The sequence below is a fragment of the Desulfobulbus rhabdoformis genome, assembly GCF_016919065.1.
Taxonomy (GTDB): domain Bacteria; phylum Desulfobacterota; class Desulfobulbia; order Desulfobulbales; family Desulfobulbaceae; genus Desulfobulbus; species Desulfobulbus rhabdoformis.
Map to the genome: position 1 here is coordinate 1 of NZ_JAFFQA010000009.1, position 115,343 is coordinate 115,343.

The 115,343-nt window shown below is 50.5% G+C and carries 87 protein-coding genes, 6 tRNA genes, 1 pseudogene and 1 riboswitch (1 of these 95 running past the window's edge); of the genes and pseudogenes, 49 read left to right on the plus strand and 45 right to left on the minus strand.

Annotated features, from left to right (window positions below; all coding sequences use genetic code 11):
• The 3 genes and pseudogenes from JWJ90_RS06460 to recR form a co-directional block, all read left to right on the plus strand.
• Positions 1 to 716: pseudogene (locus tag JWJ90_RS06460) on the plus strand (hypothetical protein); the annotation flags it as partial.
• Positions 717 to 771: 55 nt separating this feature from the next.
• The gene (locus JWJ90_RS06465) at positions 772 to 1,080 is read left to right on the plus strand and encodes a YbaB/EbfC family nucleoid-associated protein (protein ID WP_205226391.1); all 309 of its coding nucleotides are present in this window, start codon (positions 772 to 774) and stop codon (positions 1,078 to 1,080) included.
• On the plus strand, positions 1,081 to 1,692 hold the full coding sequence (gene recR / locus JWJ90_RS06470) for a recombination mediator RecR (protein WP_205226392.1): 612 nt from the start codon (positions 1,081 to 1,083) through the stop codon (positions 1,690 to 1,692). It abuts the gene before it with no gap.
• A gap of 98 nt (positions 1,693 to 1,790) precedes the next feature.
• Here recR and JWJ90_RS06475 read toward each other — a convergent pair whose 3' ends face one another.
• Positions 1,791 to 2,594 (minus strand): sulfite exporter TauE/SafE family protein, encoded by an 804-nt coding sequence (locus JWJ90_RS06475; RefSeq protein WP_205226393.1) that lies wholly within the window; start codon positions 2,592 to 2,594, stop codon positions 1,791 to 1,793.
• 15 nt (positions 2,595 to 2,609) lie between these two features.
• Positions 2,610 to 3,329: a FadR/GntR family transcriptional regulator gene (locus tag JWJ90_RS06480; protein ID WP_205226394.1), complete on the minus strand. Its 720-nt coding sequence runs from the start codon at positions 3,327 to 3,329 to the stop codon at positions 2,610 to 2,612.
• 459 nt (positions 3,330 to 3,788) lie between these two features.
• On the opposite strand from JWJ90_RS06480, the gene JWJ90_RS06485 reads away from it, so the two are divergent.
• The 7 genes from JWJ90_RS06485 to JWJ90_RS06515 all read left to right on the plus strand — a co-directional run bounded on the left by JWJ90_RS06485 (position 3,789) and on the right by JWJ90_RS06515 (position 17,799).
• Positions 3,789 to 6,353, plus strand: a complete 2,565-nt coding sequence (locus JWJ90_RS06485; protein WP_205226395.1) for a PAS domain S-box protein — start codon at positions 3,789 to 3,791, stop codon at positions 6,351 to 6,353.
• Between the two features lie 192 nt (positions 6,354 to 6,545).
• Entirely contained in the window at positions 6,546 to 7,961 is a 1,416-nt protein-coding gene (locus JWJ90_RS06490; RefSeq protein WP_205226396.1) for a sigma-54-dependent transcriptional regulator, read from the plus strand.
• A 288-nt stretch (positions 7,962 to 8,249) separates the two neighbouring features.
• Positions 8,250 to 8,696, plus strand: a complete 447-nt coding sequence (locus tag JWJ90_RS06495; RefSeq protein WP_205226397.1) for a hypothetical protein — start codon at positions 8,250 to 8,252, stop codon at positions 8,694 to 8,696.
• Between the two features lie 66 nt (positions 8,697 to 8,762).
• Positions 8,763 to 10,733 carry a methyl-accepting chemotaxis protein gene (locus JWJ90_RS23165; RefSeq protein ID WP_240194788.1) on the plus strand — a complete coding sequence of 657 codons (1,971 nt, stop codon included), beginning with the start codon at positions 8,763 to 8,765 and terminating at the stop codon, positions 10,731 to 10,733.
• A 443-nt stretch (positions 10,734 to 11,176) separates the two neighbouring features.
• Positions 11,177 to 13,174 carry a monovalent cation:proton antiporter family protein gene (locus tag JWJ90_RS06505; protein WP_205226398.1) on the plus strand — a complete coding sequence of 666 codons (1,998 nt, stop codon included), beginning with the start codon at positions 11,177 to 11,179 and terminating at the stop codon, positions 13,172 to 13,174.
• A gap of 242 nt (positions 13,175 to 13,416) precedes the next feature.
• Positions 13,417 to 17,061, plus strand: coding sequence for a DUF3683 domain-containing protein (locus tag JWJ90_RS06510; RefSeq protein ID WP_205226399.1), 3,645 nt, complete (start codon positions 13,417 to 13,419; stop codon positions 17,059 to 17,061).
• Between the two features lie 246 nt (positions 17,062 to 17,307).
• Positions 17,308 to 17,799, plus strand: a complete 492-nt coding sequence (locus tag JWJ90_RS06515) for a hypothetical protein (RefSeq protein ID WP_205226400.1) — start codon at positions 17,308 to 17,310, stop codon at positions 17,797 to 17,799.
• A 157-nt stretch (positions 17,800 to 17,956) separates the two neighbouring features.
• Here the strand turns inward: JWJ90_RS06515 and ppk1 are convergent, their stop codons facing one another.
• Complete coding sequence (gene ppk1 / locus JWJ90_RS06520) at positions 17,957 to 20,170, minus strand: polyphosphate kinase 1 (RefSeq protein WP_205226401.1); 2,214 nt, start codon at positions 20,168 to 20,170, stop codon at positions 17,957 to 17,959.
• Between the two features lie 182 nt (positions 20,171 to 20,352).
• Positions 20,353 to 20,994: a class I SAM-dependent DNA methyltransferase gene (locus JWJ90_RS06525; protein ID WP_205226402.1), complete on the minus strand. Its 642-nt coding sequence runs from the start codon at positions 20,992 to 20,994 to the stop codon at positions 20,353 to 20,355.
• Positions 20,995 to 21,718: 724 nt separating this feature from the next.
• On the opposite strand from JWJ90_RS06525, the gene JWJ90_RS06530 reads away from it, so the two are divergent.
• Positions 21,719 to 23,044, plus strand: a complete 1,326-nt coding sequence (locus JWJ90_RS06530) for an alginate export family protein (protein ID WP_205226403.1) — start codon at positions 21,719 to 21,721, stop codon at positions 23,042 to 23,044.
• A gap of 305 nt (positions 23,045 to 23,349) precedes the next feature.
• On the opposite strand, the gene JWJ90_RS06535 is transcribed toward JWJ90_RS06530, so the two are convergent.
• Positions 23,350 to 25,038: a methyl-accepting chemotaxis protein gene (locus JWJ90_RS06535; RefSeq protein WP_205226404.1), complete on the minus strand. Its 1,689-nt coding sequence runs from the start codon at positions 25,036 to 25,038 to the stop codon at positions 23,350 to 23,352.
• Positions 25,039 to 25,700: 662 nt separating this feature from the next.
• Between JWJ90_RS06535 and JWJ90_RS06540 the strand changes: the two genes are divergently transcribed.
• A complete protein-coding gene (locus JWJ90_RS06540) occupies positions 25,701 to 26,432 on the plus strand; it encodes a PilZ domain-containing protein (RefSeq protein ID WP_205226405.1) in 732 nt (243 codons plus the stop codon).
• A gap of 144 nt (positions 26,433 to 26,576) precedes the next feature.
• Here JWJ90_RS06540 and JWJ90_RS06545 read toward each other — a convergent pair whose 3' ends face one another.
• Positions 26,577 to 28,811 carry a nitric oxide reductase activation protein NorD gene (locus tag JWJ90_RS06545; RefSeq protein ID WP_205226406.1) on the minus strand — a complete coding sequence of 745 codons (2,235 nt, stop codon included), beginning with the start codon at positions 28,809 to 28,811 and terminating at the stop codon, positions 26,577 to 26,579.
• 19 nt (positions 28,812 to 28,830) lie between these two features.
• A complete protein-coding gene (locus JWJ90_RS06550; protein WP_205226407.1) occupies positions 28,831 to 29,643 on the minus strand; it encodes a CbbQ/NirQ/NorQ/GpvN family protein in 813 nt (270 codons plus the stop codon).
• 318 nt (positions 29,644 to 29,961) lie between these two features.
• Here JWJ90_RS06550 and JWJ90_RS06555 point away from each other — a divergent pair, with 318 nt between their 5' ends.
• The 3 genes from JWJ90_RS06555 (at position 29,962) to JWJ90_RS06565 (ending at position 34,138) form a co-directional block, all read left to right on the plus strand.
• Positions 29,962 to 30,813: a PHP domain-containing protein gene (locus tag JWJ90_RS06555; RefSeq protein ID WP_205226408.1), complete on the plus strand. Its 852-nt coding sequence runs from the start codon at positions 29,962 to 29,964 to the stop codon at positions 30,811 to 30,813.
• Between the two features lie 22 nt (positions 30,814 to 30,835).
• Positions 30,836 to 32,224, plus strand: coding sequence for a sigma-54-dependent transcriptional regulator (locus JWJ90_RS06560; protein WP_205226409.1), 1,389 nt, complete (start codon positions 30,836 to 30,838; stop codon positions 32,222 to 32,224).
• 144 nt (positions 32,225 to 32,368) lie between these two features.
• Entirely contained in the window at positions 32,369 to 34,138 is a 1,770-nt protein-coding gene (locus JWJ90_RS06565; RefSeq protein ID WP_205226410.1) for a chloride channel protein, read from the plus strand.
• A 77-nt stretch (positions 34,139 to 34,215) separates the two neighbouring features.
• On the opposite strand, the gene JWJ90_RS06570 is transcribed toward JWJ90_RS06565, so the two are convergent.
• The 4 genes from JWJ90_RS06570 to recD2 all read right to left on the minus strand — a co-directional run bounded on the left by JWJ90_RS06570 (position 34,216) and on the right by recD2 (position 38,099).
• A complete protein-coding gene (locus tag JWJ90_RS06570) occupies positions 34,216 to 34,410 on the minus strand; it encodes a hypothetical protein (protein ID WP_205226411.1) in 195 nt (64 codons plus the stop codon).
• Positions 34,403 to 34,591 (minus strand): hypothetical protein, encoded by a 189-nt coding sequence (locus JWJ90_RS06575; RefSeq protein WP_205226412.1) that lies wholly within the window; start codon positions 34,589 to 34,591, stop codon positions 34,403 to 34,405. The genes JWJ90_RS06570 and JWJ90_RS06575 overlap by 8 nt, the downstream gene beginning before the upstream one ends.
• 22 nt (positions 34,592 to 34,613) lie before the next feature.
• Complete coding sequence (locus JWJ90_RS06580) at positions 34,614 to 35,501, minus strand: bifunctional 5,10-methylenetetrahydrofolate dehydrogenase/5,10-methenyltetrahydrofolate cyclohydrolase (protein WP_205226413.1); 888 nt, start codon at positions 35,499 to 35,501, stop codon at positions 34,614 to 34,616.
• A gap of 120 nt (positions 35,502 to 35,621) precedes the next feature.
• On the minus strand, positions 35,622 to 38,099 hold the full coding sequence (recD2, locus tag JWJ90_RS06585) for an SF1B family DNA helicase RecD2 (protein WP_240194789.1): 2,478 nt from the start codon (positions 38,097 to 38,099) through the stop codon (positions 35,622 to 35,624).
• A 114-nt stretch (positions 38,100 to 38,213) separates the two neighbouring features.
• Between recD2 and JWJ90_RS06590 the strand changes: the two genes are divergently transcribed.
• The 8 genes from JWJ90_RS06590 to thiC all read left to right on the plus strand — a co-directional run bounded on the left by JWJ90_RS06590 (position 38,214) and on the right by thiC (position 43,892).
• Positions 38,214 to 38,438 carry a NifU family protein gene (locus JWJ90_RS06590; RefSeq protein ID WP_338032297.1) on the plus strand — a complete coding sequence of 75 codons (225 nt, stop codon included), beginning with the start codon at positions 38,214 to 38,216 and terminating at the stop codon, positions 38,436 to 38,438.
• A gap of 4 nt (positions 38,439 to 38,442) precedes the next feature.
• The gene (locus JWJ90_RS06595) at positions 38,443 to 38,844 is read left to right on the plus strand and encodes a cell wall hydrolase (protein ID WP_205226415.1); all 402 of its coding nucleotides are present in this window, start codon (positions 38,443 to 38,445) and stop codon (positions 38,842 to 38,844) included.
• Between the two features lie 86 nt (positions 38,845 to 38,930).
• Positions 38,931 to 39,025, plus strand: a riboswitch (TPP riboswitch).
• 218 nt (positions 39,026 to 39,243) lie between these two features.
• Positions 39,244 to 39,441: a sulfur carrier protein ThiS gene (gene thiS / locus JWJ90_RS06600; protein WP_205226416.1), complete on the plus strand. Its 198-nt coding sequence runs from the start codon at positions 39,244 to 39,246 to the stop codon at positions 39,439 to 39,441.
• A 3-nt stretch (positions 39,442 to 39,444) separates the two neighbouring features.
• Positions 39,445 to 40,218 carry a thiazole synthase gene (locus JWJ90_RS06605; RefSeq protein WP_205226417.1) on the plus strand — a complete coding sequence of 258 codons (774 nt, stop codon included), beginning with the start codon at positions 39,445 to 39,447 and terminating at the stop codon, positions 40,216 to 40,218.
• Positions 40,219 to 40,296: 78 nt separating this feature from the next.
• Entirely contained in the window at positions 40,297 to 41,403 is a 1,107-nt protein-coding gene (thiH, locus tag JWJ90_RS06610; protein ID WP_205226418.1) for a 2-iminoacetate synthase ThiH, read from the plus strand.
• A complete protein-coding gene (gene thiF, locus JWJ90_RS06615; protein WP_205226419.1) occupies positions 41,403 to 41,939 on the plus strand; it encodes a sulfur carrier protein ThiS adenylyltransferase ThiF in 537 nt (178 codons plus the stop codon). Before thiH ends, thiF begins: the two co-directional genes overlap by 1 nt.
• Positions 41,932 to 42,573: a thiamine phosphate synthase gene (gene thiE / locus JWJ90_RS06620; protein WP_205226420.1), complete on the plus strand. Its 642-nt coding sequence runs from the start codon at positions 41,932 to 41,934 to the stop codon at positions 42,571 to 42,573. Before thiF ends, thiE (JWJ90_RS06620) begins: the two co-directional genes overlap by 8 nt.
• Before the next feature lie 32 nt (positions 42,574 to 42,605).
• Positions 42,606 to 43,892 (plus strand): phosphomethylpyrimidine synthase ThiC, encoded by a 1,287-nt coding sequence (gene thiC / locus JWJ90_RS06625; RefSeq protein ID WP_240194790.1) that lies wholly within the window; start codon positions 42,606 to 42,608, stop codon positions 43,890 to 43,892.
• 255 nt (positions 43,893 to 44,147) lie between these two features.
• Here thiC and JWJ90_RS06630 read toward each other — a convergent pair whose 3' ends face one another.
• From JWJ90_RS06630 to JWJ90_RS06655, 6 genes are all read right to left on the minus strand, one after another.
• Positions 44,148 to 44,921: a SapC family protein gene (locus JWJ90_RS06630; protein WP_205226421.1), complete on the minus strand. Its 774-nt coding sequence runs from the start codon at positions 44,919 to 44,921 to the stop codon at positions 44,148 to 44,150.
• A 141-nt stretch (positions 44,922 to 45,062) separates the two neighbouring features.
• Positions 45,063 to 45,698: a transcriptional repressor LexA gene (lexA, locus tag JWJ90_RS06635; protein WP_205226422.1), complete on the minus strand. Its 636-nt coding sequence runs from the start codon at positions 45,696 to 45,698 to the stop codon at positions 45,063 to 45,065.
• A gap of 102 nt (positions 45,699 to 45,800) precedes the next feature.
• Complete coding sequence (locus tag JWJ90_RS06640; RefSeq protein WP_205226423.1) at positions 45,801 to 46,403, minus strand: FlgO family outer membrane protein; 603 nt, start codon at positions 46,401 to 46,403, stop codon at positions 45,801 to 45,803.
• A gap of 73 nt (positions 46,404 to 46,476) precedes the next feature.
• Positions 46,477 to 47,082: a hypothetical protein gene (locus tag JWJ90_RS06645; protein ID WP_205226424.1), complete on the minus strand. Its 606-nt coding sequence runs from the start codon at positions 47,080 to 47,082 to the stop codon at positions 46,477 to 46,479.
• Between the two features lie 129 nt (positions 47,083 to 47,211).
• The gene (locus tag JWJ90_RS06650; protein WP_205226425.1) at positions 47,212 to 49,605 is read right to left on the minus strand and encodes a methyl-accepting chemotaxis protein; all 2,394 of its coding nucleotides are present in this window, start codon (positions 49,603 to 49,605) and stop codon (positions 47,212 to 47,214) included.
• Positions 49,606 to 49,683: 78 nt separating this feature from the next.
• Positions 49,684 to 52,050: an ATP-binding response regulator gene (locus JWJ90_RS06655; protein ID WP_205226426.1), complete on the minus strand. Its 2,367-nt coding sequence runs from the start codon at positions 52,048 to 52,050 to the stop codon at positions 49,684 to 49,686.
• Between the two features lie 518 nt (positions 52,051 to 52,568).
• On the opposite strand from JWJ90_RS06655, the gene JWJ90_RS06660 reads away from it, so the two are divergent.
• Positions 52,569 to 55,526 carry a CHASE domain-containing protein gene (locus JWJ90_RS06660; protein ID WP_205226427.1) on the plus strand — a complete coding sequence of 986 codons (2,958 nt, stop codon included), beginning with the start codon at positions 52,569 to 52,571 and terminating at the stop codon, positions 55,524 to 55,526.
• Between the two features lie 482 nt (positions 55,527 to 56,008).
• Positions 56,009 to 57,808 carry a methyl-accepting chemotaxis protein gene (locus tag JWJ90_RS06665; protein WP_205226428.1) on the plus strand — a complete coding sequence of 600 codons (1,800 nt, stop codon included), beginning with the start codon at positions 56,009 to 56,011 and terminating at the stop codon, positions 57,806 to 57,808.
• Between the two features lie 238 nt (positions 57,809 to 58,046).
• Here JWJ90_RS06665 and JWJ90_RS06670 read toward each other — a convergent pair whose 3' ends face one another.
• Both JWJ90_RS06670 and JWJ90_RS06675 read right to left on the minus strand, forming a co-directional pair.
• Positions 58,047 to 60,653 carry an ATP-binding protein gene (locus JWJ90_RS06670; protein WP_205226429.1) on the minus strand — a complete coding sequence of 869 codons (2,607 nt, stop codon included), beginning with the start codon at positions 60,651 to 60,653 and terminating at the stop codon, positions 58,047 to 58,049.
• A 7-nt stretch (positions 60,654 to 60,660) separates the two neighbouring features.
• Positions 60,661 to 61,512 (minus strand): phosphate/phosphite/phosphonate ABC transporter substrate-binding protein, encoded by an 852-nt coding sequence (locus JWJ90_RS06675; RefSeq protein ID WP_205226430.1) that lies wholly within the window; start codon positions 61,510 to 61,512, stop codon positions 60,661 to 60,663.
• A 408-nt stretch (positions 61,513 to 61,920) separates the two neighbouring features.
• Here JWJ90_RS06675 and JWJ90_RS06680 point away from each other — a divergent pair, with 408 nt between their 5' ends.
• Positions 61,921 to 62,154 carry a hypothetical protein gene (locus JWJ90_RS06680; protein ID WP_205226431.1) on the plus strand — a complete coding sequence of 78 codons (234 nt, stop codon included), beginning with the start codon at positions 61,921 to 61,923 and terminating at the stop codon, positions 62,152 to 62,154.
• Between the two features lie 30 nt (positions 62,155 to 62,184).
• On the opposite strand, the gene JWJ90_RS06685 is transcribed toward JWJ90_RS06680, so the two are convergent.
• Positions 62,185 to 62,270: transfer RNA gene (locus JWJ90_RS06685), tRNA-Ser, on the minus strand.
• 93 nt (positions 62,271 to 62,363) lie between these two features.
• A complete protein-coding gene (gene tadA / locus JWJ90_RS06690) occupies positions 62,364 to 62,840 on the minus strand; it encodes a tRNA adenosine(34) deaminase TadA (protein ID WP_240194791.1) in 477 nt (158 codons plus the stop codon).
• A 169-nt stretch (positions 62,841 to 63,009) separates the two neighbouring features.
• Here tadA and JWJ90_RS06695 point away from each other — a divergent pair, with 169 nt between their 5' ends.
• On the plus strand, positions 63,010 to 64,389 hold the full coding sequence (locus JWJ90_RS06695) for a sigma-54 dependent transcriptional regulator (RefSeq protein ID WP_205226432.1): 1,380 nt from the start codon (positions 63,010 to 63,012) through the stop codon (positions 64,387 to 64,389).
• 29 nt (positions 64,390 to 64,418) lie between these two features.
• On the opposite strand, the gene nikR is transcribed toward JWJ90_RS06695, so the two are convergent.
• The 5 genes from nikR to ybaK all read right to left on the minus strand — a co-directional run bounded on the left by nikR (position 64,419) and on the right by ybaK (position 68,731).
• Positions 64,419 to 64,829: a nickel-responsive transcriptional regulator NikR gene (gene nikR, locus JWJ90_RS06700; RefSeq protein WP_205226433.1), complete on the minus strand. Its 411-nt coding sequence runs from the start codon at positions 64,827 to 64,829 to the stop codon at positions 64,419 to 64,421.
• Between the two features lie 5 nt (positions 64,830 to 64,834).
• Positions 64,835 to 66,256 (minus strand): beta-barrel assembly-enhancing protease, encoded by a 1,422-nt coding sequence (locus JWJ90_RS06705; protein ID WP_205226434.1) that lies wholly within the window; start codon positions 66,254 to 66,256, stop codon positions 64,835 to 64,837.
• 141 nt (positions 66,257 to 66,397) lie between these two features.
• On the minus strand, positions 66,398 to 67,282 hold the full coding sequence (locus tag JWJ90_RS06710) for an ABC transporter permease subunit (RefSeq protein WP_205226435.1): 885 nt from the start codon (positions 67,280 to 67,282) through the stop codon (positions 66,398 to 66,400).
• Positions 67,283 to 67,300: 18 nt separating this feature from the next.
• Positions 67,301 to 68,122, minus strand: a complete 822-nt coding sequence (locus JWJ90_RS06715; protein ID WP_205226436.1) for a transporter substrate-binding domain-containing protein — start codon at positions 68,120 to 68,122, stop codon at positions 67,301 to 67,303.
• A gap of 135 nt (positions 68,123 to 68,257) precedes the next feature.
• Complete coding sequence (gene ybaK, locus JWJ90_RS06720) at positions 68,258 to 68,731, minus strand: Cys-tRNA(Pro) deacylase (RefSeq protein WP_205226437.1); 474 nt, start codon at positions 68,729 to 68,731, stop codon at positions 68,258 to 68,260.
• Between the two features lie 148 nt (positions 68,732 to 68,879).
• Between ybaK and JWJ90_RS06725 the strand changes: the two genes are divergently transcribed.
• Positions 68,880 to 70,829: an aminotransferase class V-fold PLP-dependent enzyme gene (locus JWJ90_RS06725; protein ID WP_205226438.1), complete on the plus strand. Its 1,950-nt coding sequence runs from the start codon at positions 68,880 to 68,882 to the stop codon at positions 70,827 to 70,829.
• A 253-nt stretch (positions 70,830 to 71,082) separates the two neighbouring features.
• On the opposite strand, the gene JWJ90_RS06730 is transcribed toward JWJ90_RS06725, so the two are convergent.
• From JWJ90_RS06730 to JWJ90_RS06795, 14 genes are all read right to left on the minus strand, one after another.
• Positions 71,083 to 72,102, minus strand: a complete 1,020-nt coding sequence (locus tag JWJ90_RS06730; protein ID WP_205226439.1) for an HlyD family secretion protein — start codon at positions 72,100 to 72,102, stop codon at positions 71,083 to 71,085.
• Between the two features lie 142 nt (positions 72,103 to 72,244).
• Positions 72,245 to 72,661, minus strand: a complete 417-nt coding sequence (locus tag JWJ90_RS06735) for a secondary thiamine-phosphate synthase enzyme YjbQ (RefSeq protein ID WP_205226440.1) — start codon at positions 72,659 to 72,661, stop codon at positions 72,245 to 72,247.
• A gap of 116 nt (positions 72,662 to 72,777) precedes the next feature.
• The gene (locus tag JWJ90_RS06740) at positions 72,778 to 73,842 is read right to left on the minus strand and encodes a response regulator (protein ID WP_205226441.1); all 1,065 of its coding nucleotides are present in this window, start codon (positions 73,840 to 73,842) and stop codon (positions 72,778 to 72,780) included.
• Positions 73,839 to 75,836: an ATP-binding protein gene (locus JWJ90_RS06745; protein WP_205226442.1), complete on the minus strand. Its 1,998-nt coding sequence runs from the start codon at positions 75,834 to 75,836 to the stop codon at positions 73,839 to 73,841. Before JWJ90_RS06745 ends, JWJ90_RS06740 begins: the two co-directional genes overlap by 4 nt.
• Positions 75,837 to 76,082: 246 nt before the next feature.
• Positions 76,083 to 77,453 carry a cobyrinic acid a,c-diamide synthase CobB gene (locus tag JWJ90_RS06750; RefSeq protein ID WP_338032298.1) on the minus strand — a complete coding sequence of 457 codons (1,371 nt, stop codon included), beginning with the start codon at positions 77,451 to 77,453 and terminating at the stop codon, positions 76,083 to 76,085.
• A gap of 79 nt (positions 77,454 to 77,532) precedes the next feature.
• Complete coding sequence (locus JWJ90_RS06755; protein ID WP_205226444.1) at positions 77,533 to 78,255, minus strand: lysophospholipid acyltransferase family protein; 723 nt, start codon at positions 78,253 to 78,255, stop codon at positions 77,533 to 77,535.
• Positions 78,248 to 80,284 carry an excinuclease ABC subunit UvrB gene (gene uvrB, locus JWJ90_RS06760; protein WP_205226494.1) on the minus strand — a complete coding sequence of 679 codons (2,037 nt, stop codon included), beginning with the start codon at positions 80,282 to 80,284 and terminating at the stop codon, positions 78,248 to 78,250. The genes JWJ90_RS06755 and uvrB overlap by 8 nt, the downstream gene beginning before the upstream one ends.
• A gap of 18 nt (positions 80,285 to 80,302) precedes the next feature.
• The gene (locus JWJ90_RS06765; protein ID WP_205226445.1) at positions 80,303 to 82,183 is read right to left on the minus strand and encodes a bifunctional acetyl-CoA hydrolase/transferase family protein/GNAT family N-acetyltransferase; all 1,881 of its coding nucleotides are present in this window, start codon (positions 82,181 to 82,183) and stop codon (positions 80,303 to 80,305) included.
• Between the two features lie 34 nt (positions 82,184 to 82,217).
• Entirely contained in the window at positions 82,218 to 84,332 is a 2,115-nt protein-coding gene (locus JWJ90_RS06770; RefSeq protein WP_205226446.1) for an acetate--CoA ligase family protein, read from the minus strand.
• A gap of 11 nt (positions 84,333 to 84,343) precedes the next feature.
• Positions 84,344 to 85,000 carry a CBS domain-containing protein gene (locus JWJ90_RS06775; protein ID WP_205226447.1) on the minus strand — a complete coding sequence of 219 codons (657 nt, stop codon included), beginning with the start codon at positions 84,998 to 85,000 and terminating at the stop codon, positions 84,344 to 84,346.
• Positions 85,001 to 85,116: 116 nt separating this feature from the next.
• Entirely contained in the window at positions 85,117 to 86,076 is a 960-nt protein-coding gene (locus JWJ90_RS06780) for a histone deacetylase family protein (protein WP_205226448.1), read from the minus strand.
• 262 nt (positions 86,077 to 86,338) lie between these two features.
• A complete protein-coding gene (ppnN, locus tag JWJ90_RS06785) occupies positions 86,339 to 87,739 on the minus strand; it encodes a nucleotide 5'-monophosphate nucleosidase PpnN (RefSeq protein ID WP_205226449.1) in 1,401 nt (466 codons plus the stop codon).
• A 131-nt stretch (positions 87,740 to 87,870) separates the two neighbouring features.
• Positions 87,871 to 90,375, minus strand: coding sequence for an AMP-binding protein (locus tag JWJ90_RS06790; protein WP_205226450.1), 2,505 nt, complete (start codon positions 90,373 to 90,375; stop codon positions 87,871 to 87,873).
• Between the two features lie 153 nt (positions 90,376 to 90,528).
• The gene (locus JWJ90_RS06795; protein ID WP_205226451.1) at positions 90,529 to 91,536 is read right to left on the minus strand and encodes a YhdH/YhfP family quinone oxidoreductase; all 1,008 of its coding nucleotides are present in this window, start codon (positions 91,534 to 91,536) and stop codon (positions 90,529 to 90,531) included.
• 293 nt (positions 91,537 to 91,829) lie between these two features.
• On the opposite strand from JWJ90_RS06795, the gene JWJ90_RS06800 reads away from it, so the two are divergent.
• The 11 genes from JWJ90_RS06800 to JWJ90_RS06850 all read left to right on the plus strand — a co-directional run bounded on the left by JWJ90_RS06800 (position 91,830) and on the right by JWJ90_RS06850 (position 100,425).
• Positions 91,830 to 93,074 carry an MFS transporter gene (locus JWJ90_RS06800; RefSeq protein ID WP_240194792.1) on the plus strand — a complete coding sequence of 415 codons (1,245 nt, stop codon included), beginning with the start codon at positions 91,830 to 91,832 and terminating at the stop codon, positions 93,072 to 93,074.
• 125 nt (positions 93,075 to 93,199) lie between these two features.
• A tRNA-Leu gene (locus tag JWJ90_RS06805) sits at positions 93,200 to 93,285 on the plus strand.
• A gap of 121 nt (positions 93,286 to 93,406) precedes the next feature.
• Positions 93,407 to 94,729 (plus strand): trigger factor, encoded by a 1,323-nt coding sequence (gene tig, locus JWJ90_RS06810; protein WP_205226452.1) that lies wholly within the window; start codon positions 93,407 to 93,409, stop codon positions 94,727 to 94,729.
• An 83-nt stretch (positions 94,730 to 94,812) separates the two neighbouring features.
• On the plus strand, positions 94,813 to 95,415 hold the full coding sequence (gene clpP / locus JWJ90_RS06815) for an ATP-dependent Clp endopeptidase proteolytic subunit ClpP (RefSeq protein ID WP_205226453.1): 603 nt from the start codon (positions 94,813 to 94,815) through the stop codon (positions 95,413 to 95,415).
• A gap of 2 nt (positions 95,416 to 95,417) precedes the next feature.
• Positions 95,418 to 96,695, plus strand: coding sequence for an ATP-dependent Clp protease ATP-binding subunit ClpX (gene clpX / locus JWJ90_RS06820; RefSeq protein WP_205226454.1), 1,278 nt, complete (start codon positions 95,418 to 95,420; stop codon positions 96,693 to 96,695).
• Positions 96,696 to 96,702: 7 nt separating this feature from the next.
• Positions 96,703 to 99,120 (plus strand): endopeptidase La, encoded by a 2,418-nt coding sequence (gene lon, locus JWJ90_RS06825; protein WP_205226455.1) that lies wholly within the window; start codon positions 96,703 to 96,705, stop codon positions 99,118 to 99,120.
• A 127-nt stretch (positions 99,121 to 99,247) separates the two neighbouring features.
• A tRNA-Val gene (locus tag JWJ90_RS06830) sits at positions 99,248 to 99,323 on the plus strand.
• A gap of 8 nt (positions 99,324 to 99,331) precedes the next feature.
• Positions 99,332 to 99,408 (plus strand) — tRNA-Asp (locus JWJ90_RS06835).
• 170 nt (positions 99,409 to 99,578) lie between these two features.
• A tRNA-Val gene (locus JWJ90_RS06840) sits at positions 99,579 to 99,654 on the plus strand.
• Positions 99,655 to 99,663: 9 nt separating this feature from the next.
• Positions 99,664 to 99,740, plus strand: a tRNA-Asp gene (locus JWJ90_RS06845).
• Between the two features lie 265 nt (positions 99,741 to 100,005).
• Positions 100,006 to 100,425 carry a bacteriohemerythrin gene (locus JWJ90_RS06850; RefSeq protein ID WP_205226456.1) on the plus strand — a complete coding sequence of 140 codons (420 nt, stop codon included), beginning with the start codon at positions 100,006 to 100,008 and terminating at the stop codon, positions 100,423 to 100,425.
• Positions 100,426 to 100,724: 299 nt separating this feature from the next.
• On the opposite strand, the gene JWJ90_RS06855 is transcribed toward JWJ90_RS06850, so the two are convergent.
• Positions 100,725 to 101,678 (minus strand): DMT family transporter, encoded by a 954-nt coding sequence (locus JWJ90_RS06855; protein WP_240194793.1) that lies wholly within the window; start codon positions 101,676 to 101,678, stop codon positions 100,725 to 100,727.
• Between the two features lie 108 nt (positions 101,679 to 101,786).
• On the opposite strand from JWJ90_RS06855, the gene JWJ90_RS06860 reads away from it, so the two are divergent.
• The 9 genes from JWJ90_RS06860 to JWJ90_RS23170 all read left to right on the plus strand — a co-directional run bounded on the left by JWJ90_RS06860 (position 101,787) and on the right by JWJ90_RS23170 (position 110,029).
• Entirely contained in the window at positions 101,787 to 103,397 is a 1,611-nt protein-coding gene (locus JWJ90_RS06860; protein ID WP_205226457.1) for a protein adenylyltransferase SelO, read from the plus strand.
• A gap of 81 nt (positions 103,398 to 103,478) precedes the next feature.
• Positions 103,479 to 104,129 carry an HAD family hydrolase gene (locus tag JWJ90_RS06865; protein ID WP_205226458.1) on the plus strand — a complete coding sequence of 217 codons (651 nt, stop codon included), beginning with the start codon at positions 103,479 to 103,481 and terminating at the stop codon, positions 104,127 to 104,129.
• 249 nt (positions 104,130 to 104,378) lie between these two features.
• Complete coding sequence (gene thiM, locus JWJ90_RS06870; RefSeq protein ID WP_205226459.1) at positions 104,379 to 105,185, plus strand: hydroxyethylthiazole kinase; 807 nt, start codon at positions 104,379 to 104,381, stop codon at positions 105,183 to 105,185.
• 6 nt (positions 105,186 to 105,191) lie between these two features.
• Positions 105,192 to 105,866 carry a thiamine phosphate synthase gene (gene thiE / locus JWJ90_RS06875; protein WP_205226460.1) on the plus strand — a complete coding sequence of 225 codons (675 nt, stop codon included), beginning with the start codon at positions 105,192 to 105,194 and terminating at the stop codon, positions 105,864 to 105,866.
• 37 nt (positions 105,867 to 105,903) lie between these two features.
• A complete protein-coding gene (gene thiD, locus JWJ90_RS06880; RefSeq protein WP_205226461.1) occupies positions 105,904 to 106,722 on the plus strand; it encodes a bifunctional hydroxymethylpyrimidine kinase/phosphomethylpyrimidine kinase in 819 nt (272 codons plus the stop codon).
• 17 nt (positions 106,723 to 106,739) lie between these two features.
• On the plus strand, positions 106,740 to 107,483 hold the full coding sequence (locus JWJ90_RS06885) for an ABC transporter ATP-binding protein (protein WP_205226462.1): 744 nt from the start codon (positions 106,740 to 106,742) through the stop codon (positions 107,481 to 107,483).
• Positions 107,480 to 108,232, plus strand: coding sequence for an ABC transporter permease (locus JWJ90_RS06890; RefSeq protein ID WP_205226463.1), 753 nt, complete (start codon positions 107,480 to 107,482; stop codon positions 108,230 to 108,232). The genes JWJ90_RS06885 and JWJ90_RS06890 overlap by 4 nt, the downstream gene beginning before the upstream one ends.
• The gene (locus JWJ90_RS06895; RefSeq protein WP_240194794.1) at positions 108,229 to 109,176 is read left to right on the plus strand and encodes an ABC transporter substrate-binding protein; all 948 of its coding nucleotides are present in this window, start codon (positions 108,229 to 108,231) and stop codon (positions 109,174 to 109,176) included. The genes JWJ90_RS06890 and JWJ90_RS06895 overlap by 4 nt, the downstream gene beginning before the upstream one ends.
• 391 nt (positions 109,177 to 109,567) lie before the next feature.
• The gene (locus tag JWJ90_RS23170; RefSeq protein ID WP_338032295.1) at positions 109,568 to 110,029 is read left to right on the plus strand and encodes an SH3 domain-containing protein; all 462 of its coding nucleotides are present in this window, start codon (positions 109,568 to 109,570) and stop codon (positions 110,027 to 110,029) included.
• Positions 110,030 to 110,251: 222 nt separating this feature from the next.
• On the opposite strand, the gene JWJ90_RS06905 is transcribed toward JWJ90_RS23170, so the two are convergent.
• Both JWJ90_RS06905 and JWJ90_RS06910 read right to left on the minus strand, forming a co-directional pair.
• Positions 110,252 to 111,106, minus strand: coding sequence for a hypothetical protein (locus JWJ90_RS06905; protein WP_205226465.1), 855 nt, complete (start codon positions 111,104 to 111,106; stop codon positions 110,252 to 110,254).
• Positions 111,107 to 111,184: 78 nt separating this feature from the next.
• Positions 111,185 to 111,688: a C-GCAxxG-C-C family protein gene (locus tag JWJ90_RS06910; protein WP_205226466.1), complete on the minus strand. Its 504-nt coding sequence runs from the start codon at positions 111,686 to 111,688 to the stop codon at positions 111,185 to 111,187.
• A gap of 163 nt (positions 111,689 to 111,851) precedes the next feature.
• On the opposite strand from JWJ90_RS06910, the gene JWJ90_RS06915 reads away from it, so the two are divergent.
• Positions 111,852 to 112,502: an exonuclease domain-containing protein gene (locus tag JWJ90_RS06915; RefSeq protein WP_205226467.1), complete on the plus strand. Its 651-nt coding sequence runs from the start codon at positions 111,852 to 111,854 to the stop codon at positions 112,500 to 112,502.
• Positions 112,503 to 112,532: 30 nt separating this feature from the next.
• Here JWJ90_RS06915 and waaF read toward each other — a convergent pair whose 3' ends face one another.
• Positions 112,533 to 113,594, minus strand: coding sequence for a lipopolysaccharide heptosyltransferase II (waaF, locus tag JWJ90_RS06920; RefSeq protein WP_205226468.1), 1,062 nt, complete (start codon positions 113,592 to 113,594; stop codon positions 112,533 to 112,535).
• A 7-nt stretch (positions 113,595 to 113,601) separates the two neighbouring features.
• Positions 113,602 to 115,343: the 3' portion of a YcaO-like family protein gene (locus JWJ90_RS06925; RefSeq protein ID WP_205226469.1), read on the minus strand. The gene runs 7 nt beyond the window's last position; the window shows 1,742 of its 1,749 coding nt (coding positions 8-1,749); its start codon lies off the right edge, out of view; its stop codon occupies positions 113,602 to 113,604.

Here is a 115,343-nt window from a genome sequence, read left to right on the forward strand (position 1 = left end):
CCCCCCACCCTGCCCCTCTGACGTCCAGGCAAGCAGTTGCTCCAGCTGAGCAACAGAGACCGACTACTCAAAAAAAAACTGAAAATAAAGCATTCAAAGCCGTAGCCCCCCTCTCTTCACCAGTTCAAAAAGAGCAAAAACAACAAGATACTCAACAGGCAACGCCCCCCTCACCTCCCCCACGGGAACCTGTATCAACAACAATTGAAGCTTCAAATGAGCTCAAACCGGTTGCCTCGCTAGAGGATCGAAAAAAACATATTCGCCAGAACTGGGATGAATTTCTCAAATATGTACGTGATCGCCAGCCCTGGAGCGCCGCAGCCCTGCAGATGGCATCTTCGGTTGACCTGAAGGAAGATCAGCTTATTGTTCACTTTACTGATAGCGCGGACTGCACCATGCTCCGCCAGAAAAACAATATTCAGGGACTGAGCGAATATTTACTCGATTTTTTCCAGGAAAACCTGACTATCCAGTTCGAGGTGCCAGGTTCAGATGCCTGCTCCGTTGATCCGGCAAGTGGTCTGGCAGCCCAAAACGAACGACGGGCCCTGGCAAATGATCCCATTGTCCTGACAGCCCTGGATATTTTTACTGGCCAGGTGGGCGATATTCGCATAGGTCCCCGTTACAGGACCCCCAGTGAACAGTCAACGCATACAACGACGACAAACGATCCACCTTCCCAGGTCCTGGAAGACAGTTCGCAGTGAGGAGTTCCTCATCTCCTGCTGTTTTTTCTAACTTTCGATACAAAAGAGGTTTCTTATGGATATGAGTAGTCTCATGAAACAGGCTCAACAGTTTCAGGAAAACCTGGCTCAAGTACAGGAGGAGCTGGGTACCAAGGAAGTGAGCGGCTCTGCCGGTGGCGGCATGGTCACCGCGACCTTAAATGGAAAAGGCGTTGTTCTCGGGATTACTATTGAACAGGCGCTCGTCCAGCCGGAAAATACGCAGATGCTGCAAGACCTTGTTGTCTCGGCCGTCAACGACGGGCTGAATAAGGCTAAAGAATTGGGTAAATCGGAGATGGGGAAACTCACAGGTGGTATGAATATCCCCGGTCTTTTCTAGATGCAGGTTATCCCACCGGCACTTGATCGGTTGATTACCGATTTAACCAAACTGCCAGGCATCGGCCGTAAAACCGCAACCCGTCTTGCCCTCTACATTCTGCGCCATCCTGCAAGCGAGGCTAAAAATCTGGCCATGGATCTGGGACAGCTCCATGAGACGATCCATCTCTGCAGCGGTTGCTACACCTTCTCCGAGACAGACCCCTGCGCCATCTGTGGTAACCCGAGCCGCAACAGCCGGATCGTTTGCGTGGTTGAAGAACCCGGCGATCAAATTGCCGTAGAAAAAACCGGCGCCTTTAGCGGAACCTACCATATCCTCCATGGAGTTATTGCCCCCATGGATGGGATTGGCCCTTCGGAGCTGAAGATGGAGGAGCTGCGCAAACGCGTTCAATCCGGTCAGGTGGATGAGGTCCTCATTGCCACAAGTTCAACCGTTGCCGGAGAGGCGACCGCCTCCTACATTGCCGAGATGCTCGCCAATACGGGGATCGGCTTGAGTCGCCTCGCCTGTGGCATTCCCATGGGTATGGACATCAAGTACGCCGATGAACATACCCTCGCCCGTGCCATTCAGTCCCGCCAATCGGTCTCCCTGAACCCGTGACGGCTACAGGTCACGGATTCAGGGTCTCTTTTCTCCCTGTTACCGCCAAGCAATCAGAGGGAATTTCCCTTCTCTTCCCTTGAATCCGTGAGATATTCTCACACGAAAATAGACCAGACCATCTTCGTCGCGATTGCATACAGAAAGATCGCAAAAATACGTTTGAGCTTGTCCACAGGTAGAGCGTGTGCCAGCTTGGCTCCCAGCGGTGCAGTACAAACCGACGCACAGACAATGCCGGCCAGGGCTGGCAGGTAAATATAGCCAAGACTATAGGCGGGAAGACCTTCTGCATGCGGATTGTTAAGGATATAGCCAAGGGCCCCTGCAATGGCAATGGGCAGGCCAATGGCCGCCGAGGTGCCGATTGCCCGGTGAGCCTGAACGTTACACCAGACAAAAAACGGCACAGAGAGCGAACCGCCACCAATACCGACAAGCGCAGAAACAACGCCTATGACTGATCCAACACCAAACATGCCCGGTGCAGGGGGAAGCTCACGTGAAGCCTTTGGCTTTTTGCCAAAAAACATCTGGGTAGCCGCAGTGTAGAGAAAGATACAAAAAAAGCCTTTGAGAAAATCAGTCGAAAGATAGGCTGCCACTAAGGCCCCTAAAAATGTTCCCAACAAGACCCCGGGAACGATTCGACGAAAAATTCCCCAATCCACTGCCCCGCGGCGATTATGAGCCATGAGACTGGAGATCGAGGTAAAGATAATCGAGGCCAGGGAGGTTCCCAGGGCCAGATGCATCACATGCGTGGGGTCAATCCCCTGCAGGGGAAAACAGATAGCCAGAATGGGCACGATAACAAGCCCACCCCCTACACCAAGTAAACCGGCAATGATCCCGGCAACTACACCAACAGCGACATACATCGCCACAATTTCAAGTCCCATCTCTCTTCCTCTCTGTTAATTTTTCCTCTTTTTTGTATCTGTTGGGAAAAGCACCTGTTCAACGGCTTCTAGATGCCTTTGCATGGCCTGCCCCGCCATCTGGCTATCACCCGCTTCCAAGGCATCAATGATCTTCAAGTGTCCTTCCACCGAGGTCGAACGGCGAGTTGCACTCTGCAACCATGCGCTACGACTTTCATCAAGTATGGATTGCAGTGTCTCCATGACCCGGCCAAGTGTGCGATTTCCAGTACTCTCGGCAAGAATCTGATGAAAGCGAGCATCAAGATCGGTTGCCTCCCGACCGCCCAAAAGCGCTCGCCCCTGATCGCAGGCAACGACTTTTAACTGATCGAGATCGTCTTTGTTTATACGACTAGCCGCAAGTGCAGCGATGGGCGGTTCGATTATTTGCCTGAATTCGATAATTTCATGAAGCACATCTCTCCGGGCTGCAATGGCATCAAAAATGGCATCGACCTGTGCCCCCTGCTCCATGGTACTCAACAAATAGGTGCCATCTCCCTGTCTACTCTCAATGACTCCGCGCTCTGCCAGGGCCTGCAAGGCCTGGCGAAGATGACTCCGAGAGACGGCAAAACGCTCTGCCAGCCGTCTCTCTGCCGGCAGCTTATCGCCAACAGCGAGTTCTCCCTTTGCAATCATTGCTTGGATGCGTTCAATAATGCCGGTGTAGACATTTATTTTCTCCCCGCGCATCTCCTCATGACTCATCGATTTTCTCCCCCCAAACTCCCTCCAGCTCGCCCCTGATTTATCAGGTACAATCAGGCCATGGCTTCAGACAAATGGTTAACCAATTATGCAACAACAACTATCCCGTTCCCTCTCCCTTACTGACTCATCAAGTAACATGCTGTAAAAAAGAGATATCATTCCATGAGTTCGTCTCATTAATTGGTTAACCAATATAACATGATATTCTTTTTTCACAAGTCTATGCTTGCACAAAACGAATCAAAAAAATCATCCCCTGCTCACCTCGTACTCCAGAGGCATGCACGCGAAGCACAAGACTCGCGTTGCCCGTTCCTGCTCTTCGTCCCTCGATAGCGCGCTAGGAAGACGCTCGGCGGGATGTGATTTCGCAAGTGCCAATTCCCCTCGCAGTTTTCGTGTACACCGGGTACCCTGAGAGAAATCTTCACGTGCAACCCGAACACTGTGTTTGTTATGCAATCACCTCAATCGCTTCTACGCTCTATCCTCGCTCCCCTGGCTGGTGGCGCCCTTCTCTCTCTCCTGGCATGGGGACAAAAAAGTTTCTTCAACTTCACTGCGCCTTGGCCCTACTATATAGGCCCGGCGTTTGTGGGAGGCATTGCTGGTCTTTTTTGGGCGTACTCCTCCAATCAAAATGCCAAAGATAAGGTTGAGGCTGCCCAGCAAAACCTGCAACTCAACAGGCAAAATCAGGAGGGAGAGGAGCGATATCAACGTCTTTTTCAGCAAAGCCAGGCGGCTCAGCTCCTCATATCCCCAACCACCGGTGAAATAATCGGCGCAAATGAAGCTGCGCAGCATTTGTATGGGTATAGCGCAGAGCAGTTACGCGCCATGACCATCTTTGAAATAAATATCGATGCACGCCGCACCACGCAAAAAAACATCGATCGTGCTCTAGCTGGTAAACAACTGAATTTTCATTTTCAGCATCGGCGTAACTCAGGAGATGAAATACCGGTTGCCGTCTACACCGTTCCCCTGCCTCTCCAAGAACAGACGCTGCTGCATTCCGTTATTATTGACTTGAGCAGTCAGGACCGAGCAGAATCACACTTGCGGAGAAAAACCCTGGAGCAACGACTTCTGCTCGACTCTATCCCTGTGAGTATCTGGTATTTGAAAGATGCAGAAACCTATGGTTCTGTGAATCGAGCATTTGCAGAAAATTTTGGATTAAGCCCTCTGGAAATTGCCCACCATCGGCTTGATGCGGTATTACGCCCCAACATGCTTGCCCTGGCACTTGCAAGTAACCGTCAGGTGTTTGAAGGAAAAAAACCTCTCCATTACGAACAGTGGTTTAACTTCAGTGGTGACAACCCTCTCTATATGGCTATCACCAAAACGCCAAAGCTCGACGAACAGGGACAGGTGGAATTTGTGGTCTGTACCGCAACAGACATCACCACCATGCAACAGGCAAGAGAACTGCTGCGCATTGAACGCAATCTCCATATTGCGCTTACCGCAGCGAACTCTTTTGAGGAAACCTTGGAACTCTGCCTGAAAAAGGCAATAGAAATATCCCGGACCGACTGCGGTGGCCTCTATCAGCTGCAACCCGAAGACGGGGGGCTCCATCTGATGGTTCACCAGGGGCTGCCAACAGCATTTGTTGAAGAAGCCTCGGTGTACCCGGCAGATTCTGCCTACACTCGGCTCGTTCAAAAAAATAAACCCGTGTACTCATCCTTTAATCAACTCAGCAGGCAGCTGGCTGATACGGTGCTTTTTGATGACGCGTTGAAGGCGATAGCCATTCTCCCCATCACCTTTGAAGGAAAAGCCATCGCTGCACTCCACGTTGCCTCGCATGAACTGGAAGAAATCAGCAGTTATTCACGTGCCGCTCTGGAACGCATCATGGCTCATCTGGGCACCTTTCTCGTTCAAAAACAACAGGCAGCCCATATTCTTCGCAGCCAACGTAACCTGGAGTCGCTGTTTAATACCATCCGCGATATGGTCTTTATTCTGGACATGCAGGGACGCATCCGCTACCTCAATGCCGCTGCGATACATCGCCTGGGTTTTCACCCCTCAGAGCTGATCGGGAAACCGATTATCGGGCTCCATCCTCAAGAATATCAGCAAGAGGCTGAAGAACTCTGCGCTGCAATCATTGCAGGAACAAAAAATTTCTGTCCGTTCCCACTGTTAACCAAAGCGGGTGAGGAAATACCTGTTGAAACACACCTCACCCAGGGACAATGGAGCGGCAAAAAGGTTGTTTTCGGCCTGAGCCGGGATATCGGCAACAGACTGCAACTTGAACAGCAGCAGCGACAGCTGATGAAAAACGAGGGAATGGAACGGATGGCCGGTGCCATTGCCCACCACTTCAACAATCTGATTGCCATAGTAGTCGGCAACGTTGAACTGGCACTTGAACAAAGTGACATCACCTCAGAGGTCTTTACCTTTCTCAGCAGAGCCTTGGATGGCAGTAGAAGAGCCACAGATCTTGGTAAATCACTGCTCATATATACCGGTCATTTTGCAGAACAAAACGAACAAATTAACTTGAGTGATATCTGCCGTAATCAACTTGCTGAGATACGCTCGAACCTCCCCGAGAACATTTTGCTCTCAGAAGATTATCCTTCCCAAGGCCCGATGGTCATGGCTGACCCACAGCAACTCAACCGAGTCCTGGTTGCCCTTGTAACCAATGCCGTTGAAGGGATTGGCCAGCAGGCAGGCCAGTTGAACCTTCGGATCAGCTCAATCCCTGGATCAGACATCACCAGAACCCACCTCAACCCGGTTGGCTGGGAACCTGAGCAGATTACCTACGCCTGCCTTGAAGTCGTCGATAATGGCGGGGGCATAGATGTCATTCAGCTGGAAAGTATTTTCGACCCTTTTTACTCGGATAAATTTATTGGTCGTGGCCTAGGACTGCCACTTGCCTTAAGCATAGTTAAAAAACTTGAGGGTGCCATTTCTGTTCAAACCAGCCCCAATCAGGGATCTGTTTTTCAAGTGCTGCTGCCTGAAACTCACGCCTAAAAATTTCTATTTTGTAATTAACGCTTTATCCAATCCATTTACTTGACAAAGATTCCCCTGGTGCGACAATAGGATATCGTTTTTTTTTGATGAGGTGTATTTAAACCTCTTAAATACAACGATAATCCGGCCTGTTCGTTATCTGTTCGTACCGGAGAGGCTTCCTCTCCATAGTTTTACAAATGTCTGAAAATGGCTCACATACTTATTGTTGATGACAACACTATGCTCTGCGAACTGCTCAGCTCTCAACTGAGGAGTGCAGACCATACTGTTCTATCAGCCCTTACCTTGCAGGAAGCTCTCCAATTGGCACAGCAAGAAAGCTTCGACCTTATCCTGCTTGATGTCCAATTACCCGATGGAAACGGTCTTGATGCATTTCAACAATTCGCTCAAACCTCCTCCAGGCCCGAAATCATTATCATGACGGGGTCCGGCGATGCGGAAGGAGCAAAAAAGGCCATTCAGTCCGGGGCCTGGAGCTATCTCGAAAAACCCAATATTTTACAAAATTTGGTTTCCCCACTCACCCGTGCCTTGGAATACCGGGAGGAAAAAAAACGAATTGAGCAGGCGCCAGTCGCTCTGAAGCGTGAAGGGATCATTGGGAGCAGTCCGGTCATTAACTCTTCTCTGGATCAGGTCGCATGCGCAGCAGCCGGTGGGGCCAATGTTCTCATCACAGGGGAGACAGGTACCGGAAAAGAGGTTTTCGCCCGTGCCATTCATGAAAATTCACACCGAGGCACCAAGGCTTTTGTGGTTGTGGATTGTGCCTCACTCCCTGAAAACCTGATCGAAAGTACTCTTTTTGGCCACGTTAAAGGGGCCTTTACAGGGGCAGATCGCTCCGCGACCGGGCTGATTAAGCTTGCGGACGGGGGAACCCTCTTTCTTGATGAAGTGGGTGAGTTACCAGAACGCATCCAAAAAACCTTTCTGCGCGTACTCCAGGAGCGCAGTTTTCGTCCCCTTGGCTCAACCCGTGAAGAGCAAAGCAACTTTCGTCTTTTGGCAGCGACAAATCGTGATCTCAGCCAGAAAGTCAAGGACGGCAGCTTTCGCCCTGATCTTCTCTATCGCCTGCGATCACTCAGTTTACACCTCCCCCCTCTTCGGGAGCGTAAAGAGGATATTCGCCCCTTATGTCGCCATTTTCTGGTACGTCTCTGCGAAAGAACGCAAGTCAGTTCCAAAGAAATTTCGGATGAATTTTTCGAGACACTCATGGATTACGAATGGCCGGGCAATGTTCGCGAACTGCAGCAAACCCTGGAACAGGTGTTTGCCAATGCCATACACCACCCCACCCTTTTTGCCTATCACCTGCCAGCCCATATCCGTGTTTGTACCGCCATGCAAGGGCTGACACACGAAGAGCCACCTCCGCCAGCCACCGCCCCCGTCTCCTCCCTCCACCAAGGGCGGCCGACAGACTGGAAAAGCTTCAAAGCCGAGCAAGAACGTCAATATCTGCAACAGGTCTTCACCTATACCCGGGGCAATATAAAAGAATCCTGCAGGATTTCAGGACTTTCCCGCGCCCGTATCTACCAGCTCATCAACCTCCACAATCTATCAACCCAGCAAAAGGTGGCGTTTTAGCCTAACTCGGCTCAGCTCTCCTGATCCAACCAGAAAGCAGCACAGTACTGACTCTTAGTCTGTCGAATTCCTATACAGGTCTAAAAGAATAGACAGTCTTCTGTCTAAAAAAATAGACGTCTTGTCCTGTGCCTCGCCCACACCTGTCCAAATATCTCCGGAAACGCTTCAAAACCATGCACGTTCAAGGGCTTCGCCAGATATTATTTTTTTTATTAACTGGCAAAATACCTGCTTCTATTTAAATAAAATACGTCCTACTTCTTTTGGCGATCTCTGGAGGAGGTTATGCAAAAGATTTTTCTTTATTCCAGCAACTATTCCCCGGCTTTGCAGCGAATGCACCGGTATCTTTCGGGACTTTCCTTGAAACTGCAGATCATCTTACTGCCCCCGGGCTCTCCATTCTCTTCACCCGCAAGCCTGGAATTACGCTCCAATGATCTGCTCATCCTTGTTGCCGAAAATGATCAGGAAGTTGAAGTACTCTTGCGCAATCGTATTGATTATGAAGAGTTTCGTATTATTCTGATTTTAGCGCAACAGGCAGCCGTCACCTCCAACAGATATATGCTCCTGTCTCCACGGCTGGTCGCCTACCTTGACCACGATCTTCCCCGAGTTGCCGAATACCTCTCTAACATCTGCCGCATACAGACGGTGACTCGACAAGTGCCTCATCTTTTACGAACAAGTTTCAACAGCAAAGGCAATTTGACTAAAAGGCCCCATTGACCGCATCAATCTGGAGGCTTTTTATGTTTTATAAACTTAACCAAGCATGGTGCAGAAATGAATAACATGAAATTGGTAATTAAAATTGGTGGTGGCTTTGGTTTTATTCTCCTTCTCCTCCTTATCGTGGCGGCTTTTTCCTGGCGGGGGTTCAACAAGGCGGCAACAGGTATCGGCGAGTATGACCGGCGGGCAACGAACGCTACAGTTGCAGCGAAGATTCAGGAACATATGCTGGGAGTGCGGCTGGAGGTCAAGGAGTACATGATTAATCATACCCCCTCCAGTCGGGAGAAATACGAAGTCTCCATGGCCACATTGCAGGATGATCTGGAAACAACAAAAAACAGAATCAAAAACAAAGAGCGGCTACAAAAAATAACACGAATAGCTGAGGAAGTATCCCAGTACAAATCAGCCTTTGCACAGCTTATTCTCGACATCCAGGAAAGTGATCGCATCATAAATTCTGTTTTGCGTTCTTTGGGGCCCTCCATGCAGGCTGATCTGAAAGCAATCATGACCTCCGCAACCCAGATTGAGGACTCGGAATTGGTTGCCAAGGCCGCTGCCGCAGAGGAACATATGCTGCTTGCCCGACTCTATGCTCAACGTTTCTTGGCAACAGCCACCTCGCAAGACGCGGATCTCGTGGTTCAAGAAAACAAGGAGATGCAGCAGCTTTTGCAGCAGATCATGGCCGAGAACCCAGGTCAAAGAAAAGCGGCAGAAAACATCCTCGCGGATACTCATACCTATATTGAAGCTTTTAATCGCATGGCCAAAGCAACCATGGGAAGAAACATTGTTTACAACCAGACACTCAACACCATTGGTGCTGATATTGCTCAAGGCGTTGCAGAAATACGCGCCACCTATGTCAACGATCAAGAAGAACTTGGAGCTTCCCTGACAGCTTCAAGCAAAACAGCCATTCGCTCCATGCTGATTATTGCCTCCATAGCTCTTGTGATTGGCATTGGTTTTGCCACCCTCCTGACCCGGGCAATCACCGGACCGATTCGGAAAACTGCCGCCTTTGCCCAAACAATGGCAGGCGGTAATTTTACCACCAAACTTGCCGTGGATCAAAGGGATGAAATTGGCGACATGGCAGGCGCCTTGAATATGATGGTCGGCCAACTTGGTTCGATGATTCAGGAACTCATCACTGGGATCAGCAAGTTATCAATGTCTTCCACCGACCTTGCAGCTGTTTCCCAGCAACTCTCCTCTTCGGCAAAGAATACAGCAGATAAATCCGTTGCCGTGGCGGCAGCTACCGAAGAAATGAGCACAAACATTCAGTCGGTTTCCTCAGCAATGGAACAGTCAACCGGTAACGTCAACATGATAGCATCCTCAACCGAAGAGATGACCGCAACTGTCCACGAAATCGCAGAAAGCGCGGAGAAAGCGCGTACCATTACCGACAAGGCGGTGCAACAATCCCAGCAGACCACTGAGAAGATGGCGGAACTTGGTGAATCCGCGACCAAAATCGGAAGGGTAACCGAGACTATCACTGAGATATCCGAACAAACCAACCTGCTGGCACTTAATGCGACTATTGAGGCGGCCCGTGCCGGTGAGGCAGGCAAGGGGTTTGCCGTGGTCGCTAACGAGATCAAGGAGCTTGCCCGCCAGACCGCGGAAGCCACCGTTGATATTAAAAATCAAATCGCGGAAATGCAGACGACCACCAACCTGACCATTGAAGATATCGGTCAAATATCCGAAGTGATCCTGGAGATAAACATGGTGATCAACGCTATCGCCTCTGCGGTTGAAGAACAATCAGCTGCAACCACCGAAATATCCGGTAACATTGCCCAAACCTCGACCGGAATTGGAGAGGTGAACGACAATGTGGCTCAAAGCTCAATGGTTGTCGCTGATATTACAAAGAATGTGCAGGAAATAAGTCATCAGTCGTCTCAAGTTGGTGATGGATCCGCCCAGGTTCAGGCAAGCGCGCAATCACTTTCTGATCTTGCCTCACAACTCGAGATCATGGTGAAAAAATTCAAGGTCTGAATTGTGAAAGTCCCTCTCTTACCGACACTCTCCCGCTCTCAATGGGCGGGAGCGTTCTCCTCCCCCAGGACAGTTTCCTCAATATAAAACCCCATAATTCAAGATAATGGGTGCGGGCTCTCGGCAAGGGAACCACCTTCATCATACGCCTGCCCATCACCTAAGGGAATCTTGAATAATTGCTTTTTCTGCCAATCCCGGCGTCATGCTTAAAATTTTATCCTCGGAATATCATATATATGCCTGCGGTAAAATTTTGCGCAATCCTTGGCCTTGATTGAAAAATCTAATTATTCAAGCCCCCCTTAAGCCGTTTATGGCTCCTTCCTCTCTTCTCTTCCGGAAAGCCTTCTGGTTTGCCTCGTTTTTTTTGCCCCTCCTGGTATATTTTCAAAGTTCATTCTTTTTCAAATAGTTCGCCCCCTTTTCTCATAGGACCAACCATGGGTATCGCCACTGATATTATCCTTCTTGTCGTCACCGCCTTTTTCTGCGGACTCTTGATGCAGCGGCTGCACCAACCGCTCATCCTCGGATATATTTTTGCAGGTGTCATCCTTGGGCCGTACACCGGTGGACTCACTGTCACCGAGGTGCACGACATCGAACTCCTGGCCGAAATTGGAGTCGGTCTCCTTCTCTTTGCCTTGGGCCTGGAATTTTCCCATAAGGACCTGAAGCCGGTCAAATGGGTCGCTCTAATCGGGACCCCTCTCCAGATCGTCCTTACACTGACCCTGGGATTAGGCGTCGGTTCAATCATGGGCTGGGAAATAAAGACATCGCTCTGGTTCGGCGCCATGATTTCTCTTTCTTCAACCATGGTCATCCTCAAGACCCTGATGAATCAAGGGTGGCTGGGAACACTTTCCAGTAAAGTGATGATCGGCATGCTCATTGTCCAGGATCTGGCTGTGGTGCCAATGATGATTCTCCTTCCGCTTTTGAACGATCCGGCGGCAGGCATGGCCCAGCTGGGACCGGCTGCGGCAAAAGCAGTTGCCTTTCTCGTTGCCATGTTTGTTGTCGGAACCAAACTCATGCCCTGGCTCATGCGGCATATTGCCAAACTTGGTTCGCGTGAGCTGTTTCTTCTCTCCATCGTCGCCATTGGCCTGGGGGTCGGTTATCTCACCTACCTGGTGGGACTTTCCTTCGCTTTTGGGGCCTTTATAGCCGGTATGGTCCTGACTGAATCCGACTACGGTCACCAGGCCTTAAGTGACATCATTCCTCTCAGAGATATCTTTGGCCTGCTTTTTTTTGCCTCTGTTGGCATGCTCCTGGATCCTCAGTTTTTGGTTGATCATATCGGCATTATTATCTCTCTGGTCCTTTTGGTCAGTCTGGGGAAAGGGTTTATCTTCAGCCTGGTCACCTGGCTCTTTCGCTATCGCAACGTCATCCCCATTGCTGTCGGTTTAGGGCTCTTTCAGATCGGAGAATTTTCTTTCGTCCTGGCGCGTATTGGCCTGAGCACCGAATCCATCACAACCGAACTCTACAATCTTGTGCTGACCACGGCAGTCATAACCATGATTTTGACGCCCATTATATCCTCCCAAACCACTCGTCTCTACAACCTCAAAAAACGCTGGGTTCAAAAAGAACCCCTTGAGTCGATGAATATTCCGGAGGACGGGTTGAATCATCACGTGGTTATTGCCGGAGGAGGTCGGGTAGGACAACAGATTGCAATGACGCTGCACCGTCTGGGACAGCCATTTGTCCTGATCGAACTTGACCAACGCCGTATTGAGCAGGCTAAAGATGCTGGTTTTGCCGTAATTTATGGAGACGCTGGCCAAGAGGTTGTTTTGGAGGCGGCGTCCATTGGTTCTGCAGGACTTTTGGTGGTCACCATTCCCGGGATCGTGGTCTCGCAAAACATTGTTGTTCATGCTCAACGGTTCAACCCAAAGATTGAAGTCGTCGCCCGCTTATCTGATCCTGAATTTTTTAATGTGTTCGAAGAGCTCGACGTGACAGATCTTGTCTATCCTGAACTGGAGGCCGGCCTTGAAATGGCCCGTCAGGTCCTGCTGGCACTGCATGTGCCCGTCACCGAAATTCATCGGCAGACAGAGACTCTTCGGCAGGAATATTTTACCTCCAGTATGAGCCAGAGCAAACCTTATCAAACCCTCTCCCAGTTCCGTTCTGCTGAACAACAGTTTGATCTTGAATGGGTCAACCTTCACCAGACCTCAAGCCTGCGCAACGTTTCTATTGGCGCCTCTGAAATACGCAAAAAAACAGGGGTCTCGGTTGTAGGCGTTCTGCGTGAGGATATCTTGGAGCCCAACCCTGGGCCGCAGTTCCTGCTTCAAGAAAATGATCTAATCGCTATAATTGGATCAGGCGAAGCCCGTGAGCGGTTTCACCAACTGTTTTTTGCTGAAAAAGGGAAAGAGGCGTCCCCGGTTGCCATAGCCCAATAAAGATTTTTTTCTCTTTTTTATAGCTCCAAAGTAAAAAACGAGATGAAAGGTTTGCATCACCCTAACGGTTGTGGTACGAAAATGGTTTACTTTTTACAAATCCTCTACCTAAAAGGCTGTTTTTCACCACAGAACTTCGCTCATTTCCAACAAGTAATCCGAGCAGTAACCTTCCCGCCGAGCCTCACTCACTCTTGTGGTTTCAGGTTATTTCCCACAGTCACTGAAGTACGGATAGATAGATGAAAGCTACCAATTATCGCGAAATACCATACAATTTTACTTCTGCCGATGACCGGCTTATTATCAATCACCTGTTTGGCCCGGAACTCTGGGACGATCTCGATGAGCTACGCTCCCAACGCGTGACCGGTCGTTCAGCACGCCTGGTGATGCGCTGTATCGGTGATCTCTTTATTCTCCATCGCAACCCTTTCCTCTATCAAGAACTGATTGACTCTCCCCATCGCCGTTTGACCTTTTTCAAGGTCATGAAAAAGGACCTCGATATCATCGAATCCACGGCCCAAAAGGTCAATATTGACAGCGAACGCACCAGCAAAGTTGTCAACCTGGTGCGGCTCTGCCGTGAGAAGTCCAAAGAGTTGCAGACAGAGATCAACCAGGCCTCTGCAAATCGGAAAAATATCCGCAAAAAATTAGGGGCGATAATCGGTGGGGAGAATGTCTGTTTTGATCCCTTTTCTGTGATCAGTCATGCCACCGACGCCACTGACTGGCGCCTGCATCTCCCAGTGGCCATTGTTCGCCCGGCAAAAGAAGAACAGGTTGCTCCTCTGCTTGAAGCAATTGGCGAACTCGGACTCAAGGTTATTCCTCGTGGAGGCGGCACGGGGCTGACCGGTGGTGCTGTGCCGGTGAGTTCTGGTTGCGTGATTATCAACACCGAAAAGCTCAACACCATTCACGGTATTGAACACCGCAATTTTGAAAATGATAACGGCCAAGCCATTGAAATGCCTGTTATCAGGCTTGAAGCCGGAGTCATTACTCAGGATGCGATGCAATACTGTGAACAACAGGGGTTGGTCTTTGCCACAGATCCCACCAGCGCCTGGGCCTCGACCATCGGCGGTAATATTTCGGAAAATGCCGGAGGAAAAACCGCTGTTCTCTGGGGCACGGCCATAGATAACCTGCTGGGCTATACCATTGCCATGCCAGGTCGCGGCCTGGTGCATGTACGAAGGGCAAACCATCGGATGCGCAAAATATTGCCTGATGATCTGGTCGTCTATGAGGTCTTCAATGACCAAAAGGAGTTGATCAATTGCATCGAGCTTCGCGGTGACCAGATCCGTAAAAAAGGCTTATGGAAAGATATTACCAACAAAGCCCTTGCGGGCCTGCCTGGTGTTCAGAAAGAAGGAACCGATGGCATCATTACCTCGGCTGAATTCATCCTCTATGAGGCCTACGAGAAGAAGATGACCTTCTGTCTCGAATTTTTTGGCCAGGATATGGATGAGGCAAGTAAGGTTATCGTTGAAATCTCCGAGCAAATTACCAACCAGGGGGAAGAGGCCCTGATGGCGCTGGAGCATTTTGATGAGGAATACATCCGCGCCATTAACTACAAATTCAAGGCTGCCCGTTCCAATCCGCCCAAAGCTGTCTTGCTCATTGACATGGTGGCACATACTACCGAGCAGATAATGCGCGGGAAAGAGCGCCTGCTCAAACTTTTAGCTCGCTACGTCAACACCGAGACCTTTGTCGCCAGTGATGCGGACGAAGCTGCCCGCTTTTGGCGGGATAGAAAACGGCTTGGTGCGATTGCGGCCCGAACCAATGCCTTCAAACTCAATGAAGATATAGTGTTGCCCCTGCCCGCGCTTGCTGAGTTTGCCCGCTTCGTTGACAGCACCAATATAGATGAGGATATCTACAACCAGGAGTGTGTGCTTCAGGAAATTCTTGCGTACCTCCAGACCGCAGAGCCCATCGAAGATCCGGATTGGCTGGAGGCCAAGATCCCCAAGGCCGATGAGATCTGCACTCTGGCACTGCGAAAAATCAGAGAACGTGATATCGAGGCTCTTCAGGCCGAAACTGGACTGAAGAAAATGGAGTCAGAACTCCTTGAGCTATTTCGCGGCTACAAACGCATCAGCGCCAACATCCACCGCATAATAGACGAGGTACGAAAACGTCGCATCATCATCGCCACCCATATGCATGCAGGCGATGGCAATGTCCATGTCAACATACCGGTATTCTCCAACGACCGGTCCATGATGGAACGGGCTGCCAAAACAGCAGACGATGTCATGGCCAAGGCTGTTGCCCTTGATGGTGTTGTATCGGGGGAACATGGCATCGGCATCACCAAGATGAAATTTCTTGACGAACAACTGGTGGATGAACTCACCAGATACCGTCAGGAGATTGATCCGCGTGGAGTAATGAACCCTGGTAAATTGGTGGACCCGAAAATTATAGACAAGGTATTTACGCCTTCCTTCAATCTGCTTGAGCTTGAAGCCCGCATTCTCCAGCATGGATCCCTGGAAACCTTGGCCAACATGATCTCCAAATGTATACGCTGTGGAAAGTGCAAGGCCGATTGCTGCGTTTTCTATCCGGGTTCCAGCCTCTTTTTTCACCCCCGTAATAAAAATCTGGCCATTGGCTCTTTAATTGAGGCACTGCTCTATGATATGCAGCGCTCTCACTTTCCCCGATTCAACCAACTCAAAAACCTGGAAGAAATTGCCGACCATTGCACTCTCTGCGGCAAATGCTTCAAACCCTGCCCGGTGGACATCGATACAGCCAAGGTTTCGATTCTTGAACGGCAGATTCTCAGCGAACGCGGCTTTAAGCACTCCCCCCTGCCGACCAAAATGTCGCTGCACTTTCTGAAGACCCGCAACCGGCTCTACAACAGCGTCTTTCGCAAAACAGTTGTCGAATGGGGCGCCAGCATACAACGTTTTGCCGCCGAGATGATGAGCCAGGCCCCGGACGCGATACGCAGCAAAAACTGGCGCCTGGTGAATATGCTCAAATCACCGATGATGCAGCCTTCTAAAAAAGCACTTCGGGCCGACCTGCCGACCTGTTCGTTAAATGAGGCCATGCTCATCAACCCGCCCGGTACCATTGAAAAAACCGTGTTCTACTTTCCCGGTTGTGGTTCTGAACGGCTATACGCTGATATTGCCGAGGCTTCGATTTACACCCTACTCAAAAGTGGAACCCGAGTCGTGCTCCCTCCGTCTAACCTCTGTTGTGGGTTCCCGGCGAAGGCCAATGCCAAGTCAAAAATGCACTCCGACGTGACATTGCGAGACACCATCATCCTCAGCCAGATTCGAGAGATGCTGGGCCACATTCACTTCGATGGTTTGGTCATCAGTTGCGGCACCTGTCGTGAATCCCTGCACGAACTTGGTGCCGAGGAGATCTTTAGCTGCGAGTTGGAGGATGTCGGTTATTTTGTCCTGGAACAGGCCGGTGATCAATTTCATCGTCAACAGGACCGACAGGTTCTCTACCACGCTCCCTGCCATGATTCTCTCAAGGGGGAAGGTCCGGTGATGCTCCGCCGCCTCGTCGGCAAAATTGACTCCATTGACGGCTGCTGTTCCGAGGCTGGTACTCTGGCCCTTTCCCGACCGGATATTGCGGGCGCCATGCTCCAGAGGAAACGTGATTATCTCAACGAGCATAAAGAGCACAATGGCCCAGAACAGACCATGATCACCAACTGCCCTTCCTGTATCTCCGGCCTTGGAAGAAACCGTGATTTGGGAGTTACCCCCAAACATCTGGCGGTCCTCCTTGCGGAAGAACTGGGCGGGGCAGACTGGAAAAATGAATTTAAAACACTGGTTGCAGGTGCGGAGATCGTCACCTTCTAAGTCTTACTGGTTTCTTCAAAGGTGGGGAGGCGTTCCCCTCCCCACCTTGCCTCATCATATACTGGCTTCAAATTTCCGAGCAGAAAGTGGGTCGTTTTCATGGTTTTTTGCTGGAAGAAAATATCTTTTTCACTCGAATTTTTCGTCCTAATACCTTACTCTTCTTTTCTTAACAGGATGCGCGGGCGAAGCGGCCATTGACGCATTCGTATCTCTTTTGCATTTCATTTCACCCCAGGAGGCGGCATGCAAAGGCTTCAATTTCTCTGCACAGCACTTTTTTTCTGGGCACTTCTTACGCCCCCCTCATTTGCCGGCATTTCCATCTCCATTGGTGAGCCTGGTTTTTACGGTCAGATTGATATTGGTGGGTACCCCGCGCCACTTCTGGTTTTTCCAGAACCCATTATTGCCCAGCGGGTACGCACCTGGCATCCACCGGTCTATCTCCGTGTTCCCCCAGCCCATATCAAGCACTGGTACCGCTACTGCGGTAGGTATCAGGCCTGTGGGCGTCCAGTATATTTTATCGACGATGGTTGGTACAAAAACACCTATGCCCCCAGATATCGAAAACGAAATAACTTCCATCCTCGGCATCAGGTCGTCAAACCCCCGGAATACTACGAGTACAAACGGTATAGGCATCGTCCGCCGGAGCGTGTTTATCCCAGAAGGCAGTATGACGAAGAATATCAGGGACACAGACATGGACATGGGCATGGACATCGACGATAAGCGCATGACCTGATTTTTCTCTCAGAGATTCAATGAACAAAACAAAAAAGACCGCAGCAAAAAGCATCTTGCTGCGGTCTTTTTGTTATCTTCTGCCGCTTGTCCTGAAAAAAACTCAGCACGGGATGCTCCACCGGCTTAGGGGAGAGACACCCGATTATTTATTTTTTCTCTTGGCTATTTTTTTGCTGTACTGCCGTTTAAACATTCGCCTGGCTTCGGCGAGACGTTTTTCGCTGTTTTCAATCTGCAGTTCCTGCGCAGAACATTGTTCCTCATCCTTTTCCGGCTGGCGCTGGATATAACTGCCATCCGATTGCATCTCCCAGGCTCCCCGCTTATCAGCAAGTTGGAGATCCAACACTTCCCGTAGCTGTTTTTGCAACCCTGTTGTTTCGACCGGAGCAATCACCTCAACCCGTCGATCAAGGTTTCGTTTCATGATATCAGCCGACCCGATGTAGTACTGTTCTCTACCGTTGTTGGCAAAATAGTATATGCGGGCATGTTCCAGAAAACGCCCAACAAGCGATATAACGTGAATATTTTCAGAGAGACCGGGAATACCAGGGCGAAGCAGGCAGCTATCACGCACTATGAGATCTACGTGCACCCCGGCCTGAGAAGCAGTATACAAGGCCATAATGATATCCTGATCCGTGAGAGCATTGGTCTTCATCTGAATCAGTCCCTTTTTCCCTTTTTTCTGATGCTCTATCTCCCGTTTGATATTCTCCAACAAGGTCCTTTTCAGAATTTTTGGCGAAGGCAACAGTTTCTGGTAATTTCGGGATGGTGCGTATCCCAGGGTAAGAAAGTTAAAAAACTCCGTCAAATCGTTGCCAATTTCATTATCGCAGGTCAATAATCCCAGATCACTGTAAGCTCGAGCAGTTCCAGCGTGATAGTTGCCTGTACCGATATGCGCATAACGCTTGAGCCCTTCATAATCACGCCGCACTACAAAGATGACTTTGGAATGGGTCTTCAATCCAACCACCCCATAGGTAACGTGAATGCCGGCCTGCTCCAGATGGGCCGCCCAATGGATATTGGCCGATTCATCAAAGCGAGCCATCAGTTCAACCACAACAGCCACCTGCTTACCGTTGCGGGCTGCATCCAGAAGGTATTGAATGATCTGAGAGTTTGCCGAGGTTCGATACAACGTCATTTTGATCACCAATACTTTGGGATCGACACTGGCTTCCTGCAGAAAACGCTCAACTGAGGAGCTGAACGATTCATAGGGATGCTGGAGCAGAAAAGGCCCTTCCTCACGGATGAGATGAAATATACTGGGGAAATCTCCGGCAAGTCTATAATGATCAAGGGGTTGATGCGGTGGAAAGTGCAGCTCCTGTTTATCGATGGACACAATTTCCATTAAATCGCGCTTGCCCATGATACCGTCAACGGTGAAAACATCCTTGCGAGAGTCGATACCCAGATGGGCGGCCAGCATGCCCCGATGTTCACGGGTCATGGAGCCATCTACCTCCAGCCGTACAATCTCTGCAAATTTTCTATCCTGCAAGGCTGTTTCGATCATTGAGAGCAGATCGAGCGCCTGTTCCGACCACTGCTCGGTGATGGCATTGCGAGTGACGCGGAAAAGCTCGCAGCTTTCTATAACCATGTCAGGAAAAATTGTTTCCAGGTTATGGGCAATGAGATCCTCAAAGAGCACATATCTGTGGGTTCCATGTTCAATGGGAATAAACCGGGTTATGCCTGTGCCAGTGGTTGGCACCTTGATGCGATTGAGAAAGATATGCTCCTCATCCTTGTGGCGCGTGGCGACCAGGAGATTAAGTGACAGGTTGGAAATAAATGGAAAAGGGTGGGCAGGGTCCATCCCCTGCGGTGTAAGCAGGGGATAAATAAGTTCATGAAAATAACTGGCCAACTGCTCGCGCTCTTGAGCGTTAAGCTCACTGTATTTCAGAATATGGATATCATGCAGTGCAAGCAGGTGGAGGAGTTCTCTTTCTAGCTTTTGCTGCTCTTCCAGCAGCTGACGAATCATCTCGTAACTCTCATCGATCTGCTGCTGAGGGGTCCGGCCATCACTGGAAAGGAGTTTGAGCCCGGCACCGACCTGCTGTTTGAGGCCGCCGATACGCTTCATGAAAAATTCGTCTAAATTGGAGCCAATAACCGAAAGGAAAAACACACGCTCCAGAAGAGGATTGCGTTCATCTTTACTTTCGTTGAAAACACGGCGGTTAAATTCGAGCCAACTCAGCTCTCTATTCAGATACCACTGGGGAGCAGTCAAATCTGTGATCTGTTCCAAAGCAGGAACAGGTGTCTGCTCTGAAGAATGCTGCTCCGAGAAATTGGAATCGGAGTGTGCCAGATTTTCCATAAGTATGAGCCTCCACGAAAGCTGACTAAGCCTGAACTCCTTGAACTTACTGTACTTCAGACTAAAAACTGAACATCTTTTGTAAAAATTCACCTTTTGGCAAAAACAAACGTCTCTTCATGCAGTCAGAGAGCTGTAAAGAACGCCAGAAAAGTGAAACCAGGGGAACGAAACGGGTGAGGTCAGGGTGTTGCAGGTTTCCCTGCCGTTAAAAGAAAGACACTGAAGCTGGACTCGTTTTGCTGGCTATCAGCTTTTACAATGTGCGTTGCGGTTTCAATGGTCACATTGATAAAACCGGCCTGGCAAAAGATTTCATGAAGCCGATCCCGTTCGAACCCGAAATGATACACTCCCGTATTATCGCCATGAAACCTTCCGTCCTCTGCATCAAGGTCTGCAATGCATATCCCCCCTCCCGGCATCAGGAGACGATACAGCTGCTGCAGTAAAATATCGATGGCCTTGACGTGGTGGAATGTCATACTTGAAACGATTAGATCATATTTTCCGGGAAGACTCTGCCCTTGGGTAAAATCATATTGAAAGGTTCGAGCGTTGGACAATTTGAGATTGGAAATTTTGCGTTTAAGCACTTCAAGCATTCCATTTGAACTGTCTACACCGGTAATGGAATGAACAAGGGGTTGAAGTTGCATGGTGATCAGACCAGTACCACAGCCAAAATCCAACACATCAAGGGAGCCCGTCTCAGGAATTTTTTTCAGGATCGCATCTGCAATCTCTTGGGCAAGCAACACCCGTTGCGAGCGCTTATCCCAATGTTCAGCAGCAAAGTCAAAATTCCGGTGTTCTATACTCATTGGCCCCCTCTTTCTTCAGTGGCGAGCTGGCATGAGAGCACATACCAGGCAGACTGTTGACTGTTTTTGTTCTCATGAAGCAAGGCTCGCGTGCAGAATACCTGAAGCCCCACAGATCAAGATGCAGACAAAAAAGCAGAACTGATACAGAAGTGCATAGAGCATTCACTCTTTTGCACCCCGTACAAAAGAGTTATAGAGATAGATCCTAAACGAATACTCTATAAAGTACAATACTGGTCTCTATTTTTACACTCCTTCCCTAAGAGTACATATTCCTCTTCTACCACGAAAAATTTTAATACCGGTTTCTTTTCATGAACAATTTCACCCCGAATTCATTGATAGCCAAAGAACGTATCCCGTCGAGAACTCCGACCATCATGGAAAAAAGCAGGATACGCTCAAAAAAAAATATAATTTTTTTTACCAATCAAAAATTCGATTCTCTGGCAAGAAAAAACAAATAATTTAAACTAGATACCACTGAAATCCCATCTATTTTCCTTCAATCATCTTCTATTTGTTTCTTGTTAGGCTTGTGTGAGTATGGTACTTTCAGGCCAAATTTTTATACTTTTTTGAGCATCACCTTCACCTTTTGAAGGATTTGCAACACGTTAGGAAAATTTGGTTCCCGAATCGAATTGAGCCATAAAGCACACTATTTTCTGTACGGTTCTGATGTTCATCATCACAAAAAACACAGAAGAAAGAGGACACAATGAACACTAAAACAAAATTACCCGTAGCAGCGGCATCTCTGCTGCTCTCCGCCGTTCTCATGGGTGGCACCGTTCAGGCAGAAGAGGCCACCAGCCCCCTCCAGTTCTGGAGCGGCGATAACGGCTCCTACGCTAAAGTTACCTTTGGCGCATCCTTTGGCTTCTTTGCTCAAAGCAACACTTCATTCGGCGCAAACGTCGACTCTGATTCTTGGATGGAATCTGTCATTCGTCCCGGTCTGGAGTTCAATTTTGGTTTGGATAACACCCAGTCTATCTACGGCGCCTTGGACATCACCCAGTCAAATACCTTTGGCGGCAACGATGCATCACTGTCCAATGTTGGTTATGATGATCATTCATTGCGCTTTGATCACGCTTACATAGGGTGGAAATCAGGTGACCTCTTCAGTGCTCTGGGAGAAGATGCCATTGACGTTAAAATCGGTCGGGATAAATATGTAGTCGGCAATGGTTTCCTTTTTGCGAACCAAGGAGGTGCGGGCTGGGGACGTGCTGCATACTGGATTGGCGGCCGGAACAGTGCCGACTACTTAGGTGTCATCAAGATGACAAGTGGCAATTGGTCTGGCGATGTTGCTTATTTTAAAGCAGACAATACTGGTAGTGCTGACACCAAAGTTGGTGGCGGTAACGTAGAGTACAATGAAGAGGGGATGTACTACGTTGGTGCTGGTATCTATGGCGTTGATTCAGATACCGAAAAACGTGACTCCATGATGATCTACAATGGCCGCGTTGGGATCAACCCCTTCGCCATCGCCGGTGTGGACGCGCTCAAACCTCTGCATCTGGAGTTTGAGTATGTCTATGAAGACAAGGATAACAATTTTAAAAACGGTAACGCTTGGTATGCTCAGATCGGCTACACCTTCGAGAACTGTCCGTACACACCAACCCTCACCTACCGTTACGCCAGCTTTGATACCGAATACGACTCTATGTATTACGGTTCTACAGGATGGGAACAATGGTATCAGGGTGAGATCATTGGAGAATACGGTGTCGCTGTAGATGCAGACGACAACTCCTATTGGAACTCAAACCTTGAGACCCACATGCTCAAGTTATCCGTACAACCTACCGATGCAGTTACCGTTACCATGGCATACTTGAACTATAACGAGTATAGCTCAGGTAAAGACATCGCTCAAGAATACGATGTCATCGTCGACTGGAACGTCACGGACTATCTGTATCTCTCTCTCGTTGGTGGTATCGCTACCCCCGATGAAGTGTATGAAAAAAACGTTGGCGACGACAACTGGTCGTACATGATGATCTTCGGTTCCATCTCTTTCTAAGCAGATTACCGAATTTTTCGTTGTTTCGCTTAAGCCACATCCCACCTAGCACGGGATGTGGCTTTTTTTTACCTTTTTTAGCTTAAACCCGAATCCGTGACGGCGGGTGGTCACTGAACAACGCATCTTTTTAATAAGACGATCTATTTTTACAAATTCATATATTGTTCAGTTGCTCCCGCCGCCCTTTGGGGCATCCATTAGCACACCACCTTCATTGCCTGTAACATACCGATAAAGTTTACTTTAATCGGCATGTCACAAACAACGAAACTGGCGCACTGATGAATGCTCACGGATTCAGGTTAAATCCTAAACTGCTCAACTATCTTTTTCAGATCTCTTGCCAAATTCTGTAGATCGCCCGCGCTGGCACTCACCTTCTTACTGCCATCCGCGATACCTGTGGACGAGACACCCACCCCGGTGATATCCTCTGTGATTGACGAGGCGACTGCCGAACTCTGATTCACGTTTTCATTGACCTCCTGCAAGCCCATGGATGCCTGGGATATGTTTCCAGCGATCTCTCGGGTTGCCTCAGCCTGCTCCCCGACAGCACCGGCTATGGTACTTACGATTTCACCGACCTGATTGATCACCTTGGTAATGGAATCTATGTTCACAACCGTTTCAGAGGCGGTCTGTTGCACTCCACTGATCTGCTCCTTGATATGCAAGGTAGCATCCGCAGTCTGCTTGGCCAGTTCCTTAATCTCATTAGCAACAACAGCAAACCCCTTGCCCGCTTCTCCGGCACGGGCCGCTTCGATGGTTGCGTTCAAGGCGAGCAAGTTGGTTTGTTCGGAAATTTCGGTGATGGTTTCCGTGACCTTGCCAATGGCCTGAGCGGCTTCGCCTAATGCATCCATCTTCGTCACGGTTTGGGCTGCCTGGTCGACCGCATTACCTGCGACCTGATTGGCCTGCTCAACGTTCTGGGCGATATCACTGATTGTGGAGTTCATCTCCTCTGCAGCGGCTGCCACCATGCTGATATTGGTGGTCGACTCTTCCATGGCCGCAGCCACATTACCCAGGTTTGTATTCATTTCTTCTGCGGCAGCAGCAACGCTTTCCGCCTGTTTCGAGGCATTTCCCGACCCACTGGCCAGACCATCGGAAAGTTCAAGTAGCTCTCTGGATGAGCCATCCAACGCCAAGGTATTCTGACTGATATGACCGATGATCCCCTGCATTTTTTCCATAAAGACATTCAGCCAGGTGCCGAGTTCCCCGATTTCATCCTGAGAGCGGATCGTCAGTCTTTTGGTCAGGTCACCCTCTCCCTCGGCAATATCCTGTAACCCGGACACAGCTTCCCGAATAGGTTTGGCAATAGCCAGACTGAGAATAAAAGCCATGGCGGCGGCAACCGCACACGCTGTTATCAGTATGCTCACAAAGGTAATAAGAGCCCTGCTGTAGGTAGCCTCGGCCTGCTCACGGGCTATTCCTGCGTTTTTTAATGTGATTTCAGTTAATTTATCTATATTACCTCGCGCCTTCTCAAAGAGCTCACTTGCCAGCCCAAGACTCAAAGCCATCGCCTGTTGACGCGCCTCAGCTGTACCTGATTGCGCAAGATCCTCTACCTGACGGGATACCGGCTGCCAGGTCTTTCGATCTTGTTCAAAGGATTGAATAAGGGTGCGCTCCTCCTCAGAGGAAACCAATTGAGCGAACTTGCCAAAGCGATCAATGGCCTGTTGGATATTCTTTTCGTAATCATCCTTTAATGAGGTATATACCGATGAATGCACATCTGCAAATATCATTGTTCTCTCGGCGACAAGCGCCTGATGCAGATCACGATCTGCCTCAATGAGCAAATCCAGTGAAGGTAAACTGACGGAAAACAATGCGTTGAGATTTTGATTAATCAACGACATCCCGTGATAGGCTACCCAGCCGATCCCTGCCATGAACACGAGGATTAAAGTAAAGGTTGCTATCAGCTTATTCCGAATATTCAATCGACTAAACCCTATCATAATGCGGACTCCTTAAACGTGTTCTCATTTACGGGGTATTTTTTCTTCTTAATCCGGGATGACAGTATTTTGTTCCTTTATCATGGTATACGTCAAAAAATAGTGCTCCACAAATGCATTGTATGGTGAACATCAAATATTCCGACAATTTATGTTTCAAATGCAGTTAAAATGGAAAGAATAAGGGTTTTCCCTTAATGCACCTGTGCTCGTCTATTTATATCCAAAAACGGTACCAGAATGAAGCTGTGTTTCCTTTTTGGCGGAGACCTTTACGAATTTGAGGATATCCCCAGGATGACGAGCTTTCACTCCACCCAAAACGATTTATCCTCTAAATGGAAAATCACGGCTAACCTTGGCACAGTCTCTCAAAATATCAGTATCCTGGAGGAGTTCTTGAAAATTGATTGAGAAGGAAGGAAAAAACAGAGAACTTACAGAGGCCAGTTCGAGATGGCCCAAAGGTGATGGAGACTCACGCATTCAGGGAGTATTGCAACATACCTACTCAGAATATACAGGCAGCTCCGCATTTCTTTGACAGAGAGAAAATGAAAACGATATACTAACGTGACTGGTGCAGCTGTTCCTGTACGACGGTCATGTATCTTTCCTCTACCGTTTACTTCCTCAAGTTGAGCTTGAAATTTCCGCCGAACATGTCGAAAACTCAGATTAAGGCCTATGTCGACTCTGCTAAAAACAGGCTGTACCTTACCCTTTCAGGAAAGATCGACGCTCCTTCCTTAGAAAAACTATATACGGAAGTTCGTTTTGCGGTTGCCGACCTCAAGCCAGGATTTGAGGTGGTGAACGATATTTCTCGGTGTCAACTGATCTATGTCGCAGGCCTTCCGGTCTTCAAAAAAATCATTGATTACCTTCTCGTCCACAAGGCTGGGGAAATAGTGAGGATTATAGATAAAGACAACATCAGTTGTCGGCAAATTCTCAGCTTTACCGATCAGATAAACAGCTATCAACCATTGTACGTGGACTCTTCGGAGCATGCCGAACAGCAACTTGAATCTATGACACCAAGGGGCGGCATTCGCCTCAAACTGCGTCATCTCCGCATATCCTATGATTCCCCTGCTGGAAGTGGAGAGGCAAAGATTAGCGATATTTCAATTAGTGGATGTGGTGTGTGCCAGGCCACCCTTGTTTTGCCGGTTGGTACCGATTTTGAGGGGCATATAGCCTTTCCCTCACACCCTCCGCTCATAGGTCAAGTCCAGCTGAAGGCCACAGTGGTCCGCACAAGCGACGATGGTTTCGGTGCTAAATTCCTTGGAATCAGCGAAGAATTCCGTGAGCAGCTTTACCTGCGGCTTCTCCATGAAGCTTGCCAGTCTGCATTCAATAGGCGACCTGATCTCTCTCCCGAATGAATAAAAAAGCCCCGCTGCAACCAGCGAGGCGTAAATATTCTCGGCGTTCATCGCCTTGCACTTAACTCGTCCCCATCCAGAAATGGTCGTTTCGGAGTCGATGCTTCCCTGAACTTGAACAAAAATCCTTATTTCATACAGACACTAACTCGTTAACGAACGGTAAATCTCTGACATCCGCGCAGGCAACTGCTTGATCTTATCTATAAATATATAATTCACCTCACCATACATATGGTCCATGTATTCGTGAGCCTGCCGATCGATGGTGATACAGAAGGGATGAATCCCTTGAGCCTTGGCCTCGAGCAACGCATGCCGCGTGTCCTCAATGGCGTAGTCCCCTTTGTAATCATCGTAATCTTCAGGTTTTCCATCAGAAAGGACGATCAGCAGTCGCACTTTGGCCTCAACCGTGGAAAAAAGCGAGGTCATGTGGCGAATTGCCGGCGCCATACGTGTGTACTCACGAGGGCCGATTGCACTGATACGCTCCCGTACGGTCTGTGAATACCGCTCGTCCATGCGCTTGACGGGGAAGACTTCACAGCGCAGCCGCCGCATCCCTGAAAATCCATAAATGCCATAACGATCATTGAGCACCTCCATGGCCTCACAGATCAACACCAACGCCTCTTTGATCGATTGTCCCACCCATCCTGCGGTGGAGTTGGACATATCCACCAGAAAGTAGACTGCTATATCCCTTTGCTCTCTCGCCAGGCGTATAAAGAGCCGATCTGAACCATGGCGGCCCGCCTGCATATCCGACATGGATTCAACCACCGCGTCAAAATCAATGTCGCTGCCTTCCCGTTGACGCCGGACAAAGCGTTCACTTGTCTGGAGACGTTCAAACTGATGCCGCAGGCGACGAATATGCCCGCGGTATTGCGTAAGCGTCTTTTCCATAAAGGTATTTTTGACCGGTGTGACCTCCTTTTCCCGAACCACACACCAGTTTTTGCGAAACCCTTTACGGCGAAAATCCCACTCATCATAGACAATGGGCTCGAAATGTTCCGGCTCTCCACCACGTCCCCCCTGCCCTTCTTTGGCAAAGACCTGACCACCGCTGCCTTCGTTGGCATTGACTGTATTTTCCGTGGTCGCACTCTGGCCTGGTTCTGTGGTTTGAGAATTTTTTTCCTCAGGCAGTGCCGATTCCAAATTCATCTGCGAATGCATAAACGGCGGCAACTGTTCAAGAGCTGTCTCGATATCAATGATCATAGCGGCATCTTGGCCCTGTTGCTGGCCGCCATTGGCTGGTTGTTGCTCCTTGGGAGTCTGTTGCAGTACAGGTGGCAGATGCGCCGACTGCATCATACGCAACTCTTTATCCATCTTGGCGCGTAGGCCAAGGTTACGCATCTCCTGCAACCGTAACTTCCCCTGAAAAACAAGTGGTTTGGTGTTCTCAAAATTTTCATGGACATCGACAAGCGGCATCAATTCACGGACCGCATCCAGGCTGCCGCTGTTATCCTTGGCTGATTCTACAACAGTTGCAACAAGCTGACGGGCGGTATCATCGACCACTGACGTCCCCTCATCAAGCCAATGATTATGCAGCAGGCCATCCTGCAAACGGGAAAGAAGAGAGGAAGAGTCCGCCTCATCTTGCATGAGCTGATCCAACAGCGGAGCAGCCTGGCGCATCAAGCCGGGGAGTTCCTCGCGGAGGTACTGCAGAATGCGCGCGGTTTCAAAAAAATGAAACAGACATCGGGCATTGGCAGGACTGTCAAATTCGGAAAAGAAGCAGTCCAGCGGATGCGCCTGCTTCTTTTTGAGGGGCAGGTGGGCAGGTGCCTCAAACGTGCCGCCATCAAGACAGGCCCATTGAAAACTCGCCATGAGCTTATACAAAAGAAAATTAGAATCCTGCTCAGAAAAGACTCCTATTTCGCCGGGAAGAAACAGGGACTCGCCATCGGTTGAGGGCATATCCGCTGTTATAAGCGTCAGTTCCCTGCCTGCAAGGCCGTTGACATAGGGCTGCAGACGTCCCCGCACATCAACCAGGCGAAGACCGCCTTCCCCTCGTCGATAACAGGCAAACTGCTGCTCCACGTTTTCCATGAAGTGCTGCGCTGCGCGCAATCCACCAGTCTCGTAACGATCGAGCAAGCTATGCACCCAGAGGGAAAGTTCATCTGTATCCAGACAACAGAGCGCAGGACCGGCTGCATGCAGGTAGGCAAAACAAAGAGAATGGGACACCGGCCATATAGCTGGAATCTGAGAAAAAATATCGTCTACGTATTCGGCTTCATCGCTGGCAAGGGGACCAAGCGCCTCTTCCACATCCCATTCGTTGGGAATGGAAGGCGCTACTATCTCAAAAAACCGTTCTTTGAGTACTTCCAATTCCATAGCCGTCTCTCGTGCTGGGTTAGAAGAGCGAACTGATCATTTCGTCCATGGCCGCAAGCAACTCTTTATCGTCGGTAAGGGCCTCGCTTATGGCAGCCCGGCAGGCTGTTTTGACTGAAATACCACGGCCGATAAGCTTTCCGGTCTGGATCAGAAGCCGGGTCGAGGCCCCTTCTGGCAGCCCCGAGTCTTTCAGCCCTCGGGTCATTCCCGCCAGCTTGACCAGTGATTTGGCCAGCGAGGCGTCAACACCGGCTTCTGTACAGACAATCTCCGCTTCCATGTCTGCTTCAGGATAATCAAAGCTCAGGGCAACAAAACGCTGCCGGGTGGATGCTTTCAAATCTTTGAGCACACTTTGGTATCCAGGGTTGTAGGAGACGGCCAGCATAAATTCATTGGGTGCGGTAAGTAACTCACCCCTCTTTTCAATGGGAAGCTGACGCCTGTCATCTGCAAGGGGATGAATGACCACAGTGGTGTCTTTCCGCGCCTCCACCACCTCATCAAGGTAACAGATGGCTCCGGCACGCACCGCCATGGTCAGGGGACCGTCTGTCCAGACAGCCTCTCCGGAACGAATCAGATACCGCCCAACAAGATCGGAGGTCGAAAGATCGTCATGGCAGGACACGGTCACCAGTGGCCGTTTCAGGTACCAGGCCAGATACTCCATAAATCGGGTTTTACCGCAACCGGTAGGGCCTTTGAGCAACAAAGGGGAACCATCTGCGTAGGCCGCCTCGGCAACGGCCAGTTCGTCACCCGTGGCCAGATAATAGGGCTCTGTTTCGATTCTATATTCATCAATGCGCAACTGTTGTCCTGACATCAGTTCCTCCGAGTAATATGAGTTGAGTATGACCTGAATCTGTGACGGCGGGTGGCTTACAGAACAACGTATTCACCTCAGTCAGTGAAAATTTTTGAGAAAATTATATTGTGTTCAGCCTCACCCAATGAATGCTCACGAATCTAAGGTATGAGGCAACCATAAGAACAGCTCTCAAAATTGACAAGCATAGTTTTCCCGGCAATTTCATTTGGTTATTGCGCAATGTCCAGGCCATGAGTACATTGAAGCTCAGGTGGCGGTGCCCGGATTGCCTGCTCCGCTTAACGTCCTTTCTAGGCAAACACCCCAAATTCCATGTGTATTGACCTGCATACCCACTCTGTCTATTCCGATGGCAGTTCAACACCAACGGAACTGATAGAACTTGCTGCCCAAAACGGTCTCAAAGGGTTGGCACTCACTGACCACGATACCGTTGAGGGGGTTCCGGAACTTGTCCGGCTTGGCAAAGAGGCAGGGATTCCCATTATAACAGGGGTAGAGATTTCCACCACCTTACGAGAACATACGCTCCACATGCTGGGATACGGCATTGATCCTACGGATCCGAGTCTGCTTGCCTGGCTCCGCCCTCTGCAGGAAGGTCGCGACAAGCGCAACAACGCAATTCTTGCAAAACTACAAAACCTGGGCATTGAGATCAGTGCCGCTGAGGTGGAGCGCATCTCCGGCTGCGGCCAGACTGGACGACCGCATATCGCCAGGTACCTGGTGGAGAATGGCGTGGTTGAATCCTTCGAGGCTGCCTTCCGTCAGTTTCTTGGCCGCAACAAACCCGCCTGGGCAAGTCGTTTTTCCTACCCTGCAGCGGAGGCCATCTCCATGATCCACCGCTGTGGCGGGGTGGCGGTGCTGGCCCATCCAGGGCACATTGACAAACAGATGCGCAAACAACCGGCCATCATTCGTGAACTCGTTTTACGCGGACTTGACGGCCTGGAGTTGTACTATCCCACGCATAGTCGTAAAATGAAAAAAAAGCTGCGGGCTCTGGTACAGGAACTGGGCTTACTTGCCACAGGTGGCAGTGATTTTCACGGACAGACCCGGCCAACCCATCGGTTGGCTGGAACAAGCCATGAATTCTGCCCCCCCTGCTCTATCCTGAAAGAGATCAAAGAACGCCAGCACGCCCTCAATCGGTAAACTCTCATTCGGACCATACGCCATGCATACCATTCTCATTGTTGACGACGAACCTAATTATCAAATCGTTCTCGCTGAGCTCTTAAAGGACGAGGGATACGAGGTTTTCACCGCCGACAGCGGCAAGGCCGGGTTACCCACCGTCTACTCCACTGACCTGGATCTGGTTATCTCCGACATGAAGATGCCCGGAATGGATGGTATCGAGTTTCTGGCAAAGATCAAGGAATTCAACCGAGAGCTTCCCGTTATCCTTATCACCGCCTACGCTGAGGTGGAAAAGGCGGTGGAGGCCATGCGGCTTGGCGCCTTTACCTATCTGGCGAAGCCTTTTTCCAATCAACAGCTCCTGGCAAGCGTGACCAAGGCGGTGGAGCATTATGGATTGGTGCGGGAAATACGGCGCCTGCGGGCAGAGGCCACGCCGAAATCCGGTTTTGGCGGCATGATCGGCAAAAGCCCATCCATGCGCGCGGTCTACCAGCTCATTGAAAAGGTATCGCCAACCCCCTCCTCGGTGCTGATCACCGGAGAATCCGGGACCGGCAAAGAACTGGTTGCCCGGGCTATTCACAATCTCAGCCCCCGCAAAGACGCGCCTTTTATATCGGTCAACTGCGCTGCCCTCTCCGAGCACCTTTTGGAGAGCGAACTCTTTGGTCATGAAAAAGGGGCATTTACCGATGCGGTGGTCATGCGCAAGGGTCGTTTTGAACTGGCTGATACCGGCACCCTTTTCCTTGATGAAATAGGTGAAATGCCCCAGCAGCTCCAGGCCAAATTACTGCGGGTGCTCCAGGATAAAAGTTTTGAACGGGTGGGCGGCACGGTCACCCAGAATGTGGATGTGCGCATTCTGGCCGCAACCAATAAGGATCTCAAGGATGAGGTAGACAAGGGGCATTTTCGAGAAGACCTCTACTACCGGCTCAATGTGATTCATATTCACCTGACGCCGCTCCGGGAACGGGTGGATGATATCCCTCCGCTTGTCACCCATTTTATTGAGAAAAACAGCAAAACCCTGGGAAAGGAATTCGACATCTCCCCCGAGGCCCTGCGTCTTCTGGTCAGCCTGCCCTGGGAGGGCAATGTGCGCGAACTGGAAAACACCATCGAACGGGCTGCGATTCTCTGCAACGGTGATCGCATCGAACCAGAGGACGTGCAACCCGACTCCAGTGAATTAATCACCGCCCAGGAGTGGTCAACCGGACTGGAGCTGAGTCAGTTCATTCCCGATAATCTCAGCCTTGCCGAGGTGTTAAACGGCATTGAAGAGAAGCTGGTGCGCAAAGCCCTGGACGATAATTTCTATGTCCAGGCACGGGCTGCGGAACAGCTGGGCATCACCAAGAGCCTGCTCCAATACAAGATGAAAAAGTATAATTTGCAACGACGTAAAAAATAAATTTTGACCTGATTCCGTCCCCCCGCGGTGGCGGACTCAGTTGTTTACTCCCGGATCAAAAAGCAAAGCCATTTACTGCCCTGATCCAGGCTTGCTCTTCGACGCATTCCCTCATCTCTTGGAAAGAGGAGGTTTCTTTTTTCCGTGCGACGAAAACAAAACATCAGCACCCTCCTGTATCCCCTACTCATTGCCATCCTCATCGGTGCGCTCGCGGGTCTGGGGGCTGTCTTTTTTCGTTGGCTGATCCACCAGTTACTCCTCTTCTTCGACTGGATCCTTTTGTTCTTTCAGCATGCCCAATCCTCTCCCTGGTGGTATCGGCTTTTGCTTCCCACCTCCATAGGCCTGCTGCTCGGTCCCATCATTGTTTTTTTTGCTCCTGAAACTCGCGGCCCAGGTGTTCCCGAAGTGATCGAAGCGCTCTCCCTGCGAGGTGGCCAGATTCGCCACCGGGTGACGCTTTTTAAAACCGGGGCCACCGCCCTGTTCATAGCGTCTGGTGCCTCGGTGGGACGCGAAGGGCCCATTGTCCAGATTGGTGCCTCCCTTGGCTCCAGCCTCGCCCAACTGTTGAAACTCGACCGGGACAAGCTGCGCATGGCCGTTGCCTGTGGGGCCGCGGCAGGAATTGCCGCCACCTTTCAGGCCCCCATGGCCGGGACCCTCTTTGTTGCTGAAATTATCCTTCGGGAAATTGAGGCGGTGGCCCTAAGCAGCCTGGTTATAGCTGCGGTCACCGGGACCCTGGTCAGCCGCGCCTGCTGGCAGGGTGCAGCGGTGTTTCACATTCCCGCCTTCAGCATGCAGCATCCGGCTGATCTGCTTTTATACCTGGCAATGGGCCTCTGTTGTGGGCTTTTGGGCCTGCTGCTCATGAGTCTTGTCTTTGGCCTGCCGCGGTTGCTTGAAAAATCCCCTTTGCCCCGATGGGCCATGCCCGGCTTTGGGGGCCTGGTTGTCGGTTTGCTCGGACTTTTCTGCCCGCAGGCGTTGGGCCTGGGCTACGACAGCATCAACCAGGCACTGACCAATCAGTTACCGCTGGCATTGGCGTTGTGGCTGGTGCTTCTCAAGACCTTGACCACGGGGGTTTCATTAGGCTCAGGAATGAGCGGTGGTATCTTTGCCCCCTCTCTCTTTCTTGGCGCCATGGTCGGAACAGTCTTTGGCAACATTGCCCAGGTCCTGTGGCCGGCCACGCATCCCCTGACCGCTCACTTCAGTTTAATTGGTATGGGAGCACTTGTCAGTGGCACCACGCTTGCCCCGATAACGGCCATACTCACCATCTTTGAGCTAACCTACAACTATGAGGTCATCGTGCCGCTGATGGTCGCCTGTATTCCCAGTGTGCTGGTTGTCCAGCTGCTGCATGGCTACTCGGTCTATGAGACAAATCTGCTTGGTCGGGGAATTAATATCGTGCGCGGCCACGATGTGAACCGATTACGCAATATGTTGGTCAAAGACTATATGTGTCGGGAATATGAGTCGGTCGACGAAAGTCTCCCGCTGGGAAGATTAGCGGAGCAGATGGCGGCGAGTTCTTTCCCTCATTTTGTGGTGCTCAATCACCAGGGGCAACTCTCCGGTGTTATTGCACTGCGAGACCTGCGTAGCCTGATGAGCCGCAATCCACCCGGTGAAATCAGCTGGACCTCTCCGACCTCACGTCTGATGCAGCAAAAGGTTATCACTGTGAGTGAGACTGACAGTTTAGAAAACGCGTTTGATCTGTTTGCCCGCCATACCATTTCTTTTGTCCCGGTCAGGTCCAGGCAGGAGTCGGGAATCATTGTCGGGATTCTGAAAAAATCCGATCTGGTAGCAGCCTATGACCAGCAGATCCTCAAGGACCGGATTCTGCCGTCTCGCTCCTGGTTTATCCCGATGCACAAACAAAAACCGTGACATCTGTTACGCATTCAGGAATACGATCTGGCTTAAGGTAAAAAGACACCGTTCCTGCCGCGTATGATATGAACTGGTTAGCGCCGATTGAGATTACAGGTTTGAACCTGCTCTAGGACAACGGAGAGGTCTCGGAAAAACAGGGCTGCCGCCGGGTCATCCGGATTTTTCCCCAACCGTTCTTCATAACGGGCAAAAAGCTGGGTCAGCACCTGGAGGAGTTGATCTTCTTCAAGGTCGCCAAGCAACTCCCAAATATCAGATTCATTCATCGGACGATTCTTGTGCTGGTGGTGAAGAAGAAGAGGGTTCCCCCTCCTCTTCAAGGATATAGCCAATACCGCAGCAGTTGGGGCACTCTTCCTGAGTGATAAAAAACCGACTCTCTCCGGCAAAGTAGCCTATTTCGCCACTGCCGCCACAGGTTGGACAGACTTTTTTTTCCTCAGCCATAGAGCCCTCCTGGAATGCAGGGTTAGATCAGGCCAGCCGCCTGTTTTGCAGCCTGCAGGGTATTTTTCATCAACATGGTGATTGTCATGGGGCCGACGCCACCAGGAACAGGAGTGATGGCCTTGACCTTGTCCACCACATCATTAAAGTCGACATCACCTGCCAAGATAGCTTTGCCACTCTCCGCCTGCCCTATACGGTTCACCCCGACATCAATGACTACCGCCCCTTCTTTCACCTGATTGCCTTTAATCATTTTCGGCACACCGGCGGCGACGATCAGAATATCGGCACGTTTTGTATGGTAATCCATATCTTTGGTCCGGGTATGGCAGATAGTCACGGTGGCGTTACCCGCCTCGCGTTTTTGCAGCATGAGGTTGGCAATGGGCTTACCGACGATGTTGGAGCGCCCAACCACCACCACTTCGGCACCGGAGGTTTCCGTACCGGAACGTTGCAGGAGTTCCAGGATGCCATGCGGGGTGCAGGGCAGGAAGCAGCGCTCACCAAGCATCATTTTACCTACATTAACCGGATGAAAACCATCAACGTCCTTTTCCGGATCGATGGCAAAAAGAACCTTTGCCTCGTTGATATGCTTGGGCAGGGGCAACTGCACCAGAATTCCGTGGATCGCGGTATTAGCATTATATTCGCCAACAATACGCAGCAACTCTTCCTCAGAGGTGTCCGCTGGCAGGGTTACCTGCTCGGAATGAATACCAAGGGCATGGGCGGTTTTATTTTTCGCCGCCACATAGGACTGGGAGGCAGGGTCCTCACCAACAAGGATCGTCACCAACCCGGGAACCACACCATGCTGGGTCTTCAAGTCGGCAATTTCAGTGGCAAGTTCTTCACGGATGGCCTTGGCGGTTTCAACACCGCTGATAATTTGTGCTGGCATAATATTCACTTCAAAAAAAGATGTTTGTAGAGATGAAGAAAAAAATTTCTAAAGTACTGCACGTGCCGAAATTTTCAAGCGCAGATAGTCGACATGAGCCGACCGGATTCCCTTTATTGATCACGCACGTCCCATTGTATGGCTCCTGCCCTCCTGAATCAACTGGGCAAGAGCGGTTTGTCGCTTTGATGTATCCTGATTCTGGATCGCCATGGCAAGTGATTGGCGGGCGCCAACCAGAACCACCAGTTTTTTCCCTCGGGTCAGCCCCGTATAGATAAGGTTTCTGAAAAGCATACGATAATGCTGGCTGAGAACGGGGATGAGGACTACATCGAATTCGGACCCCTGGGATTTATGAATGGTGATGGCATAGGCCAGATCCAGCTCTGTGATCTGCTCACGACTATATTCAACCCGCCGCAGTTCCGGAAAGAACTCGACGCAGAGGGTTAACTCGCTGTTGTTAATCGCGACAATCCGACCGATATCTCCATTAAAAACATTGAGGTCATAGTTATTCCGTCGATGGATTACCCTGTCGCCCACACGAAACACACGCTCTCCCACCTGAAGTTCCGCTTTATCCGGATGAGGCGGATTGACACTGACTTGCAGAGTCGTATTCAACCCAGCCGCCCCCAAAGAGCCGCGAATCATTGGCGTCAGCACCTGGATTTCTGCACCCGGAAAGTATTTCGGAACCCACTGGCTATAGAGCTTACGCATGACATCAAGAGCGGTGAGTCCGTAGTAGAGCGAAGACCAGGGATGGGTCTTCTTGGCAAGTGCAATCAACTCGGCAGCACCTGAATCTGCCGTGGCAAGCTCGCTCAAAGAGACATGGGCAAACTTCTCCGGCACGGAAAAATCGGGGTTGTTTTCACCGCATTCAATAGAGACGTACGGTGTTTGTTCGTAGAGTTCTTCTCGAGCCTGAAAATCCGCATACTCCTGCTTGACCCGGGCAATGAACTGCAACTGCTGCTTGGTGGCCTCGCTGGAGTCGATAAAAAAACAGTCGCTCTCCTGCCAGAGCTTGGGATGCTTGAAGGGGGAATCGAGCTGTGGCATCTCCCCCCGGTTAATCTGGTGTGCCGTCTGAATGATATTTGAGGCACTTGCCTGGCGAAATATGGTGGTCAAACGGTATATTGGCACGGCTCCACAGTCAATACAATCCCGCAACACGTTGCCTGCGCCAACCGATGGTAGCTGATCGGCATCGCCGATAAAAAGAATCGCTGTTTCAGGGGCAACAGCCTTCAATAGGGAGGCAGTGAGGGAGATATCAAGCATGGAACTCTCATCGATGATGAGAAAATCGGCTTCTAAGGGATGCTCTTCACAACGTTTAAATCCATTGCCCTGAAATTCAAGCAACCGGTGGATGGTTTTGGCCTCCAGTCCAATAACTTCGCCCATACGCTGGGCAGCCCTCCCCGTGGGGGCAGTCAACGCGACTCGCTGGTGCATGGCCCGGAGCAGGGCCACGATCACCCGTGTGGTTGTGGTTTTTCCACAACCGGGTCCACCGGTGAGAATGGAACAACGCTGATCGACCACTGAGCAAACCGCCTCAACCTGCTCGGGGCTTAATGCCATCTCCTGCGCGCTGGTGAAGCGATGCACCCAGTCTTCGACACGCGTACCATCAACCTGCCGTCGGCCAACAGCCCCACCAACGCGCCTGGCGACATACTCTTCGTCATAATAGAGTGATTTCGCATAATAGCAGGGAGTACGATCAGCGGAGTCCGTTACGGCAAGCATGCGTATTTTCAGCTGATTCTCCCTGGCCATAACATCGAGATGAGCAGGGATAGTGGCCTGCAACTCCAGTCCCAGCAACTCTTCAACCTGGCTGATGATCTGTGCCAGTTGCAGATAACAGTGACCGAACTCACGCGCTGCAGAGAGAACATGGGCAATGGCAGCACGGACACGAACTTCTGAGTCCGGGGCAAACCCTAGTGAAAGCGCAACGCGATCAGCTGAAAAAAAACCGATGCCATAAAAATCCTGGGCCAATCGATAGGGATTTTCCTGAACAAGTCCGATGGATTGCTCGCCATAAAGCTTAAAGATACGCACTGCAAACAGGGTTGAGATCCCGTGGGACTGCAAAAACATCATCACTTCTCGAATGGCCCTGTGCTCCCCCCAGGCAGCACGAATCATTGTGAGTTTTTTCTCAGCAATCCCTTCAACTTCGGTCAGTCGATCTATCTCATCTTCAAAAACTTGTAACGTCTCTTCACCGAAATGACGAACAATACGAGCAGCAGTTTTAGGCCCCACCCCCTTGATCAGGCCACTTCCCAGGTATTTTTCCAGGGCACCTGCCGTGGCGGGGCGAAGCTCGGTGGCATACTTCGCCTTGAACTGGCGACCAAATTTGGGATGTTGTCCCCAGGCGCCGGTAAACTCCATGGTGGCCCCGGCGTACACTTTCATCTGGTGGACTGTTACCGTTTCCAGTTCGCCAAAACCTCCAAAAAGGCTGACTCGCAAAACAGACCAACCGTTGGCTTCATTGTGATATGTGACTCGTTCGACAATACCACGGATTTTTTCTTGAATATCCGTCTGTTCCAAACCTGATCAACCGAAATTAAAATTGTTCCTTGTCTGATCGTTTCAACAGTATTATAATCTCTGCCATTCTTACTCCATATTTGCTTTATGGTAAAGGAGTCGTTGATGAAGCAATTGCAGGAAAATGTTCAAAAAGTGCTGGCGCAGATCCGTCCGACCCTGCAGCGGGACGGAGGCGATGTTGAGTTTGTCCGCCTGGACGACGACAACGTGGTGCAGGTTCGACTGACCGGTGCCTGTAAAGGGTGCCCCATGTCACGCGTCACACTGAAGGAAGGTATTGAGAAGTTTGTAAAGAGTGAACTTCCGACCATCCGGGCCGTAGAGGCGGTCGATTGAGAATATGCCCCTTGGTTTTGTTGAAAGTCTGCTCTGGTTGAGCCTGAATGTATACCACGAATCTCGTGGTGAGCCTGAAATCGGACAACTGGCCGTTGCTCATGTGACACTCAATCGTGCCATTGACGAGCAGAAGAGCCTTGCCGAAGTCATCATGGCGCCCAAACAGTTCAGCTGGACGTTTCTAAAAAAATCGTATGTCCCTCTTGAAGTCAACCCCTTGCAGGAATCCCTGCTGGTCGCCTTCAAAGCTATGGTAACCCCTGATTTTACGAAGGGATCAACCTTTTACCACCATGTGAATGTTTCTCCCAAATGGGCCAATAGCCTGATGTACACCGGGCGTTACGGGTCCCATAAATTTTATAAGGATAGCGATGCCAGCATTTCGGCATCTACCTATTAACCTTCTTATAAGTACAAGACAATTCACGGATTTCTCATCATTTTTCAATCAGGTATTGACAAAAACAAAAAGAAATTCTAAAGATTGATCATCGCGAGGGGTGGCGCAGAGAGCGCCTGAGATAATACCCATTGAACCTGATCCGGCTAATACCGGCGAAGGGAAGCGGACAAGATACAAGAAGACCGGAATATTCGGTCTTAGGCTGTTTTTAAGCCGCTTGCCCTTCCTGGAGGACAAGCGGCTTTTTTTTATGCCGCGTCCTCCATTCCCTGCCTCATCTCCCCCCTCTTATTGAGTTTTTCCCTGAATTCGTGGCATCAGAACCGCTGTTTGCGGTCGCTTATGCCTACTATTCCAGGTTTTCATTGCGGTCTCTTCCCAACCAATAGGAGAACCATGAAAATTTTTATTAACGGTAACGAGGAACACACCGAATCCCCTACCTTGGCCGATCTGATAGCCAGTCGAGGACTCGATGCAGGCCCACTGGTTGTCGAACTCAATCAGCAAATCATCAAACAAGAACAGTGGCAGGCAACCTCCCTCAACGAGGAAGACAGGTTGGAACTGCTCAGTTTTGTCGGAGGAGGTTGAACCATGCAGGATGATGTTCTCATATTAGGCGGTAAAACGTTCAGCAACCGCTTACTCACCGGTACGGGAAAATTTGGAGCACACGCACAAATTCCACAGATGTTGGCTGCCAGTGGCTCGCAAATGATAACCGTTGCCCTGCGCCGGGTCGATATAACCGAACAGTCAGAAAACATTCTTGAATACATTCCCAAGGATGTAACCCTGCTTCCCAACACCTCGGGTGCCCGCACCGCAGAACAGGCCGTACGCATTGCCCGTATTGCTCGGGAAGCCGGGTGCGGTACATTCATTAAAATCGAAGTGATCACCGACATGAAGTACCTTATGCCGGATAACTGGGAAACCCTCAGGGCAACCGAAATTCTGGCCAAAGAAGGGTTCCAGGTGCTGCCCTATGTTTTGCCGGATCTCACACTGGCGAAACGACTTGAAGATGCTGGAGCCGCAGCGGTTATGCCGCTTGGAGCTCCCATCGGTACCAACCGTGGACTGGAGACCAAGCCTCTGCTTGCAATGCTCATTGAAAATTGCACGGTACCTGTCGTGGTTGATGCCGGTATCGGGAAACCGTCTCAGGCTGCTGCGGCCATGGAAATGGGTGCAGATGCGGTTCTTGTGAACACCGCCATCGCCACCGCCCAGGATCCAGAAGCCATGGGGCGGGCCTTTGACCTGGCGGTGAAAGCCGGTCGTGCAGCCTATCTTGCAGAGATGGCGGACGAATCGACGCTGGCACGCGCCTCTTCACCGCTGACCGGATTTTTGGACGAGTAGCTTGGAGCACACATCCCCCTTTGATTTGAATACTTAAAAAACCAAGCTCTAAAGTCTCTTCTGATCGAGGATCCAACCATGTCATTTTATGAGGTAGTCAAGCAGTACCAAAATCTTGATGTACCCAATTTTTTTGACCAGGTGCGCGACGAAGACATTCTTCGCGCCATTGGCAAAGACAAGCCAACTCCCATGGATTTTCTCACCCTGCTCAGCCCTAAAGCCGCTGATCATCTTGAGGCCATGGCCCGTAAGGCGCACCAGCTGACAGTGCAGTATTTTGGCCGCACCATTCAGATGTTTATCCCCCTCTATATCTCCAACCACTGCAACAACGGCTGCGCCTATTGCGGATTTAATCATCAAAACCCTATTTTGCGGCGCAAACTCACCTTGGAAGAGATTGAAATTGAGGCCAAGGCAATCTCCAAGACCGGCATGCAGCATGTGCTCTTCTTAACCGGCGAGGCCCAGCACATGACGCCCATGTCCTATCTGCTGGAGGCCTCAAAATTGCTTAAACGCCATTTTGCCTCGGTGGCCATTGAGGTTTATCCCCTGGAAGTCGACGAGTACGCGCAGTTGCACCGGGCAGGCGTGGATTCCATGACCATGTTTCAGGAAACCTACGACGAGGCAGTGTATAAACGGGTGCATCTGGCGGGTAAAAAAATGGATTACCACTGGCGTCTCAACGCACCGGAGCGAGCGGCGCAAGGTGGCATGCGCGTGGTCAACTTAGGGGCGCTGCTTGGGCTTTCCGAACCACGCCGTGAGATCTTCTTTACCGGTATGCATGCTCGCTACCTGGAAGACAAATACCTGGAGACCGAATCCGCTATTTCTCTGCCCCGCTTTAATGAGGCTGAGGGTGATTTTAAACCCGATTACCTGGTTGACGATAAAACCTTTGTCCAGTTCATGACTGCGTTGCGCATTTTTCTACCACGGGCCGGCCTGACCATCTCTACCCGTGAGAATGCCAGATTTCGTGACAGCATTCTTCCCTTGGGTGCCACCAGATTCTCTGCTGGTTCATCAACCGGTGTTGGCGGCTACACAGAGGTCAACGAGGAACGCCCCCCTCAATTTGAAATCACCGATGATCGCTCTGTTGATGAGGTGGCAAGGGCCATTGTCGCCCATGGGTATCAGCCCGTTTTTAAAGATTGGGATGCAATCTGATGCGTATTGCTCTTGCCGGTGTGGGTGGTATTGGCTCCAACGTCGCCCTGAATCTGGTCCGCAGCGGTGTGGACCAGTTGTTGCTCGTAGACTTTGATCATGTCGAGGCCAGTAACCTCAATCGTCAGTTTTACTTTGCCGATCAAATAGGCATGTTCAAGGTGGAAGCGCTGGCCATTAACCTTACCCGCATCAACCCGTCGGCGCGTCTCGAGCCTCTGGTAAAGCGCATTGATGCAACCAACTGCACCAATCTTTTTCAAGAGGCTGACCTGGTCGTTGAAGGCTTTGATCGAAGCAGCGATAAAAAGATGCTCTTGGAAACTCTAGGAGCTGAAAAAATTATTGTATCGGCCAGCGGCATCGCCGGAAGTGAGCTGGCACCCATCACTGCCAGACGTTTTGGCAAAGGGTGTATAGCGGGTGATTTTATCACCGACTGCGCCCAGGCACAGCTCTACAGCCATAAGGTGACCACCGTAGCCAACTACATGACTGAATTTATTTTAGATCAAGCAGGAGTGTTCCATGCATAGCAGCAAACCTGTCTTCCCCCGCGGTATCTACGGAATTACCGCTGAAAAATTTTCAAAAGGCCGCTCCAACATCGAAGTTGCCCGCGAGATGATCAAAGGCGGCATCCCCATCCTGCAGTACCGGGAAAAACGCCCACAAAAAAGCTTTGCCCAGATGCTTTGCGAGTGTCAGGAACTTAGACGCATGACCAAAGAGGCAGGGGTCATTTTTATTGTCAATGACTACGTGGACATTGCTCAACTTGTCGATGCCGATGGCGTCCACGTAGGTCAGGACGATTTCCCGGTCTCCCAGGTTCGTCAACTCATTGGACCGGATAAACTCATTGGGCTTTCCACCCATGACCCGGACCAGGCCCAAGCAGCGCTTGCAGCTGGTGCCGATTATATCGGTGTGGGGCCACTCTACAGCACACAGACCAAGGATGATGTCTGTGCAGCGGTTGGGCTCGAATACTTGGAGTATGCGGTACAACACGCCCCCCTGCCCTTTGTCGCCATCGGCGGCATCAAGGAACACAACATACAAGATGTACTCTCCCGCGGTGCGACCACTGTCTGTCTGGTCACAGAAATCGTGGGGGCTGAGGATATTGCGGCAACAGTGAGCCGTTTGCAGTCTGCTTTTAAATAATCCGCCGAACAAATTCGAACAGGAGAATCATCATGGCCTATACAACCCAAATGGCAGCCGCCCGCCAGGGCATTCTCACCCCGCAGATGAAGCAGGTATTGGACGCGGAACGGATGAGCGAGGAGAATATTCTCCAAGGTGTCGCCAGTGGCAAAATTGCCATTCCGGCCAACCATAACCACGTGAACATCGTGGGCAAAGGGATTGGCAGCGGACTGAGCACCAAAATTAACGTTAATTTAGGTGTTTCTGAAGATTGCTGCAATGTGGAAAAAGAACTCGATAAAGTTCGGCGCGCTGTTGAACTCAAAGCCGATGCCATCATGGACTTGTCCACCTTTGGCGATACCCAGGCCTTCCGCCGCAGAGCCGTTGAAATCAGTCCGGTTATGATTGGAACTGTACCGGTCTACGATGCTGTGGCCCGTTATGGCAAAGAAGTCTCGAAAATTTCCGTGGATGATTTTTTTGATGTGGTCAAGATGCACGCCGAGGATGGCGTGGACTTTATGACCATCCATGCCGGTCTGACCCAAACCGCTGTACAGCGACTGCGCAACAACCCGCGCCTGACCCATGTGGTCAGCCGGGGTGGCTCTTTGCTGCTGGACTGGATGGAAAACAACGGGCTGGAAAACCCGTTTTTTGAGCATTTTGATCGGTTACTTGAGCTCTGCCAGCTCTATGACGTGACCTTATCACTGGGTGATGGCCTCCGCCCCGGTTGCCTGCGCGATGCAACCGACGCGGCCCAGATCCAGGAACTCATCATCCTGGGTGAGCTGACCAAACGCTGTTGGGATGCCGACGTCCAGATAATGATCGAAGGACCTGGTCATGTACCGCTCAATGAGGTTGTTGCCAACATGCAGCTTGAGAAAAAACTTTGCCACGGAGCTCCGTTTTATGTCCTTGGCCCCATCGTCACCGATGTTGCTCCAGGCTATGACCATATCACCTCGGCCATTGGTGGAGCCCTGGCGGCAACCTATGGCGCAGATTTTCTCTGCTATGTCACCCCCGCCGAGCATCTGCGCTTACCCGATGCAGATGATATGAAAGAGGGCATCATGGCCTCACGAATCGCTGCCCATGCCGCGGATATCGCCAAGGGGATCCCCGGAGCAATCGACTGGGACAATGCCATGAGCAAGGCACGTAAGGAACTGGACTGGACTACCATGTTTGAGCTGGCCATGGATCCGGAGAAGGCCAAGGATTACCGGGCCTCCTCGCAACCCATCGACAAAGAAGTCTGCACCATGTGCGGTGATCTCTGTGCGGTTAAGCGCAGCCGTAATATTCTGGAATCTAAATAAAACATGAATCCGTGAGTGTTGGCATCACGCCACACTCACGGATCCGTTTTTTCTTGGTCTGAAAAACAGGAGCATTCGTCACCGCATAACGCCCTGCGACCAATTCAGGCTTATTGGGAATCTTGAATAATTGCTTTTTCTGCCAATCTCTGCGTTATGCTCAAAATTTTATCCTCGGAATATCAAGCATATGCCTGCGGTAAAATTTTTCACATGCCTTGACCTTGATTGAAAAATCTAATTATTCAAGACACCCTATTGTATAACGGTTGTCGTTTCAGCCTCTTCAGCGATCCTCTCCAGAGCGTTGTCACTCGGTGCACTCTGGGCACCACTGGCAAGGGTTGTCAAACGCTCGATCTGCGACAGAGAAACAAGGTGGGCGTAGACAGCGGGCAGGAACCCTTTTTTTCGTAATTCAAGAAAACGTTCATCGGAGAGGTTTTTTAGCCGCTCCTCATTGATCACATAGCATCCCGCTATATTTTGGACTTGATCACTCTGACGGACACGCATGTTTAATGGTGCAAACATGTTGTTTTCAGACATAAACTTACAAAACTCTGTTGTAATGACCTCCATCTGATGCAACTCGCTGAGATAGCGTTTTACATTTTCCAGTGCATCCGTCGTGCTGCCATCTTCATGAAAGAGGGGAACCCCCTCATCCTCACTGATAATTTCACTTTCCTCATCGATACAGACGGTGAGTTGCTCCTGGTTCTCCCCCTTAACAAGCGCAAAGGGATAACGGCGAATAATGGCTGGAATATACGATGCCTGCCACTTGCCCTCTGCGTCGACAAAAAGATTCTGTTTGGCTTCCAGCCCGAGCAAAACGATGGGCTTAAATTGATCTTGAGCCGTATCTTCTATAAAGACAATTGGATAGAGAGACGCTGCTCGTACAAACTCATGCACCATAACGGAGGCTAGATGAAAATCTTGGGCAAATGCAAAGCCTTGAATGTTTTTAATTTTGGTGTTTACGTGTTTTTGACTCTGGAGAGGAACAAGTTTATTAAACATGTTGAGTAGTCACCAATAATGTTTGAGAGAATAAATATCTCTGAAAATGTAACATCTACTGTTGATTCTTCACTGATTTTACAGTGTTTTTTCAATTTTACAATCGATAGAGGAACTTTTTCCGAGCGCAATCTCACCATGTTACAGCTGAGACATCTCCTCAGGTCCGCGCTGAATTCCAATCACCTTTCCCTGAATCAGCACCTCCCCAAAATCATAGCGCATGCTTGAAAACTGCTCGTTTTCAGGGCGTAATTCAATGGCATCACCAAGGTAATAAAACCGTTTGACCGTCGCCTCATCTCCGATAAGCGCGACCACGATCTCGCCGTTAGAGGCAAATTGACGAGGTTCACAGATCGCCAAATCTCCTTCAAGGATACCGGCATCACGCATGGAATCGCCACTGACCCGCAGAGCAAAAAGTTGTTCTCCCCTGTAGATACGCCCGTCAACAAGAATTTCTCCGGCCGACTCCTGCTGGGCATACAACGGAATTCCTGCCGCTACCTGACCTATAATTGGCACGAAACGGCCGTCTTCGGGCAACGGCGAACCGATTTCTTTTTTCAGCAAGGTAATGTTACGGCTATAACGACCTTCACGTCTGATCCAGCCCTTTGCCTGGAGTGTTTGCAACAGGTCGGCGACCGCAGAATGGCTCACGCCTAACTCAAGCGCCATCCGCCGAAGGCTGGGTATGGAATCATGATTTTTTTTACACTGTTGCAGGTACTGGAAAAATTCTTTTTGGCGGGGGGTGAGTGTGTTTGCCAAGATCGCCTCCTTTCCCTTGGATCAAGTTCGCTCTTGTAGGTACTCGGAGTTGGTGACAAATGTCAAGTAAGGCTATACTTTCGACCTGATTCAGATTCAGGTTTAATAAAGAATGGAATCAAGCACTGAAGGTTTGGGAGGCATAATCACATTTTCATCAGTTTCTCTTTTCTTCATGGTGAACCCGAAAAGTCGCAGAGTATCTTCATCGAGATATATTTTATCCTCATAAACTCCGCGAATAGCCTGGTTCGTTGGTGAGACCAGCCTCACCGAGAGATACAAAACCCGGTTGACCAGAGTATAGGTGCCAACCACCACTGCCTGGGCCCGTTGTACAGGGGCCATTTCAGCCAGATTTCGAGTGAGCATGAATTCCCCCTGATGTAACTTGACCAGAAGATCACGCCGGAGTTTCAGCTCTTTGACTGCGTAACCACGCTGGGCAAAACCTGCAATCAGGTTATTTTGAAAGCTACGGCCAAAAGGGGATGTTTGCTGTAAATCCTCGTTGTTCACCAGGGTCGAGACCAATATTGGCTGATCGCCACGAAAGGGAATCAGCGGCGGCACTGGTTGGGCAACAAGCTCCTCGACGACCGTATCGCCCAGGCGGACCAGGTTGACATCGCCTCCCAACACCGGTTCAAGTCGGGTGCCGTTGAGCTTACTGCAACCGGTTGCGCCCGAAAGAACCAAAAGCAAGAAAAGCAACACGAATGCAAATGGGGCTATATGCCTATATTTTGACAAAAATTTACCTCAACGAACGTATTTTTCACAGGGATATGGATTGTTTTGCAGGTGGCTCAGGAGAGGCCATGCCTTCCGCATCGGTCAACTTGACTTCAGGGGGTGCAGTGAGGGGGGTATACTGCCAGAATTCTCGCAGGGGGATGCTGAATATATCAGAAAAAAGGAAAAAATATTTCTCATTTTTCTCTATCTGAGCACTGACCAAGACTTCGTAATAGCCATCTTTGCCAAACCAGTACCAGGTGGCATCGCGTGGCGGATGAAAGACTGTCTGGACTTTGTACTCCATGATTAAGTCTGCGGTTTTGGGTGAACTCACCGTGACAACTCCAAAATTAACCAGCTGATGGACAACCAGATCATGAAAGCCTTCATCAAAGGCAAAGGTATCGCTTGGTTTACATTTTTTGGGAGCACCACAGCTGTTATGGACATAGATTCGGGTTGAAAACATTTCCTGCCGAACCAACTCTTCATTCATTCTATGGGCGACCTGGTTTGCCAGCAGGTTCCATCCACGCGCGGAATCAACCTTTTTCTCATCGCCTATCAGTGATGAGGTCAAGCTACAGCTACAGAGAAAAATACAGACAATATTGAGTATCAGCACAGAGGAAAAAGGTTTCATCAGCGTTTGTTCATAATGAAAAAAATCACAGCATTTTCCCTTTCACAGGAGGTGAATACGATTTCAGGTTCTATTGCTTCGGTATTATTGTGAGGTTTCAATAGCAAAAACATTTCTTGCGCCAAAAAATCAGCGTAAATACAGCTCATCCAACGCTTTAAAAAACGCCTCGCGTTCCTGTTCAAATTCCCCCATTAAATCAGTTGCCTGCTGCTGTTTTCCCTGTTTGACCAGATCGGCAATGCGCCTGGCATACTGGTGAACCATGGCATGATGCTCTCCCACTTCTTTAAAGTATTCTCGATCAATTAAAGACTGTCCTTCACCAAAATACCATTTACCGAAATCACATTCATGATCAGAGCTGATCTCTTCTGGACGCAGGGACTCTTTCCCACGAAGAAGGGCTTCCAAACGGGCACGCCACTGCATATGCGCCTCCTTGACCTTGCCAATATCAAAGGCGGCATTTTGCGTTTTAAACTTTTGCACCACTTCAGTAAGCTGAGCGGAAAGCTTAAGCAGATCGCGCGCATAGGTCGAAAGTTCGGCACTGACGATATTCATCTCTTCTGTGGCATGACTGACTTCTACAATATCCTGGGACATCTCATCGGTGACAAGGGAAACCTCGGCCACATTCTGATTCACATCCTGAATACCTAGAGATGCCTGGCTCAGGTTCTGGGCGATTTCGGCCGTGGCAACAGATTGTTCCTCAACAGCGGTGGCAATGGTCGTAACGATAGCATTTACCTCACTGATAACATTAGATATATTTTCAATCTCATTGACAGTTCCAGATGTCGAATTTTGAATTGCATTGATTTTTTCCTTGATTTCACCGGTTGCAGTAGCGGTCTGATTGGCCAGTTCCTTAATCTCATTGGCCACCACGGCAAACCCCTTACCGGATTCACCAGCGCGTGCGGCCTCTATGGTCGCATTCAAAGCAAGCAGGTTGGTCTGCTCGGAAATTTCCGTGATGACCTCGGTTACTTTACCGATTTCCTGAACGTCAAACCCAAGCTGGCTGACTTTTTCAGAGGTAACCGCTGCAGATTCAGCCATTTTCTGGGCGATGGCGCGCGCACTCTCTGAATTGCTGGCAATTTCCTGTACTGTGGCGGCCATCTCCTCCACAGCAGAGGCGACGGCGTTGACATTGGTTGAAGCCTCCTCACTGGCTGCAGCAACCGATGACATATTTGAATTCATGGTACTGGCCCCGTCCGCGACACGTTGTGAACGCTGGTTGGAATCGGAGGTGGCTTCAGTCAAATTTCCAGCAATCCCAGCTAACGAATCAGAAGAAAGGCTCAAGGAATGTGCTTTTGAGCCAAAGTCGCGTACAATACGCTCCAAGCGATCGAGGAACTGGTTAAACCAATGGGCAAGTTCCCCAATCTCATCGTTTTTGTGTATGTGCATTCGTTGGGTCAAATCACCCTCGCCATGGGCTATTGTCCGCAGCATATTCACAGCTCGGTTAATTGGGGTCACCACCCCGCGAACACTGATGATAAGCGGAATGATGATGACCAGCAACAGTCCAAAGCTGAGCCCCAGAATCCCATGTGTAATTTTGCGTAAGTGCGCAACATCCTCAGAGGCATCATAGACAAAAACCATCACTCCAATCTGCTTGTCCGAGAAATCTTTAATCGGAAACAGGGTCACATAATTCTCACCAACGCGCTGCATGGAGAGGCCCTCACTGCCCTTGTTCAACAACTCGGGGCTGACTAGGCTCTTGGTAACAGATGGGTCGGATGACGAGACAAAGACGTATTTATTGTCGATAACCGGATATTTTGAACTATCCTGGAGCGACGTTGCAATCTTGAGCAGGGAGATATTCATATAGACTGCGACCTGCTCTTTTTCATTGCTTACTCCGTATTTTACCAACGGATCATAAGAAGAGAGCGCTTCTACAGATCCTAGATATTTTCCTGATTGTGCGATGACTGGAGCCAGGCCACGAATGACAAATCCTCCACGACCGACCTCAATCCCCGTCACCGGTTTTTTACTCTGGGAGATAGTGGTGATTGTTTGCCGAAAAGCAGTGAGATCATCACTCTTGTTTTGATTATTTTTCCAGACGCGCAAAAGACTTCGTGCCGGGGGAAGATGAAAATGAAGCCGGACCGATTGCCCGTTGTTATTGGCTTTATACCCCTTTTGCACGGATTTAAAAAAAGCTCGCAGCTGTTCACGTCCCTGGGCCAGTTTAGGATCCTTTTCGGAGGTAATATCTCCCTCGTAGGCCGTTTGATAAGCATCCAGGACGGCCTGCTGCTCACTAAAAAGTGAGGCCTGGGCGAGCATTGCCTGGGAAATGCGTTTTTCACTGGCAAGAATGTCCACCATCTTTGATCGTCCAATGCGCTCAAGATTGTCACGGGTCATGGTACCGATGGTATTTTCTGCCACAAAGTAGAGCAGGACCGAAAAAATAATTGTGGCGCCGGCGATAGGTAACGTTAAGCGAGTACTAATTTTTTGGAACCTTTTCATACTGTTTCCCCCCGAAAGAACGCCGAAAAAAGATCCGTCTGAAATTTTTGTATTTTATATCATCGGCAAAGAACTTCACTAGGAATAATTTTTATTTTCTTTTTCTTCTTGCTGCTTTTGTCGATCAAGCGCGTGCCGTACTGCCTGGGCGAAATCATGCTTGAGCACGGGTTTGGTCAGGAGGCTATCAACGTTACCAAGTTTGAAAATTTCCATGGAATATTCGGCAGTAAACCCGGTGATCAATATAACGGGAATATCGGGTCGCAGCCTGTTTATCTCGTTGGCTAACGAGACACCGCTCATTTCAGGCATGGAAATATCACTGATCACCAGATCAAAGTGAGCGCTGTGCGCCTGAAACTCTTCCAATGCCGCGAGACCATTCATGCAGGAAGTCACAGAATACCCCAGTTCTTCAAGAATAACGGTTTGCATGGAAATAATGGTTGGCTCGTCGTCCACAAGGAGAATGGCTTCATCTCCGCCCCTGGGCTTCTCCTGTAAAGAAAGACTGACTGGATCCTGTTGCTTCTCATCTCTGACGACAAGTGGGAAATAGAGTGTAAAGCAGGTTCCACTCCCCGGTGTGCTCACAACACTGATTTTCCCCCCTAGATCTTCAACAATACCATGAACCATGGCCAGCCCCAGCCCGGTTCCTTCCCCTTTATCCTTGGTTGTAAAATAGGGTTCATACATACGCTCCAAGGTTTGGGCATCCATGCCACAACCAGTATCCTTAACTTGTAGGACTCCATAGCGTCCTGCGGGTAGATCGGTAGACGGATCTTTGGAATCAAAAGTTTTATTAGCAAGTTCGATGGTGAGAGTGCCGCTGCCTTCACTCATGGCCTGATAAGCGTTGGTGCAAAGATTCATCATGATCTGATGGATCTGAGTCGGGTTTGCGCGAACAATGCAATCTTCGGTGGTGAGCAACTGGCGAACCTCTACACTGGAAGGTAAAAAAGAACGCAGCAATTTAATCACTTCTTTGATGACAAGAGAGATATTGAGCGGATGTTGTTCGGCATCATTGCGACGGCTGAACGTTAAAATTTGGCGAATCAACTCCTGGGCTCGGGTCGCTGCATTGAAAACAGCCTGAAGCGAAGTAAACTGCTTTTCGTTTGGCTGACTATCTTCCATGAGTATTTCAGTATAGCCAAGAATTGGAGTAAGGATATTGTTGAAATCGTGAGCAATACCTCCAGCCAGGGTGCCTATGGCTTCCATTTTCTGAGCTTGTTGTAACTGTTGTTGCAGACTCCTGCGCTCTGACCTGTCTTCAAGCACGTAGATATAATAACGAGGCTCACCAGTATTTCTCCGTATAAGCGAGCAGGTAATATTCATCCACTTTTCAGAGAAATCAGACCCCAGGTACAACTGTTCCCAGGTAAACGATTCCTTTTCCCCGAGAAGTAAAGCATCCCATTCTGAAAGTGCTGCAATTTTTTTGGTTTCAGCAGAGATTTCCTGAAATTGCTGCGCGAGAAGCCCGGCGGAATGAATTCCTAGAATTTCGCAAAAACGATCATTTACTCTCAGGATTGTCCCATCGAGACCAATATGACAGATGCCTACTGGCGCCTGTTCAAAGGTTGAACGAAACCGCTGCTCACTTTCCTGGAGAGCCATCGTTCGCTCATTGACCTTATGGTCCAGGTCAGCATTGAGATGCTCCAGTTGTTGTTTTTGCTCTTTCAACTCCCCGGAAATGGAAAAGAGATGGCCAACAAGCCTCCAAATCACGAAATAAAAAAGGAAAAGAAAAATTCCGATGATGGCGAGGCCGAGTCCGGCCATTTTTACCCGGTTGCTGACAAGGTTGGCTGCTATCTGTCCATAGGGAAGAGAAACTGAGATGCCTCCCCGCACCTCACCTATGCTATAGCCTTGTTTGCCGTGACAGGATATACAACTCTCTTCAACCACCAGTGGACGCATGAGGCGATAGACCTGTGCTCCATCAATACGGGTGATCTGGGTGGTTAACTGATCTCCCTTCTCAAATTTTTCCAGGCTTTCCCGCTCCCAGCTATCTGGCTGGTTGTGAGGATTCATCAACTTCAGGCTAGTGATATGATATTGGTAATGCTTTGTTTTTTTTGCAAGAGCTGAGATTTCCCTGGTCATCAGGGCAGGATTTTTCAAGGTGTAGGTCTTGCCAGAGGCAGAGGTGATATCCGGGTGTTTCAGATAGGGGTTGGAGTGCATCCCCTCCTTTTTCAGGACAAAGACCCCCCCATACTGTGCGTTCCAGCGACGGGTCAGCACGATTGATTCGAAAAGGCGTTGGGCTGAGAGATGCACAGACTGTTTAATGATGCGTTCCTGTTTGACAGTCAGACCGAAAAAACAGCTCAGCACAAGCAGGATGATAACACCGCCGGCAAGGAGCAACAGATGGCGGGTTGTTTTCTGTCTATGAGGTCGCATGAGAAGGGAAAACGCCTCCAATACCCGGAATATGTTCCACTGAACCAAGTAAAATCAAAACCTGACTCAAATCGGAAATTTTGCACCCAATTTGATTTTAGGGTGTCTTGAATAATTAGATTTTTCAATCAAGATCAAGGCATGCGAAAAATTTTACCGCAGGCATATACATGATATCGGAGTCTTTGCTTACCTCCGAGGATAAAATTTTTCACATAACGAGGTAAGCGTCAGACTCCGCGAGATTGGCAGAAAAAGCAATTATTCAAGATTCCCTTTAATTGTAGAGAGATTAAAGGTCCGAGGCAAATTTTTCTTGTATCCACGACGATTCCCCTGTGCTGGCAATGCTTTCCCTTCATGTGTAACTCCGTGTGGGAAACACCATTTCAAAAAATTCTTTCATATATTTGCGGTTTCTTTCCCAAATACAGTAAACTTACCTAACTAGCAAATATCGACTGAACTCTTCTGCCCCAATGTTTTTCGGTTGATTCTCACTTTCGGAGTCGCTGCTCATGCTCAACGACAAAAGCCGAACGGTAACACAAAGCAATCACTCCGTATTTTACTCGTTTCTGCTGCCCCTGCTGGTTCTGGGGATCACCCTGACCACCACCTTCCTACTCTGGCAGAATATAGACCAACGTATCAGTAAACGGGCACAGATGCGGTTTCAGACCCTGTGCGATGACATTATTCGCCAACTCTCCAGCCGTTTACAAAACAACGAGACCATTTTACTCGGGGGCAACTCCCTGTTTGAAGTCCGTGGTGAGGAGCTGACACGTTCTGAATGGCACACCTATGCTTCCTCGTTGCACCTGGCAAAAACAAATCCCGGTATCCTTGGGTTTGGTTATTCGGTCTGGCTCGATCCCCAAAAGGTTTCCAGCCTGGAGGAAAAGATCAGACAGGAGGGTTTTCCTCAATTTCGGTTGCATCCAAAGAGCGAACGTGATGCCTATAGCACCATTATTTGGCTTGAACCGTTTAATAAAGCCAACCAACGAGCCTTCGGTTATGACATGTACTCTGAACCGGTGCGCCGGGCAGCCATGGAAAAAGCTCGGGACACGGGCAACACCACGATCACGGGAAAAGTTATTTTGGTTCAGGAAATGGAGGTAATCAAGCAAAACGGTATTTTGATGTACATTCCTTCATACCGTACCGGCATGCCTCTTGGCACCCTGGAACAACGAAGAAAAGCGCTTCGCGGATATGTATACAGCCCTATACGTATGGACGATTTTGCTTATGGTGCGCTTAAAATCATGCCCCAAGATATCGATTTCACAATTTATACGGGGAACAGTCCTGTTGCCTCAGAGGAGCTTTTCAACACCTGGAAAGCCGAAGGCCGATCCGCTCATACCGCTTACCAGTCAAAATTTGAAAAAACCACTGTCTTGGACGTCTATGGAACCACCTGGTGCATGACCTTTCGCTCACTCCCGGAGTTTGACACTGGATTTGATCAAAACCAGCCCCAAATCATCCTGGTCGCAGGTATATTAATCAGTTTCGGGTTAAGCCTGTTGGCCTTTATGCAGAGCCGCGCACGACAACAGGCCGTTATTATCGCCGCTCAGATGCACGAGCAGTTGCTGACGCAACAGAAGTTTGCCCTCTATTTTCAGCAATCCCCTCTTGCGGTCATTGAATGGGATCAAAATGAGTTGATCACGGCATGGAATCCCGCAGCTGCGCGCATCTTCGGCTATACAGCTGAAGATGTTCTTGGACGTAAACTCAGCCTGCTTCAAACCAACAACCAGGAAGATGGCAAAAATGTTCAGTTAAACCGGACTAAGACAGGGGAAATCATTGATTGCGAATGGTACAGTGCCCCGCTAACAAATCGTGACAACAGGGCTGCAGGCATGGTGGCTCTGGTTGAAAATATTACCGAACGAAAAAAGCTGGAACACGCTCTGAAGAAAAGTGAAACGCAGTTCCGCTTACTCTTTGAAGAGCACAGCGCAATAATGCTTCTGCTGGATCCGGAAAGTGGAAACATCATTAAGGCAAATAATGCTGCCTCAGAATTTTACGGATACTCGCGTGCGCAGCTCAACCAGATGTCCATCGGCCAAATAAGCTGCCTGCCGCAGGAAAATATCGATCAGATCCTACGACAGATTCATAAAGGGGAACTCAGTGAATTTGCTGTTCCCCACAGACTTGCCGATGGTTCAGTACGAACCGTGGAGATGCATTCCGCCTCGATTTCATTTCAGGACAGTTCGGTTAACTTTGCCATTGTCCACGATATTACCTCACGCATACAGGCAGAAGAAGAACGCGAACGCCTTGAGACCCAAAACATTCAGCTGCAAAAAGCTGAGAGCCTGGCACGGATGGCGGGAGCCATTGCCCATCATTTCAACAATAAACTCCAGGCCGTGACCATGAGCCTGGAGATGGTCAAGGAACTGTTACCACAGTACCCTAAAAATCAACAGATACAGGATCTTGCAGGCTCCGCCCTCCAATCGGCTGAGGCCGCAGCTGAGGTCAGTAAACTGTTGCTTATTTATCTGGGGTCTGCTCCCTGTCAGTTCTCTCTGCTGGATTTACGTGTCATCTGCTCCAATTATCAGCCTATCCTCAAGGCAACTATTCCTGAAAGCATTCATTACAGTTTTCTGGCAACGGATTTGAGCCTGATGATCAATGCTAATGCCAATAATATCCAGCAGGTACTGACCAATTTAGTCGCCAACGCCTGGGAAGCCTGCCCCAACCATGAGGGCGAGGTGCGTTTGCGTATTGGCAAGGTTGAAGGGACTGAAATTCCGGCTAATTCCCGATTTCCAGTGGATTTTGTCCCGGAAGAACGCCCCTATGCCTTCCTTGAAGTCGTTGATACGGGCGTCGGCATCCGTCAAATGGATATCGCCAGGCTGTTTGACCCATTCTTTTCAAGTAAATTCACAGGCCGTGGCATGGGACTGTCGGCTGTCCTTGGGATTGTCCGAGCCCATAAAGGAGTGGTCACTGTACTCTCTGAGGAAGGAGAAGGGAGTGTTTTCACGGTCTATTTCCCCTTGATACAACTCAATATCGTTGAAAGTAAAAAACCGCCTTCACCCAAAGAGAGCCCTCTCCAGGGCGGCACGATTCTCGTGGTTGATGATGAAGAAATTATTCGAAAAATTGTCGGAGAAATGCTTGAACGGTTGGGTTACTCAATACTTGAGGCTGCCAACGGCGCCGAGGCTGTGGAGATTTTCAACGAAAACCGGGAAAGCATCGACTGTGTTCTCTGCGATGTGGTCATGCCACGTATGAACGGCTGGGACACGGTTGCCTCTATTCGTGAAAAAGCACCCGACATCCCGGTCATCCTGGCCAGTGGCTATAACGAGGCGCACGTCATGGTCGGCCATAACGAGCTGGTCATTCAAGCCTTTCTTGAAAAGCCCTTCCTGTTTTCAAAGCTCAAGGAGGTCTTGGCAAACCTTCTTTAGGGAATCTTGAATAATTGCTTTTTCTGCCAATCCCCCGGAGTCTGGCGCTTACCTCGTCATACTCAAAATTTTATTCTCGGAATATCAACTATATGCCTGCGGTAAAATTTTTCACAATCCTTGACCTTGATTGAAAAATCTAATTACTCAAGACACCCTTTAGGTAGTGTCCGTCCAGAAATGAGGATTTTGTTCAAGTTCGGGTAAGCGTAGACTCCGGGTAAACGCAGACTACGAAAAACCCGTTTCTGGATGGGCACTCGGTAATCTGCCCCCTCCTTGGTCAGGAAAACATTCGCCCCCCCACCCCACCGCCCACTCAAAATCAATAATATATTGACTTTTCAATTATTTTTTCACACGACCAACGGCCAGAGATACCACTTAATGGCACCTTTACCAAAATCTAACCTATCCCTGATATATGAACTGCTATGCTCTTTTCCGTATGTTTTTTACCGCTAATTTTGAGGGAGAAAAGAGTGAAGATATCAACGAAGTTATATTGTGGCTGTATAGCTGTAGGGTTGTTGCTGTGCCTGCAATCCGCTGCATCCTATAAGGGGTTTTCCCTGATCCATGACAAGATGAACTTCTGCATCAACAATTCAGGCCTTATTGATGCGGCAATGGAAATGAAGTATGCCGCAGCCCGCGACATGCAGCTTGTTATGGAAATCATGGCAAGTGAATCTTTGGATGAGTTTGATGCTTTCTGGGCCCAGCACAATAAATTTTCCACGACCTTCGAGGTATATGCAGGAGCAATCACCGATGGTGCAGAGATTGATGGTGAAAAGATAGTCCCCACCCTGGATACGCACCTGCAACAGCAGGTCATCGCCATTGCAGATATCCATAAAAAACAATTCACCCCTCCGTTAAACCTGCTGTGCAATCTGAAACGTGATGCCCTTCAGGGTAAAGTCGTTGATTCAGCTAAACTTGAATCTGCGGATAAACGGGTTGATATGATGGGTGAGGAAATATTCTCCCGTCTGGGAAATATTGAAAAAGACGTGAAGGAGGTTATTGAACAGGACAAAGCTGAGGCTCTTGATTCCATTGCTTTGGGGAACAGGATACTCTACAGCGTTACAGGCTGTGGTTTATTCTTCGCCGCGATTCTAGGTATAAGCCTGAGCCGGGCAATCACTCGCCCCATTGGCAATGCCCTTCGCTGTACCCAGGCTGTGGCCGAGGGGGATCTGACCCATACGTTGAAGGCAAAGAACAAAGATGAGATCGGACAGATGGCGACCGCACTCAATGGCATGGTGAACAAGCTCAGCTTTATGCTCAAGGAAATCATCGGCAATGCAGAACAATTGCATGGATCATCCCAGACCATGACCAATATCTCGGGAGAACTCTTCACTGCGGCAGGGAGGACGGCCACCAAATCCACTCTTGTTGCCTCTGCAGCGGAAGAGATGAGTACAAGTGTGCAGACCCTGGCAACCGCCATGGAGCAATCCTCTTCCAATATCTCCATGGTCGCTGCTTCCAGTGAAGAGATGACCTCTACCATTAAAGAAATTGCCCAAAATGCGGAACGAGCCCGGAATGTCACCGAAGGGGCGGTGCAGCAGTCGCATCAGGCATCGAAAAAGATGAACATCCTTGGGCAAGCGGCCAGGCGTATTTCTCAGGTGACCGAAGCAATCACCGAAATATCTGAACAGACAAACCTGCTTGCATTAAATGCCACAATCGAAGCGGCTCGGGCCGGACAGGCAGGCAGGGGGTTTGCCGTGGTGGCCAACGAAATTAAAGAACTGGCCCATCAAACTTCACAGGCAACTGTAGATATAAAAAACCAAATCCATGAAATGCAGGATATCACCACCACGGCGGTGACCGATATAGGACAGATTTCCCAGGTAATAGAAGAGATCAGTTGTGTGATCAACGGAATAGCCAGCGCGGTCGAAGAACAGACAGCAGCCTCCAGCGAAATAGCCGACAACATAAACCAGGCTTCTCTCGGGATACAGGAGGTTTCTTTCACGATCCAGGAGAGTTCTGAACGGATCGGCCAAATCAGTTTTGAAATAAGCGATATCAACCAGCAATCCACTCTGGTGGGTGACAACTCGCAATTGGTGCAAACGAATGCCAGAGAACTTGAAACCCTGGCTGAAGGTCTCAACGAGTTGGTCCTCCAGTTCAAAATACATTCCAGCCCTTCAGAGTTACCCATATCAAGAGTGCAAGCAAAAGAGGAAGATGGTTCCTGCACTCTTCACGGCTTGAAACCTGTACCTGCAGTCGCCTCGTAGGCAGAGCCCTCTGGCAAAAACAACATTTTTCGTGGCCAATTGCGATGTACCGCAGATCTTCGGCCCCCTTGAAGAGTTCAATCCCCCTAAATTTACAAGCGATCGCAGATACCAAATCTGCGATCGCTTAATCAATTCCTCTCCACTTCCCCCTCTCCATCCTTTTCCGGGTACAAGCATGGATTTGTCCCCATCTCTTTTTCACCAGAATCCGTATGGCAAGACCGGCAGGGGCACACTAGTTGTCTTCGATGACCCGGGTAATAATCTGTTCCAACTCTTGGAATTGATACGGTTTGGGAAGGGCTGCGCAAAATCCATAATCCTCATATTGGGCGAGTACGGGGTCATGAGAATATCCGCTTGATACGATAAGCCTCGCCTTTTCATCAAGTCGATGTATCTCCTGAGCAGCCTCAACCCCTCCCATGCCACAGGGGATGACCAGGTCCATGATTACAAGGTCAAATGGGACGGAGGTCTCAAGAGCCTGTTGATACTTTTTGATTGCCTCCTCACCGTCCTGGGCACAAACCACCTTATGCCCAAGCACCTCAAGCATGGACACGATCATATCTTGAACCATAAGATCGTCGTCCATGACCAGAATACGACGACATTTTGCGGTTTGCGCCACCTGTTGCTCTGCCTGGGGCAGGCTGACTTTGTTCGGGTAAGCGGGTAAATAGATAGAGAAGGTGGTCCCTTTTCCTGGAGATGAGTCAACAGCAATGGCTCCTTTATGCTTCTCTATAATCGAATGACAGATAGCCAGCCCCAAGCCATACCCTTCAGATTTGGTTGAAAAATACGGGTCAAAAATCTGATCCAGTACCTCCGAATCCATACCTGGCCCGGAGTCACTGATGGAAAGACGCACATAGGAGCCTGGCGGTAACTGAAGAGGGTTGTGGTGCTCCACGGTTGCCCTGTTTGCGCAGGTAATCAATATTTGTCCGCCACTTGTCGTCACTTGGACCGCATTGGATACTATGTTACGCACAACCCGCTCGATTTGTAACCGATCGATCATAACGGGCCACAACTCTTCCTCTATCTCAAAAACCAGAAAATGGGCCCTATCCAAAACTGCAAGTTGTGCAGCCTCGTGGACAGGTTTGGCAAGGTCCTGCAGTTCCATCACCGGCTGCCCGCCTTTGGAAAAGGTCAGCAGTTGACCGGTAAGCTCTTTTGCGGCAACACTTGCCTTTTCCGCGTCGGAGAGCAGAATGCCGACTCGTTCTGTCAGACTTTCATCAGCCAGGGCCAGGCTGATATTGCCAAGAATTGCTGAAAGAAAATTGTTAAAATCATGGGCAATGCCACCGGCCAGGAGACCAACAGATCTGAGTTTTTCGTTTTTAAAAAGCTCCTGTTCCAAGTGTACATGGCGGCTCACATCATCAATGCGTATAATCTGTCCCGTTTCCCCGCCATAGGAAAAGGGATAGGTGGTCACATCCAAATACACCTGTTGACCACGGTGCCTGGCAACGTAGCGACAGCTCTTCCATTGCTCATTGCCTGACTGAGAACGCAGATAGATCTCTTCCCCCGGTAGACCATACGCAGCGAGGACATTGACCAAGGATTCGCCACAGAGCTCGGTAAAGGTACGTCCACAAAAGGTTTCGGCGTGGGCATTAACAAAATTCACCACACCTGCGGCATCAATTCCAATAAGGGTACAGCCCATGGAATCAAAAATATTTTGGAGATGATTTTTAAGGCCTCGCACCTGGGTTTCAGCCAGTTCCCGGTCTCGAATTTCCTCTTCGAGTTCAGTTGCCTTAAAGAGTAATTCCTGGGTGCGCTCTTCAACCAGCACTTCCAACTCACTGTGCATACACTGCAGTTCATTGCGTGCCCCTTCAAGCTCCTGAATGGTTCCCAGAGCTGCATGGGCGATAAACCCGAGTTCGTTTTTCTTATTGTTTTGCCTGATAATATTGGCATTCAGGGCTTCTACTCCCAATTCACCTTCCTTAAACGCCTGTAACCAAGTCCGAAGGTGGCGTAAGGGACGGAGCAGATAACTCACCAGACAATAGACGATTCCCATGGCCAGCAAGGTCGCGGCCAGGGAAAAAACAAGAATTCGCAGACGGGTTGAATTCAGGGCCTGCAATTCGTTGCGGTAATTCTTTTTTATGACAAGCGTCATCGATGGTTGCTTGAACGTGTGCAAGGGAAGTTGCTGCGTAAAGAAGGCGATGCCGTCCTTTTGAGGCGGAGAGGAGTTTCCGGTTCGACCTTGACGGCTGATGCTTGCCTCCAGTCCCAGATCATCACCAATATGCTGGAGATACCCGGGAGTGATCAGGCGGGCTACGATCAGGGCACCGCGAAGGACGGCCCCAAACTCCAGGACCGGTCTGGCTGATACAAAGGCAAGGCCATCTTTTGTTTGCGCGATCCCCGTAAATATCTCTCCTGCTTTTGCACGTTGAAAGAGAAGGGAATCCGCAAGTGAATCATTAAAATTGTATTCCTGATGCCCCCGTGCCACGACAATACCCTGTGGATCAATAAAGGTAACCTGATCAATAAGGGTAGAAGTGATCAGGTTATTACCGATACGATACAACCTATCCGTCCCCCGATCAGTGAAGGCCGCAATCACCTCACTATCCCGGGCAGTCATCAACGCAAGCTGACCGATGGTGTTCAACTCCATCTGGAATTGGTTGACGATGCGATGCCCTTTAGCTGCAATATCCCGTTCAAGGTAGCTGAGAGATCGTGAGTGGAGGGAATCAAGTTGAAACCAGATAAAACTATTGACGCATACAATGGGGATTAAAACCCAAAGAACGATTTGATGACTGAGGCTCTGCAGGAACATAATCAGACTAGTTCACCTCCTGTTGCCGACGGACAATGTCATAGAGAGAATCGTCTTTGATCCAAAACCCCTTATTGGGTAATTCCTGGGAGTTTTCTTTAAAAATCGCATCGTCTTCCGCGGAGCGGAGTATTTCTTTAAGCTTGCGCACCTCAGGCAAAGAGATGTGGGGACCAGCAACCAGGGCGTTGCGAGGGATGGGATCCGAGGAGTCAAGAACGAGAAAGACATCTCCGAATTTTTGCACGGCATCATCCATTCCGGTCGAAGAAACGGCCCCGGCATGGACTGAGCCGTAAGCGATTGCTGCATACACCTTATCGTGTTTGTTGAGAAAATAGGATACCGAAAAAAGGGTATCAGGGTTAAATCCCTGACGTCGAATAAGCTGCCGCGGAAAGAGATATCCTGACGTTGATCCCCGTTCGGTGTAGGCAAAACTCTTTCCCTGAAGATCAGCGATTGTTCGGAGACCGGAATCTTTCCGCGAGAGGATAAGACTGTGATAAAAACCTTCAGGACTCTTGTTGGTCGCAAGATAGTGAATGGCTGGGTATTTTGCCTTGGCCTCGACATAACTTTTGGGCCCTAATATACCGATATCAGCAACCTGATGGTGCAGTCGCTCCCCGATATCTGCATAGCTATCCGCAATAACCACCTGGACCTTTCTCTGAAGTTTTCGCCCGAGCAACTCCACAAGCGGGGCAAGTTGCTCCTGAAGGATTGGTTTCGGACGATAGGGAATACAGGCAATCGTCAGAGTGTCGCTCGCCCAAGAAATCCGGTTCCCAAGAAAGAAGCCCCCTAAAAGAGCAATGCAAAGAAGTCCCCTGAATAGTCGTGTACTGTTTTTCATGGAGTCATCCGTCAATTTTCCAAATTCGCTGAACACGGCCCAAACCATTGGTGGAGAATGATTCTGGACTTTTTCTCACCCTTAGCTGATTTACAGGATTTCGGACACAAACCAAAGCGTTTACCGAAAACTCCCCTTATTTTAACGAGATCCTAACAAACACAAAGAGCAACCAACAGCTCTATCGGTGGTCTTGGACACTGGAGGGATTTCGTGAATGATCCCGGTTTTGACCAAGCTCTGCCAAGCCCAGTATGAGCAGATTCAATGGTGTAAATGATCGGGGGAGTCTCCCCTTCATATTGAAGATTTAGTTAAATCAAAATTATCCCCAAATATTTTTCTTCTATAATCATAACAGGAAATTGGTTCACAGAAGGTGATGGATGACAATCCGAAGAACTGCGAATGAGACTTGTGATTTTGATGAAAAAAGTTGGAATAAAGACATATTGTTATAAGCCTGTGCAACAGATTGAGCTTGCAAAAACGATTCGCCAAATTCTCGATCGGGAACAACCCCAAAGAGGAAAGAGAAAACAAAGCAAAGGAAATCTGCATCTGGCGGCGAGTAAACAAGCTTCCAGGAATGCAGGAGCGTCCGCACCCTATACGCAGCAAGCAACAAAAAAGGCCTTGTAACTATTTAAAGTTACAAGGCCTTTTTCTATATGGCGGAGAGGGTGAGATTCGAACTCACGGTACTTGCGTACACACGCGTTCCAGGCGTGCACCTTAAGCCACTCGGTCACCTCTCCAAAGATGACATATATAAACAGCGATCGGCAGTGATTGCCCGTTCGACGTGGGGCTCCTTTTTATACTGAGGGCTGGAATTTTACAAGGAAAAATTAACGACGCCTTCGAAAAAAATCTTTCAGTATTTGACTGCACTGTTCGCCAAGGACTCCCGGCGTGACACTAAATCCGTGATTCAGCAGGCCATCATTGCCAATCTGGTATTTTGAGACGAGCCCACCGCCTTTGAAATCGGTGGCTCCAAAGACTACACGAGCCACCCGCGCATGAACCAGAAGTGCCGCGCACATGGGACAAGGCTCAAGTGTAACGTACAACGTCGTGCCCAGCAAACGGTAGTTATGCAGCGCTCTGGCTGCCGCCCGTAAAGCTCGCATTTCAGCATGGCCCGATGGGTCTGAGTCAAGAATACAGTTGTTGCCCGCCTCGGCAAGCACCTGCCCCTGGTGATCGATCAATACCGCGCCAACTGGAACCTCCTCCATGGCGGCCGCCAATTTGGCCTGGACCAGGGCTCGCTGCATCATGATTTCATCAAGTGGCCGAGCTTGTTCTACCTGTATTTGCATATTTTTGCATATTTGATTTTTAAGCCCGAAGGGTCTCAGAGCTCGAATGACTCAGAAGGCGCGACACTTTAAACAAACAGGAAAAATCTTTTTTGATTTTCTTTGTTTGACCCGTATAATTACAAAATAGAGATTGTAAATACGAATTTGCAACTGCGAGGCGCCTTAAATGGTAAACAAAAAAGCAACTATTCTTGCCTATAAATGCTCCGATGAAAACCGAATGAGCATCGAATCTGCCCTGGCAAGTACTTTTGAACTCAGCTTTCATAGCGACCCCTTGATTTTTCAAAAGGAGGTCTCTCAGAAACCCTTTGATGTTATTTTGATGAATTTTCACAAGGAAAACGGCTCAAAACAACAGTTGTTGGAAAAAATTCAGGAACAAACGCCATCCACGCCTGTGATTTTGGCCTGCCAATCAGAGGAGACCCTGGAGATCGACAAGTCCTTTGAACCCATAATCTACGATGTGCTGAACCTGCCGCTTTCACCAGGCCGCATTAAACGCAGCGTGCGCCATGCCATTGAACAACGACGTCAGGAAAACGAGCTAGCCTATCTTCGCCGAACCCAGAATATTGTCTATAGTTTTGATCGTATCATTGCAGAGAGCGAAAGCTTCAAGGCGGTGATTAAAAGCTTAAGAAAATTTGCCTTAACCGATGCGACTATCCTGCTTACCGGTGCGACCGGGACCGGTAAAAGCTACCTTTCCGGCACCGTCCATTACAACTCTCCCCGTCGAGAGCATCCCTTTATAAAAATAAACTGTGCCAATATCCCTGAAACTCTCTTGGAATCGGAACTCTTCGGCCACGAGCGCGGCTCATTCACCGGTGCCGACAAACAACGGATCGGACGCTTTGAACAGGCCGACGGCGGGACTATCTTTCTTGATGAGATCGGGGAAATCTCCTTGGAAATTCAATCCAAACTTTTGCGAGTCCTGGAGGATAAATCCTTTGAGCGTATCGGCGGCAATAAAACCATCAAGGTTGATGTTCGCCTGATCGCCGCGACCAACAAAGATCTGCAGGATCTGATTATGCAGGGAAAATTTCGCGAGGACCTCTATTACCGCATCAGTGTGCTGCCGGTCCACCTGCCCCCACTCAAAGACCGCCCTAAATGCTTGGCCGCTCTTGCAGAAAATTTACTCGAAAAGTCAATCAAGTCTCTCAATAAAGGCAATATCACCGGTTTTTCAGAAGAAGTCCTGTCCTTGATTCAAGGATATGAGTGGCCGGGCAACATTCGCCAGCTGGCCAATACGGTCGAGCGGGCCGTTATCCTGGAAGATGACGACCAAATATCCCTCTCTTCCATGCATATTCCAGAGATGGGCCGGCCCCACGCCCCTCTCATCCAAACGACAGAATCCCTGGAAGTGCATGAAAAAGAACTGATTCTTCGTGCCTTATCTGATAACCACTGGGTGCAAAAAGATGCGGCCAAATGCCTTGATATCAGTCCCAGAGCCCTGAATTATAAAATAAAAAAATTCGGGATAACCCACCCCAACTGGCGCAAACACAAGAAAGAATAACCGATGGCTGCTTAGGGATTCAGGCTGAATCAGTGGAGCCCTCCACCGGTACTGGTCATGGAGAGATTCCCATCCTTGACACCACGTAGAGAGATCATCTGTTCTGCCAGGGCCTGCACCTGCGAGGCCCTTCCTTTGACGATGGTCACCTCAAGACAGTTGTCATGGTCCATGTGCACATGAGTGGACGATGTTATGGCGTGATGATAGACATGCTGGATTTCTGTTATTTTTTCCTGTAACTGCGGCTGGTGGTGGTTGTACACAATGCTGACCACGCCTACAACCTCAGAGTCCTGAGCCCACTCCTCGTTAACCAGCACCTTACGAATCAGATCCCGTACCGCCTCTGATCGGTTGGAATACCCTCGAGGACGAATATAATTATCGAATTGCTCGAGGAGTTTTTCATCCAACGAAATGGAAAATCGTTTCAACATACAGCTTAGTTTCCTTTTTCAAGTTCCTTTAATTTATCAAACAGTACCTGAGCCTCGTTGCGATACTTCTCGGCAATGGATGTATCCTTGGCCGCCCGTTTGAGGTAGCGTTCAGCCAGCTTTACTCGACCGCGGTAGAGATTGTACTTGCTGAGATAAAATCCCGCCATCCCTTGCCTTCCCTGACTGGCAGCAATACGCCCGAGTTCGAAATACAGCGGGGGATACTCGGGCATAAGTGCTTTGAAACGTTGCAGCAGCTGCTCCGCCCTGCCCGAATGCCCGCGCATGGATTCCAGTTTGGCCAACTGATAGAGCCCGTACATATCATCCGCGTCCTCACGTACAGCCTGTTCAAGTAGGGCATGGGCCTGGTCCTGGCGACCGGCCTCAAGTAAAATAACCGCCCGATCCACGTTGAGGATCTTTCTATCGGGATATTTGGCCTGGAGGGTGCCGAGGTAGCGCAGAGCTCCTTCAAAATCACGCTCATCAGCTGCCAAGAGCGCCATTCCATAGTTTGCCATAACTTTCTGCTCGGGATCGGAGTTGGTATTGAGCAGCGTGACGCAGTACACTTTGATTTTTTCATGATCAATGGAGTGCATCAAGACACGATACTTGAACCGAAGAAAGGCAAAATTATCGGTTTGCTGAAATTCACCTGTTGTTTCCTTTTGCCTATCTGATTCAATCATCGACTGAATATACCCCAAGCGCGCCTCCGGGTTGGGGTGGGACAGCAGGTACTGGGGCACTTCCCCTCCGATGCTGTAACGGGTAATACGACGCATGGTCCGCAGCATGTTTGCCATGGCTTCAGGATTGCGTTGCATCTTGCACATCCATCCATAGGAAAGGCGATCTGCCTGTTCCTCATCCTCACGACTGTACTGGAGATTGGCAGCCTGACCAGCCGCAAGAGAACCCATCATTATGCCCGATGAAAGCCCCGGAACACCGATAGCGATACCGGCTATGGCCATCAACAATGAAGCCGCACCGACCACGGAATTTTTTTCCATCCTCTGGGCAATATGGCGACTGACCACATGCCCAATCTCATGGGCAAGCACGCTTAACAGTTCATCCTCGTTCTGCACCTGCTCAATCAGACCGGAATAAAAAAAGACCAGTCCGGCAGGAGCCGCAAAGGCGTTGAACTGATCACTTTTCACCACATAAAACCGATAGGAAAAATACTGGGGACCAACTTTCGCCAAGACCTCCTGACCAAGAGAATTAATATACTGACTGATATCGGGCTCGTCTAACAGGGGGAGCCCCTTACGCATGGTATAGAGTAGCTGCTCTCCAATCTTTCTCTCCTCCCCTATGCTCAGCGCCCAGACCTGCAGGGGCAGAAGGAACCACACAAGAAGTGAAACAAGGGCAACGCATCGAAGAAAAGTTTTTTTTCGCAGCATAATACAATCCAGGGAATAACGGCCTGTGACGGATATTCCTGAATCCGTGGTTGTTCAGTGTCCACCCGCTGGCACGGATTCAGGATATTTTCAGGTTGAGCTTAGCGCGTTTACGCAACACGCACAAGATGACGCAACCACTCAGAGTCGCTTTTGCCGCTGTTCCATACGACTGACAAGCCAGGAACAGGGAAAGGTCAAAACAAAATAGAGTACTGCAACTGTCAACCAGACCTCAATAGTCATATAGGTCGAGGCCATGAGCTGGGTTCCCTGATAGGTCAACTCCTCAATGGAGATAACAGAGACAATTGCAGAATCCTTGACCAGTGAAATCATCTGCCCTGCAAGCGGGGGAAGTATTCGGCGAAATGCCTGGGGAAGAATGACATGACGCAAAGATTGCAAGCGAGTCAGCCCCAGCGCTTTTGCAGCCTCCCATTGTGAACGATCAATGGACTGTATGCCCGAGCGGATAATCTCTGCAATATAGGCGCTCTCAAATACAGCCAGGGTTACAAGCGCAGCAAGGACCGTTGAGACCTGGTGCGGAGGCGCCAACACCAGAGCGACAATTTTTTGGGTGAAGGGAGAGGCCGTTTGTACCAGCAGGTCCAACTGCAACACTGGAATGAGCTGATCTGCCAGAAAAAAATAAAAAAGAAAGATCAGCACCAAAGGCGGCAGATTGCGCAAAAGCTCCACGGCTGTAAGCGCCACAAGCCTGGCGTAAAGATTACGGCCAATGCGAGCCAGGGCCAGAGTCAGCCCCAGAGGAAGTGCGATCGCCGCAGCCCAGATGCTCAGGCGAAGCGTAGTGAACACCCCCTGCATCAGATAATTGGCAACCCAGCGTCCCTCTTCCTCATCAAAATAAAAAAGGAACTGAGGCAGGACACCCCAGTTCCAGTTGTAGTGCAACTGCTGGGTAATGCGGTCCACTATATAAACGCCTGCGTACAGCAGCAGAAGAAGAAGCACCACATCCAGAAACTGGAATCTTTTTTTGCTTTGAAAACAATACACAGACGCTCAATAACGCTTTTACCAGACGCGTTTTTTCCACTGGGTTGAATCAAACCAGTAGGCATAACGCTCGTCAATCCAGCCTTTGGCCCGTGTCTGCTCAATCCAGTTGTTCAGAAAGTTCAAGGTGTCCACATCCCCCTTATTGAGCCCCATACTGATGGGCTCGCGGAGCAGCTGCTCTGGATAGGCGACAAGCAATGCAGGGGCATCCGCAGCACTGTGGGCCGGGAGCGGCTGACCGGCAACCATCGCCTGCACCCGGCCGTTACGAACCTCCTGCACGGCTGCAGGTTCATCGTCAAAGAGGCGCAGGCCTGCCTGTGGAAAACGTTTTTTCGCTGCAACTGCTGCAGTCGAACCAAGGCGTGCAGCCAAGGTCACACCGGGTTTATTAAAATCATCGAGCTTCCAGCCCGAGGTCATTTTCTTATTGGCCAGTAATCCCTGACCGGTGTAATAATACGGTCTGGTAAAATTGATTTGCAGATTACGCTCAGGGGTAACGGTCATCCCCCCGATGATCAGATCAAACTTCCCGGCAATCAGGGCTGGAATGATACCTGACCACTTCGTGGGAACAAATTGAATCTTCACGCCCATATCCTGGGCCAACTGCTTTGCCACATCAATTTCAAAGCCTATGAGCTGCCCTTTTTTATCTTTCATCGCCCAGGGAACGAAAACATCCATCCCCACCCGCAATGTTCCCCGCTTCAACACCTGCTCAAGAGCTGATTCAGCCCGAAGCTGATGCTGCAGCTCTCCAGACCACGCAAGCTGAGCCACAGCTATCAGACTACAGACCAAAAGGATATATCGGATGGCAAACTGTTTCATTATTTTCTCCGTGAGGCCCTCATCCGGGTCGTTGTAGATATCAGAACAAATGCAAAAAAAGGATTATCGGAAAAGAGATAAGAATGCTTTCTTCCAAGGGCAATGCAAAATTGCCCCTGAATTTGTGAGACGGGTTCAAGACGGGTCGCTGATTTCAGCAAAAACGGCGCTGACAAGTTGCTGTAAATCCTTCGGGGAAAGTTCAATATCAAGCCCTCGGCGCCCACCACTGACAAAGATAGTGGGGAATTTTTGGGCAGAGGCATCAATGACTGTCGCCAGCCGTTTTTTTTGCGCCAAAGGGCTGACACCGCCCAGTATATAACCGGTTGCCCGCTCAACCGCCGTTTTTTCAGCCATGGCTGCCTTTTTCGCCCCGGCTGCCTTGGCCATGCGTTTCATGTTGAGCATGCCCTCTACCGGCACCACCCCCACGGCGAGTTGTTGACCATCGAGAGTCACCACCAGGGTCTTGAACACGCATGCCGGGTCTACTCCGATCTTTTCAGCAGCTTCAAGACCATAGGAAGTTACCTTGGGGTCATGGATATATTCGTGAATTGTGTACGGGATCTTCTTTTTCTGGGCAAGTTTTATGGCTGGAGTCATGGGTGTGTATGTAAGAAAATAAAAAAAAGCGTGCTAAAAAAGAAAACAACAAATGAGAACCTGAATGAGTATACGTGAGCATCTCCGCTCACACATTCAGCTATCAAAAAAGTAGAGAACTCCCTCTGGAACCAACGAGGAATACTTCATGCATCTTCCGGTTTTAAAGATACTCATCATAGAAAAAGACCCTGATTTACTCAAGAAAATTGTGGAAAGCATTCTCCACTGTGTCCACAGATTTAATCGAAAAGACATTGTGATAGAAACCATAACGGCAGAAAATTTTTCAGCCATTCAGGACACAATAACAAACGATGTGGACATCCAGGCGGTTATATTCAGCTGGGACAGTGAGGCTCCATGGCATACGTCTGATTCTTCCGGGACCGATTCCATACTTAAAAGCTGCGATATCATCGCCGCAATCAAGGCAATTCGAGTGAGTCTGCCGATATACATCCTGGGAGAAGAAAGCAAAGGTCTTGAAATAATAGATGAATCAATCGACATTGAATCCTTTTTCTTTCGCGACGACATCATCGCCGACCCCGAATCCATTCTGGGATACATCCTCAATGATTTTGACGATCGCTGCCAGACACCATTTTGGAATGCCTATAAAAGCTATATCACCGAGGCCAATGACTCCTGGCATACTCCGGGCCACAGCGGGGGGCTCAGCTTTCGCAATTCACCCTATATCCAGGATTTTTATCAGTTTTACGGGCGCAATGTCTTTGTCGGCGACCTCTCCGTCTCTGTTGACAGTTTAGGCTCTCTCACCGAGGGAACCAACGCCATCGGCAAAGCTCAGGAGGCGGCCGCCTATACCTTTGAGACCACCAAGACGTTTTTTGTTACCAATGGATCGTCCACCTCAAACAAGATCATTCTCCAGACACTGCTGCGCAGCGGTGACAAGGTCATCATTGACCGAAACTGCCATAAATCCGTCCATTACGGAATCTTACAGGCACGGGCAAACCCGGTTTATCTCAGCTCTATACTCAGTCCGGAACTGGGTATATTTGCCCCTCCCGCTCTTTCTGAAATAAGGCTAAAAATAAAAGAGCATCCCGAGACGAAGCTGATTGTTCTGACCGGCTGCACCTATGATGGTCTACTTATTGATGTTCGTCAGGTGGTTGAAATGGCGCATGACCGTGGCATCAAGGTGTTTATTGACGAGGCCTGGTTTGCTTACTCCCTGTTTCATCCGGCATTCCGTCCCTACTCGGCAATCAATGCAGGTGCAGACTATATTACCCATTCCGCCCATAAGGTGGTCTCAGCCTTTTCCCAGGCCTCGTACATTCATGTGAACGATCCGGATTTCGATGCGGATTTTTTCCATGAAATGTACTCGATGTACTCCAGTACCTCACCCAAATACCAGATTATCGCCTCTCTGGACGTCTGCCATAAACAGCTTGAAATGGAAGGATACGGGCTGCTGAAAGGGTTACTTGCCCAGGTGGAAGAGCTGAAGCAGCAGATGCGCTCTTTTCAGTCGATACGCATTTTGGACAAGTCGGATTTCCAGGCCCTTTTCCCTCACTTCAGCGAGGATAACCTGGGGCATGACAGCTTGAAAATCCTCCTTGATGTCTCGAGACTCGAATATTCAACCAACGAGATCCATCGCTACCTGCTTGACGAGATCGGTCTTGAGATCGAAAAATACACCCACGCGACCATTCTGGTGCTGCTCACCCTTGGTGGAACACGATCAAAAATGATTCGACTCTATAATGCCTTGAAAAAATTGGATCAGAAAAAGGTGGCGCTTCCAGTGAACCGGGGCAAAAAAACAAAAATCAAGACGCTTCCAGGCATTAGCCTGCACTGTCTGCCTTCGGATGCCTTTTTTGGTAAACGAGCCACCATCGATATCGAACACGCCATCGGTCAGGTCTCTGCCGGCCTGGTGACGCCCTACCCTCCCGGCATTCCGATCCTGGTTCCAGGACAGCTTATTGAGCAGGAAACCATAACCTACCTCCGTATGCTCATTGCACAAAACACCAGAATTCAAGGAATGTATGATGGCCAGATCTATGTAGTTGAAATGACATCCCAGGTTACAGCACACTGATTATTGGTGAAGATAGCGGAAGCGGTCACCCAAACGGTGTAACGTGGTCCTGTTATGGGTGTCTTGAATAATTAGATTTTTCAATCAAGGCCAGGTAAGCGCCAGACTCCGCGGGCTTGGCAGAAAAAGCAATTATTCAAGATGCCCTTAAGGAATGTCTCTACGCTGGTGGGCAGGTTGGTTGCATAACCACCAGCCCTTTCCCTATTGGGGAGAGCGCTTTCACCTAACCTCACCTACATACAAGGCAGGACTATTCCTCCCCTTGACAAGATGGGGACTTGGCAGTTACCCCGGAAGGATCCACCATCACCGTGACCGGCATGCCCAAACGCAACTCGTTTTGGGGGTCACAGGTGAGGATTCGCACTCGGTAGACAAGCTTGGTTCGCAGTTCGGTGGTTTCAACGGTCTTGGGGGTGAACTCTGCGGTAGAGGAGATATATCCGATCCATCCTTGGTAGGATTTATTGGGATAGGAGTCGGTATAAATCTGGACGTTCATGCCTGCATGCAAGCTCCCCAAATCGGGTTCATTGACATAGGCACGCACATAGAGGGGATCTGTCAGAGCAAGAGTAAAGACTGGGGAGCCGGCTGACGCCATGGCACCTTTCTCAAGAATACGGGTACGGATTTCGCCTGCCGCCGGGGCATGAAGCTGCGTATCCTCCACCCGTTCACGGGCAAGGTTACGGGCAGCGGTCAAGGCCTGCAGACTTGCCTGGGCACTTTGTATATCTTCACTTCTGGGCCCTTCGACCACAAGAGAGAGCGTATCTTCGGCAGCACGCACCGAGGCCTCCAAGACCTCCACCTTTGCCCGAGCACTGTCGACATCTTGTTGGGATATACGATTGGTAACGCGCAAGACCTGCACCCGCTTCAAATTGAGCCGGGCCTCTTTCAGGCTTGCCTTTGCCGAATCAAGCCCGGCCCTGGCTTTGGTAATCTCCTGGGGCCGACTTCCATTCTCAAGTTTAGCCAGTAATTGTGCCTGAGCCTTCCTCTCTGCCTCAAGGCGCTCGGCCTCAAGCTGCAACCTGGTGGGGTCGAGCTCTGCCACGACTTGCCCAGGTTTAACGGTTGCACCTTCATCCACTAATAAACGAGCAATGCGTCCACCATCCTGAAAGGCTAGTTGTACCTCCCGAATATCCACATTGCCAAAAAGGATGATTCCTTTCTCTTCCCCGCCGTGTTTCTTCTCGCCATTGCAGGAAACCACACAGGCACCCACAACAAACAGAAAGACGACGAGCAACCTGTGCATTCTTGAATTATTTTTAGTCACCTTGGTATTTCACGAAGAGTGTTGGTCCTGAATCCGTGACAGCGTTCAGGTTGTTTGTATCTGAAAATCCTGGATAACCTGGGCACGAAATATTTCCCAATAAAGGTCCTATTCCCCCAGCTCACTCACCGATTATTTTAACTAGCACACGTTTTTTCCGGCGTCCGTCAAACTCGCCATAAAAAATCTGCTCCCAAGTGCCAAAATGGAGTTTGCCTTCGGTAATAGCCACAACCACCTCACGCCCCATGACCTGTCTCTTCATGTGGGCATCGGCGTTATCCTCATAACCGTTATGACGATACTGATCTACTGGTGCATGGGGAGCCAGCCGCTCAAGCCACTGCTCGTAATCGTGATGCAAACCGGATTCATCATCGTTAATAAATACCGAGGCGGTTATATGCATAGCATTACACAGGAGCAATCCTTCTTCTATGCCGCTTTCACGCAAGCACTCCTCGACCTGGGGAGTGATATTAATAAAGGCACGCCGGGTAGGCACATCAAACCACAGCTCTTTATGGTAACTTTTCATAACTCCAGCTCTTTTTATTGAATCAAAAACTCCGGAAAAATAACGGGCAGCTTTCCTGTTCAGGTGCTCCCCGTTATTGTGACGAAAGATGCATTATGCCCAATAGAAGACAAAGATTAGTCGGTATTGTTTGCGGCAATTTGAGAAAAGGATGGTTCCACCTCTAGGAAGGCATCAATAAGCAACGGGTCAAAATGAGACCCCTTCCCTTCAACCATAATCGCCATAACTTCCTGGTGGGACATGGAACTTTTGTAGACCCGCTTGGAAATAAGCGCATCATAGACATCGGCAATGGCCATGATCCGTCCAGCAATGGGGATTTCCTCTCCCACAATACCACGAGGATACCCGCTGCCATCGTATTTCTCGTGGTGAGAACCGGCGATCTCTTTGGCACAGCTGAGAAAGGATGTGGGCTGGCCTGCCATCTGTTCGAGATTGGCAATGACCTCTTCACCATAGAGGGTGTGTTTTTTCATTTCATCAAACTCTTCAGCAGAGAGTTTACCGGGCTTGAGCAAGATTGAATCGCGAATCGCCACCTTGCCGATGTCATGCAACGGAGCAGATTTCCATAAAAGAACAATGTACTCTGGCGTTAAGACGTCAAGGTAGTGGCCATCGAGCACCAGACGCTCAGCCAGCAACTGGACATAAGCTCTGGTCCGATGAATGTGACTGCCGGTCTCAGGATCACGGTACTCTGCAAGCTCACCCATGGCCTCAATTATAACGTCCTTGAGCAATTCAGCTTCCCGGCTGCGTTCTTCAACCAGTCGTTCAAGGCTACTTCGATAGGCATGCAGTTCAAGATGGTTACGCACCCGTGAGCGGAGCTCGACCCCTTTAAACGGCTTGATAATATAGTCAACCCCGCCCAAATTAAATCCATGAACAACGTCCTCGGATTCAGCGCGGGCTGTAAGGAAAATAACAGGAATTGAATGGGTTTCCTTGTGCTGGTTGAGCATCTCCACAGCCTGAAACCCACTCATACCCGGCATCATGACATCCATGAGAATAAGATCAGGATGGGTGGCTCTGATGCGCTCCAGGGCCTGTTCACCTGAGGTGGCATAGGCAAAATCGCAGTCCAACTCACGCAGGTGAGACATGGCTATCTGAATATTTTCCGGAACATCGTCGACGATGAAGATAAGTGGCTTCTTTCTATTCATGCATTCTTCCGGTTCACGATTCGTGATAGTTTTGCGAGCATACGGTCAACACCCATGATATTGGGCTCGGCGGCAAACTGCAGTAAATCGCCACCAAAAGTTCTGAGCAAACCGTCTTTGTTCATCTCTCCAGCCTTGCCCACCGCCGCTCCCAAGGCGGCGGCATCGGTAAGACTGCCAGAACGGACAGCCTGCCTAAACAGCTGGTCCAGCTCTTCATTCCAGACGGCCTGAACACTTGTGGCAATCGTCACTTCAAGGGTCGTTTCATCCTGCTCACCAGTCAATCCCTGCTGTTTTTGGGGCTGCTTCCGCATGGCTGCAAACTGGTCGATGACCTCATTGAGCAGATCAAGCCGAAAAGGTTTTTGGAGAAAACCATCAAAAAGAGGGAGGTAGTCTTCCTCATCAAGCATCTCACCGGTCATAACAATCACAGGGGTAGCCTTGATTGAATCATCCTCACGGATACGCTCGGTCACCATACGACCATCCATATCGCCGCTGAGGTTGAGATCCATAAAAATTAAATCAGGGTGCTCCTGATGGGCTTGTTGCAGTGCTTCCTCACCTGTATTTGCAGTAATGACCTTATGCGGACCATCCTGAAAAAAATCTATAAAGACATCCTTTATCAAATCAACGTCATCAACCACCAGCAAGGTCATGGCCCTTGAGGCGGGAGACTGGTCGGGTTCCATCTCAATTTCCGGTTGTTCTTTAGGAGGATCAGCGGTGGGGATCTGTGGAAAGAGAACGGTAAAACGAGCCCCCTCCCCCGGTGTACTGAAGAGTTCAATCCGGCCACCCATCATGGTCACCAGCCGTGAGCAGAGGGTCAACCCAAGACCGATTCCACCATAACGTTTCGCCATGGTGTCTTCCTGCTGACTGAATACCTCGAAAATTTTCTGCTGGTCGGTTTTGGCGATTCCGATACCTGTATCCTGTACAGTAAAGCTGAGGTCGTAGCAGTTTTCATGCTCTTTGGAGGCTACCCCATCGACCAAAAGCTGGACGCTGCCTTCACTGGTAAATTTAATGGCATTACTGACCAGATTATGCAGGACCTGTTTAATACGGACACCATCAAGGACAAAGGAAATCGGGAGGTGAGGCTCGATTTGATATTCCAGGCGTATATCTTTTTCCCGAGCCTGATCCCTGTAAAGCCCCTCAACCTCACGAACCAGTGAGTCAATCCGGATAGAACTGGTCAGAATCTGCAACCGACCGGAATCAATCTTGGAGAGTTCCATGATATCGTTAAAAATGGTCACCAGGGCCATGCTGCTCTTGTGGATTGTCTCTACAAAACGACGTTCCTTGTCGCCAATGGAAGAATTCACCAGCATCTCTGTGTACCCGATAATGGCATTCATCGGGGTACGCACTTCATGATTGATGTTGGCGATGAACTCGCTCTTCATGCGATTGGCTGACTCTTCGGCCTGGGCAATAAAAGCGCTCGAGCTTTGCAGGCATTGTTCTTCCTCAGGAGGGCCGTACCAAAAGCCAAATCGCTGACCAGCGGACGAATAGAGACGAAAGGTCGCCCCTTCCATCCCGGCTGAGGGATGAATTGCTTTTTTAGGTGGCGTACCTGATTTGAGCACTTGAAGCAGTGGGTGCGCTGATTCACCCGGGCAGAGTTCGGGAAAGGAGCCCCCAACCAGAGACTCAGGACCAAAACGGTCTTGGGCAACCCGGTTGGCGCCTATAATTTTGAGGTGTTGATTTATTTGAATAATGGGGAAAGGTGCGCCGGCGATCAACTCCTTCTGGAGTTCCCGCTCAGCCTCCAGCTCCCGCTTACGACGTCTCAGTCCTCTGAGTTGACTCAGGCAAACTGCGGCGCTCCCCACGGCAATAAGTGCAGAGAGGCCGACTATGAGGCCAAAGGAGGCTGAGGAGAGTAACATTTCCTGAGCAGCTGATGCGGTCAAGGGAGAAAGGAAGACGAGACAGCCGCTGATCAACACAAGTTTGTTCACGCGCAGGACGATCCGTTTAAGTGAGGTAAAAAAAGAGTTGATTAACTATAAAGCCCTGCTAAACGATTGTCAAAAACCCTGCGCCTTTACCAATCTGGTTCTGTCGTTTTTTACCTCGGTCGGTGAGCAAAGGAAGGTTCCTTACAGACATATGCTCCCCGCTTTTCTGGTCTTTGTTCTCAAAAAAGCTCCGGCTTTCTGGTTTGCGGCATCTTCGGTGAAAATATTCAGAGGACAAGTGTCCCCTCAGCCGGCTTTCTCTTGGGAAAATCGACGCGCTGCACCAATAAGTCCTTCCCCCCACTGGGGAGTCCCCGAGGCAATGACATGGGTATACAGGGCCAGCACATTTTTTTTCACCAGGCCATCTCGCCCCTCAATAAAACCGGTTCCACGCTGCATACGCAAAACCAGTGACTCAGGGGGATCATCATATGTACGGACAATGGAGTAGCGAAATTCATGCCCTTTAATTTTTGTCCCCACCGGATAAAAACTATTTTCCTGTTCAACCACAAAACTGGAGTATCCGTGCGCCTGGGGTTTACGACTGAGACCAAAGGTGACAGGAAAAACGCCGGCAAGAGGATATTCCTGCCCATCCAACAAGATAGAGCGTCCAAGAAAAATGAGGCCACCGCATTCGGCATAGACAGGAAGCCCTTTTTCCACCTCCTCGCGGACAGACTGACGAAAACTTTCGTTTTCAGCAAGTTGGCGGGCACTGGTCTCTGGAAAACCGCCTCCGATATACAACCCATCAAGGTCCTGGGGGAGTGAGTCCGAGCGAAGGGCATCAATCATCACCAAGCGCGCTCCTGCCCGTGTCAACGCTTCAAGATTATCCTCGTAGTAAAACTGAAAGGCGGCATCCCTGAGGACGCCGATGGTAACCTGGGGGGAACTGAGATGTATTTCCTCAGGCGGGATAGGAACTTTGCGCGGCATACGTTCGACAATGGCATCCAGATCAAAGTTAGTCTCTGCCAGGGCTCCGAGTCGATCCACAGTTTCCCCGGCAGCAACAGATTCCTGGTGCGGGGTAACCCCCAGATGGCGCATGGGAAAAACATCCTCTTTCAGGCGGGGCATGATCCCCAAAACCGGAACATCGGTATAGGTTTCAATGGATTGACGGATGATCGATTCATGCCGTGGAGTGGCTATCTGATTGAGAATCACTCCGGCAATACGAATACGCGGATCAAAGGCCTCGCATCCAAGAACCACTGCGGCAATGGTCCGGGTTGTTTTGGAACAGTTGACCACCAACAGGATTGGCAGTTCCAACTGCTGGGCCAACTCGGCAGTGGAATATTCGCCCTGGGCACTGACACCGTCAAAGAGGCCGCGATTGCCTTCCACCACGGCATAGGCATTTCCGTAAATATGCTCCTGAAAGGTTGTGGCAATGGCCTCGTGACTCATCAGATAGGGATCCAGATTATAACAGGGACGCCCGGCAGCCATACTCATCCAGCCGGCATCGATATAATCCGGCCCCTTCTTGAAAACAGCCACCCCCCGGCCACGATTTCGCAGGGCCGCAATCAAACCAACGGAAACTACGGATTTACCAGACCCACCACTGAGACCGGCCAACACAACACTCTTCACTCGTTCCAAAATTCAGGTTCCTCGTTCAAACACAAATAATGACATATCACAGATGTGGAATATTTTTTCCTTTTTTACTTCAGGCACGCCTGGAGGACGAGGACTGTCTGCCTGCCCGCTTTCGTCCCCTGGTATCATGTTTCTCCATGCCCAACTCGTTCCAGGCAGCCTCATACAGTCTGTTGAGACGAAATTCCAGCTCCAGGCGATACTCCTCAACCTGCTTTGGCGTTATGGAGGCCGGAACGGATAATGGCTCACCGTGGCGCAGCAGCAGGCTGGAAAAAGGCAGGGGCAGCAGAGTCTGATCCCAACTGTTAAAACGAATATATCGAGTGCAGGCCCAGGCCATGGGAAAGACGGGCTTGCCTGATTTACTCGCTGCAAGAATGCATCCGGCCTGAGCTTTACGGGCAGGCCCCTGGGAACCATCGGCCACAATAGCTGCATTGAGTGCATGCTTTTTCATGGCGCGAATCATCCCCAACAGGGCTTTCGCCCCTCCACGATGCGCAGATCCCCGCACAGCCACATGGCCTGTGTGCTCGGCCAGGCGGGCAATGTATTCACCATCGCTTGAACTGCTCACCATGATCACCGCCGGATATTTACGCAGGTACCAGAAGAGATAGGCAAAGGAGTAATGCCAGAAGGCGGCGATACCCGTATCCTGCTGGGCATAGGCCTTAAATTCAGCACCTCCACGCACCTTGAGCCGTAAGGTGGAAAACCAGAGGGCCACCAGCCCCCAGACAAGGCGCGGCACCACAACCAGCGATGTTTTCCGCAAAAAATCAGCCAACAGCCAACTCCATCATTTTCAGCTCCTTAATTCGATCGCGATAAGCGGCCGCTTCTTCAAAGGCAAGCAGAGCAGCGGCCTCCTGCATCTTTTTCTCCAACAGAGCAATCTCCTGGTGGAGTTCATCCACACTGTGGTAGACAGTCTGCGCTTCTGCCGTCTGGAGGAGTCCGGCTCCCTGCTGCTCATCGGCAGCCTCCCAACCCGAGGCTTTGAGATGCTGGGCCATGGAATCTTTGATCTCGGAAATAACGGTCTGCGGAGTAATGCCATGTTCGCGATTAAAACGCTCCTGAATTGAACGACGGCGAATGGTCTCATCCATGGTGTAGCGCATGGAGGGGGTAATTTTATCGGCATAGAGAATAACCGTGCCCTGGGCATTCCGAGCGGCCCGACCACAGGTTTGCACAAGGGAACGCTCAGAACGCAGGAACCCCTCCTTATCCGCATCAAGCACAGCCACCAGGGAGACCTCCGGAATATCAAGCCCTTCGCGCAGCAGGTTGATCCCCACCAGCACGTCGTACTCCCGTTTGCGCAAGTCGCGAATCAGTTCCACCCGCTCCAAGGTCTTAATATCGGAATGGAGATAGCGCACACGAACTCCGAGATCCTCGTAATACTGGGTCAGATCTTCGGCCATTCGCTTGGTCAGCGTGGTCACCAGCACCGCCTCATCGCGCTCGGTTCGTTTTCGAATCTCCTCCAGAAGATCGTCGACCTGAGAAGAAGCGGGTCTGACCTCAATTTGCGGATCCAGAAGACCTGTTGGACGAATCAACTGTTCGACAATTCTCTCATCGGCCTTTTTCAACTCATAGGGCCCGGGGGTCGCAGAAACATAGACCGCCTGATGGATACGCGCCTCAAACTCGTCAAAGCGCAGCGGCCGGTTGTCGAGGGCCGAAGGGAGACGGAACCCATAGTTGACCAGAGTCTGTTTGCGGGAACGGTCGCCGTTATACATGCCGCCAATCTGAGGCACCCCAATATGCGACTCATCGATGATGAGCAGGTAATCCTCAGGGAAGTAGTCCAGCAGGTTGGGCGGGGGAGCCCCCTCCTCCTTGCCGGTGAGATGGCGACTGTAATTTTCAATACCGTTGCAGTAGCCAAGCTCACTGATCATCTCCAGATCGAACATGGTCCGCTGTTCCAGCCGCTGGGCCTCCACCAGCCTGTTTTCGTTTTGAAGCTCAGTCAGGCGAAGCTGCAGCTCATCTTGAATTGAACGCATGGCGGTCTTGAGGTTATCCTGGCTGGTGACAAAGTGACTGCCGGGAAACACTGTCATCTCCTCGACGTCTTTAATCACCTCCCCCCTGAGGGGATCGATAATGGCAATGGCATCAATGGTATCGCCAAAGAACTCAACGCGAACCGCCCGATCCTCCTCATGCACCGGAAAGATATCGATTACATCGCCGCGTACGCGAAAGGTGCCGCGGTGAAAGGAGAACTCGTTACGCTCGTAGAGCATAAAGGCCAGGCGGCGCTGCACCTCTTCCATGGGATAGTCTTCACCTGCCCGAAGAAAAAGGTGCATGTTCTTGTATTCATCAGGTGATCCCAGGCCGTAGATGCAGGAGACCGAGGCGACGATCAGGACGTCTCGCCGGGTCAGCAGAGATCGGGTGGCGGAGTGACGCAGTTTATCGATGGCGTCGTTGATGGAGGAATCCTTCTCGATGTACGTGTCCGAGGCCGGAATATAGGCCTCGGGCTGATAGTAATCATAGTAGGAGACAAAATACTCCACCGCGTTGTTGGGAAAAAGCTCACGAAACTCGGCAAAGAGCTGGGCGGCCAGCGTTTTATTGGGTGCCATCACCAGAGTCGGCCGCTGGATCCTTGCAACCACCTGCGCCATGGTAAAGGTCTTTCCTGATCCGGTCACCCCCAAGAGAATCTGGTCCCGCGCCCCGGCCTCAAGACCGGCGACAAGCTGTTCAATGGCAGCAGGCTGATCACCGGAAGGGGTAAATTCGGAGACGATTTCAAAAGGAATATCGTTTGAGTAGGTCAATGCTTCCACGAGGTCACATCAAAATTCCATGTTAAAACTGAAAACACCATCCTCCAGGTGGCTTGTCACCTTGAGACCGGAATGGTTAAACACATTCTGCATGCGCTCGTTTTCACGTAAAACCTCTGCAGTGAAACCGGTGATACCATTCCGTTTGGCAATCTTGGTCAGATGCTTGAACATGTAGGTTCCCAGCCGCTTATTCTGCCAGCCGTCACGAACAACAAAGGCCACCTCGGCCAGGTTGGTTTTCTCATTCAGGTAATAGGTCCCCACCGCGATGATCTGTTCGCCATGGGCCTCGGGCAGGGTCCCGACAACAGCCACATCCCGGCGATGATCAATATAAACAAAATCCTGAATCTGGCGGGGGGTGAACCGCTGCTGGCGACTCATAAACCGGTAGTAGATGGTCTCCTGGCTGAGGTTATAGATGAGATCGCGCATATGCGGCTCATCTGTCGGCTTGATCGAGCGGAAGTTGACCTCGGTCCCATCGGCTAACAACAGGTTGGCCCGTACCGATTCTTCTGCGGGCAAAAGAAAGCGGTTGCCAAAGCGGGCAAGGTCCGGTCGCAGATACTTTGCCTCCACCGCTTTGCGAAAGAGTTGTTCACGAAAATCCGGATGGGCCACGGATATAAGCGCCATGACCCGTTCCTGAATAGATTTCCCATGAAGGTAGGCCACACCGTATTCCGTCACCACGTAATGGACACTGGCCCGGTTGATGGTAACCCCGGATCCGGGCTGCAGGGTACAGACAATACGCGACTCATTGCCTTCCTTATTGAGCGAAGGCAAGGTGATAATCGCCCGACCGCCCTCAGATTTTGCGGCCCCCCGATTAAAGTCGATCTGACCGCCTATACCTGAATAAAATTTTCCGCCCACCGAATCGGAACAGACCTGACCGGTGAGATCGATCTCCAAGGCCATGTTAACGGCAATAAACCTCTTATGCTTGCCGATGACGTTGGCATCGTTGATATATTCTGTCGGGCGAAAGCTGAAGAGCGGATTATCATGAATGTAGTCATAAAGCCGTTTGGTTCCCATACAAAACGAGGCGGTTATCTTCCCCCGATCAATGGATTTCATGGCACCAGTGACAGCCCCTGCCTCGATCAGGGGGATAATGGTGTCGGAGATCATCTCCGTGTGGAAACCGATATCCTTGCGATCATGGAGAAACTCCATTACCACCTGGGGGATGCGGCCATAACCGGGGACGCGCCCCAGCCCCAGCTCAACAGTGGAACCGTTGGGAATGAGAGCGGCCACGGTCTGGGCGATCTTGCGGCTGATCGCATTGGGCGGATCCAACATCCGTTCAAGAATGGGTTGGTTGACCGGGACAAGGATATCAAGATCAAAGACTTCAACCTTGGTATCGCCATGGGTCCAGGGCATATTGGGATTGATCTCGGCGATCACCAGCGAGGCGTTATCAATGGCACTGCGAACAATATCTACGGAAATCCCAAGGCTGACCCGTCCGTTAATGTCTGGTGGGGTAACCTGAATCAGGGCGACATCAATAGGCAGACTGCCCGAATCAAAAAGCTTGGGGACATCAGAGAGCAGGATGGGTGTATAATCGCCAAATCCCTCCTGAATCACAGAACGGACATTGGAGCTGATAAAGAAGGCATTGATGGCAAACGAATCTGACATCTTTTTATTGGCATAAGGTGCATCGCCCTTGGTTATCAGCTGAATAACCTCGACATTGGTCAGGCCCCGCGCCCGCTTGGTCATCGCAGCGATGAGCTCTTGGGGAGCACCGCAACCCGTCCCGATAAACACCCGTTGACCAGCCTTGAGGTGACTCAAAGCCTGATCTGGAGTGGCGATCATGTCATTGTATTTTTCCTGCCAGTTCTGTTCATATTCCATGACAAGTCCCTTGTGCGATGGGTGATAACGGTCTTTATTTCCTTACAATTGAGCAATAGGTCTGGGCAAAGGTCATACGTGCATCGGCCACAACCGGTTCGTTGCCCATTTCGCCGACAATGAGCGGGTTGATATCCAGCTCCTTGATCTGGGGAAAGTCGGTGGTCAGCTGGCTGATACGCTGCAAGCTCACGGCGATGGCCTTGATATCGACCTCTTTAAGTCCTCGTTTTCCTTCAAGCAGCTGATAGGAGCGGGTTGATTTCAACATCTGTACAGCCTCTTCTTCGGTGATGGGGGCCAGGTGAAAGGTCACATCCTTCATCACCTCAACAAAGATACCGCCCAGACCAAACATCAACATGGGGCCGAACTGCGGGTCACGAGTCATACCGATGATTACCTCAAGCCCCTTCTCTGCCATCTTCTCCACATAGATCCCCTCAACCCGGGCCATGGGGGCATGTTTTCTGATACGCAGCATCATCAGGTCATAGGCATCTGCCACCTCCTGACTGGAACCTATATTGAGTCGAACCCCGCCAAGATCCGATTTATGAACAATATGGGGAGAAACCACCTTCATCGCCACGGGAAAACCGATAAAGCGAGCATACTCCACGGCCTCTTCAGGGCTGGAGGTCAGGCGGCCTTCCATGATATGAAACCCGTATGCTTTGAGAATATCTTTAGATTTAACCTCATCCAGGCGCAGGCGACCGGTACGCTGCCTGCGGGTGATAATACGCTCTACCCGCCTCCGGTTAACCGGGAAACGGACCACCTGGCGCGCCGGGCGACGTCGCCATACTCCATACTCGTACATAGCCTTGAGCGCGCCTACGGCACGCTCAGGAGAATCGTAAAAGGGCAGGCCCGCCGCGGCCAGTTCCTTGCGCGAAGGCATGATATCGGAGCCGCCAAGAAACGAGGCCAACACCGGCATGGATTCATCCATATGGGCCACAATGGCTCGCACGGTGGGCGCAGGCTGGGACATGTATTGAGGGGCGAGTACTACTAAAATGGCATCAAAGGAGCCGTCTGCAACCGCAATATCAATGGCCGCCGAATAATGCTTAGGTTCGGCATCGTTTGAAAGGTCTATGGGATTGGCGATAAAGGCGTTTGAGGGTAAAACCTTTTTAAATTTTTGCTGAAGCGAATCACTTAAGCCAACAACTGACATCCCGGATTTTTCCACCGCATCCGCGGCCATGGTACCGGAGCCACCGGAGTTGGTAATAATCAGTACCCTGTCACCTTTAGGGGTAGGCTGCAGGGCCAGGGCGGTGGCATAGTCAAACAGGGCTTCAAAGGAATCGGCACGACAAATTCCCGCCCGTTTAAAGGCCGCACCGTAGGCGGTGTCCTTTCCCACGAGGACACCGGTATGATTGGCGGCGGCCCTGGAACCAGCCAAGGTGGTTCCGGATTTAAGGACAACTACCGGTTTTTGGCTGCTGGCCTCTTCGGCCGCCTTGACAAATCGGTCACCGTCGCTGATGTCTTCAAGATACCCGACAATCACTTTGGTTTCGTCATCATTAGCCAGCGCCTCCAACACATCCACTTCGGTGATATCGGCCTTGTTTCCAATGGAGATCGACTTTGAAACCCCCAGTTCTCGTTCATCGGCGATATCCATCATTGCAGTGCAAAGCGCACCGGACTGGGAAAAAATCGAAAGGTGTCCAGCCTGGGGAATACGTTTGGAAAAGGAGGCGTTGAGCTTGATGGCGGTGTTAATAATGCCCAGACAGTTGGGGCCAAGCAGGCGCACCCCACCCCGTCGACATATTTCTGTCAACTCTGCCTCAAGCGCCTTGCCCACATCGCCGGTCTCCTTAAAGCCTGAGGCGACAACCACTATGGCACCGGCCTTTTTCTTGACCGCCTCACGGGCTGCTGCCGGAACCATATCCGCAGGCACCGCGATCACTACCAAATCCACAGGGTCTGGGTATTCGGCAATTTGTGGATAGACTTTGAGCCCGAAAAGCTCTCCGCCAGCTGAGTTGACCGGAATAATCGGCCCGGCAAAGCCGCTTCTCACCAGATTGCTCATGGTATCGTAGCCGACCTTGCCGACTGTTTTAGAGGCGCCGATAACGGCAATCGATTCCGGGGAAAACAGTTTATCCAGCATAACCACCTCGTTTAAATCGATGTTTCCGGAACATGAATGGTAAACCCTTCGGCCTCAATAGCCCGGTAAACAGCACGTACGTTATAGGTATTGATCCGCAGATAAATCATGGCTGAGCGCGTGTCATTGCCTTCGGCTCGGACAAGCCGGGTAAATTGGACCTGTTTCTCTTCCATGATCTTGACCAGTTTACTTAAGGCCTGGGGGTCATCGTTATCTTCAATGGACACCAGGACCGATCCCTTGGCGCCCAGGCCAAACAGATCGCGGTAGGCGTTCATCAGATCAGCGGTGGTAAACACCCCCACCAGCTTCTCATCATCGTCCACCACCGGCAATGCCCCTATTTTGCGCGATTGAAACAGGATTAATGCGTCATCCAGGGTCGTGTGGGGCCGGAGGTAAAGTATATCACGGCTCATAAGAACAGAAATCGGCGTACAGTTGACCTGTTGCTCCACCGTGCCCCGTTCCTTGCTCCGGGCAACGGAAGAAGGCCTGGCCGAACGCAGATCGCGGTCGGAAAGGATCCCCAAAAGCGTCCCCTCTTTATCAACCACCGGCAGATGGCGTATGGTGTATCGCTCCAGTACTTCTATTGCCTCGGCTACAGTCTGTTCCGGCATAACCGTAATCGGCGACGGCGTCATATGATCGTGAATAAACATAACTAAAAAAGACTCCCTTCGGTTACTCGCTGAGTAAGTATCACGATGTTCTGGTCACTTGAATCATTTTCTCTTGAGATTGGGATAGGAAGAAAAAACACCTCTTCAAGCTTCCCTCAAGCCTCTAGCAGCCCCGACAGATAGGCCTCAACGCACACACCAAGTTTTTCCAAATAATACCCGCCCTCCAGAATAGAGAGCAAACGGCCTTCCGTGTAGTCACGTGCCAACTCACGGACAAAGACTCCAAGATGTCGATAGAGATCGACGGTAAACGCCAGTCCGGACATGTCATCCAAACGGTGAGCATCAAACCCGGCACCGATAACCAGGGCATCGGGTTGGATCGAATCTAAAAAATCTCTGATTTTCGGCAAGAGGCGATATACATGCTTTGCCCCTGCACCGGGCGGCAGCGGCAGATTAAGTATGGTCCCCTTGCCTTCTCCGATTCCCTTGTCCTCTGCCCAGCCGGTACCTGGATAGCTGAAACTGGGATGCTCATGGATGGAAATATACGAGGTTTCCCCCTCTTCCTCAAAGGCGGTCTGAATGCCATTACCGTGATGTGCATCAAAATCGAACACACAGACACGACGTCGATTGTATTGGTTCTGCCAGTAGCGTGCCGCAATGACACAGTTGTTAAAAAAACAAAAGCCATAGGGTTGATTCGGTTCGGAATGATGGCCCGGTGGACGTGTCTGACAAAAAACTATGGAACCAGGATCATACTCAATGGCATCGACACCAACCAGGCCAGAACCTGCTGAAAGGATCGCTATATCATAGGATTGAAAACACACCTGATTATCGGGGTGATCGATGTAAGTTCGACCGGAGAGCACCTGTTCTTCAAAACGAAACAGCCATCCCTCGGTATGAAAGGTCAACAGCTGCTCCCGCGTGGCAGGTCGGGTGGGAAGATAGCGAATTTGATCAGCAAAATGACTGTTTCGGAGTTGTTCGGTGATCACCTGCATCCGTTCCGGAACTTCAGGGTGCTCACCACCTCCGGTATCATGGAGATCAAAGGCGGGATCTGTGACAATGGTTAACAGATAATCTTTTTCCATTACGCAGTTGGGTAGTCAGGTGCAAAAGGGATGAAAACAGGGGCAACCATCCTTCACTTGTCTCTCCTTCCTTACCGTATTTTACCTGAAAAACGAAGTGGTTCTTAACACTAAGAGGCGTATTTCAGAGCTGCGGGTAACCGTTTTTGAAGGTTTTGGGCAATTCGATAGTCCTGTTTGAATGGGGGATTCCCAACAAAGAGCGGAGAGCAAACGGTTAAAAACAGACAACAGCTAGTTCCAAAATTGAACAATCCCCTTGTTATTTCATCCGATCTTCGCTGCCTGCTTCCTGGCTCGTAAGACGATAACAGGGATTATAGCCGCTTGTCGGTAGCTTCATTCGATTTTGCTCGACAAAGGCACTCAAGAGACTATCCAGAGGCTCCATTATCTCCTTATCGCCACATATCTCAAAGACACCATGCTCCTCAATGGCTCGAATACCGGCATCTTTGACATTCCCGGTAACAATGCCGGAAAAGGCCCGCCGCAGGTTGGAGGCCAACAGATGGGGAGGCTGCTCCCGGTGCAGGTTAAGAGCATGCATATTTGTATGGGTGGGCTCAAAGGGAAGCTGCAGTGATAAATCGATCTTCAAAAGCCAATTAAAATAAAAGGCGTCATCGGTCTTGAGTCGGAATTGGTGCACCTGCTCAATCCCCTCTTTCACCAGGTGGGCCACTATTTCCGGGCCATCAATGACGATGCGATACATCTGGCGGGCAGCCGGTCCCAGGGTCTGGGTGATGAACTGGTCTATCTGCTCGAAATAGCCGGCAGACTCGGCAGGGCCGGTGAAGATGAGCGGAGTGGGGATACGGGAGTTGGCCGGGTCAAGAAGGATGCTCAAGATGTAGAGAATCTCCTCAGCCGTCCCCACGCCTCCGGGAAAGACAATAACCGCATGGCCAAGACGAACAAAGGCTTCCAGTCGCTTTTCTATATCCGGCATAATCACCAGATCGTTGACAATGGGGTTGGGGGATTCCGAGGCAATTATTCCCGGTTCGGTAATCCCCAGATACTGGCCGTTGTAGATGCGCTGCTTGGCATGGCCGATGGTCGCCCCCTTCATCGGGCCCTTCATGGCACCGGGGCCGCAACCGGTACAGATATCAAGCTCACGCAGCCCCAGCCGGTAGCCGACCTCTTTACTGTAATCGTATTCCGTGGGGGAGATGGAGTGACCGCCCCAGCAGACCACCAGATGCGGATTGGTCCGGGGACGCATGATGCGGGCATTTCGCAGAATATGAAAGACCGCGTTGGTAATGCCATCGCTTGTCGCCAGATCAAAGCGGGGATTGTTGTTGATGGTGTCATCAACGTAGACAATATCTCTGAGCACGGCAAAGATGTGCTCGTTGATGCCACGAATCATCTTGCCATCGACAAAAGCGCTTGCAGGCGCGTTGCGCAGCGCCAGTTTTATGCCGCGCTCTTCCTGGATGACGCGAATGTCAAAATCTTCAAACCGCTTGAGCAACTCACGACCATCATCCAAATGATCGCCATAGTTGAGCACCGCAAGCGAACTGTTCCGAAACAAGGGGTAAAGATCCCCCTGGCTTGCGTTCAGCAGCTTGGTCACTTCCAGACGTGAAAGCACATCCAGACTGCCGTTAGGACTGATACGGGCATCGACAACATTGTGTTGCATGAAAAATCCTTGCACAGAAAAAAATATTTCGCTTTCGCACAGAACCGTGAAAAAGACGCTTTGAGTTGGTCTCCTGCCGTCAGTATAATGCAGGGATAAAACCTTGTGACTCGTGTTGATTGTAGCAAATTTCAAGACTGTTGTCCCTGAGAGAGGAGTGTTTGCTCGGATTGGACAAGACACTGCTGCACCTGTTCATGCACCATTTCTTTGAGCGAGTCGTAGGAGTGGCCTTCGGGGAAGACCGGCGGTTGAAAACAAACCGATATTTTACGGAATGGTTTGGGGAGAAGGGAGCCCGATGGCAGGGCTTCAAAGGCACCGCGAATGGCCACCGGGACCACCGGGACATTGAGTTCTTTGCTGAGAATGGCAAAGGTTTTTTTAAACTCGCCCAGAGCACCATTCCGGGTCCGGGTTCCTTCCGGAAAAATTATCACGTTTTTGCCGTTTTGAAGCAGGGTTGCAACCTTTTGAATTGACTGGCGCACGTCTGCGTGAATATCCATTATCACGACATTATTGCGATCGGCAACAAAGCGAAGCCAGCGGTTCTGCAAATGCTTGGCCTTGGCATAAAAACATGTTCGCTGCATTAACGAATTTTTCAACCCGGCGGCCACCAGAAGTCCATCGATAAAACTCTGGTGGTTGGGGGTGATGATACAGGGGGAATCGGGGATGTGCTCCCGACCTTCGGTGCGAAAACGGAAATAACACCCCAGCAACAGCCGACTGCAGTTTTTAATCCAGTTGATGGTCACCCAGGTACGGGGCAGCCCTGTATCCACACGCTCCTTGAGAATTTCCCGCCAGTTAATCAGCTCAACGGCCACCCTATCTTTGCGCTCGGCAATAAAGGTGGCCAGTTGACGCAGGGTCGGGATTTGCATCAGTTTTTCCTCGGCTATTTCCACGCCGAAGCTCTGCTTGATAAAAACAAGCAAACTGACCTTGTCCAGGGAGTCCAGTGCTGCATCGATCTCCAGGTGATCATCGGCTGCGATCATACGCGAGGTCTGCGTTTCAAGAAAGTCCTGAAGGATGCGGAACTCTTGCCCCTGTGGTTGCTCTGAGTGACTTCGCTGCTCCTCACGGGCGCTGACAAGCTCCGGGAGTTGAAACCGTTTGAGCTTGCCAAGGCGAGTCCGGGGCAACTCGCACTCCACCAGTGTAAATCGGTGCAGCCGTTTGGCCGGAGAAGCTTTTTTATTATAGGCATCAATAACCTGCCAGCGGAAATATGCATCAATCTGCGCAATCCCCTGTTCACGAATAAGGACCAGGTTGGGGCGAATGATTGCCTGCAGCTGATCATCCTTAAAAAAAATACCTATCTCGGCAATAGTTGGATGACGGGCCTCAAGTTCCTGCTCAATGAGGGCTGGATTGATGTTTTTGCCGTTGGCGAGGACTATAATCTCTTTCTTGCGGCCGGTAACAAAGAGTCGCCCCTCTGCATCCAGATACCCCAAATCACCGGTATAGAGCCACCCCCCTTTCAGCACCTCTGCAGTCTCCTCGGGTCTGTTCCAGTATCCCTGCATGATATTGGCCCCGGAGGCTACGATTTCCCCGTCTCGAATTTCAATGGCGGTACAGCTCATGGCCTTGCCAGCAGAACCGATCAGCACCTGGCCCGGCCTGGTAAAGGTGATCATTGGCGCGGATTCAGTCATGCCATAGCCTTCCAGCACCTCAAAACCAAGGGTTGTGAACTGTTGCCCAACCTCGGGATCAAGGGCGGCTCCGCCACTGACCAGGTACTTAATATGCCCTCCAAATTTTCGATGGACCGAAGCAAAGAGTAAGCGCGAGAAATGGGGATTACTGACCTTTTTGGCCAGGAAATAAAGCAGGGTCGCCAGCTTGGAGGCGGCGATCTTGTCCTGAATCGATTTCATGATCAGGCTGTAGAGGCGGGGGACCCCGATAACGATGGAGACCTGATTCTGCTGCAGGGTATTCAAAATATCGGCTGCTGCCAAAGTGGGACAGAGCGCTACCGTGGCCCCTATCTGCAAGGGCAGAATTACGGTCCCCAGCAGGGGGAGAATATGATGCAGGGGTAACAGCATCAGTACCCGTTCCTGGCTGGTATAAATGGGCGTTCCCAGAGTGACAGCTTCGATATTGGCGATAAGATTGGTATAGGAGAGCATGACCCCTTTGGGGCTGCCGGTTGTGCCGGACGTATAAATCAGTAAAGCAGTTTTTTCTGGATCTTCAGCCACAATGGGCGTCACATCTGTCGGTTCAGAGCTCACATCCAACTCTTCAAAAACGTGCAAAACCGGTGTGTAATCAAGGCGGCTGCAGGCTTCCTCCAAGACAGTACGACGCTCTGCTGAACAAAAAAGCACGACTGGCCGACAATCAGCAAGAATGAAAGCGACCTCATCCACTGTTGCCTGGAAGTCAACGGGAACAGCCGTGCCCCCTGCCTGCCAGATAGCGTAGAGACTGTACACCCATTCAGGCCTATTTTCAGAATAGAGCAGGACCCTTCCCCCTGCTGCTTCTGGAATAAGAGCCCCATAACCATGGGCCATCTGCAGAAGTTGTGAATAGGAAAGGCTCTGCCCGGGGACGACGAGAGCAGGTTTTTGGTAATCGCTCAGAAGGGTGGTGCTCATATATTTGTTCTTGTGCCTCACAGATTCAGGTTCTAATCAGGGAGATGGTGTTTTTACACGATCAGAATATTTTGTCGCCTAGAAATTTCAGATGCGCGTCTTTCCCCGTCTCTCGGTTGCCTGCATCATCAGGCCCAACGCTCTCCCCCCGGGTCAGTCCGCACAGATACGAACGATGACCCGTCCCCTGTTCTTGCCCTCTAAGATGAGGTTAATCCGCTCCTCCAAGGCTTCCAGACTTGGCAGCTCCGTTGTGATGGTGTCCAGATGGTCCAGTTTCCATTCGTTGGCAAGCTTTTTCCAAACACCGGTTCGCAAGGGGTTTGGGCAGTTTACCGAATCTATTCCCAAAAGACTTACCCCTTTGAGAATGAACGGGTAAATCGAGGTATGCAGCTCGCCCGAGGTCACATTGCCACAACAGGTGACGGTCCCGCCGTATCGGGTGGTTTTAATGGCTGTGCTGAGAATATTCCCGCCCACGGTATCCACCACACCAGCCCAGCGTGGCTTCAGCAGTGGACGTCCGCTCTGATCGTCGGCCTCAACCGCAGAGAGCACCTCTTTGGCCCCGATTTCCTGCAAGTAGGCAATTTCTTTGGCCTTGGTGGTTACGGCGACCACCTCATACCCGGATTTCGCTAAAAGCGCCACCGCGATGGAGCCGACCCCACCTGTGGCACCGGTCACCAAAACCGGCCCCTGCTCAGGCAGGACACCGTTTGCAATAAGACGGTAGCAGGAGAGTGCTGCTGTAAAACCGGCGGTTCCGTAAATCATGGCTTCGCGCAGGCTCATGGTCTCTGGCAGAGGGACCACCCAGGAAGAAGGCACGCGAATATACTCAGAAAAACCACCGCTGGTGTTCATTCCCAGATCAAAGCCGGTTACCAGGACAAGATCGCCTTCCTTGAAAAGAGTATCACTGCTCTGGGCCACCACGCCCGAGGCATCAATGCCAGGTGTATGCGGATATCTGCGGGTAACCCCTTTGTTACCGGAGGCTGAGAGCGCATCCTTATAGTTAAGAGAAGAGTAGGAGACACGGATCAGGATGTCTCCTTCCGGTAACTCGCTCACACTCCGTTGGCCAATAGTTCGGGTAAACTTTTTATCCTCGCTTTCGGTGACGATCAAAGCCTTGAAGCAGGTCTCTTCCATGGATTCCTCCCTGTTAAGATTTCATCGCTTGGGTGACAAAAAGTAGTCTTTTCACTATACGTGGTTTCGCCAGGTTGAGCAACCGGACGAAATTTAACAATATCAACAACAATAAATTGAAATTATTCACCTTATTCAACTACAGACGGCTCTCTATACGAAAAAAGATTTCTTTATTTGTGCTCAATGACCAGTTTTCAGCTCGCCTCAGGTGGCGGCTACAAAACCTGCCCCCCGGACCTCCCTTCCAGCAGGAGTTTGTATTTCCTTTTGAGGGATGGTAAGAAGAAAAAATGAAATCAAATCAGGTTCTCCCCTTCCCCCGCCGCTCCCAGGCTGCTCCCCCGGTATTTATGCCCAATCCGATTCTTATCACTGTGGTCCTTTCGGTATTCATTGCACTTCTGGGGGTCGGTATAGTTATTCCTGTCCTGCCTGTGCTGGCCACAACACTGGGGGCCACAGGATTTACCCTGGGACTCATTACCGCGGCCTTTTCTTTAAGCCGTGGTCTACTGCAACCGCTGGTGGGCAACGTCTCCGATCGCTGGGGGCGTAAGGGGTTTCTCATGGCCGGTCTTCTCATTTACGGCATTGTCGGCCTGGTCATTCCGTTGGCCACCAATGTTCCCCACCTGATCTATATTCGCCTGTTTCAGGGGATAGGCGCGGCTATGATTGTCCCTGTGGCGATGGCCTATGCCAGTTTCCTGGCCCCTCCAGGCCAAGAGGGGCGCTCCATGGGAATCATCAACATCGCCATTTTTTGCGGTATAGGCTGTGGACCGATAGTGGGCGGTTTTTTCTCTGATATATGGGGCATACCTTCTGTCTTTTATATTATGGCCGTGCTTTGTTTCGCCGCCTTTCTTCTGGTTATTACCACCCTGCCCTCCTGCAGCCCGATCGAACGTAAACCACCCCTTGGTCTCTGGGTCAGCATGCAGGCCATGATTCGACGAAAACGGACCATGGGAATTCTTTTAGCACGTTTTGCCACCGTGCTGATGATGGTCCCAACCATGGCATTTCTGCCGGTGCTTATGAAGGACTGGCCCGGCAGCACCGGGATGCAAACCGGCATGGTCATAGCCAGCCGCACCCTCATGAACGCTGTACTGCAGTATCCCATGGGTAAGCTGGCCGATCGACACGAGAAGATCCCCCTTCTGCTGCTTGGCGCGATCTGTACGAGCCTGGCTCTTGTCTGTATCCCCTTCATCCACTCGTTCGGGACCATGGTCGCTACCTATCTCTTCCTTGGTTTGGGCGAGGCCGTTCTTTGGCCTGTTCTAGGCGCCTATGCGGTGGAAGAAGGCAGAGCACACTATGGACATGGCACGATGATGGGAGTCTTCAACCTGGCAATGAGTGCAGGCGTATTCACCGGAGCGCTCCTCGCAGGCGCTGGTCTTGATTTCTTTGGGATGCATGCTGCCTTCTGGCTGACAGCACTTGCAATTGCAACCCTGAGTTTTTGGGCTGCAACGCTTATTCGAACAGACTCTTCAGAGGTAAAAACCAACGCAACCTCTTGAGCTCATGTCCCTTTCTGACATTATTTGCCAGGATTTCAAATTTGTTTGCCATTCAACTTTTTCCTGCCAGCTATCCCTTGACGAGTGCTGCTAATCTGGTTATTGATTGAAGTTTGACACAACTTGCGAGCGTGGTGAAATTGGTAGACGCACTGGACTTAGGATCCAGCGAGCTATGCTCATGGGGGTTCGACTCCCCCCGCTCGCACCAGCTTACCTGTTGTCTCTTTTCAAGAAATCCAGCACGCACACATAAACGAGTGCGCGAGCGCACAAATAATCACGCCGCCGGGGTACCGCTGCGGAAACACGAACAAAAGGAACCGCTGTCCATGGAAATCGTCGTCGAAAATCATTCAGAGCTGACTAGAAAACTGACCATCACCGTCCCGAAGGAAACCGTTGGCCCGGCTCTGGAGAAAGCCTACGCCAAGATCAATAAAGAGGTCAAGCTTAAGGGTTTCCGCCGTGGCAAGGTTCCGCAATCCGTACTTGTTAAAAATTTCAAAGAGCAGGTTGAAGGTGAGGTGGGCGAGAAGCTGGTCCAGGACACCTACTTCGACGCGGTTGAGCAGGAAAAACTGGACACCGTGGTTCACCCGGAGATTACCGAGCACAAGTTTCCCGATGACGGCACCTTCGTCTATGTCGCCATGGTTGATATAAAACCTGTTTTTGATCTCAACGAGTACAAAGAGTTGGAGGTTGAAAAAGCTTCCATCGAAGTCACAGATGATGAGATAGCCAATGAGATGAACCTGCTGCAGCGTCACCAGTCTGCTTTGCAGACCGCTGAAGAGGGACATGCTCTGGCCACTGACGATGTCGCCGTCGTTGACTTTCAGGGATTCCACAATGGCAAGGCCATGAAGGAAGTTCAAAACGAGAACTTCAACGTTGACATCGGCATGAATCGTTTGGGCAAGGAATTCGAGGAAAAACTTATCGGCCTGAAAAAAGGGGACAAGACCCTCTACGAAATCACTTTTCCCGGTGATTACCCCAACCCCATGCTCGCCGGCAAAAACGTTGAGTTTAAAGTGGATATCAAAGATGTCAAAGTTCGTGTTAAACCGGAACTTGACGATGAGTTCGCCAAAGACATCAAACCCGAGCTCAACACCCTTGACGATCTCAAACAGGACATTCGTGAGCGTCTGACCCAATCCAAAGAAGAAGCACAGCAGGGTGATATCGACGACAAGATCATGAATAAGCTCATTGAGCTCAACCCGCTTGAGGTTCCGCAACGTCTGGTCAACTATGAAATTCAGGAAATGTTGAAACAGACTGAAGAAAATTTGAAGCGTAGCGGCTTGTCCTTTGAGTCTGCCGGTATTAATCTTGAAGAACTGGTCGAGAAAAACAGAGAAGTTGCTGAAAAACGGGTGAAGGGAGATTTCCTCCTCAAAAAGATTGCTGAGGTTGAAGAAATCAAAATTGCTGACGAGGATATTCAGCGCGGTTATCAGCGAATTGCCGACCAGTACAACATGAGTCTTGACGAGGTGAAAGGCTATTTCAAACGTCGTGAGGAGATTCTGCCGTTCATGAACGAACTGCACAACGAGAAGGTGCTCAACTTCCTGCGTGACAACGCTAAATTTGTAGAAGTTGCTCCCACCAAGACCGAAGCTCCCGCGACCGAAGCCTGATCAGGCCCCTTTCCCCTTGCCAGTTCCTTTCGGCGGCGGATCCTGCGATTCGCCGCCACAATGAGTTTTTCGGAGAAACACGCATGAACTTAGTCCCCATGGTAGTTGAGCAGAGTCCGCGTGGTGAACGGGCTTTTGATATTTATTCCCGTTTGCTCAAGGAACGCATCATTTTTCTCGGCACGCAGGTCAACGATGATGTGGCCAGCCTGATTGTCGCTCAGATGCTGTTTCTTGAGGCTGATGACCCGGACAAAGACATCACCTTTTATATTAACTCACCAGGTGGTTCTGTTACCTCTGGCATGGCGATCTATGATACCATGCAGTACATTCGCTGCGATGTGGCGACCCTCTGTATGGGTCAGGCAGCATCCATGGGTGCATTGCTTCTGGCCGCAGGGGCTGCAGGTAAACGTTTTGCCCTGCCCAACTCGCGTATCATGATTCATCAGCCGCTCGGTGGATTTCAGGGACAGGCCACGGATATTGACATCCATGCCAAAGAGATTTTGCGCACCCGTAACGATCTCAACACTATCCTTGCAAAACATACCGGCAAATCAATCAAGAAAATTCAAACCGATACCGAACGTGATAACTTCATGGGTGCGGTTGAAGCCTGTGAGTATGGTCTAGTCGATAAAGTTTTGTCCAGCCGTGAGGAACTCGGCGGGGAGAAGTAAGAGTGAGCAACGATTTCCAAGACGAGCACAACATTGCCTGCGTTTGTTCCTTTTGTGGCAAAGGCCAGGAAGAAGTCGGCAAACTGATTGCCGGTCCCAATGTCTACATCTGCGATGAATGCATTGGCTTGTGCAACGAAATCATGGCTGAATCCACCGACGAGGAAATTCCTCAGGCTGAATTCAGCCAGCAGGTCCTCAAGCCCAAAGAAATCAATGCCTACCTGGACCAGTATGTCATCGGTCAGGAGCAGGCCAAACGGGTTCTTTCGGTAGCGGTCCACAATCATTACAAACGCATTAACGCCCCGGTAAATGCTGGTGAGGCCGAAGATGAAGTTGAACTGCAAAAGTCCAACATTATCCTCATTGGCCCCACTGGATCAGGCAAGACCCTGGTTGCCCAGACGCTGGCTAAACTGCTCAATGTGCCCTTTACCATCGCCGATGCCACCACCTTGACCGAGGCAGGCTATGTGGGTGAGGATGTTGAAAATATTCTGGTCAGCCTGCTGCAAGCGGCTGACTATGACATCGAACGGGCCCAACGGGGAATTATCTATATCGACGAGATCGACAAAATCGCCCGTAAATCCGATTCAGCCTCACTGACGCGTGACGTTTCCGGTGAAGGCGTACAACAGGCACTCCTGAAAATCATTGAGGGAACCATGGCCTCGGTGCCCCCCAAGGGAGGACGCAAACATCCGCAGCAGGAACTGGTGCGAATTGACACCAGCAACATCCTCTTTATTGTGGGCGGAGCCTTTGTCGGCCTGGATGGGGTGATTAAACGACGAACCGGAACCAAGGCCATTGGCTTTGGCGCGAAAGTCGTGAGCCAGAAGGATCAAACGACCGGGGAGCTCCTTGCCTCCATCCAACCAGAAGATCTCCTCAAATTCGGACTGATTCCGGAGTTGGTTGGACGTCTGCCCGTCATTGCCACCATGAGAGAGCTTGAAGAAGAGGATCTCATCCGCATCCTTAAAGAACCGAAAAATGCGCTGAGCAAACAGTATCAGAAGCTCTTTGAGTACGAGGGAGTGACCTTGCGCTTTACGGAAGGGGCCTATAAGGCGATTGCCCAAAAATCCCTGGAGCGCAAATCCGGTGCACGTGGCCTGCGTTCGGTTATGGAAGAATGCATGCTTGAGGTCATGTATGAGTTACCCTCCGATGAAGGCGCCACCGAGTGTGTTATCAATGAGCAGGTAATCACCGAGGGTGAATATCCGGTCATCCTCTACGATAATACTGAAACCAAAAAAATTGCCTGAGAAAGCTATGAGCGAACTGACCGCTGAAACCTATCCGTTGATGCCCCTGCGGGACATCGTCTTGTTCCCGGGTATGGTTGCGCCACTGGTTGTTGGCCGGAAAAAATCGATCCAGGCGCTTGAGGCGGCCATGGAAAATCGTTCCAATATTTTCCTGGTTACGCAAAAGGATGCACGGATTGATGATCCTGAGCAGGATGGCCTCTATACGCTTGGCACCCTGGCATCGGTCATGCAATTGCTACGGCTTCCCGATGGGACAATCAAAGCACTGGTCGAAGGGAAGAAAAGAGCGATCATCGTCGGGGCCTTCGAGGGCGGCGAAACCGAAGAAAGTTATTATTCGGTTCGCCTGGTCGAAGCACCAGATGAAAATGTAGACCAGGCTGAGGTTCCTGCCTACCTGCGTGAAATGCGCAAGGCTTTTGATCTCTACTCCCAGGCAAATAAAAAGCTGCCCCGGGAAGTCCATAAATCGATCACCTCCCTTGAAGAACCGGCGAAAATGGTCGACCTGATCACTTCGCACATTCAGCTTCGCACCGAAGAGAAGCAGGAAATTCTTGAAATTGTTTCTTTGCCCCAACGCATCTCCAAGGTCCTTGAAATTTTGTACCGGGAAATGGAACTCTCCGAAATGGAGCGGGACATTCATTCCAAGGTCAAGAAAAAGATGGGGGTTACACAGCGCAACTACTATCTCTCCGAAAAGATGCGTGTCATTCAGGACGAGATGGGCCAAAACGAAGGCGGCGATGATTTAAGCGAACTCGAGGAAGGGATCAATAAAAAGCGTCTGCCCAAGCTGGTTAAAGAAAAAGTCCAGAAAGAGTTTAAAAAGCTGCGGCAAATGCCCCCCATGTCGGCCGAGACCACGGTGGTTCGCAACTATATCGATGCCATCCTCAGCCTGCCATGGAAGAAGAAATCACGCTCCAAAATCAACATTGACAAGGCTGAGGCTGTGCTCAATGAAGACCACTTTGGCCTTGAAAAGCCCAAGGAACGTATCCTCGAGTACCTGGCTGTTCAGGCGCAGGTCAAAAAAATCCGTGGCCCGATCCTCTGTCTTGTAGGTCCCCCTGGTGTGGGAAAGACCTCGGTCTGCAAATCTATTGCCCGTGCCATGGGCCGCGAATTTGTTCGCCTCTCCCTTGGTGGCGTTCGGGACGAAGCTGAGATCCGAGGTCATCGACGTACCTATATCGGAGCCATGCCTGGAAAAATCATCCATTCCATGCAAAAAGCCGGAGTAATCAACCCGGTTTTCTGCCTGGATGAAGTCGATAAGATGTCTGTTGATTTCCGCGGTGATCCATCGGCTGCTCTCTTGGAGGTTCTTGATCCGGAACAAAACTATGCCTTCAATGACCATTATCTGGATGTGGATTACGATCTCTCCGAGGTCTTTTTCATCACGACTGCCAATAACCTGCACGGTATCCCTGGGCCACTTCAGGACCGTATGGAAATTATTCAGTTGACCGGCTATACCGAAGAAGAAAAGCTGCGTATCGGTCAGGATTTTCTCCTGCCCAAGCAACTGGAGGCCAATGGTTTCAAAGAGGGCGACATCTCCTTAAACGATAAATCGGTCTTGGAAATCGTTCGCCGCTACACCCGAGAGGCCGGTGTCCGTGGACTGGAGCGGACCATTGCCAGTATCTGCCGTAAGGTCGCCCGCGACCGGTTAAAAAATCAGGAACCGAAGAAGAAATACCGTATTTCTCCCCAGTCGATCGAGCGCTATCTTGGTGTTGCCAAATACCGCTATGGCCTGGCCGAAGCACGTGATGAAATCGGACTTTCTACTGGAATGGCCTGGACGGAGGTCGGAGGCGAGTTGCTCCAGATTGAGGCCACGATCATGCCAGGGAATGGAAAACTGACCATTACCGGAAAGCTTGGCGATGTCATGCAGGAATCTGCGCAGGCAGCGATGACCTATGTGCGTTCAAGGGCAATCAGGCTAGGCTTGGAACCAGATTTTTATCAAAAAATCGACATCCATATTCACGTGCCGGAAGGTGCAATACCCAAGGATGGTCCCTCTGCGGGCATAACCATAGCGACTTCAATCGTTTCGGCAATCCTCAAGCTGCCCGTCAATCGCCACCTGGCAATGACCGGTGAAATCACCCTGCGGGGTCGTGTATTGCCCATCGGTGGGCTGACCGAAAAGCTTTTGGCAGCCAAGAGAGGCAACATAACCCATGTTTTGATTCCAAAGGAAAACGAACGAAACCTCAAAGATGTTCCTGCAAAAATACGCAATAGCCTCTCCATCGACCTGGTCGATGATGTGGATGACGTACTCCAGCGAGCACTTGTATTAAAGGAAGAGGAACCTCTTTTTAAAGACGTCCCCATGGACTCGGTTTATAAAGATTTCACCCTTTCCTCGCATAATACACCAGCTCACTGAGTTGCCTTGCAACAGCGCCAGAGGTTTGCTCAAACGAAGCATGGAAACCCTGGAAATTCTTCATCGAGCACACACTTTTTTAATTGACGTAGTTGCTGGTCCCTGATATATACACCCGCACACTTTGGGGCGAATAGCTCAGCTGGGAGAGCATCGGCCTTACAAGCCGAGGGTCACAGGTTCGAGCCCTGTTTCGCCCACCATACATACTGGGGTCGTAGTTCAGTTGGTTAGAATGCCGGCCTGTCACGCCGGAGGTCGCGAGTTCGAGTCTCGTCGGCCCCGCCAGTATATAGAGGGTAGTTGGAGAAATCCAGCTACCCTTTTCTCCCTCAAGGCGGGAGGAAAAATGGTTTGCCTCTTCATAACTCACTGAGGATACAGAAAGTTTCAGCAAACCATAACAAAAAATAGATTGACAAAGCGAGCGGATTCAAGTATAATTTTCGCATTTGCTGGGGCGAATAGCTCAGCTGGGAGAGCATCGGCCTTACAAGCCGAGGGTCACAGGTTCGAGCCCTGTTTCGCCCACCATACCATACTGGGGTCGTAGTTCAGTTGGTTAGAATGCCGGCCTGTCACGCCGGAGGTCGCGAGTTCGAGTCTCGTCGGCCCCGCCAGTATATAGAGGGTAGTTGGAGAAATCCAGCTACCCTTTTTTTATTCCTGAATAAAGGATACGTTGTTCAACGTTTTTCCGCCGTCACGGATTCAAGTTATTTTTTTTTAGCAAGGCAACACATTTTAATTGTTGAAGATTTTAAAAAGGTGTACAAGTCACAGCAGAGGATCGCTCAACACGGGCTCACCTCACCAAACAACCCCTTTGCTGTGCTTGGTTCCCCCCAATTCGGCAAAGGGGTTTTCTTTTGCTTTTATTTTGTTATGGAAACATTTGTCTGGAAAAAATCATATCTGACCGGCATTGCCCAAATTGACCGGGAACACCACCACATGCTCGAACTGATCAATGTTATGTATTCTGCCCTGAGAAAAGGGGCGAGTCCTCATGAGGTCATTGAGCACTGTCATGAACTGGTAGCCTTTACTGAATTCCATTTTCAAAACGAAGAAAAATACATGGCCTCGATTCACTATCAGTCCATGGCCGACCATCATGCAGAGCATCGACGGCTCATGATGAAAGCCCACGCCTTTCTCCATGGGCTTGAATCAAATTTCCCCAAACAAAACACCGGAATATTTCATATTTTGCGTGAAATTTTTGTTGATCATATTCAAAATGAGGACAGAGTGCTGGGGCGGGCCTACCGTGAAGCTGTTATTCATCGGGTAGCCGCCTAAGGTTTTCTCCGGCACATATTCCTCTTCTTTGTTTTTCCTTCTCACCAAAGATATTTCCCGTGTCGAGGCGTATCTAGGGGCCGACCAAAACTGAAGGGAATCTTGAATAATTGCTTTTTCTGCCAATCCCCCGGAGTCTGGCGCTTACCTCGTCACGCTTAAAATTTTATCCTCGGAGGTAAGCGAAGACTCCAGGTAAGCGTAGACTCCGGGTAAGCCCCGCCCCCAAATAGACCGTTTCTGGATGGGCACGAATCTACGTCTGCGACCTCCCTAGCCGCACTCTTTGCCCTCCGCAATCACTTACCTTGAGCAAGCACCTTTTCTTCTTCGGTATTCTTTCCCCTTCCCCTCTGCTTAACTTTCCCCGGCTCTCGCGCATACCAAAGCAAACCAAGAGAGCAACCGACAATACCTGTTATTTCCCAGGGACTTAAATTCTCCTTGAGCACGATCCAGGCCAGTACGGCAGTAGTCACCGGAACAAAGGACATGAACAAGGCAACGGGAATAGTGCCAAGATGACGAATGGCATAGGCCACACACATAAGCGCAATAACATTGACGATCCCCCCTTGATAAACCGCCTGAACTGCCATATCGTGGTACTTAGCTTCTGCTATTCCCGAGGGAAAAACAAACCATAAAGGTGTAAATATCAGGACATTAACCACAGGAACAATCACTAACACATCCTGCCAGTTAATTTTCCAGAGTCGGATGCCAGTCATGTGAAAGGTGTAACAGAGAGCGGCAGTCAAAAGCAGGAACATTCCTGTAAGCTGGCTCCCTGAGACTGAAAAATTTCCTGTCATAACAAGGTTGGATAAAAAAATCAGACCAATGGCTCCGTAGCGGTGAAGTGCTATTTTCTGGTGGAAGACAAGCCAGGCCATCACAGCTCCCATGACCGGGAGCATACCATTGACAAGAACACCGGCATGGGCTGCGTTAATGACCTTTAACCCATAAAAGGAAAGCATGGTGTAGGGAAACCCCACCCCAAGTCCAATCACAAGATACTGGAACAGGCTGTAGCGACGCCAGGGGTAACGAAACACCGCCGGAGCAACTAGTATAAACGCTGTCCAGTAACGAAGCATCGTGATATCAGATGGTTGCAACTGAGTATGCACACCGAAACGAGAAAGAGTAATCCAGCCGGACCAGATAAAGACCACGGCAATACCAGCAATATAAGGTTTCAACGTATTCATGGGCTGTGGATTACTCTGAATCACCTGTACTGACAAGCTCTTCTCCTCGTGGTGAACAGATTTTGTTTTTCCGATGAGGATAAGTTTATGCTGCTGGCTCTCCTTTGAGTTGACCGCCCAGCGGCACCCACATGGGAGGAAACCATGACTCGAGCACTTAACGTATCTCATCGCTCTCTTGAGCAGTTAGTTTTTGACAACCGTTTTACCCGAGAACTGCCAGCCGATGCACAGACCACCAATACCAGGCGCCAGGTTGAAAAGGCATGCTACTCAAGGGTTCAGCCTACTCCTGTGCAGGCACCAGAACTCGTTGCCTACTCGAAAGAGGCGGCCGCCTTACTCGATCTTCAACCAAAAGATGTTGCGAGACCAGCCTTCTCTCAAATCTTCTCCGGAAATACTCTGCTTCCTGGCATGGATTCCCATGCCATGTGTTACGGCGGGCATCAATTTGGGAACTGGGCAGGCCAACTCGGTGATGGACGCGCTATCAACCTTGGCGAGGTGGTGAATCAGCAGGGGGAACATTGGATGCTGCAACTGAAAGGCGCTGGCCCCACCCCCTATTCCCGCGGCGCAGACGGCCTGGCGGTTCTGCGGTCTTCCCTGCGTGAATTTCTCTGCTCTGAGGCCATGTATCATCTTGGAGTGCCGACTACACGCGCGCTCAGCCTAATACTCAGCGGCGAATCGGTCATGCGGGATATGTTCTATGACGGGCACCCCGCCCTGGAGCCAGGTGCGGTGGTCTGTCGCCTTGCGCCCTCTTTTCTCCGTTTCGGCAATTTTGAAATTTTAGCCGCTCGAGGCGATCTCACGACACTGAAACAGCTTGTCGAAGTCACCATCAATCATCATTTCCCCCAGTTTGCTCCAGCGACTCCAGAGCATATTCTTGCCTGGTTTGAGCATGTCTGCCGCCTCACGGCTCAGCTGATGGTCGAGTGGCTGCGAGTGGGCTTTGTTCATGGGGTTATGAACACCGACAACATGTCAATCCTGGGACTCACTATTGACTATGGCCCCTATGGATGGCTTGAGGATTACGATCCCACCTGGACTCCCAACACCACCGACGCCATGGGCAGGAGGTACTGCTTCGGCAGACAGGCACAGATCGCACACTGGAACCTTGCCAGACTTGCCGATGCCATTCATCCGCTGATTGCCCAGAGCGCTCCGCTCGAAGAGATCCTTCGTTCGTATCCTCATCTCTTCACCCAGTCCTGGCAGGAAATGATGGCCAACAAACTGGGATTACAGGTGTTTATTCCCGCAACTGATCAGCGCCTGGTGGAAGACCTCCTGGCGCTCCTTCCCCAGATCGAAACGGATATGACGCATTTTTTTAGAAAACTTGCGGAGGTCCCCCTTGTTGTCGATCGTGATCAGGATCGTCTGGCACCTCTTATGGACGCTTTTTATCAACCCAAACAACTTGACGAAAATATTCGTGAAAAATTTAGCCAGTGGCTTGCCCGTTACGCAAATCGCCTCTGTGAGCAGCCTGAAGCCGGGCGAGGACGCAAGGAGCGCATGAACCTGGTGAATCCCAAATTTGTTTTACGCAATTATCTTGCCCAACTCGCAATTGATAAAGTGGGAGAAGGTGATTTTTCTCTTGTAAATAAACTGCTTGAGGTGTTACGCCATCCCTATGAGGAACAACCGGATATGGAGGAGTTTGCCCGTAAACGTCCGGAATGGGCCAGGTATAGACCGGGCTGTTCGATGCTCTCGTGTAGTTCTTAAAAGCATCCATCGACAAAAAACAAATTAATTCCTGCACCCGACTCCGTTTCAGGAGCGTGGTTGGGCGAAGAGGAACAGAGCATGGTACAAGAAGCAAAAAACTGGCAGGCTGTATTCTTTGATTTCGACGGGGTGATCGCAGATTCGACCGCAGTCAAAATCGAAGCCTTTCGCACCCTGTTCACCTCCTTCGGACCTGAGGTTCAGGAGGCCGTGGTCAACTATCATCTCGAAAACGGCGGCATGCCCCGACACGACAAAATACGCCACTGCTATGCCCAGTTTGTAGGCCGCCCACTTGAAGAGACTCTCATTGCACTCGAGTGTGAGAAATTTGCTGATATGGTGCGCGATGCCGTTATCGCAGCCCCCTTGATTCCGGGGGCTGCGGAAACCTTACAGTTGCTCAAAGCACAAACCATCCCCTGCTTTGTTGTCTCAGGTACTCCTCATGATGAGATGAACGCAATTGTTCAGGCCAAAGGTCTTCACGAATATTTTGTTGAAGTGCATGGTTCTCCACGTAAAAAGCCAATGGTGGTGGCCGATATTCTACAGAGGTATACCTTTTCCCCAACTTCCTGTCTTTTTGTTGGCGATGCCATGGCAGATTACCAGGCAGCCCGGGAGAATGGTTTAGACTTTCTTGGCATTGTTCCTCCTGGGAAGGAGTCTCTTTTCCCTGCCCACACCGTCATTGCCCAGAGGGTCCAGCTCCCATCCCCACTCTGACGAGAAATCCTGGCGAAGAGCCAGGCATCTCTGAGCAAGCCACTCCCGCAACGAGGTTCACCTTGACACTCTGGGTTAGTTTTTCTATACACAGAGATTAAGCTTTGCGGCAGAGGCCCTTGCCCCATTCTCTTCGTTGCGCCAATTTTTTATTCTGGAGAGCCTGTTCTGCCGATTGTTTTTTTGCTGGGGTGGCTTGAATGATCCATTCAGTTCTCCCTGCTTTACTATGACCGCCAGAGGCCAGACATGACCCAATTTGCCGGAAAAACTGCTGACAATCTGCAAAAAATCAGGGAAAGCAAACCCTTGATTCACAACATCACCAACTTTGTTGTCATGAACTATACAGCCAATGCATTATTGGCTGCCGGTGCTTCACCGGTCATGGCCCATGCAGACAGTGAGGTTGAGGAGATGGTGGACCTGGCCAGTGGTCTAGTGCTCAATATCGGCACCTTGACGGACAGCTGGGTCAACACCATGATAAAAGCCGGTCGCCGGGCCGTGGAGCTTGATAAGCCCATCATTCTTGATCCGGTGGGTGCCGGTGCCACCCAGTTACGGACCAACGCGGTTAGGGCAATTTTAGCCCAGACCTGGGTGAGTATTATTCGTGGCAATGCCTCTGAAATTCTCGCACTCCGGGGGCTGAATTTTGGCTCAAAAGGGGTGGATAGCGTCAACAGTATTGAGGAGACTACAGGAGTCGCCATTGAGCTCGCCCGCGAACTTGGGACCACCCTGGCCATTACAGGCAAAAGCGACCTGGTCACGGATGGCCTAAGGAGTTTTCGTGTCCATGGAGGGCATGCGCTCATGCCCTATGTTACCGGGACCGGCTGTTCAGCCTCTGCACTTCTTGGTGCCTTTCATGCTGTGGACAAAGATCCGGTCTCTGCAGCAGCAACCGGTCTCGCCTTTTTTGCTATTGCCGGAGAAACAGCAGGCCGGGAGGCAAAAGGACCAGGCAGTTTTATGATCCACCTGCTCGATGCCCTCTACAATCTCAGTCCGGCAGAGGTAGAGTCCCGTTGCCGTATTGAAAAAATCTAATTCTCCATGATCGATCTCTCCCTCTACCTGGTGACCGACCGGCGACTATCCTCTGGTCGCGATACTGTGAATGTGGTGGCGGCTGCCTTGCGCGGTGGGGTGAGTTGCGTACAACTTCGCGAAAAGCAGGCCAATACAAGGGAATTCATGGAAGAGGCACGGGCCGTAAAGACCCTGCTCGACAGCTTGGAACAGCCCGTCACCCTGATTATCAATGATCGTTTGGATGTTGCCATGGCCGTCCAGGCAGACGGGGTACACCTGGGGCAAAACGACATGCATATCACCGACGCACGCAGGCTTGTGGGTGATACCATGATTATAGGTATATCCGCAGAATGCATAGAGGATGCCCTTGCGGCCGAACGAGCTGGTGCAGACTATTTGGGTATAAGCCCGGTATACACGACACCGACCAAAACCGACACAGCAGCGCCTCTCGGACTTTCAGGACTTCGTCAAATCAGGCAGGCAGTCTCCTTACCCCTGGTGGGAATTGGTGGCATCAACAACGAGAATGCGCTTGATGTTCTAGGCGCTGGTGCCGACGGGGTCGCTGTGGTCTCCGCCATTGTCAGCGCCCCCTGCCCGCGCAGTGCGGCCGCCTCGCTGGCCCGGGAAATCAAACGGTTTAAAGCAGAACACCCCAAAGGAATGCATCCTGCCCCCTGCGAGTACTAAGCGCGACCCACACAACCATCCCCGTACAAAGGAACCCATGAACGCCGAGAAAGTCTACAACAGAGTTCTGACCATCGCCGGATCGGACAGCGGCGGTGGCGCCGGTATCCAGGCTGACTTAAAAACAATCAGCGCCAACGGTTGCTACGCCATGAGTGTCATCACAGCACTCACCGCTCAAAACACCGTGGGCGTCAGCGGGATTCATGCCGTTCCTGTAGATTTTGTTGCCGCCCAGATGGAGGCCGTGCTCTCGGACATAGGCGTCGACGCAGTCAAGATTGGGATGCTTTTTTCCCCTGAACTTATTGAAACCGTTGCCAGTCAGCTCAAAAATTATGGTGTTCGCGCCATTATACTCGATCCGGTCATGGTGGCCCAAAGCGGGGATAAACTGCTCCAGGACGAGGCTATTGAAGCCCTGAAACAACATCTGATCCCTCTCGCTGAGCTGATTACGCCCAACCTGCCTGAAGCCGCCGTGCTGTTGGGGCAGGAAGAATTTTCCAGCGCCAAGGCAATCGAAGAGGCCACCATGGAACTGATTTCCCTGGGCTGCCGCAATGTACTGATTAAAGGAGGCCACCTCGAAGGAGGCGCCAGTGATGACTGCCTTTATCTTGGAGCTGAAAAACGGCTTGTCATCCTTCCTGGTGAACGAATTCCGACCCGAAACAACCATGGAACAGGGTGCACCTTAAGTGCAGCCATTGCCTCCTTTGTAGCCCGCGGTGAATCCATAGAAGAGGCTATCCGCAGTGCAAAAGAGTACATTGCAGGTGCTATCCGTGCCGGAGCCGAGTACACCATCGGCCAGGGACACGGCCCGGTCCACCATTTTTACCGCTTCTTCTGAGCAGAAGGAGAAAGAGTTTGTTCCAACAGGCTCCGGAAATCTCACTGGAGCGGATTAGTCTTGCGTTCGCTGGCAAACCTCTTTTTCACGAACTGAATCTGCGCCTGGCAGGCGGTCAGACCACCTGCATCCTGGGGCCCAGCGGCTGCGGCAAATCAACGCTTTTAAAACTGATCGCGGGTGTCTCGCCACTGCACTTTAGCGGCGACATCACCTTTTCCTCTGGCCTGGAACAGCATCCGGTTGCCTGGATGGGACAGAATGATCTCTTGCTTCCCTGGTTGAGTCTGCTTGACAACGTACTCTTAGGCCCGAGGTTGCGCCGTGAACGTACACCAGAGCAAGACGAAAAGGCGCGTGAACTCATCCAACAGGCGGGGCTCTCCGGCTACGAATCGGCATTACCTGGCACTCTCTCCGGCGGAATGCGCCAACGGGCCGCCCTGCTGCGTACGCTTATGGAAGGACGACAGATCCTGCTCATGGACGAGCCATTTTCCGCTCTGGACGCGCTGACCCGGGTTCGCCTACAAAATCTCTCAGCCGAGTTAACCCGGGGAGCAACGGTGATCTTGGTGACCCATGACCCCATGGAGGCCTTGCGTCTTGGCCACCGTATCATCGTCCTTGCCGGTACCCCCATTGCGGTCGTGGAAGAGCTCATACCCGACACACCGCCGCCGCGTGAGGCGGGGACAACTCTGCTCAATACCCACTACGCCCATCTCCTCTCCCTCTTAATGCAGGGAGCACCCCAATGAACCATCTGCGTGGGGTGATCCTTTGCTGCGGGTTGCTTGTATGCTGGCAGGTGCTGGTGCTCATCACCGGTGTTCCGCCCTATATACTCCCAGGTCCTCTCCCTGTTGCCTGGGCACTGGTTTCCCATTTTTCCATCCTGGCTGGTCACCTGGGAACAACCTTTGCAGAGATTCTCCTGGGATTGAGCCTGGGAACCCTTTTGGGGACCTCCACAGCGCTTTCCATGATCATCTCTCCGTTGCTGAAGCGTTGGATGTTACCCATTCTTGTGATATCTCAAGCCATTCCCGTCTTTGCCCTGGCACCTGTACTGGTGCTCTGGTTTGGCTACGGCATGGCCTCCAAGGTGGCCATGGCTGTACTGATTATCTATTTTCCGGTCACGGCCTCATTTTACGGTGGGATGCAGCGCACAGAACCAGAACTGCTTGAACTCGCCAGGATCATGGGAGCGGGCAGACTTGAGATACTGCGAACGATTGTCATCCCCTCAGCCCTGCCCGGCTTTGCCTCCGGTCTGCGGGTAGCCACCGCAGTTGCGCCCATTGGTGCCGTGGTGGGAGAATGGGTCGGCTCTAGTGCTGGCCTGGGTTATTACATGCTGCACGCCAACGCCCGCATGCAGATCGACAGTATGTTCGCAGCCCTCGCGCTTTTGGCGGCGGTATCGCTCCTTCTCTATTTCTGTATTGATCGACTGTTGGATAAACTTATTTACTGGCAACCCAATCAAGGAACATCATTATGAAAAAATCTGTCTTTCTGCTGTCCCTGTTTTGCGTATCCCTGTTGCAGACCATGCCAGCTCTGGCCGGTGAAAAGATGACCGTCCTTCTGGACTGGTTCGTCAACCCTGATCATGCGCCGCTCTTTGTTGCCAAAGAGATGGGCTACTTTGAAAACAAAGGGCTTGATGTGGAGCTGATCGCTCCCTCAAACCCCAATGATCCACCAAAACTGGTTGCCGCAGGCAAAGCAGATATTGCTGTCTCCTATCAGCATCAGCACCAGATGCAGGTCGATCAGGGATTGCCCCTGGTTCGCATCGCAACCCTGGTCGCCACTCCGCTCAACTCCCTGGTGGTCCTCGATAACGGCAAAATCAACTCCATCAAGGACCTGAAAGGTAAAACCATCGGTTACTCTGTGGGTGGATTTGAGACAGCACTTCTTAATGCCATGCTGGCAACGGAAGGACTCAGCCTTGATGATGTCAAGCTGGTCAATGTTAACTTTTCCCTCTCCCCTTCCCTGTTCACCGGTCAGGCAGATGCGGTCATTGGCGCCTTTCGCAACTTTGAGCTGAACCAGATGGACATTGAAAAACGTCCAGGCAAGGCCTTTCTGGTCGAAGAGTATGGCGTACCGGCGTACGATGAACTCATCCTGGTAGCCAACAAAAAACAATTGGGCGATGCCAAACTACGCAAATTTGTCGATGCTCTTGAAGAAGGGGTACAATATCTGGTCAATCATCCCGATAAAAGCTGGAAACTCTTTGTCAGTCATGGTCGAGAGTCGCTTGATGATGAACTCAACCGGCGAGCTTGGAAAGACACCCTCCCCCGATTTGCTCTGCGCCCCGGCGCCCTGGATCAAAAGCGTTATCGCCGCTTTGCCGATTTTCTTCAAAAACAGAAGATCGTCACCAAGGTTCCCCAACTTGAGGAGTGGGCTGTAGAGCTAGATTAGTTCCCGTCCAGAAATGGCTTTTTCGGAGTCGAGGTTTATTACCCGACCTCGAACAAAAATCCTCATTTCTGACCGGACCTTAGACTAAATATCCGTTGTTTTCGCCTCGCTTTATTCGTTTTTTCCTGGACCTCTGACGAGCTGACTTTTATACTGCCAACTGGCATAGAGTATCGCAGTCGGGATCCGGTTACAGAGAGTTTGACACTCCATGCATAATTGTTCATGCAAAGTACAGGGAGGAGCAACGACGGTATCTAGATGTGCGTCAAGTTACTGCATAACCTCATGTCCACATTCTTCTTCAGCAATCAAGAACTGCCCTCTCCTTGGGTACAATCCCCGACCGGAAGCCCATTCACCCAAAAAAACAACTGAAAAGGAGTTTTTTGTGCACCATCGAAACCTTCTCTCCACTGTTCGCGCCTGTCTTCTCATTGCCCCTCTGGTCCTTGGCCTGAGCTGTACCCTGGAGGCAAAAAGTATCGGCAAAGATCAGGTCAACATACGTTCAAATCCCAGTACAAAAAGTAAAATTCTCTTCAGCGCGCCCCTGGGATATCCCATCTCCATTGAAAAAGAATCCAAGGACTGGGTCTTTTTCACAGATTGGCAAAACAACAAAGGCTGGGTATACAAACCCTTGGTCTCAAAAATTAATACTGTGGTCATTCTGGTAGAAAAGGCTAACGTGCGTAGTCAACCAACCGTCAAATCGAAGGCTCTAGCCATTGCTGAGATGGGTGAAATTTACAAAATTTTGAGCAAGAGCGGCAACTGGGTCAAGCTGGGGTATTACCACGGCGGCTCTGAGGTCGGCTGGATTCGCGACGATTTGGTCTTTGGTGAGTAATATTTTTTAAGCACCGCAGGGAAAGCCGGTCTCAGACGACTACGCTCTCTTTTTCATACATCATTTGCTGAAATGACGGTGGGATAGCCTCGTCTTGTTGGATGACTGCTCCCTCTGTTGCAACGATACAGACAACAAAGGACCTGGCCGCCATCGGCACAGGTCCTTTGTTGTCTACTTTCAGGGCACCCTTCAGTTTAAGCCCTAGCCTTTTACAGCCACTCACGCCCCTTTTTGCTCAAACTTCTGCTTACCGAAATCCTGCATCGCCACCACAGAACGACGAATATTTTCTCGCATCTCTTTCCAACTCACATAATCTCGCGATACCTGTAAGGCACCGTAGAGCAGCAAGGCGTTCTCAAGGCCAATGGTCTCGTCAATTGGCTCTGCGGGAAAACGAGCATCTATTGCGGCTGGATTTGCCTCCTGTTGGTAGAAAGCAAGGCGACCAAAATAGCTTGCCATCTCTCCAAGGAGCTCCCAAAATCCCTCACGCCAGGCACCAATCCCTCCTGCTTGAACCAGCTGATAGAGACAATCCCCCACCGGCTCGACAGGAAAGTCTACCTGGGAGAATTGATACTTTCCATCTTGTGGAGGTTCGTCACCATTAACCTCATGCCAACTGATCAGGGCATGGGCACGGGTAGCGATTTTCATTGCCTGGAAGCGGGACCAGAGCAAAAATTCATAGTAGTAGTCGGCTATGGCCTGATCCGCCTCCATGCGATAGATGTTGCCATACTCCCGGTTAAACTGGTCTAGATTACCCAAATGCACGATCTGGCTGACCACAGAATAGATGTAGGAGAGATCAACGATCGCCTCCTTGTTCACCAAAATTTTGTGCATGCCATCAGCACTGGTATTGAAGGCCAGGCGGGCCGAACCATCCTCCAGGCCGAGTCGGGCGAAATAGGCATCGAGCTGCTCACATTCATCGATGTAGTTCTCTGTCTTGACGAGCAGAACCTTTGCCAACAACGGTTTGAGTTCAACCTCTTTTGTCCCGATAAACTCAAGTGCCCGGTTGATGCGTTTGCTCTCAGCACTTGAGAAATTAAACATCTCCATGTATTCCCCCCACAAGCAAAAGGGCAGCTAAAAGCTGCCCCTGTAAAAACGCGGTGCTCTGTGCACCATGGATCAAATTTATTGCGCCTTTTTTTCCGCCTCTTTGGCGGCCATCACTTCGGCTTCGTTTTCCAGCACCTCGCCAAGTAACCTGGCTGTTTCTCCCACAACCTTGAGGCAGTGCTGACGCCGACTCTCTGCATTCCCGTAAAAATTCTTCACCTCATCGCGGTTCATCCAATCGACACGGGCAATCTCGCCGCAGTTGATCCCACCATATTCATCGGTGAGGTCTTTGAATGACTTCATCACCTTTTTTGTGGCAGCCCACATACGGGGATTTTCCTTTTCTTCAAGACTGGAGCGACTGTACAAGGTACCTATGACACTGGCAGCCCCAACTAGCGCACCGCAGACATGACCTGTTCCACCGATGCCCCCACCAAAGGAACCCAGAGCTTTGATGACGGAAGGATCCTGCACTCCCAGTTTTTCCTGACCAATCATGGCCAATACCTGACTGCAATGCAAACGTTTTAAAAACAGATCTTGTGCCTTCTCCTGCATCTCATCGGGCCGCATGATTCCTCCATACATTGAATTTGATCAACAAGTAGTGTAAGAACACTGCCAATGTACCTTAAATAAGGAGAAACCGCACCGCGTTTGTATGACAAAAAACCTTTGAAATCCTTCTTTCTTCTCACCTCTAACCGCTAACTCTTCTATCAAAAAAACTACCACAGTGTCTCCCTCGTCTTCTCCTGTTATTGTTTTTGACTTTGAAACCACCGGCCAGGCTCCCAAATACGGTGATCGCCCCATAGAGGTTGGGGCGGTAAAAATCGAACAGGGATACATTGTCGACAGATTTCAATCGTTGATGAATCCTGGTTTTACCATTACCGGCTTCATTGAATCGCTGACGGGCATCAGCAATGAGCTTCTGATTGAAGCGCCCTCCTGCGAAGAGGTAATCGCTCAATTTGCCGACTGGATTGGAGAGTTGCCTCTGGTGGCGCACAATGTGGGTTTTGACCGAAGTTTTCTTGATGCAGAACTGGCTGGACTTGGCCGCGAACGGAACAATCCCCTGGCCTGTACCGTGCTCACCTCCAGACGTATTTTCCCCTCCTCACCCAACCACAAACTTGCCACACTCGTTGAATTTCTTGGCATTGCCAATACAGGAGTCTTTCACCGGGCGCTCAATGATGCAGAGATGACAGGGCACCTCTGGATTGCCATGACCGAGCTGATCAGGGACCGTTATGGACTTAATGAAGTCCCTTTCTATCTGATGCAGAATTTGATGAAGGTGGCTAGGGCAAAGGTGGACCGCTATCTGAAAAATTTTGCAGAGCGGCAGCAAAATCAATCACTTTTGGATATCTGAGGGGCGAGAGAAAACAGAGAGGTCTGTTCCCTATCGTTCAGCAAGGAAACTGGCCACCTCGGCATAGACATCAGTGCTGGTGATAAGCTTCATACACTGGAGGTGCTTTTTGGGGCAGCGGGGTTTGTTGCAGGGACTACAAGGTACCGGTTTATGCAGGACCACGGCATTTTCTGAATAAGGACCGCTGCACTGCGGATCCGTGGCACCGAACAAGGCGACCAGAGGAACCTGTAGGGCCGTTGCCGCATGCATCAGGCCAGAGTCGCTGGTGACCAGAACGTCGCATTCACCAAGCAGAGCGATGGTCTCTATCAGGCGGGCCGTCCCCGCCATATTCAGCATTTTGGGAGCGGCTGCTCCCGATTGGGCGATGATCTCGCTGCAGTTGGCCCGCTCCGCTTTGGAGCCAAAGAGGATGATTCGCGCCTGGGGATCACGACAGATTAACTGGGCAAGCTCGGCGTAGCGCTCTACGGGCCAGCGTTTTGAAGGTGCGTAGGTAGCTCCGGGGATAAATCCAACCAGCGGCTGCTCTCCCACCTTGATATCGGCCAGCGAGCTGACCCGCGCCTTCATGGCATCGATCTGATCACCAAAAAGATAGAGCTCAAGGTCATAACTCCCTGAACGCAAGCCAAAACTGAGCATAAGGCGCATATACATATCCACCTTATGTTTCTTCACCACCGCCAGAGTCTCATGTACCCCGTGGCTCAACAGAGAACCGCGTCCTGCAGCAATGGCCCCTGCTCTGATTGGAATACCTGCCAGCCGGGAAACCAAAGCTGGCATAAAACGGGGAGTAAGCAGGACCACCGCATCGAAATTGTACTGTCGCAGGTCCCGCACAAGCTGAAAAAAGCCACGGACACCGCTATGCTCACCATCTTTTTCATAAATAAGAAGACGATCGATGCGTGGGCTGAATTGAAAGATATCATGCACCCGCGGTGTTCCCAGAAGTGTAATTTCCGCATCAGGGTAATTCTCACGCAGGGTCCGCACTGCTGGGGTGGACATCACGGATTCACCGATACGATCAGCGGACCAGATCAGAATTTTTTCAAGTGATTTGGGCAGCGGTTTCATGGCGTACTTAAGAAGCTTTGGCAATCAGACCAGTCAAACGTTCGACGGCAAAGGTGATACAGGGATCCTGGGACAGGGCAATTTCGTAGTTGGCAATGGCCTCATGTGTCTTCCCCAGACGCTCCAGATTGAGGGCGAGGTTGGCAAAATCAATGGCCGATGCAGGGTTCAGCTCAACAGCCCGTGTAAAACAGTGGACAGCCTCCTGAAACTGATCCAGCTTGAAATGGCAGACGCCCATAGTGTTGTAAATATCGGGTCGTTCTTCATCTCTCTCCAGCCCCTTGGCAAGAACCTCGACAGCCTCCTGGTACCGCTCCAAGTCCCGTAAGCAACAACCGCTATACGAAAAGAGGTAGGGAAGATCCTCATCATTAGGGGCAAGCTGCAACGCCTCCTCAAAACACTCCAGAGCGGCCTCGGCAAGACCGTGCTCATAGAGATGACGACCACGGTAAAACGGCAAGGCGTAGGCACCGGGGACCAATGCCTGCATGGCTGCAAGTTTTTCATCAAGCTCCTCACCCGCAAGCAGTTCGGCAGCGAGTTTGGCAGCAAAAAGCGGTGCATTCCCCCCTATGGCCCGTTCTCGGAAATGGGCACCGGGGATAATGGTGTAGACTGCCGGTATCTGCAGCTGAGGATGTGTGGTATCCAGCACAAAGACCTCCAGACCGATTTTTTCCAGGGCGCGAACACAGTTCTGCACTTCCTGGTAAATATCTGCGTCGTGAAGATCAGCGACCTGGGAGAGCCCGATGGAACTTGACGGCTCAACCACATGGGCAACCTCACTTAAGCTAAGTGGTTTGGGCAGACCACTGGCAACATAGTTGGCATTGGAATTAAAATCCCCGGCGAGCTGGGCTACCTCGGTCAGGGCACGGATCAGCGCCTTGTTGGCATCGGGCGTGGTCCCGGCGGTGTAGACGATCTCACTTGAGTCAGGAAAGGTACTCGGATCCCAGGCCAGAGCCCCGATTGTAGGGATGCCGGTATCCAAGGAAAAATCATTGAGATACACCTCGATGCCGTTACTTCGAAACTTTTCGACCAGTTGGGCAGCCACCGGATCAGTTATTGACTGAAGATCAATCTGGGGCGTCTGTATTTTTTCACGAGTGATCAGAGCGCAGACATGCCGCTCCACCACCTCACTGATTCCCTGCATCACCGCCTCTTCATAGGTATTGCCGGCAGAAGGGCCATTAAATTCGTTAATGGCATAGAACCAGGAAAAAGGAACAAGCACCTCACTGTTATCGCGTAGTTTACGCGCCCAGGTCCATTGCAGGGGCAGACCGGTCAACAGCTGGCGTAGGGTCTCGGGCGCAAGAGTCGTGTCATGCACCGAGGCGAGCAGCGTTTCCATAGGCAGCACAGGGTACCCTGCAGCCTCCATGGTCGCATAGTCACCTCGTATAAAGTTCTCCTCATCCGAGAGAAAGCTGAAAAAGCTAAACCGCTCGCCAAGTTCCATACAGGCACTGGCACGGGACTGCTCAGGGGTAGACCCTTTGCCCATCTGTTTTTTATTCCCGATGATTCTGCGGGCATCTTCTCCACATACACTGAAATAAACCGGAATATCCAGACGTCCGTTATCAATACGGCGAATCTCTTTGAGCACATCGAGATTAGTTGTTTTCAACCGTTCTTGAAAACGGGCAACGGTCTCTTCCGGACTGCAGGCCTTATCCTGGTCAAGGGTGTATTGTTTGCTACAGGGCTGCAAGCTTATCAGTCGCT

Bases quoted from the DNA above. Each gene is read 5' to 3' on its own strand.
- JWJ90_RS06705 (WP_205226434.1), bottom strand. From the start codon at position 66,256: ATGCTGCGAAAAAAAACTTTTCTTCGATGCGTTGCCCTTGTTTCACTT.
- JWJ90_RS06560 (WP_205226409.1), top strand. From the start codon at position 30,836: ATGCATACCATTCTCATTGTTGACGACGAACCTAATTATCAAATCGTT.
- JWJ90_RS06655 (WP_205226426.1), bottom strand. From the start codon at position 52,050: ATGCGACCTCATAGACAGAAAACAACCCGCCATCTGTTGCTCCTTGCC.
- JWJ90_RS06730 (WP_205226439.1), bottom strand. From the start codon at position 72,102: ATGCACAGGTTGCTCGTCGTCTTTCTGTTTGTTGTGGGTGCCTGTGTG.
- ppk1 (WP_205226401.1), bottom strand. From the start codon at position 20,170: ATGGAAAATCTGGCACACTCCGATTCCAATTTCTCGGAGCAGCATTCT.
- JWJ90_RS23165 (WP_240194788.1), top strand. From the start codon at position 8,763: ATGAAATTGGTAATTAAAATTGGTGGTGGCTTTGGTTTTATTCTCCTT.
- JWJ90_RS06765 (WP_205226445.1), bottom strand. From the start codon at position 82,183: ATGGAATATGAACAGAACTGGCAGGAAAAATACAATGACATGATCGCC.
- JWJ90_RS06595 (WP_205226415.1), top strand. From the start codon at position 38,443: ATGCCCCTTGGTTTTGTTGAAAGTCTGCTCTGGTTGAGCCTGAATGTA.
- JWJ90_RS06475 (WP_205226393.1), bottom strand. From the start codon at position 2,594: ATGGGACTTGAAATTGTGGCGATGTATGTCGCTGTTGGTGTAGTTGCC.
- JWJ90_RS06770 (WP_205226446.1), bottom strand. From the start codon at position 84,332: ATGCTGGATAAACTGTTTTCCCCGGAATCGATTGCCGTTATCGGCGCC.
- JWJ90_RS06650 (WP_205226425.1), bottom strand. From the start codon at position 49,605: ATGAAAAGGTTCCAAAAAATTAGTACTCGCTTAACGTTACCTATCGCC.
- JWJ90_RS06910 (WP_205226466.1), bottom strand. From the start codon at position 111,688: ATGCGGCCCGATGAGATGCAGGAGAAGGCACAAGATCTGTTTTTAAAA.
- JWJ90_RS06555 (WP_205226408.1), top strand. From the start codon at position 29,962: ATGTGTATTGACCTGCATACCCACTCTGTCTATTCCGATGGCAGTTCA.
- JWJ90_RS06865 (WP_205226458.1), top strand. From the start codon at position 103,479: ATGGTACAAGAAGCAAAAAACTGGCAGGCTGTATTCTTTGATTTCGAC.
- JWJ90_RS06740 (WP_205226441.1), bottom strand. From the start codon at position 73,842: ATGAATAGAAAGAAGCCACTTATCTTCATCGTCGACGATGTTCCGGAA.
- JWJ90_RS06535 (WP_205226404.1), bottom strand. From the start codon at position 25,038: ATGATAGGGTTTAGTCGATTGAATATTCGGAATAAGCTGATAGCAACC.
- thiC (WP_240194790.1), top strand. From the start codon at position 42,606: ATGGCCTATACAACCCAAATGGCAGCCGCCCGCCAGGGCATTCTCACC.
- ybaK (WP_205226437.1), bottom strand. From the start codon at position 68,731: ATGACTCCAGCCATAAAACTTGCCCAGAAAAAGAAGATCCCGTACACA.
- JWJ90_RS06780 (WP_205226448.1), bottom strand. From the start codon at position 86,076: ATGGAAAAAGATTATCTGTTAACCATTGTCACAGATCCCGCCTTTGAT.
- recR (WP_205226392.1), top strand. From the start codon at position 1,081: ATGCAGGTTATCCCACCGGCACTTGATCGGTTGATTACCGATTTAACC.
- JWJ90_RS06480 (WP_205226394.1), bottom strand. From the start codon at position 3,329: ATGAGTCATGAGGAGATGCGCGGGGAGAAAATAAATGTCTACACCGGC.
- JWJ90_RS06540 (WP_205226405.1), top strand. From the start codon at position 25,701: ATGTCGAAAACTCAGATTAAGGCCTATGTCGACTCTGCTAAAAACAGG.
- thiE (WP_205226460.1), top strand. From the start codon at position 105,192: ATGATCGATCTCTCCCTCTACCTGGTGACCGACCGGCGACTATCCTCT.
- JWJ90_RS06645 (WP_205226424.1), bottom strand. From the start codon at position 47,082: ATGAAACCTTTTTCCTCTGTGCTGATACTCAATATTGTCTGTATTTTT.
- JWJ90_RS06580 (WP_205226413.1), bottom strand. From the start codon at position 35,501: ATGCCAGCACAAATTATCAGCGGTGTTGAAACCGCCAAGGCCATCCGT.
- JWJ90_RS06510 (WP_205226399.1), top strand. From the start codon at position 13,417: ATGAAAGCTACCAATTATCGCGAAATACCATACAATTTTACTTCTGCC.
- JWJ90_RS06675 (WP_205226430.1), bottom strand. From the start codon at position 61,512: ATGAAAAACAGTACACGACTATTCAGGGGACTTCTTTGCATTGCTCTT.
- tadA (WP_240194791.1), bottom strand. From the start codon at position 62,840: ATGCAAATACAGGTAGAACAAGCTCGGCCACTTGATGAAATCATGATG.
- JWJ90_RS06570 (WP_205226411.1), bottom strand. From the start codon at position 34,410: ATGAATGAATCTGATATTTGGGAGTTGCTTGGCGACCTTGAAGAAGAT.
- JWJ90_RS06680 (WP_205226431.1), top strand. From the start codon at position 61,921: ATGAGACTTGTGATTTTGATGAAAAAAGTTGGAATAAAGACATATTGT.
- nikR (WP_205226433.1), bottom strand. From the start codon at position 64,829: ATGTTGAAACGATTTTCCATTTCGTTGGATGAAAAACTCCTCGAGCAA.
- tig (WP_205226452.1), top strand. From the start codon at position 93,407: ATGGAAATCGTCGTCGAAAATCATTCAGAGCTGACTAGAAAACTGACC.
- JWJ90_RS06850 (WP_205226456.1), top strand. From the start codon at position 100,006: ATGGAAACATTTGTCTGGAAAAAATCATATCTGACCGGCATTGCCCAA.
- JWJ90_RS06695 (WP_205226432.1), top strand. From the start codon at position 63,010: ATGGTAAACAAAAAAGCAACTATTCTTGCCTATAAATGCTCCGATGAA.
- thiS (WP_205226416.1), top strand. From the start codon at position 39,244: ATGAAAATTTTTATTAACGGTAACGAGGAACACACCGAATCCCCTACC.
- JWJ90_RS06575 (WP_205226412.1), bottom strand. From the start codon at position 34,591: ATGGCTGAGGAAAAAAAAGTCTGTCCAACCTGTGGCGGCAGTGGCGAA.
- ppnN (WP_205226449.1), bottom strand. From the start codon at position 87,739: ATGCAACACAATGTTGTCGATGCCCGTATCAGTCCTAACGGCAGTCTG.
- JWJ90_RS06490 (WP_205226396.1), top strand. From the start codon at position 6,546: ATGGCTCACATACTTATTGTTGATGACAACACTATGCTCTGCGAACTG.
- JWJ90_RS06775 (WP_205226447.1), bottom strand. From the start codon at position 85,000: ATGTTTATTCACGATCATATGACGCCGTCGCCGATTACGGTTATGCCG.
- JWJ90_RS06515 (WP_205226400.1), top strand. From the start codon at position 17,308: ATGCAAAGGCTTCAATTTCTCTGCACAGCACTTTTTTTCTGGGCACTT.
- JWJ90_RS06860 (WP_205226457.1), top strand. From the start codon at position 101,787: ATGACTCGAGCACTTAACGTATCTCATCGCTCTCTTGAGCAGTTAGTT.
- lon (WP_205226455.1), top strand. From the start codon at position 96,703: ATGAGCGAACTGACCGCTGAAACCTATCCGTTGATGCCCCTGCGGGAC.
- JWJ90_RS06545 (WP_205226406.1), bottom strand. From the start codon at position 28,811: ATGGAATTGGAAGTACTCAAAGAACGGTTTTTTGAGATAGTAGCGCCT.
- thiM (WP_205226459.1), top strand. From the start codon at position 104,379: ATGACCCAATTTGCCGGAAAAACTGCTGACAATCTGCAAAAAATCAGG.
- JWJ90_RS06485 (WP_205226395.1), top strand. From the start codon at position 3,789: ATGCAATCACCTCAATCGCTTCTACGCTCTATCCTCGCTCCCCTGGCT.
- thiD (WP_205226461.1), top strand. From the start codon at position 105,904: ATGAACGCCGAGAAAGTCTACAACAGAGTTCTGACCATCGCCGGATCG.
- thiF (WP_205226419.1), top strand. From the start codon at position 41,403: ATGCGTATTGCTCTTGCCGGTGTGGGTGGTATTGGCTCCAACGTCGCC.
- JWJ90_RS06465 (WP_205226391.1), top strand. From the start codon at position 772: ATGGATATGAGTAGTCTCATGAAACAGGCTCAACAGTTTCAGGAAAAC.
- JWJ90_RS06795 (WP_205226451.1), bottom strand. From the start codon at position 91,536: ATGGAAGAGACCTGCTTCAAGGCTTTGATCGTCACCGAAAGCGAGGAT.
- waaF (WP_205226468.1), bottom strand. From the start codon at position 113,594: ATGAAACCGCTGCCCAAATCACTTGAAAAAATTCTGATCTGGTCCGCT.
- JWJ90_RS06550 (WP_205226407.1), bottom strand. From the start codon at position 29,643: ATGTCAGGACAACAGTTGCGCATTGATGAATATAGAATCGAAACAGAG.
- JWJ90_RS06495 (WP_205226397.1), top strand. From the start codon at position 8,250: ATGCAAAAGATTTTTCTTTATTCCAGCAACTATTCCCCGGCTTTGCAG.
- JWJ90_RS06725 (WP_205226438.1), top strand. From the start codon at position 68,880: ATGCATCTTCCGGTTTTAAAGATACTCATCATAGAAAAAGACCCTGAT.
- JWJ90_RS06800 (WP_240194792.1), top strand. From the start codon at position 91,830: ATGAAATCAAATCAGGTTCTCCCCTTCCCCCGCCGCTCCCAGGCTGCT.
- JWJ90_RS06735 (WP_205226440.1), bottom strand. From the start codon at position 72,661: ATGAAAAGTTACCATAAAGAGCTGTGGTTTGATGTGCCTACCCGGCGT.
- JWJ90_RS06670 (WP_205226429.1), bottom strand. From the start codon at position 60,653: ATGTTCCTGCAGAGCCTCAGTCATCAAATCGTTCTTTGGGTTTTAATC.
- thiH (WP_205226418.1), top strand. From the start codon at position 40,297: ATGTCATTTTATGAGGTAGTCAAGCAGTACCAAAATCTTGATGTACCC.
- JWJ90_RS06890 (WP_205226463.1), top strand. From the start codon at position 107,480: ATGAACCATCTGCGTGGGGTGATCCTTTGCTGCGGGTTGCTTGTATGC.
- JWJ90_RS06660 (WP_205226427.1), top strand. From the start codon at position 52,569: ATGCTCAACGACAAAAGCCGAACGGTAACACAAAGCAATCACTCCGTA.
- JWJ90_RS06630 (WP_205226421.1), bottom strand. From the start codon at position 44,921: ATGTTTAATAAACTTGTTCCTCTCCAGAGTCAAAAACACGTAAACACC.
- JWJ90_RS06790 (WP_205226450.1), bottom strand. From the start codon at position 90,375: ATGAGCACCACCCTTCTGAGCGATTACCAAAAACCTGCTCTCGTCGTC.
- JWJ90_RS06525 (WP_205226402.1), bottom strand. From the start codon at position 20,994: ATGAGTATAGAACACCGGAATTTTGACTTTGCTGCTGAACATTGGGAT.
- JWJ90_RS06605 (WP_205226417.1), top strand. From the start codon at position 39,445: ATGCAGGATGATGTTCTCATATTAGGCGGTAAAACGTTCAGCAACCGC.
- JWJ90_RS06895 (WP_240194794.1), top strand. From the start codon at position 108,229: ATGAAAAAATCTGTCTTTCTGCTGTCCCTGTTTTGCGTATCCCTGTTG.
- JWJ90_RS06530 (WP_205226403.1), top strand. From the start codon at position 21,719: ATGAACACTAAAACAAAATTACCCGTAGCAGCGGCATCTCTGCTGCTC.
- JWJ90_RS06505 (WP_205226398.1), top strand. From the start codon at position 11,177: ATGGGTATCGCCACTGATATTATCCTTCTTGTCGTCACCGCCTTTTTC.
- thiE (WP_205226420.1), top strand. From the start codon at position 41,932: ATGCATAGCAGCAAACCTGTCTTCCCCCGCGGTATCTACGGAATTACC.
- JWJ90_RS06905 (WP_205226465.1), bottom strand. From the start codon at position 111,106: ATGGAGATGTTTAATTTCTCAAGTGCTGAGAGCAAACGCATCAACCGG.
- clpP (WP_205226453.1), top strand. From the start codon at position 94,813: ATGAACTTAGTCCCCATGGTAGTTGAGCAGAGTCCGCGTGGTGAACGG.
- JWJ90_RS06715 (WP_205226436.1), bottom strand. From the start codon at position 68,122: ATGAAACAGTTTGCCATCCGATATATCCTTTTGGTCTGTAGTCTGATA.